The organism is Rhizobium terrae, assembly GCF_003425685.1.
GTDB lineage: Bacteria > Pseudomonadota > Alphaproteobacteria > Rhizobiales > Rhizobiaceae > Neorhizobium > Neorhizobium terrae.
This window is the reverse complement of the sequence record NZ_QJKM01000007.1, coordinates 282,840-365,010: the sequence shown is the minus strand read 5'-3', so window position 1 is coordinate 365,010 and position 82,171 is coordinate 282,840. Positions and strand designations below refer to the sequence as shown.

87 protein-coding genes and 1 pseudogene (1 of these 88 running past the window's edge) are annotated in these 82,171 nt (G+C 61.3%); 50 read left to right on the top strand and 38 right to left on the bottom strand.

Annotated elements, in window-relative coordinates:
* The first annotated feature begins 176 nt into the window (after positions 1-176).
* Entirely contained in the window at positions 177-3,791 is a 3,615-nt protein-coding gene (locus DMO26_RS15755; protein ID WP_117193088.1) for a pentatricopeptide repeat-containing protein, read from the top strand.
* Between the two features lie 25 nt (positions 3,792-3,816).
* Here DMO26_RS15755 and DMO26_RS15750 read toward each other — a convergent pair.
* The 9 genes and pseudogenes from DMO26_RS15750 to rsmI all read right to left on the bottom strand — a co-directional run.
* Positions 3,817-4,459 (bottom strand): annotated as a pseudogene (locus tag DMO26_RS15750) (magnesium chelatase domain-containing protein); the annotation flags it as partial.
* 231 nt (positions 4,460-4,690) lie between these two features.
* Entirely contained in the window at positions 4,691-5,641 is a 951-nt protein-coding gene (gene gshB / locus DMO26_RS15745; RefSeq protein WP_117193087.1) for a glutathione synthase, read from the bottom strand.
* 129 nt (positions 5,642-5,770) lie between these two features.
* Positions 5,771-6,274, bottom strand: coding sequence for a cupin domain-containing protein (locus DMO26_RS15740; protein ID WP_117193086.1), 504 nt, complete (start codon positions 6,272-6,274; stop codon positions 5,771-5,773).
* 108 nt (positions 6,275-6,382) lie between these two features.
* Positions 6,383-7,483 carry a sn-glycerol-3-phosphate import ATP-binding protein UgpC gene (locus tag DMO26_RS15735; RefSeq protein WP_117193085.1) on the bottom strand — a complete coding sequence of 367 codons (1,101 nt, stop codon included), beginning with the start codon at positions 7,481-7,483 and terminating at the stop codon, positions 6,383-6,385.
* A gap of 2 nt (positions 7,484-7,485) precedes the next feature.
* A complete protein-coding gene (gene ugpE / locus DMO26_RS15730; protein WP_117193084.1) occupies positions 7,486-8,334 on the bottom strand; it encodes a sn-glycerol-3-phosphate ABC transporter permease UgpE in 849 nt (282 codons plus the stop codon).
* 9 nt (positions 8,335-8,343) lie between these two features.
* On the bottom strand, positions 8,344-9,228 hold the full coding sequence (gene ugpA, locus DMO26_RS15725; protein ID WP_117193083.1) for a sn-glycerol-3-phosphate ABC transporter permease UgpA: 885 nt from the start codon (positions 9,226-9,228) through the stop codon (positions 8,344-8,346).
* Positions 9,229-9,294: 66 nt separating this feature from the next.
* Entirely contained in the window at positions 9,295-10,623 is a 1,329-nt protein-coding gene (gene ugpB / locus DMO26_RS15720; protein ID WP_117193082.1) for a sn-glycerol-3-phosphate ABC transporter substrate-binding protein UgpB, read from the bottom strand.
* Between the two features lie 124 nt (positions 10,624-10,747).
* Positions 10,748-11,128, bottom strand: a complete 381-nt coding sequence (locus tag DMO26_RS15715) for a YraN family protein (protein ID WP_117193081.1) — start codon at positions 11,126-11,128, stop codon at positions 10,748-10,750.
* Between the two features lies 1 nt (position 11,129).
* Positions 11,130-12,032, bottom strand: a complete 903-nt coding sequence (gene rsmI / locus DMO26_RS15710) for a 16S rRNA (cytidine(1402)-2'-O)-methyltransferase (RefSeq protein WP_117193080.1) — start codon at positions 12,030-12,032, stop codon at positions 11,130-11,132.
* A gap of 279 nt (positions 12,033-12,311) precedes the next feature.
* Here rsmI and dnaN point away from each other — a divergent pair, with 279 nt between their 5' ends.
* The 4 genes from dnaN to pyrF all read left to right on the top strand — a co-directional run bounded on the left by dnaN (position 12,312) and on the right by pyrF (position 15,477).
* On the top strand, positions 12,312-13,430 hold the full coding sequence (gene dnaN / locus DMO26_RS15705; RefSeq protein ID WP_117193079.1) for a DNA polymerase III subunit beta: 1,119 nt from the start codon (positions 12,312-12,314) through the stop codon (positions 13,428-13,430).
* Between the two features lie 118 nt (positions 13,431-13,548).
* Positions 13,549-14,142: a phospholipid N-methyltransferase PmtA gene (gene pmtA, locus DMO26_RS15700; protein WP_117193078.1), complete on the top strand. Its 594-nt coding sequence runs from the start codon at positions 13,549-13,551 to the stop codon at positions 14,140-14,142.
* 49 nt (positions 14,143-14,191) lie between these two features.
* Positions 14,192-14,779, top strand: coding sequence for a histidine phosphatase family protein (locus DMO26_RS15695; protein WP_117193077.1), 588 nt, complete (start codon positions 14,192-14,194; stop codon positions 14,777-14,779).
* 5 nt (positions 14,780-14,784) lie between these two features.
* Positions 14,785-15,477, top strand: a complete 693-nt coding sequence (gene pyrF, locus DMO26_RS15690) for an orotidine-5'-phosphate decarboxylase (protein WP_117193124.1) — start codon at positions 14,785-14,787, stop codon at positions 15,475-15,477.
* A 77-nt stretch (positions 15,478-15,554) separates the two neighbouring features.
* Here pyrF and DMO26_RS15685 read toward each other — a convergent pair whose 3' ends face one another.
* Entirely contained in the window at positions 15,555-16,493 is a 939-nt protein-coding gene (locus tag DMO26_RS15685) for a right-handed parallel beta-helix repeat-containing protein (RefSeq protein WP_226951303.1), read from the bottom strand.
* Positions 16,494-16,668: 175 nt separating this feature from the next.
* Here DMO26_RS15685 and DMO26_RS15680 point away from each other — a divergent pair, with 175 nt between their 5' ends.
* From DMO26_RS15680 to DMO26_RS33715, 3 genes are all read left to right on the top strand, one after another.
* Positions 16,669-16,956: a DUF1330 domain-containing protein gene (locus DMO26_RS15680; protein WP_117193076.1), complete on the top strand. Its 288-nt coding sequence runs from the start codon at positions 16,669-16,671 to the stop codon at positions 16,954-16,956.
* 103 nt (positions 16,957-17,059) lie between these two features.
* Complete coding sequence (locus DMO26_RS15675; RefSeq protein ID WP_117193075.1) at positions 17,060-18,040, top strand: complex I NDUFA9 subunit family protein; 981 nt, start codon at positions 17,060-17,062, stop codon at positions 18,038-18,040.
* Positions 18,041-18,305: 265 nt separating this feature from the next.
* On the top strand, positions 18,306-18,458 hold the full coding sequence (locus DMO26_RS33715) for a hypothetical protein (RefSeq protein WP_162894920.1): 153 nt from the start codon (positions 18,306-18,308) through the stop codon (positions 18,456-18,458).
* 70 nt (positions 18,459-18,528) lie between these two features.
* Here the strand turns inward: DMO26_RS33715 and DMO26_RS15670 are convergent, their stop codons facing one another.
* The gene (locus tag DMO26_RS15670; RefSeq protein ID WP_117193074.1) at positions 18,529-19,374 is read right to left on the bottom strand and encodes an undecaprenyl-diphosphate phosphatase; all 846 of its coding nucleotides are present in this window, start codon (positions 19,372-19,374) and stop codon (positions 18,529-18,531) included.
* A 156-nt stretch (positions 19,375-19,530) separates the two neighbouring features.
* On the opposite strand from DMO26_RS15670, the gene DMO26_RS15665 reads away from it, so the two are divergent.
* The 13 genes from DMO26_RS15665 to guaA all read left to right on the top strand — a co-directional run bounded on the left by DMO26_RS15665 (position 19,531) and on the right by guaA (position 32,957).
* On the top strand, positions 19,531-20,223 hold the full coding sequence (locus DMO26_RS15665) for a glutathione S-transferase family protein (protein ID WP_117193073.1): 693 nt from the start codon (positions 19,531-19,533) through the stop codon (positions 20,221-20,223).
* Positions 20,204-21,379, top strand: coding sequence for a tRNA epoxyqueuosine(34) reductase QueG (gene queG / locus DMO26_RS15660; protein WP_117193072.1), 1,176 nt, complete (start codon positions 20,204-20,206; stop codon positions 21,377-21,379). The genes DMO26_RS15665 and queG overlap by 20 nt, the downstream gene beginning before the upstream one ends.
* Positions 21,379-22,245, top strand: a complete 867-nt coding sequence (locus DMO26_RS15655) for an SDR family oxidoreductase (protein ID WP_117193122.1) — start codon at positions 21,379-21,381, stop codon at positions 22,243-22,245. Before queG ends, DMO26_RS15655 begins: the two co-directional genes overlap by 1 nt.
* Before the next feature lie 382 nt (positions 22,246-22,627).
* On the top strand, positions 22,628-23,038 hold the full coding sequence (locus DMO26_RS15645) for a septal ring lytic transglycosylase RlpA family protein (protein WP_117193070.1): 411 nt from the start codon (positions 22,628-22,630) through the stop codon (positions 23,036-23,038).
* A 96-nt stretch (positions 23,039-23,134) separates the two neighbouring features.
* Positions 23,135-24,424 (top strand): RsmB/NOP family class I SAM-dependent RNA methyltransferase, encoded by a 1,290-nt coding sequence (locus DMO26_RS15640; RefSeq protein ID WP_117193069.1) that lies wholly within the window; start codon positions 23,135-23,137, stop codon positions 24,422-24,424.
* A gap of 137 nt (positions 24,425-24,561) precedes the next feature.
* Positions 24,562-25,839 (top strand): imelysin family protein, encoded by a 1,278-nt coding sequence (locus DMO26_RS15635; protein WP_117193068.1) that lies wholly within the window; start codon positions 24,562-24,564, stop codon positions 25,837-25,839.
* A 48-nt stretch (positions 25,840-25,887) separates the two neighbouring features.
* Positions 25,888-27,426, top strand: a complete 1,539-nt coding sequence (locus tag DMO26_RS15630; protein WP_205421220.1) for a di-heme oxidoreductase family protein — start codon at positions 25,888-25,890, stop codon at positions 27,424-27,426.
* A gap of 13 nt (positions 27,427-27,439) precedes the next feature.
* Positions 27,440-28,543 (top strand): imelysin family protein, encoded by a 1,104-nt coding sequence (locus DMO26_RS15625; protein WP_117193066.1) that lies wholly within the window; start codon positions 27,440-27,442, stop codon positions 28,541-28,543.
* Between the two features lie 4 nt (positions 28,544-28,547).
* Positions 28,548-29,645, top strand: a complete 1,098-nt coding sequence (locus DMO26_RS15620) for a DUF1513 domain-containing protein (RefSeq protein ID WP_117193065.1) — start codon at positions 28,548-28,550, stop codon at positions 29,643-29,645.
* A 24-nt stretch (positions 29,646-29,669) separates the two neighbouring features.
* Entirely contained in the window at positions 29,670-30,122 is a 453-nt protein-coding gene (locus DMO26_RS15615; protein ID WP_117193064.1) for a TspO/MBR family protein, read from the top strand.
* Positions 30,123-30,193: 71 nt separating this feature from the next.
* Positions 30,194-30,643 (top strand): PaaI family thioesterase, encoded by a 450-nt coding sequence (locus tag DMO26_RS15610; RefSeq protein WP_117193063.1) that lies wholly within the window; start codon positions 30,194-30,196, stop codon positions 30,641-30,643.
* A 26-nt stretch (positions 30,644-30,669) separates the two neighbouring features.
* Positions 30,670-31,305 carry a 5'-methylthioadenosine/S-adenosylhomocysteine nucleosidase gene (locus DMO26_RS15605; protein ID WP_117193121.1) on the top strand — a complete coding sequence of 212 codons (636 nt, stop codon included), beginning with the start codon at positions 30,670-30,672 and terminating at the stop codon, positions 31,303-31,305.
* 62 nt (positions 31,306-31,367) lie between these two features.
* Complete coding sequence (gene guaA, locus DMO26_RS15600) at positions 31,368-32,957, top strand: glutamine-hydrolyzing GMP synthase (RefSeq protein ID WP_117193062.1); 1,590 nt, start codon at positions 31,368-31,370, stop codon at positions 32,955-32,957.
* A gap of 158 nt (positions 32,958-33,115) precedes the next feature.
* Here guaA and DMO26_RS15595 read toward each other — a convergent pair whose 3' ends face one another.
* Positions 33,116-34,114: a bestrophin family protein gene (locus tag DMO26_RS15595; protein WP_117193061.1), complete on the bottom strand. Its 999-nt coding sequence runs from the start codon at positions 34,112-34,114 to the stop codon at positions 33,116-33,118.
* Between the two features lie 299 nt (positions 34,115-34,413).
* Entirely contained in the window at positions 34,414-34,971 is a 558-nt protein-coding gene (locus DMO26_RS15590; RefSeq protein ID WP_117193060.1) for a methylated-DNA--[protein]-cysteine S-methyltransferase, read from the bottom strand.
* Between the two features lie 354 nt (positions 34,972-35,325).
* Between DMO26_RS15590 and DMO26_RS15580 the strand changes: the two genes are divergently transcribed.
* Positions 35,326-35,979, top strand: a complete 654-nt coding sequence (locus tag DMO26_RS15580) for a 2'-5' RNA ligase family protein (RefSeq protein WP_162894918.1) — start codon at positions 35,326-35,328, stop codon at positions 35,977-35,979.
* A 73-nt stretch (positions 35,980-36,052) separates the two neighbouring features.
* Positions 36,053-36,535 carry a VOC family protein gene (locus DMO26_RS15575; RefSeq protein ID WP_117193057.1) on the top strand — a complete coding sequence of 161 codons (483 nt, stop codon included), beginning with the start codon at positions 36,053-36,055 and terminating at the stop codon, positions 36,533-36,535.
* A 16-nt stretch (positions 36,536-36,551) separates the two neighbouring features.
* On the opposite strand, the gene DMO26_RS15570 is transcribed toward DMO26_RS15575, so the two are convergent.
* Both DMO26_RS15570 and DMO26_RS33710 read right to left on the bottom strand, forming a co-directional pair.
* The gene (locus tag DMO26_RS15570) at positions 36,552-37,997 is read right to left on the bottom strand and encodes a methyl-accepting chemotaxis protein (RefSeq protein ID WP_117193056.1); all 1,446 of its coding nucleotides are present in this window, start codon (positions 37,995-37,997) and stop codon (positions 36,552-36,554) included.
* Between the two features lie 132 nt (positions 37,998-38,129).
* On the bottom strand, positions 38,130-38,294 hold the full coding sequence (locus DMO26_RS33710; protein WP_162894917.1) for a hypothetical protein: 165 nt from the start codon (positions 38,292-38,294) through the stop codon (positions 38,130-38,132).
* Between the two features lie 174 nt (positions 38,295-38,468).
* Between DMO26_RS33710 and DMO26_RS15565 the strand changes: the two genes are divergently transcribed.
* The 5 genes from DMO26_RS15565 (at position 38,469) to DMO26_RS15545 (ending at position 42,579) form a co-directional block, all read left to right on the top strand.
* Positions 38,469-38,822, top strand: a complete 354-nt coding sequence (locus tag DMO26_RS15565) for an ArsC family reductase (protein WP_117193055.1) — start codon at positions 38,469-38,471, stop codon at positions 38,820-38,822.
* A gap of 18 nt (positions 38,823-38,840) precedes the next feature.
* Entirely contained in the window at positions 38,841-39,314 is a 474-nt protein-coding gene (ybaK, locus tag DMO26_RS15560; RefSeq protein ID WP_117193054.1) for a Cys-tRNA(Pro) deacylase, read from the top strand.
* A 7-nt stretch (positions 39,315-39,321) separates the two neighbouring features.
* Entirely contained in the window at positions 39,322-40,209 is an 888-nt protein-coding gene (locus DMO26_RS15555) for an MBL fold metallo-hydrolase (protein ID WP_117193053.1), read from the top strand.
* A gap of 66 nt (positions 40,210-40,275) precedes the next feature.
* Positions 40,276-41,529 (top strand): aminopeptidase, encoded by a 1,254-nt coding sequence (locus DMO26_RS15550; RefSeq protein WP_117193052.1) that lies wholly within the window; start codon positions 40,276-40,278, stop codon positions 41,527-41,529.
* A gap of 108 nt (positions 41,530-41,637) precedes the next feature.
* On the top strand, positions 41,638-42,579 hold the full coding sequence (locus DMO26_RS15545) for a cyclase family protein (protein ID WP_205421219.1): 942 nt from the start codon (positions 41,638-41,640) through the stop codon (positions 42,577-42,579).
* Here the strand turns inward: DMO26_RS15545 and DMO26_RS15540 are convergent.
* Positions 42,576-43,175 (bottom strand): NAD(P)H-dependent oxidoreductase, encoded by a 600-nt coding sequence (locus DMO26_RS15540; protein ID WP_117193050.1) that lies wholly within the window; start codon positions 43,173-43,175, stop codon positions 42,576-42,578. The two genes, DMO26_RS15545 and DMO26_RS15540, sit on opposite strands and share 4 nt — an antisense overlap.
* Positions 43,175-44,785, bottom strand: coding sequence for an exodeoxyribonuclease VII large subunit (gene xseA, locus DMO26_RS15535; protein WP_117193049.1), 1,611 nt, complete (start codon positions 44,783-44,785; stop codon positions 43,175-43,177). The genes DMO26_RS15540 and xseA overlap by 1 nt, the downstream gene beginning before the upstream one ends.
* Before the next feature lie 232 nt (positions 44,786-45,017).
* Between xseA and DMO26_RS15530 the strand changes: the two genes are divergently transcribed.
* Positions 45,018-45,281 (top strand): spike base protein, RCAP_Rcc01079 family, encoded by a 264-nt coding sequence (locus tag DMO26_RS15530; protein ID WP_117193048.1) that lies wholly within the window; start codon positions 45,018-45,020, stop codon positions 45,279-45,281.
* Positions 45,282-45,444: 163 nt separating this feature from the next.
* Positions 45,445-45,675 carry a hypothetical protein gene (locus DMO26_RS15525; RefSeq protein ID WP_117193047.1) on the top strand — a complete coding sequence of 77 codons (231 nt, stop codon included), beginning with the start codon at positions 45,445-45,447 and terminating at the stop codon, positions 45,673-45,675.
* A 13-nt stretch (positions 45,676-45,688) separates the two neighbouring features.
* On the opposite strand, the gene DMO26_RS15520 is transcribed toward DMO26_RS15525, so the two are convergent.
* The gene (locus tag DMO26_RS15520; RefSeq protein ID WP_117193046.1) at positions 45,689-47,515 is read right to left on the bottom strand and encodes a hypothetical protein; all 1,827 of its coding nucleotides are present in this window, start codon (positions 47,513-47,515) and stop codon (positions 45,689-45,691) included.
* A 124-nt stretch (positions 47,516-47,639) separates the two neighbouring features.
* Here DMO26_RS15520 and DMO26_RS15515 point away from each other — a divergent pair, with 124 nt between their 5' ends.
* Together DMO26_RS15515 and DMO26_RS15510 are read left to right on the top strand one after the other, a co-directional pair.
* A complete protein-coding gene (locus DMO26_RS15515) occupies positions 47,640-48,671 on the top strand; it encodes a glycosyltransferase (RefSeq protein WP_117193045.1) in 1,032 nt (343 codons plus the stop codon).
* Complete coding sequence (locus DMO26_RS15510; protein ID WP_117193044.1) at positions 48,668-49,051, top strand: GtrA family protein; 384 nt, start codon at positions 48,668-48,670, stop codon at positions 49,049-49,051. The genes DMO26_RS15515 and DMO26_RS15510 overlap by 4 nt, the downstream gene beginning before the upstream one ends.
* A gap of 8 nt (positions 49,052-49,059) precedes the next feature.
* Here DMO26_RS15510 and DMO26_RS15505 read toward each other — a convergent pair whose 3' ends face one another.
* Positions 49,060-50,046 (bottom strand): Gfo/Idh/MocA family protein, encoded by a 987-nt coding sequence (locus tag DMO26_RS15505; RefSeq protein ID WP_117193120.1) that lies wholly within the window; start codon positions 50,044-50,046, stop codon positions 49,060-49,062.
* Between the two features lie 190 nt (positions 50,047-50,236).
* Here DMO26_RS15505 and DMO26_RS15500 point away from each other — a divergent pair, with 190 nt between their 5' ends.
* The 3 genes from DMO26_RS15500 (at position 50,237) to DMO26_RS15490 (ending at position 53,308) form a co-directional block, all read left to right on the top strand.
* A complete protein-coding gene (locus DMO26_RS15500; protein ID WP_117193043.1) occupies positions 50,237-51,187 on the top strand; it encodes an aldo/keto reductase in 951 nt (316 codons plus the stop codon).
* 64 nt (positions 51,188-51,251) lie between these two features.
* Entirely contained in the window at positions 51,252-52,247 is a 996-nt protein-coding gene (locus DMO26_RS15495) for an aldo/keto reductase (protein WP_117193042.1), read from the top strand.
* A gap of 296 nt (positions 52,248-52,543) precedes the next feature.
* Positions 52,544-53,308 carry a hypothetical protein gene (locus DMO26_RS15490; RefSeq protein ID WP_162894916.1) on the top strand — a complete coding sequence of 255 codons (765 nt, stop codon included), beginning with the start codon at positions 52,544-52,546 and terminating at the stop codon, positions 53,306-53,308.
* A 10-nt stretch (positions 53,309-53,318) separates the two neighbouring features.
* Here DMO26_RS15490 and DMO26_RS15485 read toward each other — a convergent pair whose 3' ends face one another.
* The 8 genes from DMO26_RS15485 to infC form a co-directional block, all read right to left on the bottom strand.
* Positions 53,319-53,936 carry a hypothetical protein gene (locus DMO26_RS15485; RefSeq protein WP_117193040.1) on the bottom strand — a complete coding sequence of 206 codons (618 nt, stop codon included), beginning with the start codon at positions 53,934-53,936 and terminating at the stop codon, positions 53,319-53,321.
* Between the two features lie 183 nt (positions 53,937-54,119).
* The gene (gene pheT, locus DMO26_RS15480) at positions 54,120-56,555 is read right to left on the bottom strand and encodes a phenylalanine--tRNA ligase subunit beta (protein WP_117193039.1); all 2,436 of its coding nucleotides are present in this window, start codon (positions 56,553-56,555) and stop codon (positions 54,120-54,122) included.
* Between the two features lie 39 nt (positions 56,556-56,594).
* Entirely contained in the window at positions 56,595-56,840 is a 246-nt protein-coding gene (locus DMO26_RS15475) for a DUF2442 domain-containing protein (protein WP_162894929.1), read from the bottom strand.
* Between the two features lie 10 nt (positions 56,841-56,850).
* On the bottom strand, positions 56,851-57,087 hold the full coding sequence (locus tag DMO26_RS15470) for a DUF4160 domain-containing protein (RefSeq protein WP_117193038.1): 237 nt from the start codon (positions 57,085-57,087) through the stop codon (positions 56,851-56,853).
* Positions 57,088-57,104: 17 nt separating this feature from the next.
* Positions 57,105-58,187, bottom strand: coding sequence for a phenylalanine--tRNA ligase subunit alpha (gene pheS, locus DMO26_RS15465; protein WP_117193037.1), 1,083 nt, complete (start codon positions 58,185-58,187; stop codon positions 57,105-57,107).
* Between the two features lie 179 nt (positions 58,188-58,366).
* Positions 58,367-58,771, bottom strand: coding sequence for a 50S ribosomal protein L20 (gene rplT / locus DMO26_RS15460; protein WP_117193036.1), 405 nt, complete (start codon positions 58,769-58,771; stop codon positions 58,367-58,369).
* A gap of 38 nt (positions 58,772-58,809) precedes the next feature.
* Positions 58,810-59,013 carry a 50S ribosomal protein L35 gene (rpmI, locus tag DMO26_RS15455; protein WP_037159489.1) on the bottom strand — a complete coding sequence of 68 codons (204 nt, stop codon included), beginning with the start codon at positions 59,011-59,013 and terminating at the stop codon, positions 58,810-58,812.
* A gap of 208 nt (positions 59,014-59,221) precedes the next feature.
* Positions 59,222-59,758 (bottom strand): translation initiation factor IF-3, encoded by a 537-nt coding sequence (gene infC, locus DMO26_RS15450; protein WP_117193035.1) that lies wholly within the window; start codon positions 59,756-59,758, stop codon positions 59,222-59,224.
* A 179-nt stretch (positions 59,759-59,937) separates the two neighbouring features.
* On the opposite strand from infC, the gene DMO26_RS15445 reads away from it, so the two are divergent.
* The 3 genes from DMO26_RS15445 to DMO26_RS15435 all read left to right on the top strand — a co-directional run bounded on the left by DMO26_RS15445 (position 59,938) and on the right by DMO26_RS15435 (position 63,209).
* Entirely contained in the window at positions 59,938-60,744 is an 807-nt protein-coding gene (locus tag DMO26_RS15445) for an alpha/beta hydrolase (protein WP_117193118.1), read from the top strand.
* A gap of 131 nt (positions 60,745-60,875) precedes the next feature.
* A complete protein-coding gene (locus tag DMO26_RS15440; RefSeq protein WP_117193034.1) occupies positions 60,876-61,490 on the top strand; it encodes a transglutaminase-like cysteine peptidase in 615 nt (204 codons plus the stop codon).
* A gap of 141 nt (positions 61,491-61,631) precedes the next feature.
* Positions 61,632-63,209, top strand: a complete 1,578-nt coding sequence (locus DMO26_RS15435) for a sensor histidine kinase (RefSeq protein ID WP_162894915.1) — start codon at positions 61,632-61,634, stop codon at positions 63,207-63,209.
* A 199-nt stretch (positions 63,210-63,408) separates the two neighbouring features.
* Here the strand turns inward: DMO26_RS15435 and mbfA are convergent, their stop codons facing one another.
* Positions 63,409-64,392, bottom strand: a complete 984-nt coding sequence (gene mbfA, locus DMO26_RS15430) for an iron exporter MbfA (RefSeq protein WP_117193032.1) — start codon at positions 64,390-64,392, stop codon at positions 63,409-63,411.
* A 242-nt stretch (positions 64,393-64,634) separates the two neighbouring features.
* On the opposite strand from mbfA, the gene DMO26_RS15425 reads away from it, so the two are divergent.
* From DMO26_RS15425 to DMO26_RS15395, 6 genes are all read left to right on the top strand, one after another.
* The gene (locus tag DMO26_RS15425) at positions 64,635-65,753 is read left to right on the top strand and encodes a TRAP transporter substrate-binding protein (RefSeq protein ID WP_117193031.1); all 1,119 of its coding nucleotides are present in this window, start codon (positions 64,635-64,637) and stop codon (positions 65,751-65,753) included.
* A gap of 227 nt (positions 65,754-65,980) precedes the next feature.
* On the top strand, positions 65,981-67,084 hold the full coding sequence (locus tag DMO26_RS15420) for a TRAP transporter substrate-binding protein (protein WP_117193030.1): 1,104 nt from the start codon (positions 65,981-65,983) through the stop codon (positions 67,082-67,084).
* 362 nt (positions 67,085-67,446) lie between these two features.
* The gene (locus tag DMO26_RS15410; protein ID WP_117193028.1) at positions 67,447-67,656 is read left to right on the top strand and encodes a cold-shock protein; all 210 of its coding nucleotides are present in this window, start codon (positions 67,447-67,449) and stop codon (positions 67,654-67,656) included.
* A gap of 126 nt (positions 67,657-67,782) precedes the next feature.
* Entirely contained in the window at positions 67,783-68,070 is a 288-nt protein-coding gene (locus DMO26_RS15405; protein ID WP_117193027.1) for a cold-shock protein, read from the top strand.
* A 51-nt stretch (positions 68,071-68,121) separates the two neighbouring features.
* On the top strand, positions 68,122-68,361 hold the full coding sequence (gene rpsU / locus DMO26_RS15400; protein ID WP_117193026.1) for a 30S ribosomal protein S21: 240 nt from the start codon (positions 68,122-68,124) through the stop codon (positions 68,359-68,361).
* A gap of 42 nt (positions 68,362-68,403) precedes the next feature.
* Positions 68,404-68,607 (top strand): hypothetical protein, encoded by a 204-nt coding sequence (locus tag DMO26_RS15395; protein WP_117193025.1) that lies wholly within the window; start codon positions 68,404-68,406, stop codon positions 68,605-68,607.
* 18 nt (positions 68,608-68,625) lie between these two features.
* Here DMO26_RS15395 and DMO26_RS15390 read toward each other — a convergent pair whose 3' ends face one another.
* The 3 genes from DMO26_RS15390 to DMO26_RS33705 form a co-directional block, all read right to left on the bottom strand.
* On the bottom strand, positions 68,626-68,811 hold the full coding sequence (locus tag DMO26_RS15390; protein ID WP_117193024.1) for a hypothetical protein: 186 nt from the start codon (positions 68,809-68,811) through the stop codon (positions 68,626-68,628).
* A 21-nt stretch (positions 68,812-68,832) separates the two neighbouring features.
* Complete coding sequence (locus DMO26_RS15385; RefSeq protein WP_117193023.1) at positions 68,833-70,050, bottom strand: MFS transporter; 1,218 nt, start codon at positions 70,048-70,050, stop codon at positions 68,833-68,835.
* A 197-nt stretch (positions 70,051-70,247) separates the two neighbouring features.
* Positions 70,248-70,421, bottom strand: a complete 174-nt coding sequence (locus tag DMO26_RS33705; RefSeq protein ID WP_162894914.1) for a hypothetical protein — start codon at positions 70,419-70,421, stop codon at positions 70,248-70,250.
* 175 nt (positions 70,422-70,596) lie between these two features.
* On the opposite strand from DMO26_RS33705, the gene DMO26_RS15380 reads away from it, so the two are divergent.
* Together DMO26_RS15380 and DMO26_RS15375 are read left to right on the top strand one after the other, a co-directional pair.
* Positions 70,597-71,229, top strand: coding sequence for a TetR/AcrR family transcriptional regulator (locus DMO26_RS15380; protein ID WP_117193022.1), 633 nt, complete (start codon positions 70,597-70,599; stop codon positions 71,227-71,229).
* Between the two features lie 52 nt (positions 71,230-71,281).
* A complete protein-coding gene (locus DMO26_RS15375; RefSeq protein ID WP_117193021.1) occupies positions 71,282-72,508 on the top strand; it encodes an MFS transporter in 1,227 nt (408 codons plus the stop codon).
* Positions 72,509-72,602: 94 nt separating this feature from the next.
* Here the strand turns inward: DMO26_RS15375 and DMO26_RS15370 are convergent, their stop codons facing one another.
* Complete coding sequence (locus DMO26_RS15370; protein WP_162894913.1) at positions 72,603-73,106, bottom strand: hypothetical protein; 504 nt, start codon at positions 73,104-73,106, stop codon at positions 72,603-72,605.
* A gap of 77 nt (positions 73,107-73,183) precedes the next feature.
* Here DMO26_RS15370 and DMO26_RS15365 point away from each other — a divergent pair, with 77 nt between their 5' ends.
* Positions 73,184-73,810 carry an HAD-IA family hydrolase gene (locus DMO26_RS15365; RefSeq protein WP_117193019.1) on the top strand — a complete coding sequence of 209 codons (627 nt, stop codon included), beginning with the start codon at positions 73,184-73,186 and terminating at the stop codon, positions 73,808-73,810.
* A 40-nt stretch (positions 73,811-73,850) separates the two neighbouring features.
* Here DMO26_RS15365 and DMO26_RS15360 read toward each other — a convergent pair whose 3' ends face one another.
* The 3 genes from DMO26_RS15360 to DMO26_RS15350 form a co-directional block, all read right to left on the bottom strand.
* On the bottom strand, positions 73,851-74,240 hold the full coding sequence (locus tag DMO26_RS15360) for a hypothetical protein (protein ID WP_117193018.1): 390 nt from the start codon (positions 74,238-74,240) through the stop codon (positions 73,851-73,853).
* 95 nt (positions 74,241-74,335) lie between these two features.
* On the bottom strand, positions 74,336-74,863 hold the full coding sequence (locus tag DMO26_RS15355; RefSeq protein WP_117193017.1) for a GNAT family N-acetyltransferase: 528 nt from the start codon (positions 74,861-74,863) through the stop codon (positions 74,336-74,338).
* Between the two features lie 18 nt (positions 74,864-74,881).
* Entirely contained in the window at positions 74,882-75,457 is a 576-nt protein-coding gene (locus DMO26_RS15350; RefSeq protein WP_226951301.1) for a helix-turn-helix domain-containing protein, read from the bottom strand.
* Positions 75,458-75,630: 173 nt separating this feature from the next.
* Here DMO26_RS15350 and DMO26_RS15345 point away from each other — a divergent pair, with 173 nt between their 5' ends.
* Positions 75,631-76,899 carry an MFS transporter gene (locus DMO26_RS15345; protein WP_117193016.1) on the top strand — a complete coding sequence of 423 codons (1,269 nt, stop codon included), beginning with the start codon at positions 75,631-75,633 and terminating at the stop codon, positions 76,897-76,899.
* Between the two features lie 72 nt (positions 76,900-76,971).
* Positions 76,972-78,798: a translation elongation factor 4 gene (gene lepA / locus DMO26_RS15340; RefSeq protein WP_117193015.1), complete on the top strand. Its 1,827-nt coding sequence runs from the start codon at positions 76,972-76,974 to the stop codon at positions 78,796-78,798.
* Positions 78,799-79,228: 430 nt separating this feature from the next.
* Here the strand turns inward: lepA and DMO26_RS15335 are convergent, their stop codons facing one another.
* The 3 genes from DMO26_RS15335 to DMO26_RS15325 all read right to left on the bottom strand — a co-directional run bounded on the left by DMO26_RS15335 (position 79,229) and on the right by DMO26_RS15325 (position 81,261).
* Entirely contained in the window at positions 79,229-79,618 is a 390-nt protein-coding gene (locus DMO26_RS15335) for a RidA family protein (RefSeq protein WP_117193014.1), read from the bottom strand.
* A gap of 800 nt (positions 79,619-80,418) precedes the next feature.
* Positions 80,419-80,670: a hypothetical protein gene (locus tag DMO26_RS15330; protein ID WP_117193013.1), complete on the bottom strand. Its 252-nt coding sequence runs from the start codon at positions 80,668-80,670 to the stop codon at positions 80,419-80,421.
* Positions 80,671-80,769: 99 nt separating this feature from the next.
* Positions 80,770-81,261: a MarR family winged helix-turn-helix transcriptional regulator gene (locus DMO26_RS15325; RefSeq protein WP_117193012.1), complete on the bottom strand. Its 492-nt coding sequence runs from the start codon at positions 81,259-81,261 to the stop codon at positions 80,770-80,772.
* Positions 81,262-81,436: 175 nt separating this feature from the next.
* Here DMO26_RS15325 and DMO26_RS15320 point away from each other — a divergent pair, with 175 nt between their 5' ends.
* Positions 81,437-82,171, top strand: partial view of an FAD-binding monooxygenase gene (locus DMO26_RS15320; protein WP_117193011.1) — the beginning only. The gene runs 1,239 nt beyond the window's last position; the window shows 735 of its 1,974 coding nt (coding positions 1-735); it begins with the start codon at positions 81,437-81,439; its stop codon lies off the right edge, out of view.

The following is an 82,171-nucleotide window of genomic DNA, read 5'->3' as shown; positions in this document are numbered from 1 at the left end:
TGGACGAGGTCGCCGGCGACGGTCACGCCGAATTGCTCGACGACGGCGCAATCGAGATCACTTTCGCCTATCACAACGGCGACGAGGCCGTCCTCAAGGCTAAACGAGAGACTTCTTCAACAGCCTGCTAGGCTCGACAAAGGAAGATTAACGGATTTTTGAAACGGGGAGCAACCTTGAACACCGACCGCCTCTTCGACCGCACACCCGTCAGCAGAACATTCGTCAACCGAGAATTACAGATAAGAGTCTTCGAAGACGCAGTGTTCTCCGTGCCATCTGACTCTTCCGACATCATCGCGTTCTATGGGCCAGGCGGTCAAGGCAAGACACAACTCTTGCTACGTATCGCGGGGATGTTCCAGAATCAGGTTGACCCCACCTACGGATTCGTTCGATGCGCCCGAATGAGCCTTATGGGCATGTCCTCCGATAATGCCGAGCAGTTTCTCATCTCTGCCAGGAATGCCTTTGCAGAGGTCGGAGTATCCACCCCCGGCTTTGATTTGACCTTAGCTTTGGTTTGGGAACGCTGGCGACCGGGTCAGCGCTTACCCGAACTCGCAAAGTCCTCAGCTTGGATTGGTCGCGGCCGAACGGCAGCCGATCTAAGCTTAGATTCGGTCGCCGATGCAGTTTCAGGTTGGATCAATAGCAACGTTGCGAGTGAAGCCATAACCAGCGTGGTCGGGGCTGTACCAGGAGTTGGCCCCATTGCTAAACTATTAGGAGGCTGGCTTATTGAAAAAGGCAAGCGGCACTGGGTGGAGAGGAGCTGCCAATATCTCCACGTACTCTTCGACAAAGAAGACCTTAAACCTCAGGCGGAGATTTTCGAGACCTTGCTATGCTGGATACTGGCGCAGGACCTAAACTCTCACGTAGAGACCAGCAAAGATAAGAAACTTCGGCTTGCGCTGCTCATCGATGAATATGAGCGCACCCTTGACGAAGGCGGGGGGGGCGCGAAATGGCGCACTAATTTAATTGAGCGCCAACTGCAAGTGTTGCTCAATGAAACTATTGGGATGCTGGTAGCGATCTTCGGGCGCGAGCGGTTGAAGTGGAAGGGCTCTTGGGAAGTGCGGCTGCGCGGCAAACAGCACAGCTTGAGCGGCCTGAAGCGCAAAGACGCTCAAATATTCCTGAAAGCAGTGCCGATACACGACGAAGAGGTTATTGCGGCCATCATTGAAGGCGCAAGAGAAGAAGATTCAGATGTTTCTTTAGTATATCCATTGATGCTTAATCTCCAAGTTGAGCATTGGAGCATCCTGAGTGCAACCGGGAGAAAAGTTAATGCCGCAGATTTTTTGCTACGGTCTACCTTTTTTCAGGAACGATGCCAGGAGTTGGTCCGGCGGCTCCTTCGCGACTACGGGAGCGATACACAGAAATTGCTGGAGCGCCTTGCGTTCTGCGAGAGGTTTGATGAACCCCTCTATCGCTTTCTTTGCCTCCACTTTAAATTGCCACAACTAGAGAACTCCTACGCAAAGATCGCAGCGCTCTCGATTTTCTCACAGGACGACTTCGGATTCTACCGGATGCATAAAGTGGTCGCTGATGCTGTCGGCGAAATAGTGACACCTTCCTTTGCCGTTGAAACAACGGCTAGTATTTTCGATTACTACACTCAGCAGACTTATGTTGAGAATAACCACCGCTTTAGGCAACGGCATATTTCTTCTTTACAGGAAGCACTAATATATACTACCCATCTTTCGACCGAAGAGATCGTTGATTGGCTACTCAAATATACAAATGTGCTTGCACATAGCCACTACATGAGCGAAGGAGCACAAATCTGGCGTTTAATCTATCATAGATGCCTTAGCGAACTTGGAGACACCAACCGTCGGACACGTGCCTCTGGCTTTACCTATGCAGAATTCTTGCTGGGGTTGGGGGCCGCTGAGGAAGCTGGTGAGACAATCGACCGGCTCGTCGCCACTGGCGGACCGCCAAGCACATTAGCAATCGCCAATCTTATATGGTTTTCCCCCACTGCGAACGCAGCGCAACGTTGGATTGAAGATTTCAAGGCCAGAATTGCCTCCGCCCGTGCGCCTGTGCCTGAAGCGTTGCGGCAACGTGCGTTTGCAGCCTACTTGCAAAAGCAACGCGATCTTAAATCGGCCATGACTGCATTCGAGGAGATAGAGTCGTTCGGCGCAACGCCTCATGCGGTGTTCTACAACATTCTCATAGAGTTATCCGCCAGCTTTGATGGCACAATCGCTATCCTCGAAATGATGAAGAATTCAAAAGTAACTCCATCGGATCATACTTATGCTTTGGCGCTACTTTTCTGCAATGATCTTCAGGAAAGGCAGACGATTGACTCAGCACTGAGGTATTTTAATCTGCAACTTGGTGTTATTCATTATAATATAATGATTGATAAATCGAAAGATTTTCATTCTGCGAGACGCGTGTTGAGTACAATGAAGTCGCGCGGCGTAACTCCAAATATAATTACATTTACGACCTTAATAAAAAAGTGTGATAATAGTATTGACAGCAGAGAGATTTTTGACGATATAATTTCCATGAATATTATTCCAGATGAGGTTACATTCTATTTTCTTATAAAGAATGAGACGACATATGCCGATTGCATATCATTACTTCGAAAGATGGCGAGGTACTCGTTGCGTCCAAGCAAGGAGATATTCGCTCTGGTGTCGAGGAGAATTACAAATTTAAATGAACTTCGATCTTTTGTTACAGAGCTGCAATCTGAAGAATTTTTGATCAATTCCCATATCATCGTCCCTGCAGTGAGAGAGATAATCAGGGCTTCACCCGCTGATGAGTGGAACGCAAAATTGAACGAGCTGATATCTTTTTTGAAAGATATTTCGATTGACCTGGATGCGTTCTTTTTTACCCAAATTAGCAATGTTGCGCCAACTTCCGCACTAATTTCGGAATTGATAGACCAGTGCTTAGAGAAAGGGATCACTCCGGACAATGGTGTGATTGCCAGAGCCATAACCCTAACGTCTGACGGGGGCGACGCACAGCGTACTTTTGATGAATTTATACGAAAAGGAATCACCCCATCAACTATGATGGTGAACGAGCTTGTCCACAAGAAAGGATATGACGACGGAGATCAAATATTATCGATCTTAAACAGCCTTAACTGCCAACCAAATTCTTTGACTTACAGCTACATCATGCTCGCATGCAGTACATGGAAGGAGCGTATTGTTTGGGCTTCCCGTATGATTTCGGCTGGATTGGCAGTAAAGGATGCAATTTCTTCTATTATAGCGAAAGGAGTAGATAACCTGGAAGATGCTATGGCCTGTGGCGATAATTTGCGACAACTAGGGGCCGAATTGGGACAATCGTATTTCAGTACAATTGCAAAGATTCTAGCACAGACACTGGATGCCGAAGAGTTTTTTGCCTGGCATAGGAATGAAGCGTCACGCTACATAGAACCCATAGCAGCGGCGATAAAGGCACTTGCAGACTCTGGCGCTATAGCAAAATCCTTCGATTTGGCAATAAAGTACCCGTTCCTCCCCGCCGCGCGTGCCTTCTTTCGCAAATTCCCTGAGGAATCCTACTCGCTCCTACAGACTAGGCAGAGCACCGACGAACCCTTCCAAAATACATACGCGTTAGCCTACTGGAGCTTAGCGCAGGAAGATTACGAGGCAGCGTTTGACTGGCTTTCTGCCGCCCTTAGCTATACCGAAGACCCTGTCGTCTCAGAGGACATCAGGACTGAATTGGGCAGGATAAGGCCGGATAGCTTGAACGATAGCTTTTAATTTGGCGATTAATGTAGCACATCGTGAGAAGGTTATGGCCGCCGGCGGCCGCAACCTCCAAGGCTCGTTTGGCGCTTTCCTGGCCCTTGATGTCGGCAAGATCCGGAAGGTTGGCAGGTGTGGCACGGATGGCCGGATGCGGCCGCGATATCACCTGCGTGTCACGAAAATGGTTGGCGAGCTGGATCAGGCTGCGCGGCGCGACAATGTCGATATCGGCCCCCGCCCAGGCAGCCTCGGCACCGCTGTCGGCCGGGCAGATCAAGTCCCTTGCCCATGGCGTTCGCGCCGACCGCCGCCGGCAGGGCGCCCGCTACGGGTGCCAGCGTACCGTCGAGGTTCAGTTCGCCGATCACCACATAGTCGGCCAGGGCATCGGCGGGAATGGCGCCAAGCGCCGCCATCAGGCCAAATGCTATCGGCAGGTCGAAATGCGACCCCTCCTTCGGCAAGTCGGCCGGCGCCAGGTTGACCGTGACCTTCTTGGGCGGCATGGCGAGCCCGGAGGCATGCAGAGCCGCCTGCACCCGCTCCCGGCTTTCGGCCACGGCCTTGTCCGGCAGGCCGACAATATGCATGTTGACCTTGCCAGGGCCTACCATGACCTGCACGTCGACCGGAACGCCCTCTATGCCCTGGAATGCAACCGTACTGACACGCGCAACCATGCTTCCCCACTCCTAACATCATGTTCCGGAGCCTGAAGCGATACACGCTTTCCGCGCCAGCGATTGCAATCTGGCATGGAATTCGGAACGAAACAAGAACATTCATCGAACAATTTCGCGCATCCGCTGCATCTAGGTTGCATAAGATTGCGCAATCGGAACAAAGGCGAACCACATGTCAAACAAAGCCGGGCCGCCTCTTCCAAGAGATTGGAAAACCGACCCCTCGTATCAGCCGCGTTTCGTCTCGATCGCATCCCAGAGCAGGCTCGCGACGTCGGCGCCACCGAACTTCTTCACTTCGCGGATGCCCGTCGGAGAGGTGACGTTGATCTCGGTCATGTAATCACCGATCACGTCGATGCCGACGAAGAGGAAGCCGCGTTCGCGAAGGGCCGGACCGATGCGGGCGCAGATTTCCTTCTCGCGCTGAGTGATCTCCGTCGCTTCGGCGCGCCCGCCGACATGCATGTTGGAGCGGCTGTCATGTTCCGCCGGAACACGGTTGATGGCGCCGACCGGTTCGCCGTTCACCAGCAGGATGCGCTTGTCGCCCTTTCGCACCGCCGGCAGATAAGCCTGGGCGATATAGGGTTCGCCGCGATACATCTGGCCGAACATTTCGAGCAGCGATGTGAAGTTCCGGTCGTCGCGGGCCGAATGGAAGACGCCGGCGCCGCCGTTGCCGTAAAGCGGCTTCAGAATGATATCGCCCATTTCCTGGCGGAAGCGGGCGATTTCCGAGGGATCGCGCGAAATCAGCGTCGCAGGCATCAGGTCGGCGAATTCGGTGACGAAGATCTTCTCCGGCGAATTGCGCACCCAGGCCGGATCGTTGACGACGAGCGTCTTCGGATGGATACGCTCGAGAAGGTGCGTCGAGGTGATATAGCCCATGTCGAAGGGCGGATCCTGGCGCAGGTGTACGACGTCCATCGTCGAAAGGTCGATACGTTCCTTCTCGCCGAGCGTGAAATGGTCGCCCTTCACGTCGCGGACCTGCAGAGGCTCGACGGCTGCAAAGATCTTGCCGTCGCGCATGGTCAGGCGATCGGGCGTGTAATGAAACAGTTCGAAGCCGCGCGCCTGCGCTTCGAGCGCCATGGCAAAAGTGGAATCGCCGGCAATGCTAATGCCGGAGATATGGTCCATCTGGAACGCGACCTTGCGGATTTTCGCCATGACTTCAGCCCCCTAGAATTGGCCCGCCTGATGTAGGATGGCGGGCCCGCAAAGGCAACCGGTCAAAGCGATGGGAGTCGCGGGCAATTGCGGATGCAAGGCTGCGGCACCCGTCTCTGCGCTGGCCGATCAGCCGGCGAGGCCTATCTGGGGCTTCGGCCTCAGCGCGTTCTTCAGCCTGTAAAGGAAGGAAAGCGGCGCCGGAAACGGCTTGCGCAGGAAGGCAACTTTCTTGACGTAGTTGTCGATCCGCCACGTGGCCCAGGTACCGCCCTTGAAATACGCGACATCGCCGGCGCGAAGAATGCGTTGCGTGCCATCCTCGGCAGTCACGTCCACCTCGCCTTCGAGGATGACGACGGTCTCGTCCCAGCCGAAGAACCAGCGGAAGGAGCCTGCCGTGCAATCCCACACGCCGGTCGCGGCGCATTCGTCTGCGGCCTTGGAATGGGCGGCGGCGCGGGCCTGCGGATTGCCGGACAGGACCCAACTCGGCTCGATCGGCAGAGGCTTCATTTCAAGCGCATCAGGACAAGCTCCGACGAATGTCGTCACCGGCCGCGGTTCCGGCGCGTAGGACTTGTATCGTACCGCGATTGCCGCGGCGGTCGCGGCCAACATATGCCAGCTCATTTCGCCCCCTTTACCTCATGCAGTCAGGGGACAATAGCGCCGAAGCGTAAGCCGCCGGTTCAGGTCGATGCTACAATTTTAGCGATCGACCGACTTTAGGCCAAGCGATCAGACGACGGGCTCGGCCGGCGCAAGCTTCGCCTCGGCTGGCACATTGCCGGGCAGGCGCTTGCCGGTGTCGGCGGCGAAGAAATGCAGGCGCTTTGCATCGACGGCAATGCGCATTTCGGGAGACAAGACGATTTCCGGCGAAACCGCGACGGTGATTTGCTGATCGCCGATCAGGCCGTGAATGAGACGCTGGGCGCCGAGCTCCTCGGTATATTCGAGGCGGAAGGGGAGCGCGTCTTCGTCCGGCGCCGCGATGCGCATATCCTCAGCGCGGACGCCGACGGTGACGGCACCCGAGGTCGGCGCAAAGCCGTTGAGGCCGATCATCGCGGGACCGATCGCCAGCCTGTCGCCGTGCAGTTCACCCTTGACGAGGTTCATGGCCGGCGAGCCGATGAAGCTCGCGACGAAGGTGGATGCCGGCGCATGATAGACTTCCAGCGGCGCGCCGATCTGCTCGATCCTGCCGCCGTTCAGCACGACGAGGCGGTCGGCGAGCGTCATGGCCTCGAGCTGGTCGTGGGTGACGTAGATCGAGGTCGTGCCGAGGCGGCGCTGCAGGCGCTTGATCTCGCCGCGCATCGAGACGCGCAGCTTGGCATCAAGGTTCGACAGCGGCTCGTCGAAGAGGAAGGCGGCCGGCTTGCGGACGATGGCGCGGCCCATGGCGACGCGCTGGCGCTGACCGCCGGAAAGGGCACGCGGCTTGCGCTCGAGATACTGGGTGATCTCCAGCATGCGGGCAGCTTCGGCGACGCGGGCGTCGATCTCGGCCTTCGGCGTGCCGCGGTTCTTCAGGCCGTAGGCGAGGTTGTTGTAGACCGTCATATGCGGGTAGAGCGCATAGTTCTGGAATACCATGGCGATGTCGCGGTCGGCCGGTTCGATATTGTTGACGACGCGGCTGCCGATCTTCACTTCGCCTTCGGAAATCGTCTCCAGGCCGGCAATCATCCTGAGCAGCGTGGACTTGCCGCAACCGGACGGGCCGACCAGAACGATGAATTCGCCGTCGGCGATATTCAGCTTGATATCCGTGACGGCGCGCACGCCACCGGTATAGATCTTGCCGACGTTTTCGACATCGATGGAAGCCATGATTATTTCTCCGTCTCGACCAGGCCTTTGACGAACAGGCGCTGCATGAAGATGATGACGAGCACCGGCGGCAGGCCCGCCAGGATGACGCCGGCCATCACGAGGTTCCACTGGGTATCGCCATCAAGCACCGAAGCAAGCCGCTTGATGCCCATGACGACGGTGTAATAGTGCGGCTCCGTGGTGATCAGCATGGGCCAGAGGTACTGGTTCCAGCCGTAGATGAACATGATGATGAAGAGCGCGGCGATATTGGTGCGCGACAGCGGCAGCAGGATGTCGCGGAAGAATTTCATCGGGCCTGCGCCATCGACACGGGCGGCTTCCATCATCTCTTCCGGCACCGTCAGAAAGAACTGGCGGAAGAGGAAGGTGGCCGTCGCCGATGCGATGACCGGGATGACCAGACCGGAATAGGAATTCAGCATGCCGAGATCGGCGACGACCTTGTAGGTCGGCAGGATGCGCACTTCCACCGGAAGCATCAGCGTCATGAAGATGACCCAGAAGGCGAGCACGCGCAGCGGAAAGCGGAAATAGACGATCGCGAAGGCGGAAATGATCGAGATGGCGATCTTTCCGATCGCGATCAGGATGGCCATCAGCAGGCTGTTCGCCAGCATCAGCATGAATGGCGGCGCACCGGCGGTCGATTCACCCGAGCCGAGCAGATAACCGTAGTTGGCGGAAAGCTGATCGCCAGGCAGAAGCGGCACGATGCCGGTCATGAAATCCGTCGCGCCGCGCGTCGAGGCGACGAAGGCAAGATAGACCGGAAAGACGACCGTCAGCACGCCGAAGATCAGGATCAAATGGGTCAGAAAGGTGAGAAAGGGACGATTTTCGACCATCACGACACCTCAGTACTGAACTTTGCGCTCGATCCAGCGGAACTGGACGACGGTGAGGGCAATCACAATCAGCATGAGAATGACGGATTGTGCGGCCGACGGCCCGAGGTTCAGACCGATGAAACCGTCGGCATAGACCTTGTAGACCAGGATGTTGGTGGATTGCGACGGGCCGCCGGACGTGGTCGCGTCGACGATGCCGAACGTATCGAACATCGCGTAGGTGATGTTGATGACGGCAAGGAAAAACGTGGTCGGCGACAGGAGCGGAAAAATCACGGTCCAGAAACGCTTGAACGGACCGGCGCCATCTATGGCGGCGGCTTCGCTCAGAGACTGGGGCACCGATTGCAGGCCGGCGACGAAGAACAGGAAATTATAGGAAATCTGCTTCCACGCGGCGGCGATGATGATCAGCACCATGGCGTCGCCGGTGTGAAGGCGATGGTTCCACTCGTAGCCGAGGAAGCTCAGGAAATAGGGAATGATGCCGACGCTGGGATTGAACATGAACCACCAGAGAAGGCCGGCGGCGGCCGGCGCCACGGCATAGGGCCAGACCAGCAGCGTCGTGTAGAACCGGCCGGAGCGCAGGACCCGGTTCACCGCGACGGCGAACATCAGCGAGAGGCTCATCGACAGGAGAGTGACGCCGACCGAGAAGACGAAGGTCGCGCCGAGCGCATTGAGATAATCCGGATCGTCCAGGAGACGCGTGTAGTTCGCAAACCAGACGAAGGTCTCCTTCAGGCCGAAAGGATCCTGGCGGAGGAACGACTGGCGGATGGCCTGGGCGGCCGGCCACACGAAGAAGATGAGTGTGATGATGAGCTGCGGTGCCAGCAGGAAATAAGGCAGGATGCGGCTATGAAAAACGGTGCGCTTGGTTTGCATGGCGAGGCGTGCCCATGGAAATGCCCTCCCCAGAAATCGGGGAGGGCTTGATGGCGAGACAGATGCTTAGTTCGAGTTCGCGGCTTCGAATTCGCGCAGGATGGCGTTGCCAGCCTTGGCGGCATCGTCGAGAGCCTGCTGGCCGGTCTTCTTGCCGGAGAGCACGGCTTCGAACTGCTGGTCGACCAGGTCACGGATCTGCGTCAGGTTGCCGAAACGAAGGCCCTTGGAATTGTCGGACGGCGTACCCCGCATGATCTGCTTGATGGCGATGTCCGAACCCGGGTTCTTTTCATAATAACCCTGCTTCTGGCCAAGCTCGTAGGCGGCATTGGTGATCGGCAGGTAGCCGGTGTACTGGTGCCAGTCGGCCTGGACTTCCGGCTTCGACAGGTAGGTGAAGAACTTGGCGGCGCCCTTGTAGACGTCGGGGTTCTTCTGGCCGTTCAGGACCCAGAGGGTGGCGCCGCCGATGATGGAGTTCTTCGGCTCCTTTGTGACGGTGTCGTCATAAGGCATCGGCGCGAAGCCGACCTTGAAGCCCTTGGCGTTGTTGATGACGCCGGCGCGCGAAGCGGAAGAGCCCATGTAGACGGCGCACTGCTGCGAGTAGAAGCTCGGAGCGGTTTCAGCGCCGCCACCCGGGCCGCCGTATTTGAATACCTTAGCATCCTGCCACTTCTTCAGGTTATCCCAGAAAGCGGCCTGTTCCTTGCCGTTGAACTTGAACTCGGTCTTCAGGCCGCCGAAACCGTTCTGCAGCGTGCCGAAGGGCAGGTTTTGGATGGCGGAGTAATTTTCGAGGCCGACCCAGGTCGCAGCGTAGGACAGCGTGAAACCACACTGGGCAGCGCCGGAATCGACGATCTTCTTGCCTGCTGCGGCGAGTTCTGCCCAAGTCTTCGGAGCGACTTCCGGATCAAGGCCGGCCTTCTGGAAGACGTCCTTGTTGTAGTACATGATCGGGGTCGAGGAGTTGAACGGCATCGACAGGATATTGCCCTGCGCGTCCGAGTAATAACCGACGACCGGGGCGAGGAAGCCCTTCGGATCCCACGGCTCCTTGTTGTCGGCCATCAGCTTGTAGACCGGATAGACGGCGCCCTTGGCGGCCATCATCGTGCCCGTTCCGACTTCGAAGACCTGGACGATCGCCGGCTGCTGGCCAGCGCGGAAGGCGGCGATGGCGGCGGTTAGGGTTTCCGGATAGGTGCCCTTGAAGACCGGAACGACCTTGTAGTCGCTCTGACTCTCGTTGAACTTCTGAGCGACTTCTTCGAGCTTCTTGCCGAGCTCACCGCCCATGGCATGCCACCAGGTCACTTCGGTCGCGGCAAGCGACGAGGTGGCCGACAGGGCAACCGCGAGCGCAGCCATCGAAAGCTTCTTGAACATTTTGACGTCCTCTCCACCTTGGTTGGGTTTGAGGATCGCAATAGGGCGCGGCTGTGACAGGACCTTAACAGTTTTATGTCACTAATGTTACATTGCACAGCCATGCAAAAATTTCACGGGACTGTCAGAAAGCGTCCGGAAAATGCCGTGGCAAGCGCCTCGGAATCACCGCGACGACGTCGTAACGCTGTGACAGGCATGCCGCATCCTGGCGCTTGGAAAGCCATAGATCGCTCGCGGCACGGATGCGTTTCTGGGCAGAGTAAGCAACCGCGTCGACCGCCTCCCGTTCACCTGTCCTCGCCTTCACTTCCACGAAAACCACCAGATCGCCCCTGCGGACGATGAGATCGATCTCGCCCAACCTGGTGCGATAGCGCAGGGCGAGGATGCGATAGCCTTTGGCCAACAGAAAAAGTGCCGCGATATATTCGGAGACATGGCCCCAGCGCTCGGCCTTCCGGCGCCCGGCCTTCCGCTTGAGGCTCGCATCATTCTCCGCCACCTCACTCGTCCTTCATGTCGAGAAGTCGCTGGTAGAGGTCCTTTTTCGCAAGACCTGTGAGACGGGCCGCTTCGGCGGCAGCCTTGGAGGCGGGCATGATGGAGGACAGTCGCCGCAGCAGTTCCCCCACCTCCACTTCGCCGGGCATTTCGCCGGCCTCCGGCGGGGCAATCAGCAGGACAATCTCGCCCTTCACGGTGCGCGCGTCATCATAATAAACGCTGAGTTCCTCCAGCGTGCCGCGGCGGAATTCCTCGAAGGTCTTCGTCAGTTCGCGGCAGACCGTCGCCGGGCGGCTCCTGCCGAGCACATCAGCGGCTGCAGCAACGGTGGCGCCGATGCGGTGCGGGGATTCGAAAAAGATCAGCGTTGCCGGCACGTTCGAAAGCTCGGCAAGCCGGTCCCGCCGTCCCTTGTCCTTGACCGGCAGAAAACCGGCGAACAGGAAGGCATCGGACGGCATGCCCGATCCGACCAGCGCGGCGAGCGGCGCGGATGCGCCAGGGATCGGTACAACCTTGTGGCCCGCCTCGATCGCCATCCGCCCCAGCCGGTAACCGGGATCGGAAACGAGCGGTGTGCCGGCATCGGAGACCAGCACCACGGATCTGCCCTCTGCGAGCGCGGCCATGAGCTTCGGCCCCACCTCGTCGGAATTGTGCTCGTGATAGGCATAGGGCCGGTTGACGATGCCGTAGCGGTCGAGGAGCACGCGGGTGACCCGCGTGTCCTCGCAGGCGAGAACATCGGCCCCCGATAAGGTTTCAAGCGCCCGCAGCGTTATGTCTCCGAGATTGCCGATCGGCGTCGCAACAAGGTAAAGCGCCGGCTCCAGCGGCCGTGCGGGCACGAACGTATTGGCCACGCGATAACCGCGCTGGCTGTTCTTCGGTTCATCGGTCAAGGGGCGTCACTTGGAAGATGGTTCTCATGGCCCTTTATGAGCAAGCGCGCCGGCTTCGGCAAGTAACGCGTTCAACGGTCTCGGGCGCCGGCTACGCATATTTCTGTGTGCAGCGCGACGAAGAGGCGCGAAATGACTTGCCAAGATCTTGTTCACCTCTTGCTTTTCAAACCTGTTGTCTGCCATTTTGCCGGTCCACATCATCCGGCTTGCCCAAAGCCGGCAGAATATCAGGGGTCCGGCCCTGCCGGATTGCCACGGTCGAAAGCGATAGCGTCCATGCGTATTACTCTTGAGCGGTCCAATCTTCTGAAATCGCTGAACCACGTGCATCGCGTGGTCGAGCGGCGGAATACGATCCCGATCCTTTCCAACGTGCTGATGCGCGCCTCCGGCGCCAGCCTGGACCTGAAGGCGACCGATCTCGATCTCGAAATCACCGAAGCCGTGCCGGCCATGGTCGAGACTGCGGGCGCCACGACGGTGCCGGCGCATCTGCTCTATGAAATCGTCCGCAAGCTGCCGGACGGCTCGGAAGTACTGCTCGCCACCACTCCGGACGGCGGCGCCATGACGGTGCAGTCCGGCCGCTCGAAATTTTCGCTGCAATGCCTGCCGGAAGCGGACTTCCCGGATCTCACCGCCGGCGCCTTCACGCATACCTTCAAGCTGAAGGCGACCGATCTGAAGATGCTGATCGACCGCACCCAATTCGCGATCTCCACGGAAGAGACCCGCTATTATTTGAACGGCATATTCTTCCACACGATCGAGGCCGGCGGCGACCTGAAGCTGCGCGCCGTCGCCACCGACGGTCACCGCCTTGCCCGCGCCGACGTGCAGGCCCCCTCGGGCTCCGAAGGCATGCCGGGCATCATCATCCCCCGCAAGACGGTCGGCGAGTTGCAGAAGCTGGTAGACGATCCGGAAGCCGTCGTCACCGTCGAGGTTTCCGACGCCAAGATCCGGCTGACGATCGGCACGATCGTGATGACCTCGAAGCTGATCGACGGCACCTTCCCGGACTACCAGCGCGTCATCCCGACCGGCAACGACAAGGAAATGCGCGTCGATTGCCAGAGCTTCACCAAGGCGGTCGACCGTGTTTCGACCATTTCGTCCGAGCGAGGCCGCGCTGTAAAGCTGTCGCTGACCGACGGCCAGCTGATGCTCACCGTCAACAATCCGGATTCGGGCAGTGCTACGGAAGAAGTGGCGGTCGGTTACGACAACGACCCGATGGAAATCGGATTCAACGCCAAATACCTGCTCGACATCACCGCCCAACTTTCCGGCGACGATGCAATCTTCATGCTGGCCGATGCCGGCTCTCCGACGCTGGTGCGCGATACGGCGGGCGACGATGCACTCTATGTCTTGATGCCGATGCGCGTCTGACTAATTAAGGCGGCAGGGAGACCAGCCGCCTTTTTCGCACAGTTTGCCCGATGCGACATTTTCTCTTGTCTTTGCGGCACGAAAAATCCAGATAGGGCCAATAAGGGGAGACAGATCAATGGAATTGCGCTTGAAGGAGCGGCTTGGCCGCAAGTTCGATGAAGAAATCCGGTTCTTCAAGGGCTGGATGGACGGACCCAAGCGGGTCGGCGCGATCTGCCCCACCTCCTCCGTCACCGCCAAGCGCATGGCAAGCGTCATCAACACCACCTCAGGCCTGCCTGTCCTCGAACTCGGACCCGGCACCGGCATCATCACCAAGGCGATCCTGAAGCATGGCGTGGCGCCGGAAAATCTCGTTTCGATCGAATATTCGACCGATTTCTACCAGCATCTCGTGCGCGCCTATCCGGCGGTGAACTTCATCAACGGCGACGCCTTCGATCTCAAACGGACGCTGGGGGCCTTCAAGGACAAGACCTTCGACAGCGTCGTTTCGGCAATCCCGCTCTTGAGCTTTCCGATGGACCGCCGCATCGCGCTTATCGAGGACCTGCTCGACCGCATTCCCGCCGGCCGGCCCATCATCCAGATCACCTACGGTCCCGTTTCGCCGGTCATCGCCAATCCCGACCGCTACAGGATCAAGCACTACGACTTCGTCGTCCGCAATATCCCGCCGGCGCAACTCTGGACCTATACGCGCGCCTGAGCCATACACGGGGCGAAAGTTCGACCCCGTTTCAAGAGCGTGACTCGAGATGACCTTCGGCCTCTACATCACCCACCCTCAGGTCCGGATCGACCCGAACGTGCCGGTACCGCAATGGGGCCTTTCCGATATCGGTCGCGCCCGCGCAGAGCTGGCGGCGCAATCGGACTGGGCACGGAAGCTCGGGCGGATCATCTCCAGCGACGAGACGAAGGCGATCGAGACCGCAGAGGTTCTGGCGGCTGCCGCTGGCATTTCCGTCGAAATCGCCCACGACACCCATGAGAACGATCGCTCCGCGACAGGTTTCCTGCCGCCGCCGGAATTCGAGAAGGCGGCAGACTGGTTCTTTGCCCATCCGACCGAGAGTTTCAAAGGCTGGGAACGTGCGTTCGATGCCCAGGCGCGCATCGTCGGCGCCGTCGAACGCATCCTTGCCGGGCACGATCCCAGTATCCCGATAGCTTTCGTTGGCCACGGCGGGGTCGGCACCTTGCTGAAATGCCATCTGGCCAGGAAACCGATCGGCCGAGATCGCGACCAGCCGGGCGGCGGGGGAAATCTCTACTGCTTCGGCCTTGCGGATCGGGCCATCTCGTGCGACTGGACCCCGATGGAAACATGGAAGGGAGTTTGACGCCGATGAACGCGCGGAACCGTCTGATCGTGGGTCTCGACATCCCGAACATAAGCGAAGCGGAAAAGATGGTCGCGACGCTCGGCGACACGATTTCTTTCTACAAGATCGGCTATCAGCTGGCCTTTGCCGGCGGCCTCGAATTCGCCCGCGACCTGGCGAAGGACGGCAAGCAGGTCTTCCTCGACATGAAATTGCTCGACATCGACAATACGGTCGCGAAGGGCGTCGAGAACATCGCCAAGATGGGCATGACCATGCTGACGCTGCACGCCTATCCGAAGGCGATGCGCGCCGCCGTTGAGGCTGCCAGAGGCTCTAGCCTCTGCCTGCTCGCCGTCACGGTGCTGACCTCGATGGACGAGACGGACCTCGTCGATGCGGGTTACGAATACGACCCGCACACGCTGGTTCTGCGCCGCGCCGAACAGGCGCTCGCCGCAGGCATGGGCGGCATTGTCTGCTCGGCGGAAGAATCGGCTGCGGTTCGCAAGATCATCGGTCCTGACATGGCCCTCGTCACGCCCGGCATCCGTCCGGCCGGTTCGGACGCCGGCGACCAGAAGCGGGTGATGACCCCGGGCGACGCGCTGAAGGCGGGATCGAGCCACCTCGTCGTCGCCCGCCCGATCGTCAAGGCGGAGGATCCGAAGGCTGCGGCTGAAGCGATCCTCGCCGAGATGCAGGCTGTTCTTTAAAGCGCTTCCTGACTATATCGAAGCATTCTGTCGGCTCTAAACGGGCCGCGACCGCCTGCCCCGCTGCGCGGCATGCCCTAATGATTGTCCAGAACCGTATTGTTCTCGTCCTGATCCAGGATCAGGGCGGGGTTACCGCCCGGCAGCCGGTTGCCCGTGACGACATTGTAGCGGGCAAAGTCGCTGGCGCTGAAGCCGCTGCCGAAGGAGGCCCGGGGTCGATAGAGGCAATAGAGCCGGTTGCCCTGACGGCTGCCGAGCCAGATCGCCGGCCGGGCTCCCGCGACATTGCGGTAATGAAAGATGTTGCCGGCAATGACGTTGCGTTGTGGCGCCTGGTGGCGGATCGTGCCGCCTTCCCCGCAATTGCGATAAAGGAAGATGCCGCCGCCGATCGCGTTCTCGAACCGGTTGTTCTCGATGCGGTTCTCCGCCGAGCCATCGACGGCCAGAACCTCCCGGGAGGACGTGCGGATATCGAAGACGTTGCCGATGATGCGGTTGCGGGCGGATTCCGCATCGAGATAGACGGCGACCGACCTGGTGGTGCCAGTGAAGCGGGAATTGGTGACCGTCAGGTCCGTTACGCCCGGCGCTGCGTAGAGCGGAATACCGCCATTTGCCACGAAGGTGATGTTTTCGAGCGTGACGCGGCTGGACGCGGCCGCCTGTGCCCGCTGCGTATGTCCTGGCGTGAGAGACGATTGCCGCACGGGTTCCGCCTCGCCGTTCTGGCCGAGCCCGCGGATGTGCAGTTCTCCCTTGAGGGTGCAGTTGCGGATCGTGATGTCATGCGGCACGTCCCAGCTTCCGTCGGAGCGGCGGATCGACTGGATCAGGACGGTCAACGCAGACGGGACGGTGCCGTCGAGTGTCGCACCGTTGCAGTCGAGTATCCGGCCGGACGCGGCGCTGCCGGAAAAGGCGATCGGCATGCTGATCACCTCGCCCTTTTCGAAAGCCGGATCGCAAGTCACTTCGACCGGCGCCGCGTCCACGGCGGCGGGTGAGCGCAAGGCACGATGGACCTCCGTCCCGCAGGCCCTCTGCTCGGCGTGAGCGGACGGGCCGGTCAAGAACCAGGAGCCCAAGACCCAGACCATCGGAAGATATCGCAAAGCCCTCATCATATTGACTTGCCCGAGAATTTGCCCGAAGTCATCCTCATCGACACCTGCCGGAGGAGCTTTCATGGCCAAGGGATACTGGATTGCCCGCATCGATATCCGCGACCCGGAACGCTACAAGGATTATGTGGCGGCCACCAAGGTGCCTTTTGAAAAATATGGCGCCGTCTTTCATGTTCGAGGTGGCGAGATCACCGAACTGGAGGGCAAGGCGCGGGCCCGCAATGTGGTGATCGAATTCCCTTCCCGGCAGGCAGCCGTCGATTGCTACTATTCGCCGGAATACCAGATCGCCGCAAAAATTCGCCAGGAAGCGGCGGATGGCGAACTGGTCGTCGTGGACGGCGTTTAGAGAGCCGATAGTTGAGCGTGCTGCGGCAGTGGAGACACTTCCACCCGCAGCTCGATTCGGTTAAACAGCACTCAATCTTCCCTGTCGGCTCCCGGAGCGTATCATGACCGTCAACAACCTTCCGCCACTCGTCACCGTCTTCGGAGGCTCGGGCTTTGTCGGTCGGCATGTCGTCCGGACACTCGCCAAGCGCGGTTATCGCATCCGGGTCGCCGTGCGCCGTCCCGATCTCGCAGGCTTCCTGCTGCCGGCAGGGTATGTCGGCCAAATTTCTCTCGTCCAGGCCAATCTTCGCTATCGCCAGTCGGTCTTCAAGGCCGTCGAAGGCGCCGCGCACGTGGTCAACTGCGTCGGCATCATGTTCGAAAGCGGCCGCAACACTTTCGATGCGGTTCAGGATTTCGGTGCCCGCTCCGTCGCCGAAGCCGCCCGCGCAGCCGGCGCAAAACTCATCCACATTTCCGCGATCGGTGCCGATGCCGATTCACCTTCGTCCTATGCCCGCAGCAAGGGCCGTGCCGAAGCGACCATTCTTTCGACCATTCCGGATGCCGTGATCCTGCGGCCGTCGATCATGTTCGGCCAGGAAGACAGCTTCTTCAACAAGTTCGCGGCTATGGCGCGCACATCTCCCGTGCTTCCCCTCGTCGGCGGCGGCAAGACGAAATTCCAGCCGGTTTATGTCGAGGATGTCGCAGAAGCCGTCGCGCGCTCGGTCGACGGCGCAATCGCCTCCGGCAGGATCTACGAACTCGGCGGTGCGGAGGTCATGACATTCCGGCAGTGTCTCGAGACGATGCTGCGCGTCACCAACCGCGAGAATACGCTCGTCTCCCTGCCTTTCGGTATCGCCTCGCTGATCGGCAGCATCGCTTCGCTCATTCCGTTCGTCGCGCCGCCGATCACCAGCGACCAAGTGAAGCTGCTCAAGGTCGATAACGTCGTCTCGGCTGCCGCCGAACACGAAGGCCGGACGCTTGCCGGGATCGGCATCCGCCCGACGCTCGCGACTTCCATCCTTCCCTCATACCTGGTGCAGTACCGGCCACAAGGCCAGTATACCGGGTCCGGCCGCGCCGCCTGACGTTATTAACCAATTAACCATGTTTTGAGATTGCGCTGGCCTGATCAGCCGGCGCCAGGCCGCCGAAAAATCGGGCAGGTTGTTGTTTGCGCTCAGGTTTCAGGCAATCCATGTGGCACAAAGGCCGCACTTGCGGACGTAGTCGCATTAACGCCCGGTTCAGCAAAATCCTTTATTGAATTCTTCGAATCCGAGCAATAAACCTCGCTTCGCAAACAGATATTCAACCGTGACGATAAAATCCTCTTCCGAAAGGCGTTCCTCTATGGGCAAGCCCATCGCGCTCTTTTTTGCCTGTGCAGCACTCGTGGTCCTCGCCGGCTCCTTCATGGCACCCAGGACCGGCGCAGCCGGCAAGATCGAATGCACCCAGGCCTATGGTGTCGATCCCTGCAGCACGGCATCGATCCACCACTAAGCGCTTGACGCACAGATTTAAAAAGGCGGCCTTCCCAGCCGCCTTTTTTATGTCCCGGATGCGGTCGCGATCAGAGACCGGGACGCAGGGCGGCAATGCCGGGAACGGCAGGGCGCCAGAAGATCAGCGCCAGCAGGCCGAGGACGCCGATGGCGATCCGCCAGTAGGCAAAGGGCGCATAACCCCGGCTCGATACGAAATCCAGGAGCGAGCGGACTACGAAAACCGCCGTGACGAAGGCGGCGACGAAGCCGACAGCGATCACCGCGCCGTCATCGAAGCTCAGGGCATTGCGGTTCTTATAGAGGTCGAGCACGAAGGCGCCAAGCATGGTCGGCATGGCGAGGAAGAAGGAAAACTCCGCCGCCGAACGCTTGTCCGCCCCCATCAGCAGCGAACCCACGATGGTCGCACCCGAGCGGGACGTGCCGGGGATCATCGCAAGGCATTGGAAGAGGCCGATCTTGAAGGCCAGCGACAGGGGATAGTCCATCACGTCATAATAGCTTGGCCGGAACGTCATCTTGTCGACGATGAGAAGCACGATGCCGCCGAGGATCAGCATGACGCAGATCAGCATCGGCGTTTCGAACAGGACCGATTTGATGAAGTCATGCGCCAGCGCGCCGATCACCGCCGCCGGCAGGAAGGCGACGAGGACGGTGAGGACGAACCGCCGCGCCCTAGGGCTGGTCGGCAGATCGATCGCGATCTGCAAGAGCTTGCGGAAATAGACGAGCAGGATCGCCAGAATCGCGCCGAGCTGGATCAGTACCGCGAAGGTGTTGCCGGGTGACCGAAAGCCGAGGAAGTGTCCTGCGAGAAGAACGTGGGCGGTTGACGAGACGGGAAGAAATTCCGTGAGACCCTCGATGAGACCGAGCACGAGGGCACTGACGATGGACTGATCCGCCATTCTTAATCCTTTGTTGAGCAGATAAGGGCAGTTTTAAGCAGTTTATGAGCCGTTGCTTGTCTTGGCCCTACCAAATCCATATAGCTGCCATATGTCAGGCGGGCGCGCGAAGCAGCCACACCCTTCCTATACGATATTCGTGAAGTTCAAGTATCCATGCCCACTCTCTATCATCACCCCATGTCTTCGGCCTCGCGCTTTGTCCGGCTGATCTTGGCCGAATACGGCTTCCAGGCGGATCTCGTTGAGGAACAGCCCTGGGAGAAGCGCCGCGAATTCCTGACGCTCAATCCGGCGGGCACGCTTCCCGTCTATGTGGACGACAGCATGCGGGTGCTTTGTGGCCCTTCCGTGCTCATGGAATTCCTCGACGAGACGCATGGCGTTCTGAAACGTGACCGTCGGCTGCTGGCCGAGGATCCATGGCAGCGTGCCGAAATCCGCCGCCTGACGGAGTGGTTCCTGCAGAAGATGGAGCAGGACGTCACCCGACCGCTGACCCGCGAGCGGATCTACAAGCTGCAGATGACCACGGCCCAGGGCGGCGGCGCACCTGATTCGAAAGTGCTGCGCACGTCGCGCGCCAATATCCGCCAGCACATGAAATATCTCACGTGGCTCGCCGGCTCGCGGCAGTGGCTCGCGGGCGAGCGCATGAGCTATGCGGATCTCGCCGCGGCGGCTTCGATTTCCATCCTCGATTATCTCGGCGAGATCGACTGGGCCGAAACGCCGGTCGCCAAGGACTGGTATCAGCGGATCAAATCCCGCCCCTCCTTCCGGCCGCTGCTAGCCGAGCGCATCCGCGGCCTCACCCCGGTATCCCACTATGCGGACCTCGATTTCTGACGCGGAAACCCGGGAGGAAGAAAAAGCGCTTCGACGGCGGCAGAAGCTGACCGCCTTCATCCGCGAGGAGGCGGAGGCGCAGGGCTTCGATCTCTGTCGCATCACTGGACCGGACAGCATTCCGAAAGCGCCGGAGCGGCTGCGGATATTCCTCGACGACGGCCAGCACGGCACCATGGACTGGATGGCCGAGACGCGTGAACGCCGCGCCGACCCGAAGGTACTATGGAGCCAGGTACGCTCGATCGTCCTATTCGGGCTGAACTACGGGCCGGAGGAGGATCCGCGTGGCGTCCTGGAAAAGCCGGACAAGGCAGCGATCTCCGTCTATGCCCGCAACCGCGACTATCACGACGTCATCAAGGGCCGGCTGAAGGAAATCGCGACGCGTTTCGCCGCCCGCGCCGGAGAGGACGTCAAGGTTTTCGTCGACACCGCGCCGGTAATGGAAAAACCGCTGGCGGAAGCGGCCGGACTCGGCTGGCAGGGCAAGCACACCAATCTCGTCAGCCGCACCCATGGCTCCTGGCTTTTTCTCGGCAGCCTGTTCACCACGGCAGACCTCATCATGGATGACCACGAGACCGATCACTGCGGCTCCTGCCGGGCCTGTCTCGACGCATGTCCGACGGCTGCCTTCCCCGCACCCTACCGGCTCGATGCGCGGCGCTGCATTTCCTACCTGACGATCGAACACAAGGGGCCGATCGAGCCGGAATTCCGGCCGCTGATCGGCAACCGCATCTATGGCTGCGACGACTGCCTTGCCGCCTGTCCGTGGAACAAGTTCGCCGCGAGCGCTTCCGAGATGAAGTTACGCGCGAGAGAGGATCTCAAGGAGCCGTCGATCGCCTTTCTGCTGACGCTCGACGATCCGGCATTCCGCACCTTCTTCAGCGGCTCGCCGGTGAAACGCATCGGCCGCGACCGCTTCGTCCGCAACGTGCTGATCGCCGCCGGCAATTCCGGCGATGCCGGCCTTACGGGACAATGTCTCGAACTCGCCCGGGACCCCTCGCCTGTTGTTCGCGGCATGGCTATATGGGCATTGAAGCGCCTGATGCCGGACGCCGAATTCGCCCGCTTTGCGGAAATGCGGAGCAACGAAGATGATCCGGAGGTGCAAGAGGAATGGAAGCTTTCGGGAGCGGGCTGATGCGGGTGATGATCTTCGGGTGCGGTTATTCCGGTCAGGCGGTTGCGGATGCTTTCAAAGCCGAGGGCGCATGGGTGTCCGGCACGGTCAGAACCGCCGAAAAGGCACTGGAACTCGTGTCGAAGGACATCAAGGCCTTCATCTTCGACGGCAGCCCTTTCAGTCAGGAGCTTCTGGCGGAGCTGAAAGAAACCACTCATCTCGTCCAGTCCATTCCGCCGGGTCGGGAAGGCGATCCGCTATTGAAGCTCGTGACGGGCCAGCTCGCGATGCTCTGCCCCAAGCTTGAATGGATCGGCTATCTTTCTACGGTCGGCGTCTATGGCGATCGCGGCGGGGGCTGGGTGACTGAGGAAACCCCCGGCAGCCCGATCCAGGGCCGTTCGATCGAACGGGTCGATACCGAAGACGCCTGGGCGGTGGAAGCCGCCGGCGTGCCGATCGCCAGCCTGCGCCTTGCCGGCATCTACGGTCCCGGCCGCAACGCCTTCGTCAACCTCACGCGCGGCACCGCGCGCCGGATCATAAAGAAGGATCAGGTCTTCAACCGCATCCGCGTCGAGGACATCGGCGGGGCAGCGCTGTTCCTCGGCACGCGCCGTCTCGGCGGCATATATAATGTCACCGACGACGAACCCGGCCCGGCGCAGGACGTCATAACCGAAGCGGCTCGGCTGATGGGCATTGAACCTCCTCCGGAACAGGATTTCGAAACTGCCGACATGACCCCCATGGCGCGCTCGTTCTACAGCGCCAACAAGCGCGTCTCGAATGCCAAGATCCGCGCGGCAGGGTTTGAATTCCGCTTTCCAAATTACCGCATGTCGCTTGCAGAAATGTGGTCGGAGAACCGCTGGAGAGGATAATTTTCCCATTCTGAAACAGGTGAAAATTCCTACTTTCAGCCGCTTCTTGATCATTATTTCTTAACATATGCGGCATGACATCATAAAATTTGCCCAAATGAGGCAAGAAATCCTGCATCGCAACAAATTTTTTTCAGCTGTTTTCGTGATCTCTGGTCAGGCCAAAATCAGCTCGGAATTAAATTCCTCCTTCTGGCTGATTATAAATGTTTTTTTCCTGCTAAATTTAGCTGGCTTCTTAAAAAGATTGCTCGCAATCTAATCACAAATGTTACAGTCTGTAACGTTCCGTGATTAGAAATCTCACTTTTTCGCCACTTTTCGCCCCGCTTAGCCGATTTGCACGCAACGTGCAGGGACCAATCGAACGGGGACGACCGACTTGACAACAATTCGACGCTCGACTTTCGCCGCGGCCTCCATTGCTGCTTTTGCAACTCTCGGCTCGGCGCAGGCCAATGCTGCGTCCGGATGCGGCCACGCATCCTGGTATGCCATGGGCACCAAGACTGCATCCGGTGAACGGATGAACGCATCTCTGATGACGGCGGCGCATCGTTCGCTGCCGTTCGGCACCAAGGTCCTCGTGACCAACAAGCGCAACGGCAAGAGTGTCGTCGTCCGCATCAACGACCGCGGTCCCTTCATCCGCGGCCGGGTGCTCGACGTCTCCAAGGCCGCCGCCAAGGACATCGGCATGGTCAGTTCCGGCACCGCGCAGGTCTGTTATCAGGTCGTCGACGCCGGCAGCCAGAAGATTGCAGGCAAGGGCCTCAAGGACATCGACGGCTGAGGCTGTTCGCCCGGCTCATCCGGCAGGGCTCTTGCCCTTCTGCCCGATCGCGGTTACGACCCGTTTATTACGGGTGCAACCGACACGGAGAATGACATGCGACTGGGCGGACGATTGGCCGGAGCCATCGAGGTGCTGGCCGATATAGAGGCGCGCAAACGTCCTGTCGCCGATGCCCTCAAGGACTGGGGCCTTGCCCACCGCTTTGCCGGTTCCGGCGACCGGGCCGCGATCGGCAACATTGTCTACGACGCACTGCGCATGCGGCTCTCGCACGCTTGGCTGATGGACGACGACAGCCCCGTCGCCCTCGCCCACGCGGTCCTCATCCGGCAATGGGGCTTCACGCCGGAGGCTCTGCATGCCGAGTTCGCCGATGACCGCTTTGCACCGCCGGCTCTTACCGAGGCGAACTTCGCGGCTCTTGGCTCGCGCAATCTCGAAGATGCGCCCGCGCATGTGCAAGGCGACATCCCGGAGTGGATCCAGCCGTCCTTCGAAGCCAATTTCGGCGAGGACTGGCTTGTCGAGGCCAAGGCGCTGGCCGACCGTCCGACCCTTGATCTGCGCGCCAACACGCTGAAGGCGAGCCAGGAGAAGGTCGTCAAGGCGCTGGAACGCTCGGGTGCCAAGGCATCGCGCATCGCCCGCAACGGCATCCGGATTGCCGCCGGCGAGGGAGCGTCCCGCCTTCCGAACGTCACAGCCGAGCTTTCGTTCCAGAAAGGCTGGTTCGAGGTGCAGGACGAGGGGTCGCAGATCGTCGCAGATCTCGTGCAGCCCGGCGAGCACGACCAAGTGCTGGACTATTGCGCCGGCGGCGGCGGCAAGACGCTCGCCATGTCGGCGGCGATGCACAACAAGGGCCAGATCCACGCCTATGATGCCGACCGCAAGCGGCTGGCGCCGATCATCGAGCGGCTGCGCCGTGCCGGCACCCGCAACGTTCAGGTCCACGATGATGTCCGCCAGCTCGAAGCCCTGAAGGGCAAGCTCGATGCGGTTCTGGTCGACGCGCCCTGCACCGGGACCGGGACCTGGCGCCGGAGGCCGGACACCAAGTGGCGCCTGACCCCGAAAAACCTCGACGAGCGCATCGCCCAGCAGCAGGAGGCGCTTGCCGAAGCGGCCGCCTTCGTCAAACCGGGCGGCGCGCTTCTTTATGTCACCTGCTCCATCCTGCCGGAGGAGAACGACGTTCAGGTTTCTCGCTTCTGCGGCGAGAACCAGCAGTTCTCCATTGCTCCGGCGGCCGAGCATTGGACGAAAATCTTCGGCAAGGAGGCTCCGCAGCCTCGCTCGAAGGATGCGCTGGCAGTCACGCTCACTCCCGCAAGTACCGATACGGACGGATTCTTTTTCTGCCGCATGCAACGCAAAGTTTGAGGCCCGGTTGACCAGGATCAAGGCGGCCTTTTACTTTCAAACTATTCTAAACTAGATAATTTGACACCAGTTTGCAATTGCGCGATGAACCTCGCAACGGCTGGGCATATCCGGTCCGGGCCGTGAAGGAGAGGGACATGATCCGCAAAACCGTTCTCGGCGCCGCCCTGGCGCTTTTCGCCGCCTCCGCGGCCTTCACCGTAACCGGGGCTCAAGCCGCCACCACTTCCGCAGCCGTTCTGAAACATTATTCGGCGCTGGCGCATGCAAAATACGAGGACTCGCTGAAGACCGCGCAGGCACTCGACAAGGCCATCGATGCGCTGATCGCCAAGCCGGGCGAGGAAACCCTGAAGGCAGCCAAGGATGCCTGGATTGCCGCCCGCATTCCCTACCAGCAGACGGAAGTCTACCGTTTCGGCAATCCGATCGTCGACGATTGGGAAGGCAAGGTGAATGCCTGGCCGCTCGACGAAGGCCTGATCGACTATGTCGACGCCTCCTACGGCACCGAAAGCGACGAGAACGCGCTTTACACCGCAAACGTCATCGCCAACCCAAAGCTCAAGGTGAACGGCAAGACGCTCGACGCCACCAAAATCAATGCCAAGACATTGCGCGGCCTGCACGAAGCCGGCGAGATCGAGGCGAATGTCGCGACCGGCTACCACGCCATCGAATTCCTGCTCTGGGGCCAGGATCTGAACGGTACCGGCCCGGGCGCCGGCAAGCGTTCCTATACCGATTACGACAAGGCCAATTGCACCAACGGCCATTGCGACCGTCGCGCCCAATACCTCAAGGCCGCTTCCGCCCTTCTCGTTTCCGATCTGAAGGACATGGTGGCCGCCTGGGCCCCGAAAGGCAAGGCCGCGAAGAATGTCGAAGCCAATGGCAAGAAGGGTCTGACCGCGATCCTGACCGGCATGGGCTCGCTTTCCTATGGCGAACTCGCCGGTGAGCGCATGAAGCTCGGCCTGCTGCTGCACGATCCGGAGGAGGAGCACGACTGCTTCTCGGACAATACCTACGCCTCGCACCTGAACGACGCGATCGGCATCAAGTCTGCCTATACGGGCGAATACACCCGTATTGACGGCACCAAGGTGACCGGCCCGTCGCTTTCGGAACTCGTCGCCGCCAAGGATGCGGCGCTCGACACCGAGATGAAGGGCAAGCTCGACGCCACGCTTTCCGCCATGAACGCCATGAAGGACCGTGCCCAGAAGGTCGAGGCCTATGACCAGATGATCGGTGAAGGCAATACCGAGGGAAATGCGGTCGTCCAGAAGGCGATCGACGGTCTCATCGACCAGACCAAGACGATCGAGCGCGTCATTGCGTCGCTCGGTCTCGGCAAGGTCGAGCTTGAAGGTTCCGACAGCCTCGATAATCCTGATGCAGTCTTCAAATAAGCAATGAAAAGGCGGGTCGCGGCGAGCAAGCCTGCGGCCCGAACATCGATGAGAGCGTCCAATTCCCTACTCTTCCTGTTGCCGGTTCTTTCGGGCGCTCTCCTGCTGACCCCGCTGATCGCCACCGGTGGCGACGCGACTTTTCCGGTCGCGCGCACCGACCTCAATCCCAAGGATCAGAGGCGCGTCGAGGCGGTCGCCAGACCGACGACGGATTTCTCCAGGCCCGAGCAGTTCGAGCTGATGTCCGGTGGCGCGGCGACCACGAAGGCGATCGTCAACGGTGATGCCTTTTCGCATTTCTCGCCGAACATCACCTTCGAGGAAGAACAGACCTTCAAGCTCGGCAATGCGCTCTTTACCAAACTCTGGGTTTCGGCACCCTCCTCCACCCAGGCTTCGGATGGCCTTGGACCGCTGTTCAATGCCCGCGCCTGCCAGAGCTGCCATCTGAAGGACGGCCGTGGCCATCCGCCGGAAGGGGCCGCCGACGCAACCTCGATGTTCCTGCGCCTCGCTCGCCCCGCTCGCACCGATAACGAACGCGAGGCAGTCTCCGATTATCGGAAACTCAATTTTCCCGATGCGGTCTATGGGGAGCAGTTGCAGGATCTTGCGGTGCCCGGTCTCAAATCCGAAGGGCGGATGCAGATTTCCTACGAGGAAATCCCGGAGACGCTTGCCGGCGGCGAGGTGGTGAGGCTTCGAAAGCCGAGCTATTCGATCGGCGACCTCGGTTACGGCCCACTGGAAGGCGACGTGACGCTATCGCCCCGCATCGCTCCGCCGATGATCGGCATGGGCCTGATCCAGGCGATCCATGAGGCGGATATACTCGCCAAGGCCGATCCGGACGATAAGGACGGTGACGGCATTTCCGGCAAACCGGCCCTGGTGCGGGATCATCGGAGCGGGGAACTGAAGCTCGGCCGCTTCGGCTTCAAGGCGCAGAATGCTTCGATCCGCGACCAGAGTTCGTCCGCCTTTGCCGGCGACCTCGGCATTTCGACGCCCGACAACCCGTTCGATCACGGCGACTGCACCAAGGCTGAAGCCGAATGCCTCACCATGCCCACCGGCGTGCAGGAGAGGCTTGGGCCGGTGGAAGCGCCGGACCCCGTCCTGCCGCTCGTCACCTTCTATTCGGAAAACCTTGCCGTGCCGGCCCGGCGCGACATGGGCGACAAGACGGTGCTGAAGGGCAAGGAAGTCTTCTACGAAGCCGGCTGCGTCGCCTGCCACACGCCGAAATTCGTGACGAGCCGCAATGCCGGCAACAAGGCGCATGCCTTTCAGCTGATCTGGCCCTATTCGGATTTCCTGCTGCACGACATGGGCGAAGGCCTTGCCGACGGTCAGCAGGTGGGTGTCGCGGATGGCCGCGAATGGCGTACTCAGCCGCTCTGGGGCATCGGGCTGACGCAGACCGTCAACGCCCATACATTTTTCCTGCATGACGGACGGGCGCGAAACCTGACCGAAGCCATCTTGTGGCATGGCGGCGAAGCACAGAAGGCCCGCGATGCCTTCGCAGCCCTGAACAGGCAAGATCGTGAAGCCCTGATCAAATTCCTGGAGTCCCTTTGAGGAGCCCATTCTGATGCGCAAGATCTTCGTTGCCGGCCTCGTCTCGCTGCTGCCCACCGGCGCATTCGCGCAGGAGGCCGATACCGCACCATCGATCGACCTGCCGGAAGCGGAGGTCAGCAAGGTGATGACGGCGGCCGTCGACGGCTTCATCAGGCCGGGTTACGACGCCTTCCAGGCATCCGCCGAAAAAATGGCCGGTGCGATGAAGACGCTCTGCGAAGCGCCCTCCAGGGCGAGTTACGAGGCCGCCAGGACCGCCTTCCGCAATGGAATCGTCAGCTGGGCGCATATCGAAGTGATGCGTGTCGGACCTATCATCGAACAGAACCGCTTCGAGCGCATTCTCTTTTATCCGGACCGCAAGAGTACCGGCTTGAAGCAGGTGCAATCGATACTTTCCAAGGCCGACGAAACTGCGACCGATCCCGCAACTCTTGGCACGAAGAGCGTCGCCATGCAGGGTTTTGGCGCGCTGGAATACGTTCTGGCCGGCACCGGATCGGAAGAGCTTCTCAAGGAAAAGAACAGCTTCCGCTGCCGCTACGGCGCAGCCGTCGCCGGCAATATCGCCAACGTGGCGAAGGAAATCTCCGACATCTGGGATGCGCCGGACGGCATTCAGAAAGCCTGGGAGCAACCCGGCGCCGACAATCCCGATTTCCGCAACGGCGGAGAGGCGATCACCGCGCTGCTCGGCATTCTCGTGCATGGCGCCGAAGCCGTGCGCGACCAGCGGATCGAAACCTTCTACAAAGGCGCCGACAAGGCCAAGTTCCCGAAACAGGGATTGTTCTGGCGCTCCGAAAACACCTGGGTCAGCATCAAGGGCAATCTCGAAGGACTGTCGTCGTTGCTGGACAAGTCAGGCATGATCGCACTCCTGGAGGAAAAGGATCGGCCGGTCGTCGCCGCGACGCAGGCAAAGCTGAAGTCGATGATCGAGCTCACCGGCAAAATTACGCCGGATCTCGAAAAGGCGGTGGAGGATGCGGGCGAGCGGCAAAAACTCGACACGCTGCTCGCCGACGGCAAGGACGTCATCGCCAAGCTGAACGACGGTTATGGCGGTGCGATCGGCCTGAGTTCCGGCTTCTCCTTCGCAGACGGTGATTGAACCCATGGCCTGGCGCGGCGAAACCATCGACCGGCGCGGTTTCCTGAAAGCGGCAGGGATCGGCTTCACCGCCGCCCTTTCGCCAAGCTCGCTTATGGCACTCGAACGGGCCGACGCCGTCTACGCTTCGGGCTTCAGGGCGCCCGACGGTTCCTTCGGCATCGCCACCGTTTCCGAGCGCGGTGAGATCATCGATCGTGTGGCGCTGCCCGCCCGTGCTCATGGCATGGCCTATAGTCTCGCCACCGGCCGCGCCGTCGCCTTTGCCCGCCGCCCCGGTACGTTCGCGATGATCTTCGATCCGTCGAGACAGGCGGAACCGATCGTCATCACTTCGCCGGAGAGCCGGCATTTCTACGGTCACGGGCATTTCTCCCCCGATGGCCGATGGCTCTACGCCAGCGAGAACGATTTCGACGGCAATCGCGGCATGATCGGCATCTACGACGCGCGGGAAAAATTCCGCCGCATCGGCGAGTTCGACGCCCATGGCATCGGAACCCATGACATGACGGTTTCCGATGATGGCAACCTGCTCATCATCGCCAATGGCGGCATCGAAACCCATCCGGATTTCGGCCGCACCAAACTCAATCTCGACCATATGGAGCCATCGCTGGTACTGCTCGACGCCAAGACAGGCGCGCTCGTCCAGCGGCACCGCCTGCCGTCTTCACTGAAACAGCTTTCCACTCGCCATCTCGACATCGCCGATGCCGGCCGGATCTGGTTCGCCTGCCAATGGGAAGGCGCGCGCAATACACTCCCGCCGCTCGCCGGCTGGTTCCAAAAGGGCGAGGACCTGTCCTTCGTCTCGCTGCCCGAAGAAACGACCGTCCGGCTCGGCAATTACGTCGGCGCCATCGCCGTCAACCGCCGCGAAGGACTGGTCGGCCTCACCTCGCCGGTCGGCGGCGCAGCCGTGACGCTCGACGCCAGGACTGGCGCCGTCGTGAAGGAAGAGACGGTCCGTGATGCGGCCGGGGTCGGCGCCGCCGCGCATGGCATCGCCGTCTCCTCCTATGAGGGACGGTTCAATGAAACCCGCAGCAAGGTTGCCTGGGACCAGCACATTGTGCGGCTCGGAAACCTTTCCCGCTGATCCTGCTGCCCTAGTTCCGGTGGCATGAACAAAACCGTCGTTATGATCATCTTCATGGTCGCCTGCGTGGCGCTGGGTGCGCTGAGCGGCGCCGGCAATGCACCGGGCGAATGGTACCAGTCACTCAACAAGCCGTTTTTCCATCCGCCGGGCTGGATATTCGCACCGGTCTGGACCGTGCTCTATGTTCTGATCGGGGCGGCGCTTTCTGCGACATGGTTCGACGAAAACAACATGCGGCGCCTGCAGATCTTCGCGGTCCAGGCGGTGCTGAACCTTCTCTGGTCGCCGGCCTTCTTCGGCCTGCATAGCCCCGTGCTCGGCCTCGTCATCATCGTGCCGCTGCTGATCTCGATCATGCTGTTCATCGCTGTGAGCTGGCCCTTGAACCGCTGGGCCGCATGGCTCTTCGTTCCCTATGCCGCCTGGGTCGCCTTCGCGACGCTGCTCAATCTCTCGATCGTCCTCATGAATTAAGCACGCTCGCCCGAAGCGCTTGCGGAACGCAATTCGCCGTGCCAATTTCGCACCTGCGAAAGGGACGGGACATGAACGGGAGAGACGTAGGCGATTTCCGCGAACGGGTGCGGCAAAGCTTCGGCCGCCAGGGCGCGATGGCCATGATGGGTGCGGAATTGACGCGCGTCGAACAGGCCATGGTGGAAATCGAGCTTCCCTTCGATCCGAAACTCACGCAGCAGCACGGCTTTCTGCATGCCGGCGTGATTTCTGCGGCGCTCGATTCCGCCTGCACCTATGCCGCCTACACGGTCATCGAACCCGATGTCTCGATCCTGACCATCGAATTCAAGGTCAACCTGATGTCGCCTGGCCGCGGCGAACGTTTTCTGTTCCGAGGCGAAATCACCAAGCCAGGCTCCACGATCATCGTGGCCGATGGCCGCGCCTATACGATCGGCGACGGCCCCGCCAAACTCATCGCTTCCATGACCGGCACCATGATGGTGATCCGCGGCCGAGAGGATGTCACCGGATGACCGCTTTACCGCACCAGACGCTTCCGATGGGCGAGCCGGCATTTGCCGGCGGCAAATCCATCCTCTTCGTAATGGCCGTCGATGCGGAATATGGCCCGGCGCTGAAATCCCGCATCAGGCCACTGATGACCGGCGTCGGCCCGGTCGAGGCAGCCGTCGTGCTGTCCCACGCACTGACGCGGCTCGAAGCGACCGGCGACCTGCCGGATCTCGTCGTCTCGCTCGGCTCGGCGGGTTCACGCAGCCTGGAGCAGGCCGAGATCTATCAGGCGACGTCCGTGGCCTACCGCGACATGGACGCCTCGCCGCTCGGCTTCGAGAAGGGCCGCACGCCCTTCATCGACCATCCTGCCATCATGCCGCTCCCCTTGCGTATTCCCGACGTCAAGGAAGCCTCGCTTTCGACGGGAGGCAATGTCGTCTCCGGGGCGGCCTATGATCTCGTTGCCGCCGATATGGTCGACATGGAAACCTTCGCCGTGCTGCGTTGCTGCCAGCTCTTCGGCATTCCGTTGATCGGGCTTCGCGGCATTTCCGACGGCAGGCAGGAACTGAAGCACGTCAGCGACTGGACCGAATATCTGCACGTGATCGACCGGAAGCTGGCGGATGCCGTCGACAGCCTTTTCGAAGGCCTCGAGGATGGGGAAATCCTGCCATGATGTGGCGATTTTCCGCCTGAATCCCGGTTGCCAGAATGGGGAACTTTCTTTAAAGGCTCGCCATGACCCAAAACACGACCTTGGCAGCTCATCCCGACAGCATTCTCATCATCGATTTCGGCAGCCAGGTGACGCAGCTCATCGCGCGTCGCATCCGCGAAGCGGGTGTCTACTGCGAAATCCACCCCTTCCAGAACGCGGATGCCGCGTTCAGGAAGCTCCAGCCCAAAGGCGTCATCTTTTCCGGCGGACCGGCCTCGGTCACCGCCGAAGGCAGCCCTCGCGCCCCGCAGGTCGTGTTCGAGCACAATGTGCCGATCCTCGGCATCTGTTATGGCCAGCAGACGCTGGCGACGCAGCTCGGCGGCGTGGTCGAGGGAGGACACGCGGCGGAGTTCGGTCGCGCCGATGTCGAGATCAAGAAACCGAGCCCGCTGTTCGACGGTTTCTGGGAAGTCGGCGGACGTTATCCGGTCTGGATGAGCCACGGCGACCGCGTCACGCAGCTGCCGGAAGGTTTCGAAGTCATCGCGACCTCCGAGAACGCGCCCTTCGCAATCGCTGCCGACGAGGGCCGTCACTATTACTCGACCATGTTTCACCCGGAAGTGGTCCACACGCCGGATGGCGCCAAGCTTCTTTCCAATTTCGTGCACAACATCGTCGGCCTGAAGTCGGACTGGACGATGTCCGCCTATCGCGCCGAGATGATCCGCAAGATCCGCGAGCAGGTCGGAAACGAGCGGGTAATCTGCGGCCTTTCCGGCGGCGTCGATTCCTCCGTCGCGGCCGTCCTCATCCACGAGGCGATCGGCGACCAGCTCACCTGCATCTTCGTCGACCACGGCCTGATGCGGATGAACGAGGCGGAAGAAGTCGTGAAGATGTTCCGCGACAACTACAACATCCCGCTCGTGCATGTGGATGCGTCCGACCTCTTTCTGACGGAGCTTGCCGGGGTTTCCGACCCGGAAGTGAAGCGCAAGACGATCGGCCGGCTGTTCATCGAGGTCTTCGAGGCGGAAGCCAAGAAGATTGCCGAGGACGGCAAGGGGGCGCCCGCCTTCCTCGCCCAGGGCACGCTCTATCCGGATGTGATCGAAAGCGTCTCCTTCTCCGGCGGTCCTTCGGTGACGATCAAGAGCCACCACAATGTCGGCGGCTTGCCCGAGCGCATGAACATGAAGCTCGTCGAGCCGCTCCGTGAACTCTTCAAGGACGAAGTGCGCGCGCTCGGCCGCGAGCTTGGCCTGCCCGACCAGTTCATCGGCCGTCATCCCTTCCCGGGTCCGGGCCTTGCCATCCGCTGCCCCGGCGGCGTGACGCGTGAAAAGCTCGATATCCTGCGCAAGGCGGATGCGATCTATCTGGAGGAAATCCGCAAGGCCGGCCTCTACGACACGATCTGGCAGGCGTTCGCCGTGTTGCTGCCGGTGCAGACCGTCGGCGTCATGGGCGACTATCGCACCTACGACTTCGTCTGCGCGCTGCGTGCCGTCACCTCGGTCGATGGCATGACGGCGGATTTCTATCCCTACGACATGAACTTCCTCGGCCGGACGGCGACCCGCATCATCAACGAAGTCCGCGGCATCAACCGCGTCGTCTACGACGTGACGAGCAAGCCGCCGGGCACGATCGAGTGGGAATAAGGTTCTTTCCTGCCTGAGGATTCGCCGATGGGCCCGTTTCTGTAGGTATTTGGGGTGACCGCCCTTCCTCCGGATGCCGTCCATACGAAGAGCAGCGGGATCCCTGCCGCGATGCAGGTTATCTCCGCAGCACGCTCCATTTCGGCCTGTGCAGATGTTCAGGTCGCGATGTCATTGACCGGTGGCAGCGGAACCGGCAGGCTGGTTTCTCCGAGCCCGCTCCGCAGTTCGATTTCGATGTCCCGGCAGATTTGCGAGATGGGTACGTCATTGGCGCCGCCCTCATACGGGTTGGCACTGCTCTCGCCAACCAGATCGAGCGACATGTATACCCATCCCAGAAGCGCACTGAAGGGAATTGTGAGCCAGATCGCGACCGAGCCGAGCACGCCGCCCAGTTTTTCCATTTCCGCAAAGACCGGGACAATTCCAAACGGCAGCAAGGTGCAGAAAATAATCATGAACATCGAGCTGATGATCGCGTATTGCCGGGGATACGGATTGTTCTTGATACGATCGCAACGCGCCTGCTGGTCGTGGAAGTCGCGTATAAGCTTCATGAGTTCCGAATATACCTGCGGCGGGATGCTGCTGCTCTTGAGCAACCCGTTGACCTGACCCGATTGCCTGTCGAGAAGCGTTATTGCGGGCTGGGGCGATTTCAAGATACTCTCGGCTTCTTCGCCCATCAGCGCACGCAGCTCGCCCGCAAGCGAATTTATGTCCTCTTGGATGCGATACCGCCGCCGGAACTCCGCATTGGCTGCTCGCGCCAAGGATTCCCAAGGCATCGGGCGCCGCAACGCGAACCGCAATGCGGTCATCCATGCGAGGTGGCGATAAATAAGCTGCCTGGCTATCGAGGCGTCCATGAAGTCACGGCAGAGACTCGCCCACATCCGGCTGCTCGCGGTGATCTGCGAAAAGGCCTGCAAAGCCTCATTGCTGCGCGTCAATACCTGCGAATTCTTGAATCCGGCAACGAGCGACACCGTCGTGCCAAGCACGAGCACGATGGACCATGGCACCGAGAATCCGGACATGCCCGGAAGACGATAGGCCGCAACCGCCAGCCCGCTCACCCCGATCATGTAGATGACACTGCGCCGCGACCAAAGGGCGAAATCCAGCAGCCTATAAGAACGACCTACATACATCGAATGTCCGAAGCCCCTAACACAGGCAAGTCACGCTGTTGCGCATTCACGTTCACCATAGAAGGTCAAAGTCGTTTTGGCAGCCCGTTTTGACAGCCTTCCACTCCCATCCGGTTTGCTTGCAGAATTCCGGCGAGACATCGAGAATGCCGGCAAGTGGTGGTTTCGGTCCAGTCGAGTGCGACATCCTCTCGGGCGCCGCGCATGTCAATCTCGGCCTCCGTCCTGTCCGCGGTCATCACCCGTGGCGCGCCCTTCTTCCTGCTCGGCGGGCTGCCGCACCACTGGCGGCTCGGCGTTTAAAAACCCAGCGATTGCTGTGCCGGTTCGGGTGGCGTCAAACGCACCCCCTCAAGCTCCAGCATGCGTGCCTTCGAAGTCGAACCGCCCGGTGCGGAGAAACCACCGAGCTTGCCGCCGGCGGCCAGCACGCGATGGCAGGGTATGATCAGCGCCACCGGGTTTTTCGCCATCGCCTGGCCGACGTCTCGGGCGGCTTCGGGACCCTTGCCGAGCTCCTTGGCGATCGTACCGTAGGTCGTCGTGCGGCCGTAACCGACCCGCCGGGCGGCCGCATAGATGTCCCGGAAGAAATCGTCCTGGCCTTCGAGATCGAGTTTTACAGTCGAGAAATCGACCGTCTCGCCGGAAAAATATCGTTTTACGTTCGCGATGGCTTCTTGGATTTCAGCGGGTGGTGCTGCCGGCTGTGCAGCCGGTATCCGCCGCAGGAGCAGCTTTTCCGTCGAATCCTGGCTCTTGGTCGGCAGCTGGAAACGGGTGATGCCGACATCGTTCCAGGCGATGCCGCAGAAGCCGCCGGCCGTTTCGAAAATGGCATATCGATGCGCAGTCATGATCCTACCTCCGCATTTCACTTAGCTCCAAAATCGTGTTTCCGAACCGAGTCTTCAACCCGATTCTTGCCTTTGTGCGACTGCTTCTCACAGAACTGATGGTTGAGACCCCTTATCTCCGCGTAGTTTTCTCCACGGATACCCCAAGGCACGGCAGCCGGGAGGCTCGCAACTTTTCGCAGGGCGAGGCGGCGGCCGAGGCGCTCTTCGATTCGCTGAAGCGATTGCCCGAAAGATTTGCAAATTAACCATAATTTTAGTTGTTCTTTATTTGTTCTTTACACGATGCGCGAGTCCCCATAAATTGTCCTCAACGGCATGAGGCCGAACTACTATGACGGTAGCAGGATGAGCTTGCGAAAGAAGACAGGCCAGTCCTCGTTTCCCTTTGGCGAGGGCTGGCTTTCCGGACCGAGCCAGCCCGCCCGCCCCAGAAGCAAGCTGATGTTCGTGCTGAAGCCATCGGTACCTCTCAGCCTTGCAATGCATGACGCCGCCAAGCTTCACGCGGCAAACCAGAACGCCCGCGATGCCTATCCTGCCCATCTCCTCCACATGACGCTTCTGTGCATGGAAGGGTTCGACGAACCTCCGGAAGCACTTATCAGGAAGACGCGGCCGGTCGTCGACGACATTCGGGCAAGGCCCCTCCCCGTCACGCTCGACAGCAGCGGCCTGTTCGGCGGGAGACGGCATCTCGCCTTGTACTGCAGCGAGGGAAATCCTCCGGTCACCCGATTTTCCCGGATGCTGAGTCAAACCTTGACCCGTCATAATCTTCCGAACTTCCGGATGGCGGATGCAATGCCTCATGTGACGCTGATCTATGGCTGCGGACGGATCGAAGCTTTGCCGGTCGTGCGGAACTACGCGTGGATCGCCGGCGAGTTCATGCTGGTCTACAGCCACTATGGGGAAACGCGGCACGAGGAATTCGGGCGATGGAGCTTTGATCCGAACGCACCGCCCTATCCCACGCCTCCCGAGCAGCTTCGCTTGAAAATCTGAAAATTTCGACAGCGCTGTCGGACCGGCGAAGGCCGTCGCGTCCTATGTGCCGTCACCAAAACAGGAGAGAAACATGGTCATCCAGAAGCACAGGATCGTCCCGCACCTCTGGTTTGAGAACAATGCGGAAGAAGCCGTCAATTTCTATGTTTCGGTTTTCGAGGATTCCCGCATCACCGATGTTTCGCGTTTCGGAGATGCAGGGCCTGGACCAAGGGGACAGGTGATGGCCATGGGCTTCGAACTCGAAGGCCAGCGCTTCGCGGCGATCAACGGCGGTCCTTGGGCCAATTTCAACGGTGCGGTTTCCTTCCTCATCCATTGCGAGACGCAGGAAGAAATCGACCGCTACCACGGCAAACTGGCCGAGGGCGGCCAGGAGCAGCCGTGCGGCTGGCTGACGGACCGTTTCGGCCTCACCTGGCAGGTCAGCTACGCCAGGCTCGCGAAGATGCTGACCGACCGCGATACAGCACGCGCCGGCCGCGTCATGCAGGCAATGGTGCAGATGAGGAAGATCGATATCGCCAGGCTCGATGCCGCCTATCAGGAGTGAGCGACGCCGCTCCCGTTCAAACCTTGATCGCCAGCCGCAGACCGCCCCAGTGGCGGCCGTTGACAGTGATCGGTGCGGAAATATCCTTCATCAGCACGAATTGGCCGCCGCCCATGTCGCGGCGGTAGGTCTGCACCAGGAACGGTTCCTTGTTGCGCCCTGCGGCAAGGCCCACGCGGTCGTTGAAGATGCGCCGGTTGCGGCAGTTCGCGGTATTCCACAAGGCATCGCCGGACCGCTGGCGCTGCGAGAACTTGCGATTGTGGGTCGGCAGGTAGCCGTTCTCGTCCACTGCGGCGCAGAAGGCGATACGCTCGTCGCCGGCGACGGCCGGCTCCTGGATGTGCGGCAGGACCTGATCGGTAAAGTCCGTGAACCGCGTCATATATTGCACCGGGTCGGTGCCCTGGATGGCTTGGTACTGCCGGTCGAAAAGCGAACCGAGATCGATGCGGCCGGATTTCACCCCAGCCTCGAAGGCCGCCGAAACCTCCGCGGCAAGCGCCATCACGGAACGGATATAGGGACTGTCGGGAGTATCGATACCTGCGCTCGCGGTCGCCTGGATCATCCGTTCGGAGATCGTGACCACTTCGCCCACACGGGACGAGGTCTGCTGCAGCTGATCGTTGGATTTCAGGATCGCATCGGCCGCGGACGCGATCGAAGAGGCGAACTCGGCGCATTGCCGATCGACGGTTTCGGTCGTGCCGACAAGCCCGGACGCGTTGTCCAGGATACGGGTCATCACATCCTCGACGCCCTGAAACGATCCCTGGACCTTCAGTGCGGTCGTCTTGACCCCCTCGGCCGACTGGCTTGCACCTTCGCCCGCCGTCACCAGCCGGTCGATCCGGTTGTTCAGCTGATCGAGCGTCGCCTGGATCGAACTCGTGGTCTGAGAGGTCTGCAAAGACAGAGCGCGGACCTCTGCGGCGACGACGGCAAAACCCTTGCCGGCTTCGCCTGCCCTTGCCGCTTCAATGGCAGCATTGAGTGCCAGAAGGTTCGTCTGCCGGGCAATCGTGCCGATTTCATCCGCCAGCCGCCCCACATCTCCCAATGCTGCAGAAAACAGCCTGATCTCAGCGCCGATCTGCTGGGAGGCGTTGACCATATGATCGATCGCAGCAATGGATCCCGAGAGCTGCTCCGCCTGTTCGTTCAGAACCTGGCGGGCGCCGGTCGTCAACTTGTCGGATTCGCTCAGCGAGCGGGCCACCTGCCCATTCGCCTCCGCAATCGATTGTGCCGATTGCGTCAGGCGCCCCAGCAATGTCGCGTGCCGGGAGGATTGAGCTGCCGTGTCCTGGATTGCGCCGGCGATATCGACCAGATGCAGACCCAGCGCAGACGCTTCCTGTGCCAATTTGGCAACGGAACGCTTCAACACGTCCACATCGGGGGATGCATCCCACGACGATTCATCTTCCTTGATAACCTGCCCGCTCAAGACCACCATCATCTCCCAGAATATTAGGAGATAATAGGATAGGCATGGTTAACGGACAGTTTCCGCGCGCATCCCTCGGAATCTAATACCTTAGGCTGAAGCAGCTGATCCGACCGGGGCCATAAAGCCCCGATATCGTGATCAGATGAGGCGGTCGAAGGCCTTGGGGTCGATGCCGAGGGTGTTCAGATCGCGGCTGGTCGGGCGGCGATGGTTCTCAACGGCAGCCGACACGGAAATCGCGGCGCTCATGACGGCAAAGGCGCGGGTGAAGGCATTGCCACGGGTCTTGGTCTGTACGGACATTTGAATCTCTCCTTTTTTCTTTCCGCTAAAATATGAGGACTGAGCCATTTTTGTGCAATGCACAACAAAACAATGGAGCCATGCAACCGTCACATACCGTTCGTTAACTGCGATGGATTGCTTGCATGGGCGCCATGCCTCTTGGTATCGGTCACGTGAAGGAAGAGGCATCCGATGACGATCACGATCTACGGCATCAAGAACTGCGACACGATGAAGAAGGCGCGCGCCTGGCTGGATGGAAAAGGCATTGCCTATGCCTTCCACGACTACAAGGCGGAGGGTATCGACCGCGTCCATCTCGAGACGTGGACAGAACGCGCCGGCTGGGAAATCGTGCTGAACCGCGCCGGCACCACCTTCAAGGCACTCGGCGATATCGACAAGGCCGATCTCGACCGTGAGAAGGCGATCGGCCTGATGCTCGCACAACCCTCGATGATCAAGCGGCCGGTCCTGGAAGCCGCTGGCAAGCTGATCGTCGGTTTCAAGCCGGAGATTTACGAAGAGGCGTTCGCCGCGATCTGAGCCCAGGGATCTCATGAGATGTCCAAGACCACCCGTGCCACCCAGACGCTCGAAAAGGCAGGCGTCGCCTTCACAACCGTCAGCTATGACTACGATCCGAATGCCGACCGGATCGGCTTGGCTGCGGCGGAGGCGATCGGCGAAGAACCGCAGCGGGTGCTCAAGACCCTGATGGCGGAGGTGGACGGCAAGCCGGTTTGCGTCGTAGTGCCTTCGGATCGGGAGGTTTCGATGAAGAAGCTCGCGAGCGCCTTCGGCGGCAAATCGGCGAATATGATGAAACCCGCCGATGCCGAGCGGGCGACCGGTTATCATGTCGGCGGCATCAGCCCGTTCGGCCAGAGGAAGCCGGTTCCGACGGCAATCGAGATCACCGCGCTCGACGAGCCGCATATCTTCATCAACGGCGGCCAGCGCGGCCTGCAGATCCGGCTCGATCCCAAAGCGGCCCGCGATGCGCTGAAGGCTGTCGCCGCCGCGCTGGTCGCGTGAGGCCGTCATGTCCGAAATGACGAAGACACTTCGCATTCTCGAACCTTATCCGGGTATCTACGCCTATTACGACGGGCGGGTTTCCCGCAAGCGACTGCATGCGGAAGGCCCCAACTGGCTCGACGACGGCGCCTATTCGCTCGGCGTCGCGTCCTATGCGATCGTCGACGGGCAGGAGGCGCTGGTCTACGACACGCATATCTCGCCCGATCACGGGCAGGCGATCCGTGGCCATCTGAACGGCATAGGCGTCACGGGCATCCGCGTCGTGCTGAGCCATTGGCACAAGGACCATATCGCCGGCAATGCGGCGTTTGCCGATTGCGAGATCATCGCCCTGAAGCTCACCGCAGAAAGACTGGCCGAGAACCGGCGGAAGATCGAAACGGCAGATCCGCCGATCGAGCCCGTGGTGATGCCCACGACGACGTTCGGGGAAAAGCTCGAACTTGTCGTGGGAAGGCGGAAGATCGAGCTGCATCATTTCGCGATTCACAGCGCCGACGGCAATGTCGTCTGGCTGCCGGAGGAAAAACTGCTGCTGGCCGGCGATACGCTGGAGGACACGGTCACCTATGTTTCGGAAGCCGCCGAGATCGGCACGCATATTTCGGAACTCGCCCGCATGCGCACCTGGCCGGTCGCCGGGATCCTGCCCGCGCACGGCGATCCGGACCGCATCGGTTCCGGGGGTTACGGGCCGCAACTGATCGATGCCAACCGCGCCTATCTCCGGCGCCTGGCAGGCTCGATTGCCGCCGGCGAAAAGGCCGATCCGCTGTTGAAATCCTTCGTGGCCGAAGAGCTTGCAAGCGGCGCGATCCTCTATTTCGCGCCCTACGAAACGGTCCACGCCAGCAATATCGCGGCGGCCAGGGCGGCGCTCGACCACTGAGCGGCCTTCAATTTCGCCTCAAACGTCTTTAAGTCTTGCGGATCGAACAGGAACAGAGGGCCATCCATGACAATCGTGCCGAACTTTCAAACCGTCGTCGATCCTCAAAAGCTCGAAAAGCTTGCGGAAGTGGCCATCAAGGTAGGCCTCCGGCTGGAGAAAGGCCAGGATCTGGTGATCACCGCGCCGCTCGCCGCGCTGCCGCTGGTGCGCCTCATCACCAAGCACGCCTACAAGGCCGGTGCCGGCATCGTCTCCACTTTCTACAACGACGAAGAGACCACGCTGGCGCGTTATGAACATGCGCACGATGCGAGCTTCGACAAGGCGTCCGGCTGGCTCTACGAGGGCATGGCGAAAGCCTATGAGAACGGTGCAGCAAGGCTTGCAATCTCGGGCGACAATCCGATGATGCTCTCCGGCCAGGATCCCGCCAAGGTGGCGCGCGCCAACAAGGCCAATTCCATGGCCTACAAGCCGGCGCTCGAAAAGATCGCCAACTTCGACATCAACTGGAACATCGTCTCCTATCCCAACCCCTCCTGGGCGAGGCAGGTCTTCCCGGACGTTCCTGAAGACGTCGCCGTCGGCAAGCTCGCGGATGCGATCTTCGCCGCCTCACGCGTCGATCTCGCCGACCCGGTTTCCGCCTGGGCGGAACACAATGCCAATCTCAGGAAGCGCTCCGGCTGGCTGAACGGCGAGCGTTTCTCCGCCCTTCACTTCAGCGGCCCGGGCACGGATCTGACGGTCGGGCTGGCGGACGGCCATGAATGGCATGGCGGCGCCTCCACCGCCAAGAACGGCATCACCTGCAATCCCAATATCCCGACCGAAGAAGTCTTCACCACGCCGCACGCGCTGAAGGTCGAAGGCCATGTGTCGAGCACCAAGCCGCTGTCGCACCAGGGCACGCTGATCGACGACATCCAGGTCAGGTTCGAAGGCGGCCGCATCGTGGAATCCAGGGCCACCAAAGGCCAGGAAGTCCTGAACAAGGTACTCGATACGGACGAAGGCGCCCGCCGGCTCGGCGAAGTGGCGCTGGTGCCGCATTCCTCGCCGATCTCGCAGAGCGGCATCCTGTTCTACAACACCCTCTTCGACGAAAACGCTTCCTGCCACATCGCGCTCGGCCAGTGCTATTCGAAATGCTTCCTGGACGGCGCCTCGCTCAGCCAGGACCAGATCAAGGCGCAGGGCGGCAATTCGAGCCTTATCCACATCGACTGGATGATCGGTTCCGACAAGGTGGACATCGACGGCATCCGCGCCGACGGCTCCAAGGTGCCGGTGATGCGCAAGGGCGAATGGGCCTGATCTCGCTCCAGAGTTGACTTTCTCTCTTCGCCGGCAGGAAACTGAACCTGCCGGCACGTCTGGCGTGTCGGCAATTGATCAGCACGAATGACAAAGAGGGAAACCGGCATGCCATATCCGCTTATCCGTCTGGCGGCGCCGATCGGCGCGGCCCTTCTCGCCATTGCCCCGATCACTACCGCGTCCGCTCAGGAACCAGGCCTCTGGAAGGTCTACAACGAGGCGCTGAAGGGCGCAAAATACGTCGACCTGACCCACACGATCACGCCGAATATCCCGGTCTGGGCGGGCTTCGGAAAGTCTGCCTTCGGCCAGGCAGCGGCCGGTGTCGATCTCGAAGGTTATGCCAAGAAGGGCGAGACCTTCACCTTCGAAAAGCACGGTTTCGCCGCCTCCACCTACAATCTCGCCACCGACCAGCTCGGCACCCAACTCGACCCGCCGGCCCATTGGGCGCCGGAATATGCGGCGATCGACGAGTTGCCGGCCACCTATGCGGTGCGGCCGCTCGTCGTCATCAATATCGAGCCGAAGGTGGCGACCGATCCCGGCTATCACCTGCAGGTCGCGGACATCACAGATTTCGAGGCAAAGCACGGGAAGATACCGGAAGGCTCCGTCGTCTTCGTGCGCTCCGGATGGTACAAAAAATGGCCGGATCCCTCGCTCTCCACCACAAGACCGTTTCCCGGTGTCTCACTCGACGCGCTGAAATTCCTGCATCTGGAGCGGAAAATCCTGTTTCATGGTCATGAGCCGCTCGATACCGATACGACGCCCAATCTCGAGGGCGAATACTGGCTGATGCATAACGGCTTCGCCCAGGCGGAAGGCGTTGCGAATCTCGACAAGGTGCCGGAGACGGGCGCGCTGGTGGCGATCGGATATCCGAAGTTCGGCGGCGGGGTCGGCGGTTATGCCCGTTATGTCGCGATATGCCCGCCGGACTGGCAGCATGGCGTGACGATCGGCTCCGTGCCGGAAGCGCCGTTGCAGAAATTCGACAAGGTGCTGAAGTTCGACGAAAAGGCCGGCATGCGCGTCCGCTAAGCCTTTCCGAGACGCTGGAGCGCGGATTTGACGCGCTCCAGATGAGCCTTGCGCTTTTCGTCCGTGGCGCGGTCCATGTCGTGCAGCGCCAGCATGCGGAAATCGACGCGTCTGTTGCAGAAGATGGCGATGCCACGCCTCAGCTGTCGGCGCACGGGGTCGCCCATGTAGAATTTCACCACCCACCACGGCGAACCGGTGGTGGTGAAGGCCCAGAAGTGGCGGATGTTGGTCAGCAGCGGAATGATCCTGCCGCCCGCCTTGTCGTGGCGGAAGGCGACACCCGGTGCAAAGACGCGATCGAAAAAGCCTTTCAGAACCGCCGGCAGGTTGAACCACCATTGGGGAAAGACGAGTATCAGCGCTTCGGCCGCCTGCAGCCGCGCCACAAGGCCCGCGACATCCGAGGTGTCGTAAGGCACGTCGAAATAACCGCGCCGTTCACTCTCCGTCAGCCGGGGATCGAAATTCTCCCCATAGAGGTCGAGCAGATCGACCGAATGGCCGTTCGCTTCCAGTGTCTCGCGCACGGTCCGCGCAACGGAAGCCGCAAAGCTTTCCGGCAGCGGATGGGCCAGAACCAAGAGGACGCGCATCAGAACAGGCTGCCCTGTTTCGGCGGGTCGCCTGCCGCCGGCTCCGGCTTTGCGGCCTTCTTCTTCGGTTGCGGCGGCATGGAAGGCCGCTCGACCGGCTCGCCACCCTCGCCCGTCACGGCCGCGATGCGGCCATCGGCGAATTCCACGGAGATCGCCAGGCCTTCGCCGATGCCGGCGGCTCGGGTCAACGGCCGGTCGTCCTCGCCACGCACGACCGCAAAACCGCGCTTCAGGACGTTCTTGTAGGAGAGCGACTGCAGCACCCGATCCTGCGCGGCGACGGCCGAACGGCTACGCGCCAGCATATGCGTCAAAGCCGTATCCGACTGTCGGGAAAGCGCCGTCATGTGCTGCCGCTCGCGCTGCAACTGGCCCAGCAGCCTGGCCGGCAGGGATGCAAGCGAGGCGCCGGCCCTGGTGACGCGATTGTGTTCCTTCAGCAATTGCCGTTCCAGGCAGCGTTCGCTGCGGGTGATGCGATCTGCCAGCAATTGCCGCTGCTGCGACAGCCGATTGGCGAGCAGTTCGAGCCGCAGACCGGACGACGCCCGCTCGAAAGCACGGCGTTTCACCACCGTGGTGCGCTCAAGCCCGCGGCCGAGACCGGCGGCCGCCTCGTCGAACCGCCGGCGCGGCAGGGCCAATAACTGGTCGATGGATGGCAGGGCGCGCACCAGCGACCGGACGGATTGACGGCGCAGGTCCATCTGACGGCTGGCGGCACCGCGCAGCCGTGCCGCGAGGTTCGCCAGCTGCGCTTCGAGATCGGCTTTTACGGGCACTGCCATTTCGGCGGCACCCGTCGGCGTCGGGGCGCGCACGTCGGCGGCATGGTCGATCAGCGTCCAGTCGGTCTCGTGGCCGACGGCGGAGATCAGCGGTATCCGGCTTTCGGCCGCCGCGCGCACCACGGCTTCGTCGTTGAAACTCCAGAGGTCTTCCAGGCTGCCGCCGCCGCGGGCGACGATCAGCACGTCCGGCCGCCCGATCGGGCCGCCCGGCTCGACGGCGTTGAACCCGCGGATCGCCGCCGCCACCTCGTCGCCCGAACCTTCGCCCTGCACCTTGACGGGCCAGACGATGACATGCACCGGAAAGCGATCGGATATGCGATGGAGAATATCGCGGATGACGGCGCCGGTCGGCGAGGTCACGACGCCGATCACCTGAGGAAGATAAGGGAGCGGGCGCTTGCGGCTCTGGTCGAACAGGCCTTCGGCTCCGAGCCGGCGCCGGCGCTCTTCGAGCAGCGCCATCAGCGCGCCGGCACCCGCCGGCTCCATGCTCTCGATGACGATCTGGTATTTCGACGAACCGGGGAAGGTCGTCACCTTGCCGGTGGCGATCACTTCCATGCCCTCTTCCGGCCGAAACTTTATTCGCGGAAAGGTGCCCTTCCAAATTACCGCGTCGATGCGGGCGCGATCGTCCTTCAGCGAAAAATAGGCGTGGCCGGAGGAATGCTGACCGCGATAGCCGGAAATTTCTCCACGCACCCGCACGTGGTCGAACGCAGTTTCCACAGTGCGTTTGATTGAGCCGGACAGTTCCGATACCGAAAACTCGGTCAGGTTCGAGGGCGAATCGCTGGCGGTCAAGCTGGTCATATTCTCTATCTAAAGGATGTGCCCTGCAAATTCATCAGCCGGATACGGCAGAGCGGGGATGACCGGAGGCTGAAAAAATCGGCCTGCCAAAGCATTAGCAGATCTAAACGATTGGTTTGAAATAGCTTTTTCCCAAGAGCAATAATCTCGAAGGCCATTTTTGCGACTGACTTTTCCCCAGGCAGGAGAACCGGGCGACAATGGCTGCGAACCCACTCAAGGAGATTTCACCATGTCCGACCGCTTCGCCAATACCCAACCCTCCCTCTCCGGCCCCGCCTCCTCCGGCTTTGCCATTGCCCCCAGTGACAGCATCGACCTGCCGGAAGCCACGCGGGCGCTGTTTGTCGGCATCGGCGGCAATCTGGGCGTCCGGATGCTCTCCGGTGAGACGCTGACATTGTCGAACGTTTCCTCCGGCAGCCTGCTTCCGCTGCGGACGACGCGGGTCTTTGCGACCGGCACGACCGCAGCATCGATCGCCGGCCTGGTGTGACCGAAGTGGACACGACGCCGATCTCCGCCCGGCAAAATCCCAAAAAGGGACACTTTTAGCGGATTTTATCGATGGATCGGTGATTTCTGAGCAGCGCCACGAAAGCTTTTATTAGCAGGTGGCGCATATGCTTTCTCCATTGAGGGCAGAAAGGAGATGTCGAGTGCTGTTCTTGACCGCTGCATCGATTGGCGTTTGCGCCGGCATGATGCGGTCTGCCTTTTCGGTGGCGTTCATCGCATTTCTGATCGTGGCGACGTTCGCGCTTGCGAGCGTGGTTTCCACCGGCCCGACATCCTACCTCGATCTTCTCGTCGCCATCCTCGGTTACAATGCCGGCCTGATCAATTTCATCGCCGGCCTGCTGGTCGTCCGCCGTTTCCGGACAGCTTGAAGCCGTGATCCCGTCAATCCGGCTTCACCCGATAAAGCCAGAACCCCTCGCCACCGCCGATAGCCTCCAGATAGGCCGGTACGGCGCCGCGGGCGAGGTCGGCGTAAAAACCGTCCGGCTTCAGCCGTATTAAGGCTTCCGTCTGCGGGTCGGTCGGGCAGAAGGCGACTGCCGTCACACCGGCGCCTTTGAGGAAAGCCCAGGCGTCTGCCGCCACCGACAGGCCGATATGCAGCTCCGTCAGCATTCCCTTCTGGTCCCTGTGGTAGGGGGCGGAGAGGACACGGTGACCCGTGGCGGCAAGAATTTCCGCCCCGCTGTTGGATGGAGCGGCGACGGTGCCGGGGGGCAATGCGTTGAGCGCCGCCATATCCGCCGGGTTGCCGCATTCGCCCCCTTCCGCCGCGGGAGCACCCGCAAAGGTCATCACGCTTGCATCCATGGCCTGCTGCCAGCCATGCACCGCGGCAACGCCTCCAAGCGCCCAGAGAACCGGCACGGAAGCCAGCATCGTACCGAGATATCCGATCGCGAGGGCGGCGTTTTCGGAGTCGGTTGCGGAGTGCCTGCGAAGATCGGCAATCAGCAGCGACAGCGGCAGAATGCTCAGCAGATTTGCAAAGAAAGCGCCGCGCACCTGCAGCAACGCGACGAGCCAGGACGTGCCGACAAGCGCGAGGAGGACAAGGTGAAACTCGACCTCTTCTCCTCGGAGGCTCCGGAACAGGCACACCGCCATCGCAAACAATCCGGCGGCATAGAAGCCGCCGACCATTTCCGGCTCGGCCGCCGCCACGGCGGTGAACGAGCGCGCTTCGGTTACACCCCTCAGCCAGAGTTCGGTCAGCATCGGATCCAGCGAGGCCAGCGGATCGCCGAGGCATTGCGGCGCGATCAGGCGGGCTGCAAGCAGGAGAAGCGTACCGGTCAGTCCGATCATGCCGAAACGCAATGGGCGGGAAGCAGGCCTCAGGCTGGCGAGCAGGAAAAGCGCCGAGCCCCCCAATGCCGAGAGAGCATAGAAACCCAACGAAAGATTGTCGCAGGTGACCACCCCATAATCCCGCGGCGGCACCGTCGCGAAAAAGGCAGCGGAGACGGAGAGGGTGAGAGACAGCCCGAAGGCACGGGCCGAACCGGCGAACGCCGCGCCGTGCCACACCCATTGCAGGGCAACGCAGCCGCATGCGACAGCGACGAGCGGCGTCGTCTCGGCTCCGACCGCCAATGCGAGAGAAGCGGCAAGGCCGGCTGCGATATAGCTGCGGACGCGTTTTTGCGGATCGGTGAGCAGGGCGGCAAGCCACGTGGCCAGCACGAGCTGGACATTGTGATGATCGAGCGAACCCGGCGCAAAACGGACGCAGGTGAAAAGGAAAAGAGCCCCGAGACCCAGCGCGACATGCATGGCTGCGACACCGCCTATCCGTGAGGCCGCGATCGCCAGCGGCAGGAGCAGCAGCGGCATCAGCAGGACCGGCCAGAGGGTCGCCGCCAGAAGTTCCGCATCTCCTTGCCTCAGAAAAAGCGAAAGGAACCGGATCAGTGCCGCGATCGGCAGGTCGATCAGGCGGGACCAGTGCATCGGCGTGCCCTCGGCCAATCCCAGGCGATATTGCATGAGATCGAACCAGCCCTGCCCGCCGAGGAGATCCCGCACTTCGACGAGCCGCATCACGTCGTCGTTTTCACCTGTCAGATAGACCGGCGAGGCAGGGCGGGAAACGACGAGAAGGGTGGCCGCGACAACGAGCCAATAGGGCAGCATCGCCGGGGCGGGGCGTGAAAGGAGCGGCGCGAGGCCTCCGCCCGTTTCCTGCCCGGAAGGTCTGTATGCCATGATTTCCGTCGCTTTCCGCATTCCCCGGGCACGACGGAAACCTAGCCTTAACCTTACCAAGAAATAGTAAAACCGACGGCGCAGGCGGCTCTGCGTTCGATTTTCCGCGTGCCGAGTGAAAATCATGGCAAATCCGCTCAATGGCCCGCTGGCCGGCCACATCGACATCGCGATCCTGCTGCCGTGCTACAACGAGGCGCCGACGATCGGCGCGGTCGTGCGCGGATTCAGCCAGGCGCTTCCCACCGCACGCATCTATGTCTATGACAACAATTCCCTGGATGGCACGGCCTTGCAGGCGATGCTGGCCGGAGCGGAGGTGATCCGCGAGCGCCGGCAGGGAAAGGGCCATGTGGTGCGCCGCATGTTCGCCGATATCGAGGCGGACGTCTACGTCATGGCGGACGGCGACGGAACCTATGCGCCTGGGGATGCGGAAGACCTGATCCGCACGCTGCTCATCGAGCGGGTGGACATGGTGGTCGGCACTCGCCGCGGCGTACTCGCCGATGCAGGCCGCCTGGGGCACGCCGCCGGCAACCGGCTGTTCAACCAGCTCTACCGGGCCATGTTCGCTCCGGATTTCACCGATATCTTCTCTGGCTACCGCGCCTTTTCGCGCCGGTTCGTAAAAAGCTTTCCGGCAATTTCCCGCGGGTTCGAAATCGAGGCGGAAATGTCGGTGCATGCCTCGCGGCTCAAGCTTCCCGTCTGCGAGGTAGAGTTGAGCTATGGCCGGCGGCCGGAAGGCTCGCATTCCAAGCTCCGGACATTCGGCGACGGCATCCGGATCCTCCGGATGTTCGCCATGCTGATGATGGAAACGCGCCCATTTGCCTTTTTCGGCGCGATCGCCGGCATCTTCATGGCCGCCAGCCTGGTCTTCATGGCGCCGGTGCTGGCTGCCTATCTCCAGACGGGCCTCGTGGAGCGCCTGCCGACCTGGGTCCTTTCGCTGGTTCTGATGCTGGTCTCGCTGCTGATCTTCACAGCCGGCCTGATCCTCGATTCCGTCTCGCATGTACGGGCCGAGCAGCTTCGCATCCACTACATGAACCTCAGCCGGGCGGCCATGGGCGAGCGATCTCCAACGGTTCTGCCCCGCGTGGAGGCTCTTGCGGCTAGGCCCCGCAAAGCTGACAAGAGTGCCGCATGAAACAGTTGTTCTGGTTCCTGCTCGCCGGCGGCGGCGGTTTTCTCATCGATGCGGGGCTGACGCATGTGTTGATCGGAGCCGCAGGGCTCAATCCGTTTCCCGCCCGTGTTCCGGCAATCGCCGCGGCCATGGCCTTCACCTGGTTCGTCAACCGCAGCCGCACCTTCGGCAAGTCGCCTCATTCGCTTGCCGTTGAAGGCTTTCGCTACTGGGTGGTCGGGATCACCTCGGCGGTCATCAACTATGCCGTCTATGCGATGCTGATCTACCGCACGCCCTTCCTTCAGCCGATCATTGCCGTCATCGCCGCATCCATAGCGGCGATGGCCTACAGTTTCTTCGGTTATTCACGCTTCGTGTTCCGGCATCGGAACGGCTGAGCGACGGTTCAGACCTTTTCCCAGCCGTCGTGCTTGCCTGCGCGATAGATCGCGTCGATGAATTTCTGGTTCTTCAGGGAGTTTTCCAGTGTAACCACTTCCGTGCCTTCGCCGCTGACGGCGCGGGCGAAGGCTTCCGCCTGGCGCTTGTACTGGCGGCTGTCGGGGAAACGGAAGATCTGCGAGACCGCGTGGTTCTGGTTGGTCAGCTCGATTTCCTCGGCGCCCCAGCGCACTGCATTGAAGGGCGATTTCACCTCGATGTAACCTTCAGTCCCGTGGAAAACCATGATCTGGCGGGCCGCCATCTGGGTCGCGATGTAGAAGCTGAGTTCGAACGAACCGAAATCCGCCTTCACGCTGGAATAGATGTCGGTGCCGAATTCAGGATCACGCTCCACCCTTGCCTGCACCTTGAGCGGTTCCTTTTCCGTCACGAAGCGGGTGGTGATCGTCGGGTAGACGCCGATGTCCGGCAGCGCGCCGCCGCCGAGTTCCGGAATGTTGCGCATGTTGGACGGGTCGCGGTTGAAATAGGTGAAGGCGCCCTGCACATGCTTCAGCTCGCCGATCGCCTTGTCCCGCAGAAGTTCGCGCACCTTCTGCCAGACCGGCGTGTAGGTGACCATGAAGGCTTCCGAAATGAGGCGGCCGGCACGGTCGCGGGCGGCGATCAGCGTTTCGATCTCTTCCGCCTTCAATGCGATCGGCTTTTCGCAGAGCACATGCTTACCGGCCTCGACCGCCTTGATCGACCATTCTACATGCTGACTGGTCGGCAGCGGAATATAGACGGCATCGATGAGATCGGATGCCAGCATCTCCTCGTAGGACCCGAAGGCGTGCGGCGCTCCGAACCGGTCCGCCAGCTTGCGCGCCCTGGCGAGATCGCGGCTTGCGAAGGCCGTGACGACGCAGTTTTCCGCGTCCTGGATTGCCGGCACCACCTGTTCATGGCCGATCCTGGCCGTCGACAGAACTCCGAAACGCAGCATCATGCCCTCCCTCAAATCGTTGCCGGCGCACCTTATGGGCCGCACCGAGGCGGCGCAACGCCATGCCGGACAGGGTGCTTGAAAAAGTGATCGTCCGCTCAAAATAGGGACTGGCCGGCCGCCCGACATCGGCTAATCTCAAATTCCTTTCTACGTCCTATCCGCTCACTTAAAAATTTGGAGGAATATCATGGAGCTGCGCGCACTCGGCCGGACCGGCCTTTCCATTTCGCCCGTCGTTCTCGGTGGCAACGTCTTCGGCTGGACCGCCGACGAAAAGACCTCCTTCGACATCCTCGACCGTTTTTTCGCCGCCGGTTTCAATACGATCGATACCGCCGACGCCTATAGTCGCTGGGTGCCGGGTCATGTGGGCGGCGAATCGGAAACGATCATCGGCAACTGGCTGAAGCGCGGCGCTACGCCTCGCGACAAGGCGATCATCGTCACCAAGGTCGGTTCGGATATGGGCCAGGGCAGGAAAGACCTGTCGGCCAAGTGGATCCTTGAAGAAGCAGACAATTCGCTGCGACGCCTGCAGACCGACTATATCGACCTCTATCTCGCCCATTGGCCGGACGAAACCACCTCCCACGAAGAGACATTGGGCGCCTTCGCGAAGCTGAAGGAAGCCGGCAAGGTGCGCTCGATCGGCTGCTCCAACTACGATGCCAAGATGCTGCAGGACTCCTTCGATGCCGCGGAAAGAGCCGGACTGCCGCGTTACGACGTGCTGCAGCCCGAATACAATCTCTACACCCGAGATGCATTCGAAGGTCCGCTCGCCAAACTCTGCGTCACGCAAGAGATCGGGGTCATCAACTATTATGGCCTCGCGGCCGGTTTTTTGACAGGCAAGTATCGCGATAAGGCCGATGCGGAGGGTAAGGCGCGGGGTTACCGCACTTCAACCTATCTCAACGACAAAGGTTACCGCATCCTCGCCGCGCTCGACGAAGTCGCAGTGGAGACCAATGCGGAACCCGCCTCCATCGCGCTCGCATGGCTGCGCCAGCGGCCGGGCGTCACCGCCCCGATCGCCAGCGCCACCAGCGTCGAACAGCTCGAAGCCATCGTTGCCGCCGGCAACCTGACGCTTTCCGACGATCAGATGAAGCTGCTCAACGAGGCCGGCGCCTGATTTTTCAATCCAGCCCAGGCGGGCGCTGCGGTGCCTGTCCCTTCATTCCGACAAGGAGGCTCCGATGAAGATGCGAAAACTTGGAAAAGAATTGACGGTTTCCGCCGTCGGTCTCGGCTGCATGGGCATGAGCCACGGTTACGGCGGCCAGGACGAGCAGGAATCGATCAGGACCCTGCACCGCGCCGTCGAACTCGGTATCAACTTCTTCGATACGGCCGAGGTCTACGGCCCGTTCAAGAACGAGGAACTGGTCGGCAAGGGCCTGAAGCCCTTCCGCGACAAGGTCGTCATCGCCACCAAGTTCGGCTTCAAGATCGATCCGAGCGCATCGGATAGCCGCGCCATGGCCGGCCTCGACAGCCGCCCCGAACACGTACGGAACGTCGCCGAAGCCTCGCTGAAGCGTCTCGGTGTCGAGACGATCGATCTTCTCTACCAGCACCGCGTCGATCCGAACGTGCCGATCGAGGATACGGTCGGCGCCATGGCCGATCTCGTAAAGGAGGGCAAGGTGCGGGCGCTCGGCCTTTCCGAAGCCGGCGCCGCGGTCATCCGCCGCGCCCATGCGGTCCACCCGATCACCGCCCTGCAGAGCGAATATTCGCTCTGGACCCGCGAGCCGGAAGGCGAAATCCTCGACACCTGCCGCGAGCTTGATATCGGCTTCGTGCCCTTCAGCCCGCTTGGCCGGGGCTTCCTCACCGGCAAGATCCAGAAGCCGGAGGATTTCGGCCCGGACGATTTCCGCAACACGCTGCCGCGCTTCAGCGCCGAGAACATGGCGGCCAATGCGTCCCTCGTGAAGCTCCTGGAGGAGATGGCCGCCGAAAAGGGCGTGACCGCCGCGCAACTGGCGCTCGCCTGGGTGCTGCACCAGGGTGATTTCATCGTGCCGATCCCCGGCGCGCGAAAAATCCCGCATCTGGAGCAGAACGCCGCCGCAACCGAAATCTCTCTTGCGGCAGATGAACTGAAGCGGCTCGGAGATCTTCTGGCGCCGGAAAAGTTCTCCGGAACCCGCTATGCCGCCCAGGCCATGGCCTGGACGAACCGGTAGCTTGAAAACGAGCGCTCTCCCTGGAGGGCGCTCGACGATGTGATCCAGAGCATTCTTTACTCTCAATTGCACGGTGATATACTTCAACCCATGGTCAAGTGAGGGTGACGGCCATGGAACAATTTTTCTCGTATCTTCCCAGCTTGTTGAAAAGACTGCCGAACTGGCTCATCAACGTCGTAGTTCTCGTATTTCTCCTGTTGTTTTCCATCCTCGCCATGACTCCGAGGATGGTTACCGGCACGATAAACTGCACGACGCATCAGCAAGACCGATGTCAGAAGATTTCACTGAACGTGAATTTCGACGGACGCGACATCCGCACCATCGTGTTCGACGGAACCGGTACATTCTATATCCCGATCTATTCCGCCTTTGCCTCGCAGAAGGCGACGGTCTATTTTTCCGACGGCACGGTCGACCGCCAGATCAACCACCGGCTGATGTTCGACATGGAATCGATCTGGCAGGGCAAGCAGTTCGAAGTGACGCTGGTGGAAACCGGCCCAGGCAAGTTCGATCCCCCGAAGATCGTCACGGAGGGCGGAAACTGGCTCGGTCTCATCGGTTCGGCGGTTGCATCAATTCCCCGTCTTTTCGACCATTCGGCCTATGCCGCCGAAATCCTCACCTACGACCAGTATCTCCTCAAGAAGTCTCCGGCCTCCACTCCTTCCGCGACCCAGGCGCTGGGAGCGGAAGAGAGCCGGAAGATCGATCGCGCCGTCCAGGATGCCTACGGCAAGGCTGTGACGGCGCCCTCCCAGACAACGAACTCGGTCGATACGGAATCGTTGAGAAAGTTGTCGATCGGACAGATTTCGAAATTCAACTCCGTGGTCCAGCAGGAGACCGGCGTCAGCATTCCGGCCGAGCACTGGCAATATCTTTCGACCGGCAAGGATGCATCCGACTACCTGAAATCCTTCAAGGTGCTCCAGGCGGAACATCCCGAGATATTCACTAAGGACGCCAAGACCTGGTCCGAGATCGAGCAACGGTTCATCGACGCGACCGGCACGCCGCTCGTCGTCGTGCCGGGCGGCCTGACGCCCGGCTGATGCCCAAACGTCACCGCTGCAGCTGCGGAAAGCCCTCGTAAAATTCGGAATGGTCGCCCTCGTTGTTGGCCATTCCGATCTTGGTCAACACGCCGCGCGGTCCTGTAAAGCTGCGGATGCGGCGGGCAGGTTTTTCGTGCCACTGGATATTCATTGCCCAGAGTTTCGGAAAGACCATGATCGACGAGTAAGGCAGGTGGTCATGGATCCACCAGGCCATCTTCTGCCAATCGCCGTCCTCGTGATAGTTGTCGATCAGCCAGGGGAAGACGACGCACGCCGTGGCGCCCATGAAGCCCCGGGCGTCGCGCCGGTCCCAGATGTGATCGGCGGCGGTATTGGCATTCGAGGAGCAGTTGAGGTTGTTCTTGTTGCCGAATTCGTTGACCTTCGGCGAGCGGTAACCCGAGCGCAGGTGCAGGCGGCCAAACGTCGCCTGAAGCGGCTCCAGCAATTCCTCGCATAGATGCCGGCCGGCTTCGATCGCGAGATCCGGGTCTTCGGGGATGTTCGGAATGCCATAGAAATCGGCGATCTCGGAGAAGAGGAAATCACGGAAAAAGAAGTTCTTCGACAGCCGCACCCGGCCGAGATCCTCCAGCCCCTTCATCGATCCCGGTACGCGCATTGCTTAATCCTCCGGCCGTCCTGCTCGGCCTTGTGCCCAGCATCTATCCACGTTGATATTGCTGAGGCGGCTTAGATCCTCGGCACAAGGCCGAGGATGACGACCTACTGGCGGCCGGACACAAAAAAGCCTGCCCTTTGAGAGGGACAGGCTAACTTTGAGAGGTGATTCACGCCACCCGAATTAAGCGCGGAGCATGCCGCCCGTGGTCTTTTCGACATTGGCGACGATCTTGGCTGTCAGCGCCTCGAAATCCTCGTCGGTCAGGGTGCGCTCGACCGGCTGGATCAGCACTTCGATCGCCACCGACTTCCTGCCTTCACCGAGCGAGGTGCCTTCGAACACGTCGAAGACGTTGACGCCGGTGATCAGTTTGCGGTCGGCGGTGACCGCCGCCTTGACGATCGCGCCGGCTTCGACGTCGCTTGCCACCACAAAGGCATAGTCGCGCTTTACCGCCTGGAAGGGCGAAAGATCGAGAGCCGGCTTGGTGCGGCTCGCCTTCTTCTTCGGGTCCGGCATGGCATCGAGGAAGACCTCGAAGCCGCACAGAGCGCCGGAGACATCGAGGGCACCCAGCGTCTTCGGATGGAACTCGCCGAAATAACCGAGCACGACTTTCGGACCCATCTTGATCGTGCCGGAACGGCCCGGATGATACCAGGCGGGAGCGCCCTTTTCGATCTGGATGTTCGACATTGGCAGACCGCAGGCTTCGACGACGGCGAGCGCATCGGCCTTGGCGTCGAAGACATCCACCGGCTTGCCGCCGCCCTTGGCGGCATTCGACCAGAGGCGGCCGGAGCCGTTCAGCGAGGCCGTGCCGCGGCGGACGCCGCCGGCAACGCGGCGCTGGCCTTCCGGCGTGGCGTTCTCATAGGTGCCGGAGACTTCGAAGATCGCGACATCGCCGAAACCCTTGTCGGCATTGCGCTGGGCGGCCGTCAGCAGGCCCGGCAGAAGCGACGGGCGCATGTCGGACATGTCAGCGGCGATCGGGTTCGCCAGCTTGAGCGAATTACTGCCGCCGCCGAAAAGCTTGGCCTGATCTTCCGGAATGAAGGACCAGGTGACGGCTTCCAGCATGCCGCGCGAGGCAAGCGTGCGCTTGGCGAGGCGAGTGCGGACCTGCAGCATCGTCAGGATGCGGCCATTGACGGCGGCGAGACGCTCGATTGCTTCCGGCTTGATCTGGTCGACGCCGTGGATGCGCATCACTTCCTCGACAAGGTCGGCCTTGCCGTCGATGTCCGGACGCCAGGACGGGACCTTGACGGAAACGCGTTCACCGCTGCCCTCGACCGTGAAGCCGAGGCGGGTGAGGATCTCACGGCTCTCTTCGGGCGAGACTTCCAGGCCGGTCAGGCGCTTTACTTCCGAGAACGGGAAGTCTACGACCTTCGGCTCATATCCCTTGTAACCGACGACCCTGGCTTCAGCCGCCGTGCCGCCGCAAAGCTCCAGCACCAGTTCGGTGGTGCGGTCGAGGCCGGGAACCATATATTCCGGATCGGCGCCGCGTTCGAAACGGTAACGCGCGTCGGTGATGATGCCGAGCGCGCGGCCGGACTTGGCGATGTTGATCGGATCCCAGAGAGCGCTTTCGATCAGCACGTCGACGGTCTTCTCGTCGCAGCCGGAATGTTCGCCGCCCATGATGCCGCCGATCGATTCCACGCCGTTGTCGTCTGCGATCACGACGTTGCCGGGGTTCAGCTTGTATTCGCGGGTGTCGAGCGCCAGCACCGTCTCGCCTTCCAGCGCGCGACGCACGATGAGGTCGCCCTTCACCTTGGCGGCATCGAAGACATGCATCGGCCGGCCCCGGTCGAAGGTCATGTAGTTGGTAATGTCGACCAGCGCATTGATCGGGCGAAGGCCGATCGCCTTCAGGCGCTGCTGCATCCAGACCGGGCTCGGGCCGTTCTTGACGCCGCGCACCAGGCGCAGGCCGAAGCCGGGGCAAAGGCGCTCGTCATCGAGAATGATCTTCAAGCCGACAGGAGTCTCGCCTTCCGTCTTGAAGGACGGCTTTGCGTGCGGCTTCAGCGTGCCGAGACCGGCGGCGGCCAGATCGCGGGCGATGCCATGGATCGAGGTGCAGTCCGGGCGGTTCGGCGTCAGGTTGATCTCGATGATAGGGTCGTCGAGGCCGGCATAGGCCGCGAAGGACGCACCGACCGGCGCATCGGCCGGGAGGTCGATGATGCCGGTATGGTCCTCGGAGAGATTCAACTCCTTCTCCGAACACATCATGCCGTGGCTCTCGACGCCGCGGATCTTGCCGACCGCGAGCGTCACGTCGATGCCCGGAACGTAGGTGCCGGGACGGGCCAGCGCGCCGACAAGACCGGCGCGGGCATTCGGCGCGCCGCAAACGATCTGCACCGGCTTGCCACCATTAACCTCTGGGCCGGCATCGACCATCAGCACCTTGAGGCGATCGGCCTCCGGGTGCTTTTCGGCGGATAGGACCCTGGCGATGACGAAGGGCTTGTAGGCCGCCTTGTCGTCGACATCCTCGACTTCGAGTCCGATCGCCGTCAGGCGCTCGCAGATTTCATTGAGGGTCGCATCCGTTTCCAGATGATCCTTCAGCCAGGAGAGTGTGAATTTCATTGTCTTTGTTCTCGTCTCAAAATCATCAGGAATATCGGATCAGGCGGCCTTTTCCGGTGCCTTGGCATCGGGTGCCTTTATGCCCAGGAACATGCTTTTCACCGAAATGCCCTCGTCGATAGCGGTCCACCAGATTCCTTCGTACATCAATTCGATGTCGTTCAGCTGGTTGTCGGTCAGCTTCGACAGGAACGGATACCACCAGAGAGGTGTCGCGATGACGCGACCGTCGGCGAGCGCCACATGAACTTCGCCATCGGCACACCAAGCCCGAACAGGCCGCATCTCATCAGTTTCAAAGGCCAAAGAAGTCATGCCAAATGCCCAGCCATTTATCACGATGTTCCGAGGCAACCTTCAGCAGCCTCGCAATTTCCTGGTCACTATACCCTTTATTCTGCGCGACTTCCAAATTCCCCAGCCAGACCTTCAGGGATTTTGAATCCTTGACGATATGGACATGCGGCGGTTCACCCACATCCAAAGCGTAGAACCGGAACTTGTATCCATGCCAGATCGGCAGGGTCGGCATTTGTCAGGCTCTCTGGCTCAGGCGCTCAAGCCCCCGAACAGCGTCGGCATGTCGAGCGGGCGAAAGCCGTAGTGGTTCATCCAGCGCACGTCGGCGTTGAAGAAATCGCGCAGGTCCGGCATGCCGTATTTCAGCATGGCGATGCGGTCGAGACCCATCCCCCAAGCGAAACCCTGGAACTCGTCCGGATCGAGCCCGCCGGAACGCAGCACATTCGGATGCACCATGCCGCAGCCCAAAATCTCCATCCAGTCGGTGCCCTCGCCGAACTTGACGATCGGACCGGAGCGGTCGCACTGGATGTCCACCTCGAAGCTCGGCTCGGTGAACGGGAAGAAGGACGGGCGGAAGCGCATCGTCACGCTGTCCACCTCGAAGAAGGCCTTGCAGAACTCTTCCAGGATCCAGCGCATGTTGCCGACATGCGACTTGCGGTCGACGACCAGGCCCTCGACCTGATGGAACATCGGCGAATGGGTGGCGTCACTGTCCTGACGGTAAGTCTTGCCGGGGATGATGATGCGGATCGGCGGCTTCTGCGCCTCCATGGTGCGGATCTGCACCGGAGACGTATGGGTGCGCAGCACCTTGCGCTCGCCGTTTTCATCCGGCTGGAAAAAGAAGGTATCGTGCATCTCGCGGGCCGGATGGCCTTCCGGGAAATTCAGGGCCGTGAAGTTGTAATAGTCGGTCTCGACATCCGGGCCTTCGGCGATGGAAAAACCCATGTCGCCGAAGATCGCGGTGATCTCGTCGACGATCTGGCTGATCGGATGGATGCGGCCGCGTTCGGCGGGCGAAGAACGCACCGGCAGCGAGACGTCGACCGTCTCGGCCTTCAACCGTGCTTCGATCGCCGCATCCTTCAACACCGTCTTGCGGTCGGTAATCGCGTCGGTGATCTCGTTCTTCAGCGCGTTGATCGCCGCACCGCGCGTCTGGCGCTCTTCGGGCGACATGGTGCCGAGCGTCTTCAGGAGTTCGGAGACGGAGCCCTTCTTGCCGAGTGCCGCAACGCGCACGGCCTCGATCGCCGCCTCGTCGCCGGCGCCGGCGATTTCCGCCAGAAGCGAAGTTTTCAGGTTTTCCAGATCGGACATGGTTTCTTCCGTGTGACAGGTCGGAGAGATCTATTGCGAGGTCGTGACGTCTGTTTGTCAGTCTTTGCAACCGCGCGTTCGAAGCGGAGCGCACCGTTGCAAATGAAAAACCCGCGCCAGCCCAAACCAGCGCGGGTTTCCCAAAATCAGTGAAGCTAATTAAGCCTGGGAAGCGCTGGTTAACGAACCGCGCCTTCAAACTCGTTGGCCGTGCCGGTTTCCTTGAGGTATTCAAGGGCCTTCTTCGCAGCGGCGACCAGAGCGCCGAATGCTTCCGGCTCATGGATCGCCATGTCGGAGAGGACCTTGCGGTCCACTTCGATGCCGGCCTTGTTGAGGCCGTCGATGAAGCGGCCGTAAGTCAGGCCGGATTCGCGGACGGCAGCATTGATACGCTGGATCCACAGGGCGCGGAAATTGCGCTTCTTGACGCGGCGGTCGCGCGTGGCGAACTGACGCGAACGATCGACGGCAGCCTTGGCGGCGCGGATCGTATTCTTGCGGCGGCCGTAGAAGCCCTTGGCTGCCTTGAGGGTCTTGGTGTGCTTGGCGCGGGAAGTGACGCCCCGTTTTACGCGTGCCATGTCATGATCTCCTTAACTGATCCAAATCGACGAGGGTCTCAGAGACCGTTCGGCAGGTAGCTCTTGATAACCTTCTTGCCATCGGGTTCGGCAAGGATCATCGTTCCGCGTGCGTCGCGGATGAACTTGTTGGACCGCTTGATCATGCCGTGGCGCTTGCCAGCGGCGGCTGCAACGACTTTACCGGTCGCGGTGATCTTGAACCGCTTCTTGGCAGCCGATTTCGTCTTCATCTTGGGCATTTTGCTACTCCGTATTTGTATCGAAACCGGCAGACGCGGCCAGTTTCAAGCATTTAGAACGGCCACGGCATGCCCTGCCGGACCGTTCGGACGCGCGCTTATAACCGCAGCCGGTTCAAAGCGCAATGGGAAAGAAGATATCTCCGACAACGCGCCGAAAAACCGGCCGATTGCCGGCAACCGCGAAGGGCGGGAGAGGATGCGGCACTTATTTCGGTGCCAGCACCATCATCATCTGACGGCCTTCAAGCTTCGGCTCGGCTTCCACCTTGGCGATCTCGGTGGTGTCGTCCTTCACCTGAAGCAAAAGCTTCATGCCGAGTTCCTGGTGGGCCATTTCACGGCCGCGGAACTTCAGCGTGACCTTTACCTTGTCGCCCTCTTCGAAGAAACGGTTGATCGCCTTCATCTTCACCTCATAGTCATGAGTATCGATGTTCGGGCGCATCTTGATTTCTTTGACTTCGACGACCTTCTGCTTCTTGCGAGCTTCGGCAGCCTTCTTCTGGTTCGCATATTTCAGCTTGCCGAGGTCGAGGATCTTGCACACCGGCGGTTCGGAATTCGGCGAGATCTCGACGAGGTCGAGACCAGCTTCTTCTGCCATGCGAAGAGCCTGGTCGGTCGGAACCACACCGAGGTTCTGTCCTTCGGCATCGATAAGCTGGACCTTGGGAATGCGAATTTCCCGGTTGGAGCGCGGCCCCTCCTTGACGGGGGCATCGGCTTTGAATGGTCTGCGAATGGTCGTATTCTCCTAGATTGTTTCGGAACGCAGCGGCGAACTATGCGCGTGCGGCTGCGGCCGACGGCAATGTCGTGATCACTGCGGGGAAGTCAATAGCACAGCTCCGCGAAAAAATCACCTGCTGTCGCAAGCCCAGGAATCTGTTTTATAAGCGCGGCGAAGCTCAAGGAATCGCCATGACACATGCCGCCGCCGACAATATCGAAAAGAGGATCACCGTGGGCAGCGGACCGGCCGCCCGCGAGATCGCCGTCATCCATCGCACGGCGGCAAAGGAAAAGTCCGGACCGGCTCTCGTCTGGCTCGGCGGTTACCGATCGGACATGTCCGGCACCAAGGCCGTCGAACTCGACGCGCTTGCCGGCGAACTCGGGCTTGCAGCGATCCGTTTCGACTATTCCGGCCACGGCATTTCCGGCGGCGCCTTCCGCGACGGGACGATCTCGCGCTGGCTGGAAGAGGCAATCGCCGTGCTCGAGGACATCAGGCCGAAAAGCATCGTGCTGGTCGGCTCGTCGATGGGCGGCTGGATCGCATTGCGCCTCGTGCAGGAACTCAGGAAACGGAAGAAGGCGCCCAAGGTGGCCGGCATCGTGCTCATCGCCCCGGCGCCGGATTTCACGGCCGAGCTGATCGAACCCAACCTGACCGACGGGCAGCGGCAGTCGCTCGCCGATCGAGGCTATTTCGAAGAGGCATCGGAATACAGCCCGGAGCCGAACATCTATACACGCGACCTGATCGAGGACGGACGGAGGAACCTCGTCCTTTCGGGCATCATCGAGACCGGTTGCCCGGTGCATATCCTCCAGGGCATGCAGGATCCGGACGTGCCCTACAGCCATGCCCTGAAGCTCGTGGAATTCCTGCCGGCCGACGATGTGGTGCTCACCCTGATCCGCGATGGCGACCACAGGCTTTCGCGGCCGCAGGACATTGAAAAACTGAAGGCCGCGGTCTCCGCCCTAATAATGCATGATTAAATTTTGGCCTGAGACAAAAAAGCAGCAGCCTTAACCATAATCCATGTGAACATTCGTTAAGGAATTTCCACAGATTGACTCTCTTGCCCTTCCGATCTTAACGTTTCATTAGGATTTAAAGGGACGGGTCCATGATGATAGCCTTGCAGGCGCGGCGGCTTGCCGTGATCCTTGTCAGCGTACTTGTACCAGTGAGTACAGCAGTGCCGGCACCGAGACCCATGGCTTCCATGGTCACCGGAGCAGTGACTTCCCAGCCGATCGGCCATTACGAATTCTGCCAGAAGTATCAGGCGGAGTGTTCGATCAAAAGCCGTTCGGCCCCTGCGCCCAAGGTCAGCGCCAAGGGCTGGGCCGCCGTCCGTCAGATCAACCGCACGGTCAATGCCCGCTACATCGCCAAGACCGACAAGGACGTCTACGGCCGCGAGGAAGTGTGGAGCTATCCCACCAGCTTCGCCGACTGCGAGGATTTCGCACTCGAAAAGCGCAAGGAACTCGCAGAACAGGGTTTCGCGCTTTCGGACCTGCTGATGACTGTCGTGCGCAAACCGGACGGCGAAGGCCATGCGGTCCTGACCCTTCGCACCGCAGACGGCGATTTCGTCCTGGACAACCTCGATGGCGAGGTGAAGCCGTGGTATGCGACGCCCTACACGTTCCTGAAGCGTCAGGCGTCCTTCAACACGGGCCGCTGGGTGACGATCGAGAACGGCCGCGACCTTCTGGTCGGCGCTTTGAAATAGCCGACGTTTCGGCAAGCCATTTCATTCCTTCACCCGCAATCAATGCGATTGCGGGTGGATTTTTTTACTCGCGAGATCTTAGTTTATTTCCTCGGTGGTTGCAGCCTGCTACGAGATGGTTGAGGAAACCGGAGCTTGGGCGTGAGTGACGACGTGAAGACAGGTTTGCCGCGCGCGCATGCCGCTAGGCCTACCCTCCCGATCCTGCTGACCGGTGGATTCCTCGTTGTCCTGCTGGCAGTCGCCGGTCTCATTGTCCTTGAAAACTATCGGAATGCCCTGAAGGAAGGCGAAGCGCGCGCGCTCTCGTCCGCCCATGTGGTCGCGGCCCACCTGGAGTGGATGATCGAGGCAAGCGACCAGGCTCTGCGGCGCATCGAAACCGAGGTGGACAACAGGCCGATCGACGGCTCGCCCGGTCTTGCCGCCGACCTGTCGCGGGCGGTCGGCCAACTGCCGGCCGGTTTTCAGTACTCGCTTCTGGATGACGCCGGCATCGTCCGCTTTTCCAGTGCCGGCGAGAGTGCCGCTGGAAATGTATCCGACAATCACGGCGAACGTGCCTATTTCCAGAGGGTGAGAGACGGTCAGGAACTGACTTTCAGCCGGCTACTGGATAACGAACGTGTCGGCAAACCCTCCTTCACCATAGCACGGCGGATCGACCGAGGCGGGATTTTCCGCGGGGTCGCCAGCATTACCATCCCGAACGAGAGCCTGGATGGTTTCTGGGCCTCATTGAGGGTCGGGCCGAACTCCACGATTCTGATCATCAGGGATGACGGCTGGCTGATCGCCCGACGCCCGGCGACAACACGCCCGATCGATCTCAGCACGACGGCTTGGTACCCGATGACCCGTCAAAGGTCCTCCGGCTTCTACCACAGTCCGGCCTCCCCGATCGATGGCCATGCCCGCATCGTCGCCTTCTGGAAGGTCTCCGGCTGGCCGCTTATCGCCCTTGCGGCCGTCGCGCGGCAGGAAGTTCTCGACCAATTCTGGCGGAATCTCTCGTCGGACGCGCTGATCATGCTGCCGCTGATGGCGCTGCTGGTCCTCGGCGCCTTCTGGATCAACCGCCTTCTCTATCGCACCGCAGCCCGCAACGAAGAACTGGAGCAAGCGGTGGAGCGCAACCGCTTCCTGCTGCGGGAAATCCATCACCGGGTGAAGAACAATCTCCAGGCGGTGCTGGCGCTCGTGCGGCTGCAGGCGTTGCCGGCCGATGCTCGCGACGACATGACGAGGCGCATCGCCGCGATGATCGCCGTGCATGAGCAGATCTACCAGAACGACCAGTTCGAACAGGTCGAGGTAGCGCCCTATGCCACCAAGCTCATAACCGACATAGCCTCGGGCTACGATATCCCCGTCAATCTGAGCCTCGATCTCCAGCCGCTGACCGTCGATCGGGAACAGGCGCTGCCGATCGGCATGATCATCAACGAGGTGGTTTCCAACTCGTTCAAATATGCCTTTGCCGGCCGCGATGAGGGCAGGCTCACCGTCGAGCTTCGAAAGCAGGGCGAAAATTTCAGTCTCCTTATCCGCGACGACGGTCCAGGCATCGAAGTCTTCAACCGTGCCGGCGGCATGGGCAGCCGCCTCATCGCCAATTTCGTCCGGCAGCTCGGCGGGCAGTTCACCACCAGCAACGATGGCGGCGCCGTGTTTTCCATGACCGCGCCGCTGAAACAGGAAACGCCGGAAGCGGCTTGAGTTGCGGGAGTTGCGGTATCCGGCCCTCGCTTGGGCTTGGGGCGTTCATAGCTCAGAGCGCTGCATCCGGGTGATGTGCCGGTGCCGGTGGGAGGCCTTGCGGAGCCGCACCGCCTCCCGGCCCCTCGCTTTGGCTCGGGGCGTTCGCCGCTGCAATCGATTCACCGGATCGATTGCTCGGGCTCCGCCCGACCACGGGTCACCCATTCCCGATCAATATCCCGGCCGCCAGCACGAGAGAGCCGCCGAAGACGACCTGAAACACGGCGCGCAGGAAGGGCGTTTCCATATAGCGGTTCTGGATGAAGGCGATCGCCCAGAGTTCGAAGAAGACCACGATCGCAGCGACGATCGTGGCCGTCCAGAAATGCGGGATCAGATAGGGCAGCGCGTGGCCGAGGCCGCCGAGCGCCGTCATGATACCCGAGGCAAGGCCGCGCTTCAGCGGCGAACCGCGGCCGGAAATCTTTCCGTCGTCATGCGCCGCTTCCGTAAAACCCATGGAAATACCGGCGCCGACGGAAGCCGAAAGGCCGATCAGGAAGGTCGACCAGGTATCCCCGGTCGCAAAGGCCGCGGCAAAGATCGGCGCCAGGGTCGAGACTGAGCCGTCCATCAGCCCGGCGAGGCCCGGCTGGACATAGGTGAGGATGAACTGTCGGCGGGCGTCGGCGTCCTCCTCGGACTTCACGTCCTCAGGCAGATGCTTGTCGGTCAGCATATGGGCGATATCCTCGTGCCCCTGCTCCGCCAGCGCCAGATCGCCGAGCAGTTTTCGCGTCGAGGCATCCGAAACGCGCTTGGTCGCTTCCTCGTAGAAACGGACAGCCTGCCGCTCCATCGCCTCGGCCTGCTGCCGCACCGTGTCGAGGGCCAGGTTCTTCCGCAGCCAGTCCGGCTTGCGTTCGTAGAAGCCCCGCACATGCTCCCGGCGGATCAGCGGAATGCGCTCGCCAAAACGCGAGCGAAACATTTCGATCAGCACGTTCTTATGGGTCTGCTCCACCTCCGCCATGTCCTCGAACACCTTGGCCGAGGCAGGATATTGCTCGCGCAGACTGTCGGCATAGGCGAGATAGATGCGGGAATCCTCTTCCTCCGAGGCGATCGCGAGAGCCAGGATTTCCTGCTCGCTGAGGGATTCGAAAGATCGTTTCGGGGAGGAGAAGAGGCGGGCGAGCATTGGCGGACCTTTTAATTAGAATAATTCTAAACTATGTGGCGCGCCGCAAAAGTTCAAGACATTTTTGGCAATCCGGACGCCGGCGGCGGATCCGGCGGTTCAGGAGTAATTTCCGGAAAGCCTTGCTGCAGCACGACGTAATTTTTGGATTTTTTTCTTGCCGTTCCCGAAATGAAAGGATTAAGAGGCGCCCGCACGGGCGAAAATCCGGGCACCTCCCAAGTTCAGAAGGCATTATTCTCATGAATCGCAGACACTTCTTCCGGCAGGCGGCAACCGCCAGCATGGGCGCCGCTGCCGCGACCGCGCTGACCTCCCCCCTGGCGGCCCCTGCCATCGCCCAGGAAAACCCCAAAATCACCTGGCGCATGACGTCGTCGTTCACCAAGAACACCGACATTCTCTGGTCGGCTGCCACCGACATTGCAGAAAGCGTGAAGGAAGCCTCCGACGGCAATTTCACGATCCACACCTTCGCCGCCGGCGAAGTCGTGCCGGCGCTGCAGGCCGCCGACGCCGTTTCCAACGGCACGGTCGAAATGGCCCATACCTGCGCCTATTACTATATCGGCAAGGACCCGACCTTCGCGCTCGGCACCGCCGTTCCCTTCGGCCTCAACGGCCGCATGACCAATTCCTGGTTCTCGGTCGGCGGCGGCAACGAGCTGATCAACGAATTCCTCGCCGGCTACAATCTCTATGCCCTGCCTGCCGGCAACACGGGCGCCCAGATGGGCGGCTGGTTCCGCAAGGAGATCAACACGATCGAAGACCTCAAGGGCCTCAAAATGCGCATCGCGGGCCTTGCGGGTCAGGTCATGCAGAAGGTCGGCGTCACGCCGCAGCAGATCGCCGGCGGCGACGTCTATGCAGCACTCGAAAAAGGCACGATCGACGCCACCGAATTCGTCGGCCCCTATGACGACCAGAAGCTCGGCTTCGTGAAGGTCGCCAAGTACTATTATTATCCGGCCTGGTGGGAAGGCGGCCCGGCGGTGCATGCCTTCATGAACAAGGACAAGTTCAACGCCCTGCCGAAGAGTTACCAGCGCATGATCAAGGACGCCTGCGCCAACGCGAACGCCAATATGCTGGCCCGTTATGACGCCAGCAATGCCAAGGCGCTGAAGCAGCTCGTCGCGGAAGGCGCCGTTCTCAAGGCCTTCAGCCCGGAGATCATGGACATCAGCTACAAGGCTGCACTGGAAACCTATGCGGAAATCTCCGCCAGGAACCCGGCCTTCAAGAAGATCCACGACAGCCAGCAGGCGTTCAAGAAGGACGCCTATCTCTGGACGCAGATCGCCGAATACAGCTACGACACCTTCATGATGGTGCAGCAGCGCAAGGGCACGCTGTAATCACGGCACCTCCCGAACGGCCGCAAGCCCGGAGCGACCCCTCCGGGCTTTTCCTTCTCCCCAGCCTTCGATCGGTCCGGCATCGTGGCCATCCGGCCGGCCTCCGCGCCGGCCGGATGGCCAGTGCGAATTTTCGGAATTTCCTTGCCGTTCCCGAAATGAAAGGATTATGAGCGAGATCGACAAAGGCCGGAGGCCGCACACACTTCGCTTCGAGGGGGATTTTCATGGATCGCAGACGTTTCTTCAAGCAGGCGGCGACCGCGGGCATGGGCGCCGCAGCCGCGACCGCACTGGCTGCACCGGCTCTCGCACAGGAGAGCCCGCGCGTGAACTGGCGACTGACGTCGTCCTTCCCGAAGAGCCTCAACATCATCTTCGATGCCGCCAACCAGATCGCCGACGCGGTAAAGACCGCGACCGACGGCAAGTTCACCATCCAGACCTTCGGCGCCGGCGAGATCGTGCCGGCGCTGCAGGCCGCCGACGCGGTCGCCAACGGCACGGTCGAGATGGCGCATACCTGCTCCTACTATTATATCGGCCAGGATCCGGCCTTCGCGCTCGGCACCGCCATTCCCTTCGGCCTCAATGCCCGCATGACGAATGCCTGGTTCCTCAACGGCGGCAACGACCTGATCAACGAATTCCTTGCGCCACGCGGTCTCTATGCCCTGCCGGCCGGCAACAGCGGCACCCAGATGGGCGGCTGGTTCCGCAAGGAGATCAACACGATCGAGGACCTCAAGGGCCTCAAGATGCGCATCGCCGGCCTTGCGGGCCAGGTCATGCAGAAGGTCGGCGTCACGCCGCAGCAGATCGCCGGCGGCGACGTCTATGCAGCACTCGAAAAAGGCACGATCGACGCCACCGAATTCGTCGGCCCCTATGACGACCAGAAGCTCGGCTTCGTGAAGGTCGCCAAGTACTATTATTATCCGGCCTGGTGGGAAGGCGGCCCGGCCATGCATGCCTTCTTCAACCTTGAAAAGTTCAAGGGCCTGCCGAAGAGCTATCAGCAGATCCTGACCGACGCCTGCGCCGCCGCCAACATGAGCATGCTCGCCAACTACGATGCCCACAACGCGACGGCGCTCAAGAAGCTCGTCGGCGAAGGAGCGGTCCTCAAGGCCTTCAGCCGCGAGATCATGGATGTCTGCTTCAAGGCGGCGATGGAAACCTATGCGGATCTTTCGGCCAGGAGCCCGGCCTTCAGGAAGATCTACGACCATCAGCAGGCCTTCAAGAAGGATGCCTATCTCTGGGCCCAGATCGCCGAATATTCCTACGACACCTATATGATGACGCAGCAGCGCGCCGGTGCGCTCTGACATTCATCCACCGGCCATCTGCGGGAAGCCCGGCACGCCTCCGGGTTTCCCCTTTGACGGACGCGACCGGACGATCACCTCGACGAGGTCGATCGCGTCCGCTCCGAACCAATTCGAAACTTCATAATATTGCCTTTTAAAAACAGCCACTTGCCAGAGAATTTCGAGGCTCGGCAGGGCTCGCGGAAAATTAAGTTGGAAAGAAAGCATTGATTATTCTCGGATGAAGCTTATATTGCAGCTATCGAAAATTGCTTGCGACCTTTGTCCACGCGCTCGGCGCTCCGTCAGATTTCCTCTCAAATATCGATTAAACGGACGAGATACTGTCCGACAACACTAGCGATTGAAAGGAAATCGTTATGAATACTGGCACTGTAAAGTGGTTCAACAGCACCAAGGGTTTCGGCTTCATTCAGCCTGATGATGGCGCAACGGACGTTTTCGTCCATGTTTCCGCCGTCGAACGCGCCGGCATGCCGTCTTTGACGGAAGGCCAGAAGATCTCTTACGAGATCGTCCGCGACCGCAAGTCCGGCAAGAGCTCGGCTGATAATCTTCGGGCTGCTTGAAAATGTCATTCGCCTCGGCTGACCGCGGATGTACCGGCAGCGAGTGCTTGAATGGCGGGAAGAGGTCGGGGTAACGCCCGGCCTTTTTGTTTTTGCTCGGCTTCCGACCGATCCAGGGAGAACACGATGAACGCGAATGTCTATGCCATCGGCGATACCGTCGTGCTCAAGGCGAGCCTGACCCGAACCGTCGCTGGTGACCGCGCATGCCGGATCGTCGGCCTGTTGCCGGCGGCCGACCGCGGGGAAAACCAATACCGGGTGCGCTTCGGCGACGAGAATTTCGAACGCCGGATCGTCGAGAGCGATATCGATACGGCCGAGACGGCAGCCTCCGTCCGAAAGGGCGAGACCGCTTCCCCGACTGCGGGAGGGTCCTGGCTGAAGATGTCGAACATCCGCATCGGCAAGTGATTCAACCCTTTGATCAAACGCGGGAGCTTCCCGCCATGGAAAGGATATAGTTTGCAGGTTCTAGTCCGAGACAACAATGTCGAGCAGGCACTGCGCGTGCTCAAGAAGAAGATGCAGCGTGAAGGCGTATTCCGCGAAATGAAGGCGCGCAGCGCCTACGAAAAGCCCTCCGAAAAGCGCGTGCGCGAAAAGGCCGAGGCCGTGCGGCGTTACCGCAAGCTGGCGCGCAAGAAGATGCAGCGCGAAGGCCTGTTGCCGGCGCCGAAGAAAGTCGCCCGCCCGGCACGCTGACCCTGTCGACCGCCCGGACATCCGATCAGGAAGGAGGATATCATGACCGCTACCAAGGACGAATTCTTCAATCCCGCCAAGCTTTCCGCGCGTGACAAGGCTGCCGCGACAGATCACACCGCACGCTCCATCATTGCTGCGGAGGCATCTGCGCGGGAAAAGAAAACCGAGAAACTGAGGCTGCTTCGCCTCGAACGGGAAGCGACGGAGCCCGCTCCGGCTCGAGCCAAGGGCCGCAAAGCCTAAGGCATGTCGCGCAAAAGTTCACCGCGGTTTTGCGGCAGCGGGATGCGTAAAAGCAAGAACCTCAAGCGCGGCAAGCGAACCTGAAAGATCGCAACACGCTTCAGACCAGTCGCTGAATTTCAAAAGCCCGGAGTTTCCGGGCTTTATCATACCCTTCCCCAGGGCCGGCAGCGGCCGAAAATCAACTTCGGCCTTGAACTCCATCGCCGGCTGATCTTCGCCTCGTCACGCCGGCTGCAGCCTTTCGGCGTCCGAGCGCGGCAACGGGGGAAAGGCAAGCGCGATTGCCACCGCCGCAAGACCGACCAGCGCGGAGCCGATGAACAGCCAGGTGTAGTTGTTGAACGCGTCGAAAGCCCAGCCGCCGGCCAGGGGTCCGAAGGCCATGCCGATGCTCGACAGCATGGTCGCCGCGCCGAACACCGTGCCCATGATTTTCGGTCCGAAATAGTCGCGGGCCAGCACCGCATAAAGCGGCATGACGCCGCCATAGGTGCCGCCGAAGATGACCGCGAGCGTATAGAACTGGCTCAGGTCGCTCGCCAGCGTATAGGCGGAGATGACGGCGGCCTGGATCAACAGGCCGGCGATCAGCACCGGCTTGACGCCGAGCCTGTCGGCCAGCAGCCCGAACAGGACACGGCCGCCGAGACCGGCCGCCCCCTCGACGCTATAGATCGTCACCGCCGACATCGGTGCGATGCCGCAGAACATGGCATAGCTCACCATGTGAAAGATCGGCCCGGAATGGGCGGCGCAGCAGGCGAAGAACGTGAAAGCCAAGACGAGGAATTGCGGCGAGCGGAATACCTTGCCAAGCGGCATGCCCGCCCCTTCCGCCTGCGGTTCGTTCGCGGCGTCCGCAGCGAGGGCCGCAGCCGGCGGATTGCGCACCAGGAAGGCGGCCGGCAAGAGCAGGATCCAGGCGCCGACGCCGATCAGAAACATCGCCATGCGCCAATCGTCATAGGCGGTGATCAGCCAGCGGGCGAAGGGCGAGACGGTCATCGGCGCCATGCCCATGCCGGCCGAGACCAGCGAGACGGCAAGGCTGCGATGCTCGTCGAACCACGCCATGGTCGTGGCGATCATCGGCGCGAAGAATGCGCTCGCCGCGATGCCGACGAGGCAGCCATAGACCAGCTGGAAGGCCAGCAGGCTCTGCACATGGCTTGCCAGAACCAGCGCAAGGCCCAGCAGCACCGCGCCGATGAGCACGACGACGCGGGCGCCGAACCGGTCGCTCGCCGTGCCCCACATGAAACCGCCAAGCCCCATGACGATGAAATTGAGCGTCATCGCGCTCGAAATGCCGGCATGCGACCATCCGGTATTCTTCGCGATCGGCTCCAGAAAGATGGCGAGCGAAAACATCGTGCCGACGGCGACGCAGCCCATCAGGGCGCCTGCAGCAACGATCACCCAACGATAATTGCCAGTCATGTTTACTCCCCCCTTTATCGGGTTCGAGTTCCGGAGGCACCGCACACGCATCCTCCACGACCCAAGGACGGCCGGGCTCCCTCCCCGCCGACACACCCGACCGATTTTTTTCCGCAACCGGATTTTCGTATCATACAGCAAAAAGCCCCGCATGGCGGGGCTCTCAAAACTCTTCTCGTCACGATGCCGGCGGGGGACTATCCGTCACTGCCGGTGTTGGGGCGGTTCTTGCCGACATTCGTATTCGTAGATGCCGTCTTGCCGTCCGGGCCCTGGCCATAATAGGTGCCGCCCAGATGGCCGCCGGAACTGGTGTTCTCTACCTGTCGTTCGGCACGTTTGACGGCCTGTTCGACGTTGCTTTTGCTCATGTGTGCCTCCAGCTTTCGGGGTTGGTGACAGAGGCGTAACCGCCCTTCCCCGAAGTTGTTCCCCAAAAGAGACCTGTCTCAGATCATCCAATTTATGTGCAGGTGCGAAAAGCACTTGACGCAGCGACTGCACCCACCTATTTGGGAACGATCATTTCCAAATTATGCCGCAGCCATGGACACCAATTCCCCATCCACCCCCGCCCTGCGTCCGCCCGGCCGTCCCATCGGACGCCCGCGCGAATTCGAGATCGAAGAAGCGCTCGACAAGGCGATCGTCGTCTTTTCCGAGCGCGGATATCATGCCGCCTCGATTTCGGAGCTGAAAGAAGCGATGGGCCTTGCCGCCGGCAGTCTCTACAAGGCCTTCAAGGACAAGAAGGCGATCTTTCTGGCCTCCTTCGACCGCTACAAGCAGGTGCGCAACGCCCTGCTGGAATCCGAGATCGCGAAGGGCGAGAACGGCCGCGACAAGATTTTCCGCATGCTGCGCTTTTACGCCGAGGCGTCTGAGGGCGAAACGGGGCGGCGGGGTTGTCTCGTCGTCGGCACCGCCACGGAACTCGCCATCGCCGACGCCGATGCTGCCGAACGGGTGAGGCTCTCCCATGCCCGCAGCGAGGCTTTGATCGAAAGCCTGCTGCGCGAGGGCCAGGCGGACGGCACGATCGCCGCCGGCGTCGATCCGCCGCAAACGGCAAAAATCCTGCTCTGCATCATGCAGGGCATGCGCGTCATGGGCAAGACCGGCGCCGATACCGGCCATGCCTTTCTCGTGGCGGAGACCGCCATGAAACTTCTCGACTGATTTTCTGACCTGATCCTTTCCCTAAGGAACCTTCCTCCCAAGGAGCTTCTTCATGACCAGCAATACTGCAACGACGGCCGCGCCTGCGGCTCCTTCCGCCATGTCGGCCGGCATGACCTTCGTCATGGCGCTCGCCTGCGGGCTCGTGGCCGCCAATCTCTACTACGCCCAGCCGCTCGCCGGCCCGATTGCCGCTTCGATCGGCCTTCCGGCGCATGCGACCGGCCTCATCGTGACGCTGACCCAGATCGGCTACGGCCTCGGCCTGCTTTTGGTCGTACCGCTTGGCGACCTGCTCGAAAACCGCCGCCTGATCCTGATCATGATCGGTGCGGTGACGCTCGCCCTTCTCGCCGCCGGCCTCTCCACCTCGTCGGTGCCCTTCCTCGCCGCATCGCTGGCGATCGGGCTTGCCTCCACGGCCGTGCAGATGATCGTGCCCTTCGCCGCGAGCCTCGCGCCGGATGCGCATCGCGGCCGGGTGGTCGGCAATGTCATGAGCGGCCTGATGATCGGCATCATGATGGCGCGCCCCGCAGCGAGCTTCATCGCCGAGTTCTCGTCCTGGCATCTCGTCTTCTTCCTGTCGGCCGCCGTCATGGTCCTGCTCGGCCTGGTGCTGGCGATGCGCCTGCCGAAGCGGATGCCGCAGACCAGGCTTTCCTATGGCGCTCTCATCGCGTCGATGGGGACGCTCTACATGAGCCAGCCGGTGCTGCGCCGCCGCGCCTTCTACCAGACCTGCCAGTTCGCGGCCTTCAGCGTGTTCTGGACGGTGACGCCGCTGGTGCTCGCCGGCCCCGCCTTTCAGCTCAGCCAGGCCGGCATTGCCGTTTTCGCGCTGGTCGGCGTCGCCGGGGCCATCGCCTCGCCGGTCGCCGGCCGGCTCGCCGACCGCAACCTATCGAGGCCTGCCACCATGTTCGGCATCCTTGCCGTGGCGGCGGCCTATCTCATCACCCATGTCGCGCCGGAGGGCTCGACCCTGGCGCTCGCCCTCCTGGCGCTTGCGGCGATCCTGCTCGATTTCGGCGTGACGATGACCATGGTCATCAGCCAGCGGGCGATCTATGGCCTCGGTGCCGATCTGCGCGCCCGCCTGAACGGCCTCTTCATGGCGACCTTCTTCCTCGGCGGTGCGGTCGGTTCGGCCGTCGGCGCATGGGCCTTTGCGGAAGGCGGCTGGCCGTTCGCCTCGGCGATCGGGCTGACGCTGCCGGTCATCGCCTTCCTCTACTTCCTCATGGAGAGACGGCCGCAACCGGCTCCCGCCGAATGAGGAAGGCGACAGCGATATCGCCCGCATGACGAACCGGATCACGTTCGAGGATGAACTCGAACGTGATCGGATTGCCGCTGCGACCGCCGCTAGTCTAGCGACCTGCAGCCGGAGGGACAGGCAGGGCCGAACCATCCTTCGCCCTGCTCGTCAGATGGTGAAAACTGCCGTTCCGGAATTCGAAGAAATGGGCGCCCTTCTGGCTCTCCTCGTTCAGCACGCCGGAAAACACGATCAGACGGCTGTCCTTGCGATAATAGAAGGGCTCGCCTTCGCCCCAGCAGCAGATCGAATAGGGAAGCCAGGTCACCGCGCCGCTGCGGGCGTCGATTACCGCGCCGCCCAGACATTCCGCTCCGCAGCCCCAGGTGGCTAGGATGTAATGGCCGGCGAAATTCACCGGCCTCTTCGCCCCTTCCCGCAGCCGCGTCGCGAAGGCCTGTTCGTCCTTGGTCGCCAGCCTTGCCGGCGCCCTCGGCCCGACATAGACCTTTTCGGCGAATTGCATGAATTTCGGCACCTCGTCAGCGACGGCGACGATCGGGGAAGCAAGCCGGAGGCCGGCGATCAATGCGAGGATATGTACTTTCCGCGTCATGTTCCCGACACCCCCCGGCCCTAGAGAGCGGCCTTGCCCATAGGTGCAACAGTTTTCAGAACCGGAAGATTTGCGCAATGAAAGTTTTGATGGTCGATGTCGACGGCGTTCTCGTGCATGGGCGGCCTGCCGACGGATTGCCGTTCGCCACCTATCTGGAGCGCGATCTCGGATTGCCGGTGGAGGTGCTGCAGCGGGAATTCTTCAAGCCTTACTGGCCGGATATCGTCACCGGCCGCGAGCCGATCGAACCGAGGCTGACCGATGTACTGTCGAGGATCGCGCCGCATCTCGAAGCGGAAACGCTGCTGCAATACTGGTTCGAGAACGATTCGCGGCTGGATGAGCAGCTGCTGACGGATCTCGCGGCGCTTCGGGAAACCGGCGTGGCGCTTTATCTCGCCACCAACCAGGAGCACCGCCGCGCCGCCTGGCTGCTTGGCAAACTCGGTCTCGCAGCCCGTTTCGACGGCATCTTCTATTCCGCCAAACTCGGCCACAGGAAACCGGGCCTGGACTTCTTCCGCCTCGCAACGGCCGAAACCGGCGTCTCGCCGCCGGATATCGGCTTCATCGACGATGCTGCGGAGAATATCGAGGGCGCCCGCCTTTTCGGCTGGAACGCGGTCCAGTGGACGCAGGGAATGGCGCTTCGCGGGGCATTCGCTCCCTTGTCCGGGCACGCCATCTCAGAAGCCAAGTGACGGGACCGGCCAGGCCGGTCCCGCGCCTGGATGAGCCGGTCTACTCGACCAGATTGATCTCTTCCGTCTCGCCGCCTTCGCAGGTGTAGCAGCAATCCTCGCAGGTTTCCTTATTGTTCGGGCCGGTGCCCCAATAGGTCTGTTTGTCGCCGGAAACCCAGGCGCCGTAGCAGATCTTCTCGCCCTGCTGGCAGGAGAGCGGGATCTGTTTGGTCTCGCCGTCGTCGAGATAATAGACCTGGTTGTTGCCCGGCCAGACGTGCCTGCGGTCCTGGCTGTAAAGCTCGACTTCGACGGCATTCGGATGGTCGTTCTTCATGATGAAAGTCACATCGGCGGCCATGGCCGGGATAGCGGTCCCGCCCAGAGTGATCGCAAGTGCCAGTCCAGCCGCCCGGCGAATTGCCGGCAGCGAATTCAGTTTCAACATTGGGTCCCCCTTCAGAAGCGTTTGCTCATGCGCACGCGCGCGCATGAGACATCATTTTCTGAAGGAAGGCGAGTGAGGGAAATTGCGTATTTGCCTCACGCGGCCAGGCCAAGCCGCTTGTAGAACAGCGTCGTGTCGCAAAAGCCGCCCTCCGGCCACAGGGCGTAGTCGGGAATGACGCCGACCCGCTCCCAGCCGAAGCGCGGATAGATCTTTTCGGCGTCGCTGCCGGTCGCGGTATCGAGCACCAGGAGGGTGCGGCCGCGCCGGGCGGCCTCCGCCTCCACCGCGTCCATCAGCCTGCGCGACAGGCCGAGCCCGCGGGCCGAACGGTGCACCAGAAGCTTCATCAGGTCGCCGCGATGCGGCTGGTTCGGCTTCGAGGCAAGTCCCACCTGCACCGTTCCGACGACCTTGCCATTCACTTCGGCCACGGCGAGGATGATGCCGCCCCTTGCCACCGCATCGGCGATCTCGTTCCAGTAACCGACGGCGTCCTTGGGCTCGAAGGGCAGCATGAAGCCGAGCGAGGCGCCGCCGTTGATGCAGTCGGAAAGGGTCTCGCAGAGGTCGTCGATCGCTGCACGGGCCTCGTCGGCGGTGATGATGCGGATGGTCGTCATGTTCGGTTCTCTCGGGTTCTAGCGGCCACGGTCGAGGATGACCGCGTAACGGGCAGGCCTGTCGGACGGATTGTGGAAATCGAAGGCGTCGCCGATATGCATATAGAGGCAGTCGCCGGGGTGGAGCGTGTGTACGGTCTCGCCGATGATCATCTCCAGCACGCCCTCGAACAGCCAGACATGCTGGGTCATGACCCGGCTTTCCGCGCGCGGCGGAAAACTGACCCGCGCGCCGGCCGGAAAATCCACCTCAACGATATCCACCCGGCTCGGCATGCCGGGCGGCGAGACGGCGCGGCGCAGATAACCGGTCTGCGGGTCGCGCCAGAGCTTCTGATCCGCCCTGCGGCTGAGGGGTGAATACGCCGGCTCGTCATCCGCGAAAAAGGCCGAGAGCGACAGGCCGAGGGCCTCCGAAAGCCTGGCGAGCAGCGCCGCCGTCGGGCTCGCCTCGGCCCGCTCGATGCGGGAAATCATCGCGCGGCTGACACCCGACCGTGCGGCCAGTTCGTCGAGCGTCAGCCCCGCCGCCGTGCGCAGCGTCTTCAACCGCTCGCTGATGGCCGTCTCGATGCCGTGGTCCGTCTCTTCCATGATCTGAGAATTGCATTCTCTTATCATGGAATCAAGCTCTCGCATGATGGATGCATGAAATTTGTGAGTGCATGGCGTTTCCGCGATAGCGTCCGTCACCGTCGATCGGCTATGGGGAGCTTTGACGGAACGGCGCCGGCCCTGGCGTCGCTCCCTGCCCGGAGAGACGAGAGATGAACGGCCAGACATTCGAAACGGCGTCGCCCTTTTCGATCGCCAGCATCGTCGTCTCGATGACGATCGCGGCGATCGGCAGCGGCGTGATGTTCGCCTACGTGCCCTTCATGCTAACCCATTCCGCCGCGCCCTGGGCGGCGGGCGCCGCCGTCACCGCCGTCGCTTTCGGCGGACTGATCGGCTGCGTCGTCGGCGGGCCGCTGATCCGGCGGGTCGGGCATGCGCGGCTCTTCGCCTGCTCGATGGCCATGGTGGTGATCGCCGCGGTGCTGATCGCCGCCGACCTGCCCGCCTATGTGTGGATCCTCGCGCGCGGCATCTACGGCGCGGCCGCCAATGTCAACTTCATCATCGCCCAGAGCTGGCTCAACCACGCGGCCTCCAACGAATGGCGCGGCAAGGCGATGTCCTTCTTCTACATGGCCTATGTCCTGGGCCTCGGCTGCGGCGCCTGGCTGTTCGGCCGGATCCCGACCGACGGCAATCTGGCGCCGCTCGCGGTCATCTTCTTCACCGCGCTCGCCATCCTGCCGATCGGGCTGACCCGCCTGCCGAACCCGCCGGCGCCGGCAAACGTCAACGTCAACATCAAGATGGCCTGGCGGATTTCGCCGGTCGGCCTTGTGGGGGTGCTGGCGTCCGGCGGGCTTTCCATGGTGATCCAGGGGTTCACCCCCATCTATGCCGCCACCAACCAGGTCTCGCAGGCGGATGTGGCGCTGCTGATGTTCGTGATGCAGACCGGGCTGCTGTTCATCCAGTATCCGCTCGGCGTGCTTTCCGACCGCATCGACCGGCGCTTCGTGCTGCTCATCACCTGCGGCCTGATCGTCATGGCGGGCTTTGCGGCGCTTTTCGTCTCCTTTTCCACCATCGTCGTCCTGATGATCGTCTTCCTCGTCTTCGGTGGCGCGGTGGAGACGGTCTATTCGGTCGCCAATGCGCATGCCAACGACCGGGCCGATCCCGGCGATTTCGTGCCGCTCTCGTCCACGCTGCTTGTCGCCTGGTCGACGGCGGCGACCATCGTGCCGCTGGGCGTCACGCTTCTCACCCCGGCCTTCGGCCAGCACACCTTCATCTATGCGGTGATCCTGGTGGCGATCGTCTATGCGGCCTATGTGCTGTGGCGCCTCAAGGAGCGCCAGGCGGTGCCGATGGGCGAACGCGAGAATTTCGGCCTCCGCAGCGCCCAGGTCCCGAACGCCTCCGTGCTCACGGAGCCGGACCCGACCGGAGCGGAAACCGGAAAACCCGGCGGATAAGGCCTTTCATCCTCAACGAAAGGTTATCTTTCCGCTTTGCGGCAGGGGACTGCGCTGCTATATGCGCCAGCCATGAGCACCAATTCCGCCCGCACGCCGCTTGACCATATCCGCAATTTCTCGATCGTGGCCCATATCGACCACGGCAAGTCGACCCTGGCCGACCGGCTGATCCAGACGACGGGCGGCCTCGCCGAGCGCGAAATGTCGGAACAGGTGCTGGACTCGATGGATATCGAGCGCGAACGCGGCATCACCATCAAGGCCCAGACGGTCCGCCTGCACTACAAGGCGAAGAACGGCGAGACCTATATCCTGAACCTCATCGACACACCCGGCCACGTGGACTTCGCCTACGAAGTGTCGCGTTCGCTGTCGGCCTGCGAAGGTTCGCTGCTCGTCGTCGACGCCTCCCAGGGGGTCGAGGCGCAGACGCTCGCCAACGTCTACCAGGCGATCGACAACAACCACGAGATCGTCACCGTCCTCAACAAGATCGACCTGCCGGCGGCCGAACCCGACCGCATCAAGGAGCAGATCGAGGAAGTGATCGGCATCGACGCTTCCGACGCCGTGCTGATTTCGGCCAAGACCGGCCTCGGCATTCCGGACGTGCTGGAAGCCATCGTCCACAAGCTGCCGGCGCCGAAAAGCCCGGAAGGCGAGAAGGGCCCGCTGAAGGCGCTGCTGGTCGACTCGTGGTACGACACCTATCTCGGCGTCATGGTTCTGGTGCGCATCATCGACGGCGTTCTGACCAAGGGCCAGACCATCCGCATGATGGGCACGGACGCCAAATACACGGTCGAGCGCGTCGGCGTGCTGACCCCCAAGATGGTCAATGTGGATTCACTCGGTCCCGGCGAGATCGGCTTCATCACCGCCTCGATCAAGGAAGTGGCCGATACCCGCGTCGGCGATACGATCACCGAAGACAAACGTCCGACGGCGCAGGCCCTGCCCGGCTTCAAGCCGGCCCAGCCGGTGGTGTTCTGCGGGCTCTTCCCGGTCGATGCCGCCGATTTCGAGGACCTGCGCGCCGCCATGGGCAAGCTTCGCCTCAACGACGCCTCCTTCTCCTTCGAAATGGAAAGCTCCGCAGCACTCGGCTTCGGTTTCCGCTGCGGCTTCCTCGGCCTTCTGCATCTCGAAATCATCCAGGAGCGCCTGGAGCGCGAGTTCAACCTCGATCTCGTCGCCACCGCGCCTTCGGTCGTCTACCAGATGACGCTGACCGACGGCACCGAGAAGGAACTGCACAACCCGACCGACATGCCGGACGTGGTGAAGATCGACGAGATCCGCGAGCCGTGGATCAAGGCGACGATCCTCACCCCGGACGAATATCTCGGCGGCATCCTGAAACTCTGCCAGGATCGCCGCGGCATCCAGACCGACCTCACCTATGTCGGCACGCGGGCGATGCTGACCTACGAACTGCCGCTCAACGAAGTGGTGTTCGATTTCTACGACCGTCTGAAATCGATCTCGAAGGGTTACGCCTCCTTCGACTACACGATCATGGATTACCGCGCCGGCGACCTCGTGAAGATGTCGATCCTGGTCAACAGCGATCCGGTCGATGCGCTCTCGATGCTCGTCCACCGCTCGGCCGCCGACCGCCGCGGCCGCGGCATGGTCGAGAAGCTGAAGGAACTGATCCCGCCGCATATGTTCCAGATCCCGATCCAGGCCGCTATCGGCGGCAAGGTGATCGCTCGCGAAACCGTGCGGGCGCTGCGCAAGGATGTGACCGCCAAGTGCTACGGCGGCGACGCCACCCGCAAGCGCAAACTTCTGGAAAAGCAGAAGGAAGGCAAGAAGCGCATGCGCCAGTTCGGCAAGGTGGAAATTCCGCAGGAGGCGTTTATTGCGGCACTGAAGATGAACGACGAATGAGGAATCCTCTCGCCGCGCAGACGCGCGGCGGCTGGATCCCGGCTCAAGGCCGGGATGACGGGTGAGAGGTGCCCTCGGATCACGACGCATCGCGTTCGCCAAATATCGGCATCGGAGCATCCCGCTGGTGCAGATTCGATTTCCCTTGTGGCACCGGCACCCCTCCTCTCCCGTCATTCCTGTCCCCGGACTTGATCCGGGGATCCGTCACAGGAATCCAGCGGCGCCGCGTCGGCGGTGCGAAAAACTCCTTTTGAATCGGCAACAAACAAGAGTCCTCGAACCGCGCAGACGCGCGGCGGCTGGATCCGGCTCAAGGCCGGGATGACGGGGAGGAATAGCCTCTCGCAAGCGAACGCGCAGCTGCACCAAACAGCAAAGCGGTGGCCAGCCTGATCTAGCTCACCACCGCCCTGCCTCCATCACGCCCTCACGGAATCCGCGCAATCGCCTTGATCTCGAAATCGAAGCCGGCCAGCCAGTTGACGCCGACGGCGGTCCAGTTGGGGTAAGGTTTTTCGGTGAACGTGGCATCCTTCACGGCAAGAATCGTATCGAACTGCTTTTCCGGGTCGGTATGGAAGGAGGTGACGTCGATGATGTCGTCGAGCGTGCAGCCGGCGGCCTTCAGCACTGCTTCGAGATTGGCGAAGGCCAGTTCCACCTGCTTCCTGAAATCAGGCTCGGGCGAACCGTCCTCGCGGCTGCCGACCTGGCCGGAAACGAACAGCAGATCCCCGGAGCGGATCGCCGCCGAATATTTGTGGATCTCGTAGAGGGCCTGGCGGCCGGCGGGAAAGATTGCGTCGCGTTTGATCATTCTCTTCATCCTGGTTGAAACGAGCGGGCGCGTGGGCCAGCCCCGGCGTTGCGGAGCCAATTTACATACGTTCCGTATCTCAACAAATGGGAACATACGACGCGTATGTCAATGAGAGGGCACGGATTATCGGGTCGAGCATCCGCGGGGATGAAAAATGGCGATCCGGAAAATAAGGTTTCGTATTTTCAGTCGCTTAGCTGTCGATGAGGAGAAATCTACAGCATTTTCATCCCCGCCTCGGCAGTCCGGCCTACAATCTGTCCGTCCCGTTTCGGATACGCTGGCAGGCGTGCCAGTCAGACGGGGCCGGCGCGGGTGTCGGGGGTGAGACGCAAAACCTCGGCATCCGGGTTCGCGGAAAATGGTTTCCCTCCGGCGACACGGGAGAAGCGATGCGGTTACGGACCGGCCTTTTCGCTTCCGATGCCCGAAAAAGCGCGCCGGGCGTGCCTGTGCGGCACACATGAGGGCTGACCCGGATGGTTTCGCCGGATTTCTGGTCTGGATTCCCGGATCAGGTCCGGGGACGGAACCGGCGGCAAAGGACCGTCCGGTCAGGCCTTCGCAGAGGAACCGGAGTCGCGGGCACAAACAGCCGAAAGGGGCGCTGAAAGGTGTCACCTACTACTTAACTACGAGGCAGCTTTCAGCGCCCCGTCCGATCCTCGTCCTCGTCCTCGGGTTTAACCCGAGGATCGCCCGAGGGTGAGGACAACGAAAGACCCCTTCCTCCTCCTCGGGAGGGCGAAGCGAAAATCGGAGATCGCCAAGGGAGGAGTGTGTCAGGCGCATCCATGTCAGTGCGGGCTTCGAAAGGACGGCCTGGGCAGGTCTTCGGACGTGATCCAGACACGGCCGTCGAACGCCACCTCGCCGCAACCGAGCTTCCGGCTGGCGATGGTCTCGATGAGCGAGAGTTTCGAGCGGACGTCGCCGATCCTGCCGTCGTCCACGACGCAGACCGCCTGGCAGGTGCCGCCGTCACGCATCACGAGAAGCGTGTGGTGGCTGGTCCGCAATATCTTGTCTGGCAATGTCACGAGCGTCATGCCCTGTCCTCCGGTCCGCGAATTGCAAGCAACCCCTGAAGCCGAGGCTCGGAGAATATGATGAACAAAAGGTTAATTCGGGCGAATTTCCCTGCGCACTCACCGTCCGGCTTTCGCCTGCCCGCCTTTCGCATCCGCTTCCCGGAGCGGCGCCCGGCTGAGCTCGTTGCCGGCGGCGATCGCCTTGCGCAGAAGCCGCATCAACTCGTTCGCCTCGTCGTCGCTCAAGCCCTGGATCATCAGCCGCTGCGCCGCCTCGACTGCCGGCGTGATGCCCGTAAGGGTCTGCCGGCCTTCCTCGGTGATCCGCAACGCGCGGGCGCGCCTGTCCTTCACGCTTGCAGTGCGCTCCAGGAGGCCTTTCTGCACCAGCCGGTCCACCACGCCGCCGATGGTCGTCCGGTCGTAAGCGATCATCCCGGCCAGCGTCACCTGATCGAGGCCGGGATTGGCGCTGATCGCCGCAAGGGCCGCGTACTGAACCGGTGTCAGATCATAGCCTGCGGCTTCGGCTTGCGAATGAAAAACCGCCACCGCGATCTGCTGGAACCGGCGGGCCAGGTGACCCGGCATTTCGTTATTGTCCTTCACCCACGATCTCCAACTTCGCCACGACATATTGACAGTATACTGATGATCAGCATACTGTTCAATTCATCGGGGACGAACACGTCCTTTTCACATCATCCTAACATGCGGCGCTCCGGCGTCGAGATGGCCGGCCCCCTTGGAAGGCGGCCTTCGAGCACAGGGGAAGAGACAGGTCATGCAATTTCATCTCAACGGTTTTCGCATCGGCGATCCGGGTCTTGCCGAACCGTCCGCACAGGCTTTGCCGCATTCGGACGGGCTGCCAGCCGAAGTCGACGTGCTGATCGTAGGCTGCGGCCCGGCGGGGCTGACGCTCGCGACCCAGCTTTCCGCCTTCCCCCGCATCAGGACCTGCATCGTCGACCAGAAGCCCGGTCCGTTGCAGCTCGGCCAGGCCGACGGCATTGCCTGCCGCACACTGGAGATGTTCGAGGCTTTCGGTTTTGCCGAACGCGTGCTGAAGGAATCCTACTGGGTGAACGAGACCTCGTTCTGGAAACCGGATGAAGTTGAGCGTAGGAACATCGTCCGCCACGGCCGCATTCAGGATGTGGAGGACGGGCTGTCGGAAATGCCGCACGTCATCCTCAACCAGGCCCGGGTGCACGATTTCTATCTCGATGTCATGCGCCGCTCCGCCAGCCGGCTGGAGCCGCATTACTCCCGCCGCTTCGTCGATCTCGACATCGATACCGCGGCATCCGCCGGCACCCATCCCGTGACCGTCCGGCTCGAACGGGTCGATGCCGGGCATGAAGGAGAGATCGAAACGGTGAGGGCCCGCTACGTCGTGGGTTGCGACGGCGCCCGCAGCGGCGTGCGAAAATCGCTCGGGCGGGAGCTGACGGGCGATTCCGCCAACCAGGCCTGGGGCGTGATGGATGTGCTTGCCGTCACCGACTTTCCGGAT

What these genes read in the sequence shown, in the direction of transcription:
- gshB (WP_117193087.1), bottom strand. Translation starts at nt 5,641, where the DNA reads ATGGCGAAAATCCGCAAGGTCGCGTTCCAGATGGACCATATCTCCGGC.
- DMO26_RS15740 (WP_117193086.1), bottom strand. Translation starts at nt 6,274, where the DNA reads ATGAGCTGGCATATGTTGGCCGCGACCGCCGCGGCAATCGCGGTACGA.
- DMO26_RS15735 (WP_117193085.1), bottom strand. Translation starts at nt 7,483, where the DNA reads ATGGCTTCCATCGATGTCGAAAACGTCGGCAAGATCTATACCGGTGGC.
- ugpE (WP_117193084.1), bottom strand. Translation starts at nt 8,334, where the DNA reads ATGGTCGAAAATCGTCCCTTTCTCACCTTTCTGACCCATTTGATCCTG.
- ugpA (WP_117193083.1), bottom strand. Translation starts at nt 9,228, where the DNA reads ATGCAAACCAAGCGCACCGTTTTTCATAGCCGCATCCTGCCTTATTTC.
- ugpB (WP_117193082.1), bottom strand. Translation starts at nt 10,623, where the DNA reads ATGTTCAAGAAGCTTTCGATGGCTGCGCTCGCGGTTGCCCTGTCGGCC.
- dnaN (WP_117193079.1), top strand. Translation starts at nt 12,312, where the DNA reads ATGCGTATTACTCTTGAGCGGTCCAATCTTCTGAAATCGCTGAACCAC.
- pmtA (WP_117193078.1), top strand. Translation starts at nt 13,549, where the DNA reads ATGGAATTGCGCTTGAAGGAGCGGCTTGGCCGCAAGTTCGATGAAGAA.
- DMO26_RS15695 (WP_117193077.1), top strand. Translation starts at nt 14,192, where the DNA reads ATGACCTTCGGCCTCTACATCACCCACCCTCAGGTCCGGATCGACCCG.
- pyrF (WP_117193124.1), top strand. Translation starts at nt 14,785, where the DNA reads ATGAACGCGCGGAACCGTCTGATCGTGGGTCTCGACATCCCGAACATA.
- DMO26_RS15680 (WP_117193076.1), top strand. Translation starts at nt 16,669, where the DNA reads ATGGCCAAGGGATACTGGATTGCCCGCATCGATATCCGCGACCCGGAA.
- DMO26_RS15675 (WP_117193075.1), top strand. Translation starts at nt 17,060, where the DNA reads ATGACCGTCAACAACCTTCCGCCACTCGTCACCGTCTTCGGAGGCTCG.
- DMO26_RS33715 (WP_162894920.1), top strand. Translation starts at nt 18,306, where the DNA reads ATGGGCAAGCCCATCGCGCTCTTTTTTGCCTGTGCAGCACTCGTGGTC.
- DMO26_RS15670 (WP_117193074.1), bottom strand. Translation starts at nt 19,374, where the DNA reads ATGGCGGATCAGTCCATCGTCAGTGCCCTCGTGCTCGGTCTCATCGAG.
- DMO26_RS15665 (WP_117193073.1), top strand. Translation starts at nt 19,531, where the DNA reads ATGCCCACTCTCTATCATCACCCCATGTCTTCGGCCTCGCGCTTTGTC.
- queG (WP_117193072.1), top strand. Translation starts at nt 20,204, where the DNA reads ATGCGGACCTCGATTTCTGACGCGGAAACCCGGGAGGAAGAAAAAGCG.
- DMO26_RS15655 (WP_117193122.1), top strand. Translation starts at nt 21,379, where the DNA reads ATGCGGGTGATGATCTTCGGGTGCGGTTATTCCGGTCAGGCGGTTGCG.
- DMO26_RS15640 (WP_117193069.1), top strand. Translation starts at nt 23,135, where the DNA reads ATGCGACTGGGCGGACGATTGGCCGGAGCCATCGAGGTGCTGGCCGAT.
- DMO26_RS15635 (WP_117193068.1), top strand. Translation starts at nt 24,562, where the DNA reads ATGATCCGCAAAACCGTTCTCGGCGCCGCCCTGGCGCTTTTCGCCGCC.
- DMO26_RS15630 (WP_205421220.1), top strand. Translation starts at nt 25,888, where the DNA reads ATGAGAGCGTCCAATTCCCTACTCTTCCTGTTGCCGGTTCTTTCGGGC.
- DMO26_RS15625 (WP_117193066.1), top strand. Translation starts at nt 27,440, where the DNA reads ATGCGCAAGATCTTCGTTGCCGGCCTCGTCTCGCTGCTGCCCACCGGC.
- DMO26_RS15620 (WP_117193065.1), top strand. Translation starts at nt 28,548, where the DNA reads ATGGCCTGGCGCGGCGAAACCATCGACCGGCGCGGTTTCCTGAAAGCG.
- DMO26_RS15615 (WP_117193064.1), top strand. Translation starts at nt 29,670, where the DNA reads ATGAACAAAACCGTCGTTATGATCATCTTCATGGTCGCCTGCGTGGCG.
- DMO26_RS15610 (WP_117193063.1), top strand. Translation starts at nt 30,194, where the DNA reads ATGAACGGGAGAGACGTAGGCGATTTCCGCGAACGGGTGCGGCAAAGC.
- DMO26_RS15605 (WP_117193121.1), top strand. Translation starts at nt 30,670, where the DNA reads ATGGGCGAGCCGGCATTTGCCGGCGGCAAATCCATCCTCTTCGTAATG.
- guaA (WP_117193062.1), top strand. Translation starts at nt 31,368, where the DNA reads ATGACCCAAAACACGACCTTGGCAGCTCATCCCGACAGCATTCTCATC.
- DMO26_RS15595 (WP_117193061.1), bottom strand. Translation starts at nt 34,114, where the DNA reads ATGTATGTAGGTCGTTCTTATAGGCTGCTGGATTTCGCCCTTTGGTCG.
- DMO26_RS15590 (WP_117193060.1), bottom strand. Translation starts at nt 34,971, where the DNA reads ATGACTGCGCATCGATATGCCATTTTCGAAACGGCCGGCGGCTTCTGC.
- DMO26_RS15575 (WP_117193057.1), top strand. Translation starts at nt 36,053, where the DNA reads ATGGTCATCCAGAAGCACAGGATCGTCCCGCACCTCTGGTTTGAGAAC.
- DMO26_RS15570 (WP_117193056.1), bottom strand. Translation starts at nt 37,997, where the DNA reads ATGGTGGTCTTGAGCGGGCAGGTTATCAAGGAAGATGAATCGTCGTGG.
- DMO26_RS33710 (WP_162894917.1), bottom strand. Translation starts at nt 38,294, where the DNA reads ATGTCCGTACAGACCAAGACCCGTGGCAATGCCTTCACCCGCGCCTTT.
- DMO26_RS15565 (WP_117193055.1), top strand. Translation starts at nt 38,469, where the DNA reads ATGACGATCACGATCTACGGCATCAAGAACTGCGACACGATGAAGAAG.
- ybaK (WP_117193054.1), top strand. Translation starts at nt 38,841, where the DNA reads ATGTCCAAGACCACCCGTGCCACCCAGACGCTCGAAAAGGCAGGCGTC.
- DMO26_RS15555 (WP_117193053.1), top strand. Translation starts at nt 39,322, where the DNA reads ATGTCCGAAATGACGAAGACACTTCGCATTCTCGAACCTTATCCGGGT.
- DMO26_RS15550 (WP_117193052.1), top strand. Translation starts at nt 40,276, where the DNA reads ATGACAATCGTGCCGAACTTTCAAACCGTCGTCGATCCTCAAAAGCTC.
- DMO26_RS15545 (WP_205421219.1), top strand. Translation starts at nt 41,638, where the DNA reads ATGCCATATCCGCTTATCCGTCTGGCGGCGCCGATCGGCGCGGCCCTT.
- DMO26_RS15540 (WP_117193050.1), bottom strand. Translation starts at nt 43,175, where the DNA reads ATGCGCGTCCTCTTGGTTCTGGCCCATCCGCTGCCGGAAAGCTTTGCG.
- xseA (WP_117193049.1), bottom strand. Translation starts at nt 44,785, where the DNA reads ATGACCAGCTTGACCGCCAGCGATTCGCCCTCGAACCTGACCGAGTTT.
- DMO26_RS15530 (WP_117193048.1), top strand. Translation starts at nt 45,018, where the DNA reads ATGTCCGACCGCTTCGCCAATACCCAACCCTCCCTCTCCGGCCCCGCC.
- DMO26_RS15520 (WP_117193046.1), bottom strand. Translation starts at nt 47,515, where the DNA reads ATGGCATACAGACCTTCCGGGCAGGAAACGGGCGGAGGCCTCGCGCCG.
- DMO26_RS15515 (WP_117193045.1), top strand. Translation starts at nt 47,640, where the DNA reads ATGGCAAATCCGCTCAATGGCCCGCTGGCCGGCCACATCGACATCGCG.
- DMO26_RS15510 (WP_117193044.1), top strand. Translation starts at nt 48,668, where the DNA reads ATGAAACAGTTGTTCTGGTTCCTGCTCGCCGGCGGCGGCGGTTTTCTC.
- DMO26_RS15505 (WP_117193120.1), bottom strand. Translation starts at nt 50,046, where the DNA reads ATGCTGCGTTTCGGAGTTCTGTCGACGGCCAGGATCGGCCATGAACAG.
- DMO26_RS15500 (WP_117193043.1), top strand. Translation starts at nt 50,237, where the DNA reads ATGGAGCTGCGCGCACTCGGCCGGACCGGCCTTTCCATTTCGCCCGTC.
- DMO26_RS15495 (WP_117193042.1), top strand. Translation starts at nt 51,252, where the DNA reads ATGAAGATGCGAAAACTTGGAAAAGAATTGACGGTTTCCGCCGTCGGT.
- DMO26_RS15485 (WP_117193040.1), bottom strand. Translation starts at nt 53,936, where the DNA reads ATGCGCGTACCGGGATCGATGAAGGGGCTGGAGGATCTCGGCCGGGTG.
- pheT (WP_117193039.1), bottom strand. Translation starts at nt 56,555, where the DNA reads ATGAAATTCACACTCTCCTGGCTGAAGGATCATCTGGAAACGGATGCG.
- DMO26_RS15475 (WP_162894929.1), bottom strand. Translation starts at nt 56,840, where the DNA reads ATGCGGCCTGTTCGGGCTTGGTGTGCCGATGGCGAAGTTCATGTGGCG.
- DMO26_RS15470 (WP_117193038.1), bottom strand. Translation starts at nt 57,087, where the DNA reads ATGCCGACCCTGCCGATCTGGCATGGATACAAGTTCCGGTTCTACGCT.
- pheS (WP_117193037.1), bottom strand. Translation starts at nt 58,187, where the DNA reads ATGTCCGATCTGGAAAACCTGAAAACTTCGCTTCTGGCGGAAATCGCC.
- rplT (WP_117193036.1), bottom strand. Translation starts at nt 58,771, where the DNA reads ATGGCACGCGTAAAACGGGGCGTCACTTCCCGCGCCAAGCACACCAAG.
- rpmI (WP_037159489.1), bottom strand. Translation starts at nt 59,013, where the DNA reads ATGCCCAAGATGAAGACGAAATCGGCTGCCAAGAAGCGGTTCAAGATC.
- DMO26_RS15445 (WP_117193118.1), top strand. Translation starts at nt 59,938, where the DNA reads ATGACACATGCCGCCGCCGACAATATCGAAAAGAGGATCACCGTGGGC.
- DMO26_RS15440 (WP_117193034.1), top strand. Translation starts at nt 60,876, where the DNA reads ATGATGATAGCCTTGCAGGCGCGGCGGCTTGCCGTGATCCTTGTCAGC.
- mbfA (WP_117193032.1), bottom strand. Translation starts at nt 64,392, where the DNA reads ATGCTCGCCCGCCTCTTCTCCTCCCCGAAACGATCTTTCGAATCCCTC.
- DMO26_RS15425 (WP_117193031.1), top strand. Translation starts at nt 64,635, where the DNA reads ATGAATCGCAGACACTTCTTCCGGCAGGCGGCAACCGCCAGCATGGGC.
- DMO26_RS15420 (WP_117193030.1), top strand. Translation starts at nt 65,981, where the DNA reads ATGGATCGCAGACGTTTCTTCAAGCAGGCGGCGACCGCGGGCATGGGC.
- DMO26_RS15410 (WP_117193028.1), top strand. Translation starts at nt 67,447, where the DNA reads ATGAATACTGGCACTGTAAAGTGGTTCAACAGCACCAAGGGTTTCGGC.
- DMO26_RS15405 (WP_117193027.1), top strand. Translation starts at nt 67,783, where the DNA reads ATGAACGCGAATGTCTATGCCATCGGCGATACCGTCGTGCTCAAGGCG.
- DMO26_RS15395 (WP_117193025.1), top strand. Translation starts at nt 68,404, where the DNA reads ATGACCGCTACCAAGGACGAATTCTTCAATCCCGCCAAGCTTTCCGCG.
- DMO26_RS15390 (WP_117193024.1), bottom strand. Translation starts at nt 68,811, where the DNA reads ATGGAGTTCAAGGCCGAAGTTGATTTTCGGCCGCTGCCGGCCCTGGGG.
- DMO26_RS15385 (WP_117193023.1), bottom strand. Translation starts at nt 70,050, where the DNA reads ATGACTGGCAATTATCGTTGGGTGATCGTTGCTGCAGGCGCCCTGATG.
- DMO26_RS33705 (WP_162894914.1), bottom strand. Translation starts at nt 70,421, where the DNA reads ATGAGCAAAAGCAACGTCGAACAGGCCGTCAAACGTGCCGAACGACAG.
- DMO26_RS15380 (WP_117193022.1), top strand. Translation starts at nt 70,597, where the DNA reads ATGGACACCAATTCCCCATCCACCCCCGCCCTGCGTCCGCCCGGCCGT.
- DMO26_RS15375 (WP_117193021.1), top strand. Translation starts at nt 71,282, where the DNA reads ATGACCAGCAATACTGCAACGACGGCCGCGCCTGCGGCTCCTTCCGCC.
- DMO26_RS15370 (WP_162894913.1), bottom strand. Translation starts at nt 73,106, where the DNA reads ATGACGCGGAAAGTACATATCCTCGCATTGATCGCCGGCCTCCGGCTT.
- DMO26_RS15365 (WP_117193019.1), top strand. Translation starts at nt 73,184, where the DNA reads ATGAAAGTTTTGATGGTCGATGTCGACGGCGTTCTCGTGCATGGGCGG.
- DMO26_RS15360 (WP_117193018.1), bottom strand. Translation starts at nt 74,240, where the DNA reads ATGTTGAAACTGAATTCGCTGCCGGCAATTCGCCGGGCGGCTGGACTG.
- DMO26_RS15355 (WP_117193017.1), bottom strand. Translation starts at nt 74,863, where the DNA reads ATGACGACCATCCGCATCATCACCGCCGACGAGGCCCGTGCAGCGATC.
- DMO26_RS15350 (WP_226951301.1), bottom strand. Translation starts at nt 75,457, where the DNA reads ATGGAAGAGACGGACCACGGCATCGAGACGGCCATCAGCGAGCGGTTG.
- DMO26_RS15345 (WP_117193016.1), top strand. Translation starts at nt 75,631, where the DNA reads ATGAACGGCCAGACATTCGAAACGGCGTCGCCCTTTTCGATCGCCAGC.
- lepA (WP_117193015.1), top strand. Translation starts at nt 76,972, where the DNA reads ATGAGCACCAATTCCGCCCGCACGCCGCTTGACCATATCCGCAATTTC.
- DMO26_RS15335 (WP_117193014.1), bottom strand. Translation starts at nt 79,618, where the DNA reads ATGATCAAACGCGACGCAATCTTTCCCGCCGGCCGCCAGGCCCTCTAC.
- DMO26_RS15330 (WP_117193013.1), bottom strand. Translation starts at nt 80,670, where the DNA reads ATGACGCTCGTGACATTGCCAGACAAGATATTGCGGACCAGCCACCAC.